This is a genomic window from Enterovibrio coralii (genome assembly GCF_001559595.1).
Lineage (GTDB): Bacteria > Pseudomonadota > Gammaproteobacteria > Enterobacterales > Vibrionaceae > Enterovibrio > Enterovibrio coralii.
The window spans coordinates 57,672-141,391 of the sequence record NZ_LNTY01000029.1 but is presented as its reverse complement, the minus strand read 5'-3'; the positions used below and the strand labels follow the sequence as shown (position 1 = coordinate 141,391).

The 83,720-nt window shown below is 48.6% G+C and carries 56 protein-coding genes and 16 pseudogenes; 34 read left to right on the top strand and 38 right to left on the bottom strand.

Annotated features, from left to right (window positions below; translation table 11 throughout):
• From ATN88_RS09390 to ATN88_RS09375, 4 genes and pseudogenes are all read right to left on the bottom strand, one after another.
• Positions 1-231 (bottom strand): annotated as a pseudogene (locus ATN88_RS09390) (bifunctional NADH-specific enoyl-ACP reductase/trans-2-enoyl-CoA reductase); the annotation flags it as partial.
• A gap of 162 nt (positions 232-393) precedes the next feature.
• Positions 394-2,688 carry an acyl-CoA dehydrogenase gene (locus ATN88_RS09385; RefSeq protein ID WP_067414626.1) on the bottom strand — a complete coding sequence of 765 codons (2,295 nt, stop codon included), beginning with the start codon at positions 2,686-2,688 and terminating at the stop codon, positions 394-396.
• Positions 2,689-2,738: 50 nt separating this feature from the next.
• Complete coding sequence (locus ATN88_RS09380; protein WP_067414649.1) at positions 2,739-3,416, bottom strand: TetR/AcrR family transcriptional regulator; 678 nt, start codon at positions 3,414-3,416, stop codon at positions 2,739-2,741.
• Positions 3,417-3,981: 565 nt separating this feature from the next.
• Positions 3,982-4,815: an NAD-dependent epimerase/dehydratase family protein gene (locus tag ATN88_RS09375; RefSeq protein WP_067414621.1), complete on the bottom strand. Its 834-nt coding sequence runs from the start codon at positions 4,813-4,815 to the stop codon at positions 3,982-3,984.
• A 314-nt stretch (positions 4,816-5,129) separates the two neighbouring features.
• Here ATN88_RS09375 and ATN88_RS09370 point away from each other — a divergent pair, with 314 nt between their 5' ends.
• Positions 5,130-5,984: a MurR/RpiR family transcriptional regulator gene (locus tag ATN88_RS09370; protein ID WP_067414617.1), complete on the top strand. Its 855-nt coding sequence runs from the start codon at positions 5,130-5,132 to the stop codon at positions 5,982-5,984.
• Between the two features lie 135 nt (positions 5,985-6,119).
• Positions 6,120-7,564: pseudogene (pyk, locus tag ATN88_RS09365) on the top strand (pyruvate kinase).
• Positions 7,565-7,635: 71 nt separating this feature from the next.
• On the opposite strand, the pseudogene ATN88_RS09360 reads toward pyk, so the two are convergent.
• A pseudogene (locus ATN88_RS09360) lies at positions 7,636-8,237 on the bottom strand (HD domain-containing protein).
• A complete protein-coding gene (gene rimJ, locus ATN88_RS09355; RefSeq protein ID WP_067414612.1) occupies positions 8,230-8,817 on the bottom strand; it encodes a ribosomal protein S5-alanine N-acetyltransferase in 588 nt (195 codons plus the stop codon). Before rimJ ends, ATN88_RS09360 begins: the two are co-directional and overlap by 8 nt.
• A 33-nt stretch (positions 8,818-8,850) precedes the next feature.
• Here rimJ and ATN88_RS09350 point away from each other — a divergent pair, with 33 nt between their 5' ends.
• Positions 8,851-9,321, top strand: a complete 471-nt coding sequence (locus tag ATN88_RS09350; protein ID WP_067414608.1) for a methylated-DNA--[protein]-cysteine S-methyltransferase — start codon at positions 8,851-8,853, stop codon at positions 9,319-9,321.
• Positions 9,322-9,335: 14 nt separating this feature from the next.
• Here the strand turns inward: ATN88_RS09350 and tyrR are convergent, their stop codons facing one another.
• From tyrR to pspA, 6 genes are all read right to left on the bottom strand, one after another.
• Complete coding sequence (gene tyrR, locus ATN88_RS09345) at positions 9,336-10,874, bottom strand: transcriptional regulator TyrR (RefSeq protein WP_067414605.1); 1,539 nt, start codon at positions 10,872-10,874, stop codon at positions 9,336-9,338.
• 260 nt (positions 10,875-11,134) lie between these two features.
• Positions 11,135-12,157, bottom strand: a complete 1,023-nt coding sequence (locus ATN88_RS09340; protein ID WP_067414602.1) for a YcjF family protein — start codon at positions 12,155-12,157, stop codon at positions 11,135-11,137.
• 8 nt (positions 12,158-12,165) lie between these two features.
• Positions 12,166-13,560: a YcjX family GTP-binding protein gene (locus ATN88_RS09335; protein WP_067414598.1), complete on the bottom strand. Its 1,395-nt coding sequence runs from the start codon at positions 13,558-13,560 to the stop codon at positions 12,166-12,168.
• Positions 13,561-13,625: 65 nt separating this feature from the next.
• Complete coding sequence (gene pspC, locus ATN88_RS09330; protein ID WP_067414593.1) at positions 13,626-14,012, bottom strand: envelope stress response membrane protein PspC; 387 nt, start codon at positions 14,010-14,012, stop codon at positions 13,626-13,628.
• Positions 14,009-14,239 carry an envelope stress response membrane protein PspB gene (gene pspB, locus ATN88_RS09325; RefSeq protein WP_067414590.1) on the bottom strand — a complete coding sequence of 77 codons (231 nt, stop codon included), beginning with the start codon at positions 14,237-14,239 and terminating at the stop codon, positions 14,009-14,011. Before pspB ends, pspC begins: the two co-directional genes overlap by 4 nt.
• Before the next feature lie 24 nt (positions 14,240-14,263).
• Positions 14,264-14,929: a phage shock protein PspA gene (gene pspA, locus ATN88_RS09320; protein WP_067414587.1), complete on the bottom strand. Its 666-nt coding sequence runs from the start codon at positions 14,927-14,929 to the stop codon at positions 14,264-14,266.
• Positions 14,930-15,121: 192 nt separating this feature from the next.
• On the opposite strand from pspA, the gene pspF reads away from it, so the two are divergent.
• The 6 genes and pseudogenes from pspF to ATN88_RS09290 all read left to right on the top strand — a co-directional run bounded on the left by pspF (position 15,122) and on the right by ATN88_RS09290 (position 21,492).
• Complete coding sequence (gene pspF, locus ATN88_RS09315; protein WP_067414582.1) at positions 15,122-16,123, top strand: phage shock protein operon transcriptional activator; 1,002 nt, start codon at positions 15,122-15,124, stop codon at positions 16,121-16,123.
• A gap of 111 nt (positions 16,124-16,234) precedes the next feature.
• The gene (sapA, locus tag ATN88_RS09310) at positions 16,235-17,854 is read left to right on the top strand and encodes an ABC transporter substrate-binding protein SapA (RefSeq protein ID WP_067414578.1); all 1,620 of its coding nucleotides are present in this window, start codon (positions 16,235-16,237) and stop codon (positions 17,852-17,854) included.
• A 3-nt stretch (positions 17,855-17,857) separates the two neighbouring features.
• Positions 17,858-18,819: pseudogene (locus ATN88_RS09305) on the top strand (ABC transporter permease).
• Positions 18,806-19,692 (top strand): annotated as a pseudogene (gene sapC / locus ATN88_RS09300) (putrescine export ABC transporter permease SapC). The pseudogenes ATN88_RS09305 and sapC overlap by 14 nt, the downstream one beginning before the upstream one ends.
• Positions 19,692-20,702 carry a peptide ABC transporter ATP-binding protein gene (locus tag ATN88_RS09295; protein ID WP_067414575.1) on the top strand — a complete coding sequence of 337 codons (1,011 nt, stop codon included), beginning with the start codon at positions 19,692-19,694 and terminating at the stop codon, positions 20,700-20,702. The pseudogene sapC and the gene ATN88_RS09295 overlap by 1 nt, the downstream one beginning before the upstream one ends.
• Positions 20,686-21,492, top strand: a complete 807-nt coding sequence (locus tag ATN88_RS09290) for a peptide ABC transporter ATP-binding protein (RefSeq protein WP_067414571.1) — start codon at positions 20,686-20,688, stop codon at positions 21,490-21,492. Before ATN88_RS09295 ends, ATN88_RS09290 begins: the two co-directional genes overlap by 17 nt.
• Before the next feature lie 42 nt (positions 21,493-21,534).
• Here the strand turns inward: ATN88_RS09290 and ATN88_RS09285 are convergent, their stop codons facing one another.
• The 10 genes and pseudogenes from ATN88_RS09285 to ATN88_RS09240 form a co-directional block, all read right to left on the bottom strand.
• Positions 21,535-24,303 carry a M16 family metallopeptidase gene (locus ATN88_RS09285; RefSeq protein WP_067414567.1) on the bottom strand — a complete coding sequence of 923 codons (2,769 nt, stop codon included), beginning with the start codon at positions 24,301-24,303 and terminating at the stop codon, positions 21,535-21,537.
• A 205-nt stretch (positions 24,304-24,508) separates the two neighbouring features.
• On the bottom strand, positions 24,509-25,204 hold the full coding sequence (gene pyrF, locus ATN88_RS09280) for an orotidine-5'-phosphate decarboxylase (RefSeq protein ID WP_067414564.1): 696 nt from the start codon (positions 25,202-25,204) through the stop codon (positions 24,509-24,511).
• A gap of 6 nt (positions 25,205-25,210) precedes the next feature.
• Positions 25,211-26,380, bottom strand: coding sequence for a lipopolysaccharide assembly protein LapB (gene lapB / locus ATN88_RS09275; protein ID WP_067414559.1), 1,170 nt, complete (start codon positions 26,378-26,380; stop codon positions 25,211-25,213).
• Positions 26,381-26,386: 6 nt separating this feature from the next.
• On the bottom strand, positions 26,387-26,671 hold the full coding sequence (locus ATN88_RS09270) for a LapA family protein (RefSeq protein ID WP_067414554.1): 285 nt from the start codon (positions 26,669-26,671) through the stop codon (positions 26,387-26,389).
• A gap of 179 nt (positions 26,672-26,850) precedes the next feature.
• Positions 26,851-27,129 (bottom strand): integration host factor subunit beta, encoded by a 279-nt coding sequence (ihfB, locus tag ATN88_RS09265; protein ID WP_028022728.1) that lies wholly within the window; start codon positions 27,127-27,129, stop codon positions 26,851-26,853.
• Positions 27,130-27,203: 74 nt separating this feature from the next.
• On the bottom strand, positions 27,204-28,874 hold the full coding sequence (rpsA, locus tag ATN88_RS09260) for a 30S ribosomal protein S1 (protein WP_067414551.1): 1,671 nt from the start codon (positions 28,872-28,874) through the stop codon (positions 27,204-27,206).
• Positions 28,875-28,975: 101 nt separating this feature from the next.
• Positions 28,976-29,662 (bottom strand): (d)CMP kinase, encoded by a 687-nt coding sequence (gene cmk / locus ATN88_RS09255; protein ID WP_067414548.1) that lies wholly within the window; start codon positions 29,660-29,662, stop codon positions 28,976-28,978.
• A 165-nt stretch (positions 29,663-29,827) separates the two neighbouring features.
• The gene (aroA, locus tag ATN88_RS09250; RefSeq protein WP_067414545.1) at positions 29,828-31,111 is read right to left on the bottom strand and encodes a 3-phosphoshikimate 1-carboxyvinyltransferase; all 1,284 of its coding nucleotides are present in this window, start codon (positions 31,109-31,111) and stop codon (positions 29,828-29,830) included.
• A gap of 113 nt (positions 31,112-31,224) precedes the next feature.
• Complete coding sequence (locus tag ATN88_RS09245) at positions 31,225-32,304, bottom strand: ion channel (RefSeq protein WP_067414541.1); 1,080 nt, start codon at positions 32,302-32,304, stop codon at positions 31,225-31,227.
• Positions 32,305-32,426: 122 nt separating this feature from the next.
• A pseudogene (locus tag ATN88_RS09240) lies at positions 32,427-33,808 on the bottom strand (uracil-xanthine permease family protein).
• On the opposite strand from ATN88_RS09240, the gene ATN88_RS25800 reads away from it, so the two are divergent.
• On the top strand, positions 33,807-34,085 hold the full coding sequence (locus ATN88_RS25800) for a hypothetical protein (protein WP_157490689.1): 279 nt from the start codon (positions 33,807-33,809) through the stop codon (positions 34,083-34,085). The pseudogene ATN88_RS09240 and the gene ATN88_RS25800 sit on opposite strands and share 2 nt — an antisense overlap.
• A pseudogene (locus ATN88_RS09235) lies at positions 34,082-34,872 on the top strand (MBL fold metallo-hydrolase). The gene ATN88_RS25800 and the pseudogene ATN88_RS09235 overlap by 4 nt, the downstream one beginning before the upstream one ends.
• 52 nt (positions 34,873-34,924) lie before the next feature.
• Here the strand turns inward: ATN88_RS09235 and serC are convergent.
• Positions 34,925-36,007: a 3-phosphoserine/phosphohydroxythreonine transaminase gene (serC, locus tag ATN88_RS09230; RefSeq protein WP_067414538.1), complete on the bottom strand. Its 1,083-nt coding sequence runs from the start codon at positions 36,005-36,007 to the stop codon at positions 34,925-34,927.
• Positions 36,008-36,265: 258 nt separating this feature from the next.
• Positions 36,266-38,913, bottom strand: a pseudogene (gene gyrA, locus ATN88_RS28235) (DNA topoisomerase (ATP-hydrolyzing) subunit A).
• 621 nt (positions 38,914-39,534) lie between these two features.
• Here gyrA and ubiG point away from each other — a divergent pair.
• From ubiG to glsA, 9 genes and pseudogenes are all read left to right on the top strand, one after another.
• Entirely contained in the window at positions 39,535-40,248 is a 714-nt protein-coding gene (gene ubiG / locus ATN88_RS09220) for a bifunctional 2-polyprenyl-6-hydroxyphenol methylase/3-demethylubiquinol 3-O-methyltransferase UbiG (RefSeq protein WP_067414535.1), read from the top strand.
• A gap of 39 nt (positions 40,249-40,287) precedes the next feature.
• Complete coding sequence (gene gph, locus ATN88_RS09215; protein ID WP_067414532.1) at positions 40,288-40,944, top strand: phosphoglycolate phosphatase; 657 nt, start codon at positions 40,288-40,290, stop codon at positions 40,942-40,944.
• Between the two features lie 399 nt (positions 40,945-41,343).
• Positions 41,344-43,622, top strand: a pseudogene (gene nrdA, locus ATN88_RS09210) (class 1a ribonucleoside-diphosphate reductase subunit alpha).
• A 67-nt stretch (positions 43,623-43,689) separates the two neighbouring features.
• On the top strand, positions 43,690-44,823 hold the full coding sequence (nrdB, locus tag ATN88_RS09205; RefSeq protein WP_067414527.1) for a class Ia ribonucleoside-diphosphate reductase subunit beta: 1,134 nt from the start codon (positions 43,690-43,692) through the stop codon (positions 44,821-44,823).
• On the top strand, positions 44,820-45,110 hold the full coding sequence (gene yfaE / locus ATN88_RS09200; RefSeq protein ID WP_067414523.1) for a class I ribonucleotide reductase maintenance protein YfaE: 291 nt from the start codon (positions 44,820-44,822) through the stop codon (positions 45,108-45,110). Before nrdB ends, yfaE begins: the two co-directional genes overlap by 4 nt.
• Before the next feature lie 329 nt (positions 45,111-45,439).
• Positions 45,440-46,818 (top strand): annotated as a pseudogene (locus ATN88_RS09195) (glutamate decarboxylase).
• A gap of 92 nt (positions 46,819-46,910) precedes the next feature.
• Positions 46,911-48,470: a putative glutamine/gamma-aminobutyrate antiporter GadC gene (gadC, locus tag ATN88_RS09190; RefSeq protein ID WP_067414519.1), complete on the top strand. Its 1,560-nt coding sequence runs from the start codon at positions 46,911-46,913 to the stop codon at positions 48,468-48,470.
• Positions 48,467-48,607, top strand: a complete 141-nt coding sequence (locus tag ATN88_RS27090; RefSeq protein WP_232313010.1) for a hypothetical protein — start codon at positions 48,467-48,469, stop codon at positions 48,605-48,607. The genes gadC and ATN88_RS27090 overlap by 4 nt, the downstream gene beginning before the upstream one ends.
• Positions 48,580-49,406, top strand: a pseudogene (gene glsA / locus ATN88_RS28870) (glutaminase A). The gene ATN88_RS27090 and the pseudogene glsA overlap by 28 nt, the downstream one beginning before the upstream one ends.
• A gap of 48 nt (positions 49,407-49,454) precedes the next feature.
• Here glsA and ATN88_RS09180 read toward each other — a convergent pair.
• Entirely contained in the window at positions 49,455-50,702 is a 1,248-nt protein-coding gene (locus tag ATN88_RS09180; protein ID WP_232313003.1) for a CinA family nicotinamide mononucleotide deamidase-related protein, read from the bottom strand.
• A gap of 233 nt (positions 50,703-50,935) precedes the next feature.
• Here ATN88_RS09180 and ATN88_RS09175 point away from each other — a divergent pair, with 233 nt between their 5' ends.
• Entirely contained in the window at positions 50,936-52,120 is a 1,185-nt protein-coding gene (locus ATN88_RS09175) for an aromatic amino acid transport family protein (RefSeq protein ID WP_067414516.1), read from the top strand.
• 156 nt (positions 52,121-52,276) lie between these two features.
• Positions 52,277-53,164, top strand: coding sequence for a DUF3943 domain-containing protein (locus ATN88_RS09170; protein WP_067414513.1), 888 nt, complete (start codon positions 52,277-52,279; stop codon positions 53,162-53,164).
• 92 nt (positions 53,165-53,256) lie between these two features.
• Here ATN88_RS09170 and ATN88_RS09165 read toward each other — a convergent pair whose 3' ends face one another.
• The 3 genes from ATN88_RS09165 to cysB form a co-directional block, all read right to left on the bottom strand.
• Positions 53,257-53,979 carry a sulfite exporter TauE/SafE family protein gene (locus ATN88_RS09165; protein ID WP_067414509.1) on the bottom strand — a complete coding sequence of 241 codons (723 nt, stop codon included), beginning with the start codon at positions 53,977-53,979 and terminating at the stop codon, positions 53,257-53,259.
• Positions 53,980-55,104, bottom strand: coding sequence for a methyltransferase (locus ATN88_RS09160; protein WP_083539452.1), 1,125 nt, complete (start codon positions 55,102-55,104; stop codon positions 53,980-53,982). It abuts the gene before it with no gap.
• 190 nt (positions 55,105-55,294) lie between these two features.
• The gene (gene cysB / locus ATN88_RS09155; RefSeq protein WP_067414502.1) at positions 55,295-56,269 is read right to left on the bottom strand and encodes an HTH-type transcriptional regulator CysB; all 975 of its coding nucleotides are present in this window, start codon (positions 56,267-56,269) and stop codon (positions 55,295-55,297) included.
• A gap of 330 nt (positions 56,270-56,599) precedes the next feature.
• On the opposite strand from cysB, the gene ATN88_RS09150 reads away from it, so the two are divergent.
• From ATN88_RS09150 to ATN88_RS09125, 6 genes and pseudogenes are all read left to right on the top strand, one after another.
• Positions 56,600-57,355, top strand: a complete 756-nt coding sequence (locus ATN88_RS09150) for a DNA repair protein (RefSeq protein WP_067414497.1) — start codon at positions 56,600-56,602, stop codon at positions 57,353-57,355.
• A 308-nt stretch (positions 57,356-57,663) separates the two neighbouring features.
• Positions 57,664-59,637 (top strand): methyl-accepting chemotaxis protein, encoded by a 1,974-nt coding sequence (locus ATN88_RS09145; RefSeq protein ID WP_067414494.1) that lies wholly within the window; start codon positions 57,664-57,666, stop codon positions 59,635-59,637.
• Positions 59,638-59,647: 10 nt separating this feature from the next.
• Entirely contained in the window at positions 59,648-60,946 is a 1,299-nt protein-coding gene (locus ATN88_RS09140) for an ABC transporter substrate-binding protein (RefSeq protein ID WP_067414491.1), read from the top strand.
• Between the two features lie 298 nt (positions 60,947-61,244).
• A pseudogene (locus tag ATN88_RS28570) lies at positions 61,245-62,067 on the top strand (DUF3100 domain-containing protein).
• A gap of 3 nt (positions 62,068-62,070) precedes the next feature.
• Complete coding sequence (locus tag ATN88_RS09130; RefSeq protein ID WP_067414487.1) at positions 62,071-62,520, top strand: hypothetical protein; 450 nt, start codon at positions 62,071-62,073, stop codon at positions 62,518-62,520.
• Complete coding sequence (locus ATN88_RS09125) at positions 62,521-63,708, top strand: M20 metallopeptidase family protein (RefSeq protein ID WP_067414484.1); 1,188 nt, start codon at positions 62,521-62,523, stop codon at positions 63,706-63,708. It begins immediately after the preceding gene.
• 79 nt (positions 63,709-63,787) lie between these two features.
• On the opposite strand, the gene adiA is transcribed toward ATN88_RS09125, so the two are convergent.
• On the bottom strand, positions 63,788-66,082 hold the full coding sequence (gene adiA / locus ATN88_RS09120; RefSeq protein ID WP_067414481.1) for an arginine decarboxylase: 2,295 nt from the start codon (positions 66,080-66,082) through the stop codon (positions 63,788-63,790).
• Positions 66,083-66,443: 361 nt separating this feature from the next.
• On the opposite strand from adiA, the gene potE reads away from it, so the two are divergent.
• The gene (gene potE, locus ATN88_RS09115) at positions 66,444-67,763 is read left to right on the top strand and encodes a putrescine-ornithine antiporter (protein WP_067414477.1); all 1,320 of its coding nucleotides are present in this window, start codon (positions 66,444-66,446) and stop codon (positions 67,761-67,763) included.
• Between the two features lie 9 nt (positions 67,764-67,772).
• Positions 67,773-68,147 (top strand): hypothetical protein, encoded by a 375-nt coding sequence (locus tag ATN88_RS09110; protein WP_067414474.1) that lies wholly within the window; start codon positions 67,773-67,775, stop codon positions 68,145-68,147.
• A 59-nt stretch (positions 68,148-68,206) separates the two neighbouring features.
• Here the strand turns inward: ATN88_RS09110 and ATN88_RS09105 are convergent, their stop codons facing one another.
• From ATN88_RS09105 to ATN88_RS09095, 3 genes and pseudogenes are all read right to left on the bottom strand, one after another.
• On the bottom strand, positions 68,207-69,181 hold the full coding sequence (locus tag ATN88_RS09105; protein WP_067414472.1) for a LysR substrate-binding domain-containing protein: 975 nt from the start codon (positions 69,179-69,181) through the stop codon (positions 68,207-68,209).
• 166 nt (positions 69,182-69,347) lie between these two features.
• Positions 69,348-69,775: pseudogene (locus tag ATN88_RS09100) on the bottom strand (low molecular weight protein-tyrosine-phosphatase).
• A gap of 195 nt (positions 69,776-69,970) precedes the next feature.
• On the bottom strand, positions 69,971-70,699 hold the full coding sequence (locus ATN88_RS09095; RefSeq protein WP_067414469.1) for a dienelactone hydrolase family protein: 729 nt from the start codon (positions 70,697-70,699) through the stop codon (positions 69,971-69,973).
• A gap of 190 nt (positions 70,700-70,889) precedes the next feature.
• Here ATN88_RS09095 and cobO point away from each other — a divergent pair, with 190 nt between their 5' ends.
• Positions 70,890-71,480: a cob(I)yrinic acid a,c-diamide adenosyltransferase gene (gene cobO / locus ATN88_RS09090; protein ID WP_067414466.1), complete on the top strand. Its 591-nt coding sequence runs from the start codon at positions 70,890-70,892 to the stop codon at positions 71,478-71,480.
• A 48-nt stretch (positions 71,481-71,528) separates the two neighbouring features.
• Here cobO and ATN88_RS09085 read toward each other — a convergent pair.
• Positions 71,529-72,559, bottom strand: a pseudogene (locus ATN88_RS09085) (metal-dependent hydrolase).
• Between the two features lie 181 nt (positions 72,560-72,740).
• On the opposite strand from ATN88_RS09085, the pseudogene ATN88_RS09080 reads away from it, so the two are divergent.
• A pseudogene (locus ATN88_RS09080) lies at positions 72,741-73,183 on the top strand (CBS domain-containing protein).
• Positions 73,184-73,234: 51 nt separating this feature from the next.
• On the opposite strand, the gene ATN88_RS09075 reads toward ATN88_RS09080, so the two are convergent.
• The 4 genes from ATN88_RS09075 to apbC form a co-directional block, all read right to left on the bottom strand.
• Positions 73,235-74,257: a putative urea ABC transporter substrate-binding protein gene (locus ATN88_RS09075; RefSeq protein ID WP_083539451.1), complete on the bottom strand. Its 1,023-nt coding sequence runs from the start codon at positions 74,255-74,257 to the stop codon at positions 73,235-73,237.
• A 173-nt stretch (positions 74,258-74,430) separates the two neighbouring features.
• Positions 74,431-76,575 carry an AsmA family protein gene (locus ATN88_RS09070; RefSeq protein WP_067414458.1) on the bottom strand — a complete coding sequence of 715 codons (2,145 nt, stop codon included), beginning with the start codon at positions 76,573-76,575 and terminating at the stop codon, positions 74,431-74,433.
• A gap of 255 nt (positions 76,576-76,830) precedes the next feature.
• A complete protein-coding gene (gene udk / locus ATN88_RS09065) occupies positions 76,831-77,472 on the bottom strand; it encodes a uridine kinase (protein ID WP_067414454.1) in 642 nt (213 codons plus the stop codon).
• A gap of 172 nt (positions 77,473-77,644) precedes the next feature.
• Positions 77,645-78,736 (bottom strand): iron-sulfur cluster carrier protein ApbC, encoded by a 1,092-nt coding sequence (gene apbC / locus ATN88_RS09060; protein ID WP_067414450.1) that lies wholly within the window; start codon positions 78,734-78,736, stop codon positions 77,645-77,647.
• A 203-nt stretch (positions 78,737-78,939) separates the two neighbouring features.
• Here apbC and metG point away from each other — a divergent pair.
• Positions 78,940-80,974: pseudogene (metG, locus tag ATN88_RS09055) on the top strand (methionine--tRNA ligase).
• Between the two features lie 253 nt (positions 80,975-81,227).
• A complete protein-coding gene (locus ATN88_RS09050; RefSeq protein WP_067414445.1) occupies positions 81,228-82,034 on the top strand; it encodes a hypothetical protein in 807 nt (268 codons plus the stop codon).
• A 59-nt stretch (positions 82,035-82,093) separates the two neighbouring features.
• On the opposite strand, the gene ATN88_RS09045 is transcribed toward ATN88_RS09050, so the two are convergent.
• Positions 82,094-83,656: a methyl-accepting chemotaxis protein gene (locus ATN88_RS09045; protein ID WP_067414442.1), complete on the bottom strand. Its 1,563-nt coding sequence runs from the start codon at positions 83,654-83,656 to the stop codon at positions 82,094-82,096.
• Positions 83,657-83,720: the final 64 nt, after the last annotated feature.

The window sequence follows — 83,720 nt, the reverse complement described above, 5'->3', positions numbered from 1 at the left end:
CATGGTTTTCGAAAACACACCGATGGTCGCCGCACCGCCGCCGAACGCTGCTGCAATGCGCGAAGATAGACCGTAGCCACTAGAAGAGCCAACAACCAGAACACGTTTTGGTGCATTTGCGATTGGGCCTTGCGCTTTGGTGTATTCGATTTGCTCTTTTACGTTAGCTTCACAGCCAACTGGATGCGTAGTCGTACAGATAAATCCGCGAATTTTCGGTTTGATGATCATATTCAACCTTCCTTACAAAGTTGCGCCTAGGATAAATACTTCATCTTGTTTTCGCACTTTTTTTTGTCTCAAAAGCAGTGATTCAGGCAGTGGTTGGAGGTGTTGACGAAAAAAAACGCCGCTTTTGCGGCGTTTTTGAGAGCGAGATAAACTTGCACTCCGTTATGCGGCTTTGCCTTTTCGGCGTGAACCTGAGGTTGCAGGTTTCGCTGGAGCAAACCATGATGGGTCAAAGTTATCCACTTGGATTGCTTTTGAACGTAACGCATCCGCATGTTTGATTTGTTCAAACTCATCTTGCGTGATGATGTTCTCTTCAAGTGCTTTCTCAAGTTTTTCAGCCAATGGTACTTTCGCTGGGATTTGACCGTTCTTCGCCGCCACAGCCAGCTTTTTCTCCAATGGCCTGATCGATTGCATCGCCTCAAATGCACGTTCCATGATGCCGACTGGGTCATTCTCAGCATCACCCACGTAACAAAGATGGGTCAGGCGTGAGCGGTGTGCGCCCGGTGTCATCATCAAACCCGCAATTTGATTTGCAAGCTCATCTGATGGCGCATCGAAATGCATGCCCAATGGGAAGGTTATGGTACGCAGGGTTCTACCTACACCTTTACGTGGGAAGTTGTTGAATGCTCCATCAAACGCGTCAGCACACTTGTTCAAACAATGCTGGAGTGAGTAATGAACGAATGGCAGGTCTGCTTGCTGGCGGCCTTCATCTTCGTAACGTTTCAACACGGCTGACGCAAGGTAGAGATGACTTAGCACGTCACCTAAGCGCGCAGACAGCATTTCACGTCGTTTAAGCTCACCGCCCAACATCAACATGGAGACATCCGCGGTTACGGCCAACGCACGGCTCATACGAGCGAATTGTTTGTAGTACTTCGCGGTTTCACCGGAGACCGGCGAGCTATTGAACGCCGAACGTGTAAAGGCATTGGTCAGTGCCATCAATACGTTTTTGGTCGCAAAGCCAATGTGCTTGACCAGCAAGCTGTCAAACGCTTCTGCGCCTTTGGTTTCATCAGTATCCGCTGCCGCTTCCATTTCCTTTAATACATAGGGATGGCAGCGAGTGGCACCTTGACCGAAGATCATCAGATTTCGGGTCAGAATGTTGGCACCTTCCACGGTGATTGCCACAGGCATACCAAAGTAATGATGACCGATGTAGTTAAGTGGGCCTAACTGAATCGCGCGCCCTGCGTGAATGTCCATTGAGTCATTCAAGATGGTACGAGCCAACTCGGTCATGTGGTATTTGGCAATCGCGGTGACAATCCCTGGCTTCTCATTCATGTCCAGCGAGGTTGTTGTCAGGGTGCGAGCCGCTTCCAGCATATAGGTATAACCACCAATACGCCCCATCGCTTCCGCAACACCTTCAAACTTACCGATGTTCATTCCAAACTGTTTGCGCACATAGGAATAAGCCCCTGTCGTGCGCGACGTTAAGTGACCCACGGCGGTGCCAAGCGCAGGAAGAGAGATACCACGACCCGCTGAAAGACATTCCACCAGCATACGCCAGCCTTTCCCGACATAGTCCTGACCACCGATCACCCACTCCATTGGAATGAAGACATCTTCACCGCGCGTCGGACCATTCATAAATGAAAGACCTAACGGGTTATGACGTTCGCCAATCTCAACGCCTTTGTGATCGGCAGGAATCAACGCACAGGTAATGCCAAGCTGTTCGGTGTCGCCCAGCAAGCCGTCTGGATCGTGCAGTTTAAATGCCAGACCCAACACTGTCGCGACCGGTGCCAGCGTGATGTAGCGTTTGTTCCATGTCAGGCGAATACCCAACACTTCTTTGCCTTCAAACTCGCCCTTACAGACAATGCCTTTGTCAGGAATGGAGCCTGCATCGGAGCCCGCTTCCGGGCCAGTCAGTGCAAAACACGGCACCTCGTCGCCGTTAGCAAGGCGCGGTAACCAATAGTTTTTCTGATCGTCAGTACCATAGTGCGTTAATAGTTCACCTGGGCCTAACGAGTTAGGGACCATCACTGTTACCGCAGCACTCAAACTGCGCGTCGCGATGCGAGATACAATGGTTGAGTTAGCGAATGCAGAGAATGCCAGCCCACCAAACTCTTTAGGAATAATGAGGGAGAAGAACTTTTCTTTCTTCAAGTATTCCCAGACTTCCGGCGGTAAGTCTTTGCGCTGTTGAACAATGTCAAAGTCATCCAACATACCGAGCAGCGTTTCCAACTGATTGTCGATGAAGGATTGCTCTTCATCAGACAGACGTGGTTTTGGGTATTGAAGCAAGGTTCGCCACTCAGGGTTTCCGCCAAACAGCTCCCCGTCCCACCACACACTGCCTGCTTCCATGGCTTCTTTTTCTGTCACTGAAAGCGGTGGCAGCACCTTTTTGAAAAACTTGAACGCTGGATCGCTGAGGTAACGTCTTCTAAATGATGGTTGAGAGCTCATGATTCAGATCCTTTTTGTTTCGTTATTTGGTTATTGTTGTTCTGTTTTTCTTAGCTTGCGCTAAGGGAAGAGCCGCTACTGACGAGCGTTAGCTCTCCGGCGACAGGTGCATCTACACCTGCTGCCAAATAAGGAATAAGTCGGTCAATGATGTCTTCAATAGAAACGTTATGACCAAAGTCATTCTCTGCTATCTCACTTAACGCTACGTTTGAAGCCATCGTGAAGATGACTGCACCCAGCGTGAAATGAAGTCGCCAAAACAGGTTTTCAGGTTTTAGAGAGGGGTTAGCTTTTACAACCGCTTGCGTAAATAGAGACAGCACGGTGTCGTAACGGGTTGTGATAAACCATCTCAAGTGACCTTGCACATCTGTATAGCCACGCCCAATCAACTGCATGAAGGTTGATGCGCCATGTCTGCGAAACGAATCCAAGTCCAGCAGAGGGCGTTTGGTGCAAGCAAACACATCCACCATGGTGATGTTGTCTTTCACCAACAGCAGTTTTAATTCCTGTTCTAATTGAGGCATGAATTTTTCGAGATAGCGGGCTAGTACCGCTCTCACGAGAGATTTTTTGTCACCAAAGTGATAGTTCACTGATGCCAAGTTAACGTTGGCTTTACTGGTGATCGTCCTCAGTGAGGTGTCTTTAAACCCATGTTCGGCAAAGAGTTGCTCTGCCGCATCAAGGATTTTCCCTTTGGTTTCGCCTTTCCCAGCCATTTTCATTCACCTGTATTAAACACCCGTTTAACTTTACATCTCATTAGCATTGATAACAACCCGAAAACAATCACACTTTTGACAACTTTTATTTTTCATGGGAACCCTGAAAATAAGGTGCTGTTATTAATAAGGTTTCTTACCGGTAACAACGCGAGACTGGCTCACTATTGAGAAAAAACTCGATGTGAGTGGGAACAAAGACTCAAAAGTCGGGTCTCAATTAGTGCCACTGCTTTTTCTTAGAAGAATTTCTTCTTGAGCCCACATCATCGATTCGCTTGTGGGCTTTTTTTCGTTCTAATGTTCGTGATTGTTGCCAAGAAGGCAGAGAGAAAAGGCGTGAGAATGGATTTGAAAAAAATTTTGAAATTTTTTTGAACTAATTTCTGAATGGGTTATCTGACTATATGTAGATAGCGGATAAGTGCCTTTTAATGTATAGCTGGCCGCCTCACATGATTTCTAACTTATCGCTATAAACTGCTGCTTTTTCTTACTCCTGCTTACAAATTTAATGTTGCCCGCTCATGATTGAAGCGGGCTTTTTTTATGTCTTTTTTACCTAAACCTTGGGCAATGGCATATCGTAAGGCGACCTATATTTCGGCGTGAGACCCAATGAAGCAAGAGTTTCGGTGGCATCGATACGCTTTCCACTGCCATCACTTGGCGTAAAGCTAGGCTCGACTAACCCCATGGACTTCGCTGCCCACTGATAAAATGCTTCGCGCGTTGGATGTTCCGCTGTACAGAGATGGTAGGCCCTACCACCAACACCTTTTTCGATCAGCGCGCAAATTGCAGCAATACAATCGTCACGGTGAACCAAATTCACTGGGTCATTGCCATTTGCAATGTCACTTCGTCCAGCCAAATAGCGCGCAGGGTGTCTGTCTTCTCCAACCAAACCCGATAATCGTAATACTGCGCCTCTATCACCGAATCGTTCAAACACATAGTTTTCGATTTCAACGTGCGCCTTGCCGGATTCCGTTGTAGGACTTGGCGTCGTCGTTTCGGTAATCGTCCCTTTCAGTTCGCCGTAGACAGATGTGGTGCTTATTAGAATAAGTTGCCCTGTCCCACCCGCTTTGACCGCATCAATCAGAGCTTTCATGTTTGCCACAAACACATCTTTCTCTATCGTTCTGCGGCCAGGCGGAATGTTCACCACCAGCGCATCAGCGCCGAATAGCTCCGTTGTGTTCGTCCATGACGTGCGTTCGGTCAAAGTGAATGCCACGCCTTGTATCCCGTGTTGCTCTAACGCTTTTGCATCAAGAGACGAGCGCTTTGTGCCAACCACCGTATAGTCTTTTGCAACCAAGTGTTTAGCCAAAGGCAACCCGAGCCATCCGCACCCACAAACCGAGACTGTTTTTATTGGTTTCGACATCGAAAGTTCCTTGTAATCCATTTTCAGATCCAATCTAAATTCATCAAATACGTGCCACAGAATCGCAATTTGATTAAATTCGGCTGAAAAAAAAATCCGAATCTGTGTAATAAAGCAACTAAAAGCGTGAATGAATACAAACTTTTTAAAGGTATTTGCTGGTTAAAATGTCATTAATCGATTCCACCCGTTAGACTCAATCATAACATTGTCGAACCTCAATTTATTTCGCCCGAGCACCTCAGTGACGTAAATCACGCTAGCGTAAGAGGCAGTTCTGAACACTAGATAGCGGAAGCAAAGCGGTAATCTAAATGAACACCCTAGAAAAAATACAAAAAAATATTGAAAACTTTAGTAAGTCTGAACGTAAAGTAGCAGAAGTCATTATTGCGTCTCCGCAAACTGCTATCCACTCAAGCATCGCGACCTTGGCAAAGATGGCAGACGTCAGTGAGCCAACCGTGAACCGCTTCTGTCGTCGATTGGACACGAAAGGTTTTCCAGACTTTAAACTGCACTTGGCGCAGAGCTTGGCGAATGGCACTCCTTACGTAAACCGCAACGTAGAAGAGCACGACAGTGCAGATGCTTATACGTCGAAAATCTTCGAATCGACCATGGCTTGTCTGGACGTGGCGAAAAACAGCATCGACCCTCATCAAATTAACCGCGCGGTAGATTTGCTCACGCAAGCGAAGAAAATTTCTTTCTTCGGTCTGGGTGCGTCGGCTTCCGTTGCGTACGATGCGCAAAACAAATTCTTCCGCTTCAACATTCCCATCGTTTGTTTTAACGACATCGTAATGCAACGTATGAGCTGCATTAACTGCACAGATGGCGATGTGGTGGTAGTCATTTCCCATACTGGCCGCACCAAATCTTTGGTTGATGTTGCCATGTTGGCGAAAGAGAACGGCGCGACCGTTATCGGTATTACCGAGAAAGGCTCACCGCTTGATAAAGTCTGTTCTCTGACAATCACCCTTGATGTGCCAGAAGACACTGACATCTACATGCCAATGGCAAGCCGCGTCGTTCAAATGACAGTCATCGACGTGTTGGCAACTGGCTTTACACTGCGTCGAGGCCCTGGCTTTAGAGAAAACCTAAAACGCGTAAAAGAGGCGATCAAAGATTCGCGATTTAATAAAGAGTCTCTAACCTAACGCATCCAAATAAGGGCAGTTTAAAACTGCCCTTTTTATTTATATCTCAGTACTCAACTACACTTTCCTTAGTAAGCAGTTTGTCACCAGCTTTTATTTCGTTTTTAAAGACAACTTCTGACTCTGGAGAATTTCATGACTGTACCCATGCGTCGTACCAAAATCGTCACAACACTTGGACCAGCCACTGATAAAGATGACGTACTCGAAAAAATAATTGCAGCCGGAGCCAATGTCGTCAGGATGAACTTCTCTCACGGCTCAGCGCAGGACCATATCGATCGTGCGAATAAAGTGCGCACTATCGCTGCCAAGCTTGGCCAACATGTCGGTATCTTAGGAGACCTTCAAGGCCCCAAAATTCGTGTTTCCACGTTTGCTGATGGAAAGATTCAACTCGCCGTCGGTGACAGATTTATCCTTGATGGCGACTTACCCGCAGGTAAAGGTGACAAAGAGCGCGTCGGCCTCGATTACAAAGAGCTCCCCAAAGATGTTGTTCCCGGCGATATTCTTCTGTTGGATGACGGGCGCGTTCAGCTCAAAGTGGTCTCCGTTGAAGGTGCTTGTGTTCACACCGACGTGACGGTTGGTGGCCCGCTCTCGAACAACAAAGGGATCAACAAAAAAGGTGGTGGCCTTTCCGCTGCCGCGCTGACAGAAAAAGACAAACAAGACATCCTCACCGCTGCAAAAATCAACGTGGACTATCTCGCCATCTCTTTCCCACGCAATGGCGACGATATGCGTTACGCCCGCTCGCTGGCGAAAGATGCAGGTTTAGACACGCGAATGATTGCCAAAGTGGAGCGTGCGGAAACGGTAGCAACCGATGAAAGCATCGATGACATTATCGAGGCATCTGATGGTGTCATGGTAGCCCGTGGTGACTTAGGGGTAGAAATTGGTGACCCTGAACTTGTGGGCGTGCAGAAGAAACTCATTCGTCGTGCTCGTTCACTCAATCGCTGCGTTATCACCGCCACACAAATGATGGAATCGATGATCAGTGCGCCCATGCCAACACGTGCGGAGGTCATGGATGTGGCCAATGCCGTGCTTGATGGCACAGATGCTGTGATGCTGTCTGCTGAAACGGCGGCTGGTGACTACCCACTCGAAACCGTTCGACCATGGCAGAAGTGTGTATCGGTGCGGAGAAAATGCCGTCGATTAACGTGTCCAATCACCGATTGAACAAAGAGTTTGATTTGATTGAAGAAACGGTGGCGATGGCAACCATGTACGCGGCAAACCATATGTCGAAAGTCAAAGCGATGGTGTCGCTGACTGAATCAGGCAAAACTGCACTCATGATGTCACGCATCAGTTCGGGCAAACCGATCTTTGCATTGTCTCGTCATGAAACCACCCTCTCTCGCGCGGCACTCTACCGTGGTGTAACCCCGGTATTCTTTGAAAGCGACACCGGCGCAGGCCCTGAGGTTGCGCACAAAGCCATTGCCCTTTTGAAAGAGAAAGGCCTGCTACAACCTTGGGATGTGGTTATCTTCACGCAAGGTGATGTGTCCGGCTATGTCGGCACCACCAACACCATGCGTATGATCACCGTGACCTAATCAGTCATACAGAAACAAAAAGCCCCGCTCTTGCGGGGCTTTTGCGTCTTTGTTGTGCCAAGTTTGAGGGTTCAGGTTTTCAGCCAACCTTTGTCAGCCGCTTCTGCCAGCATCTGTTTGACTTGGTCCCACAGCACGTCAGAGCCTTTTTCGATTTTGGCATTCACGGTCAACGCCTGTTCAAGACTAACATCGTGTTCTTTCCAGCTTTGGCCTTCACTGTGATAATTCAAAAGCATCGGCAACATGCGGTCTAACGCTTTGCCATAGCGCGCCTCCGGCGACTCACCTGCTTCAAACTCCAACCACAACGCCAGCAATTCTTGCCCTTGGTCTTCCGGCAACATACCAAAAATGCGGTTGGCCGCTTTGAGTTCTTTCTCTTCTTGCAGCTTTGCCGCTTCCAGATCGTAAACAAAGGTATCGCCAGCGTCGATTTCCACTACGTCATGTAAAAGCAGCATCTTTACAACCTTGGACACATCAACAGGTTCGTTCGCGTACTCTTCTAGCAACAGTGCCATAAGGCAACCTGCCAACTGTGTTCCGCAGAGTTTTCACGTCTCGCATCGGCACTTTTGACACGAGTGCGGCGCAGAACAGCTTTCAATTTATCGACTTCCACCAGCAACGCCAGCTGCTTCTCCAAACGCACAGGGTTGAAATTATTCATTGATGGATGACACCCATTTAGTGTTGATAAGGGAGGTAAGAATGTGGTCTTCCCACTTACCGTTAATCAGCAAGTAGTCTTTGGCTTCGCCTTCTTTTTCAAAACCCACCGAGTGCAATACTGCGGCACTTCGCTGATTTCTGGGCATGTAAGAGGCCATAATGCGATGCAGGTTTAAGTTATCAAACAACCATTGGTTCGCAGCTTTCAGTGCGCGGCGCATGATGCCTCGCCCCTGCGCATCTTCAGCAAGCGAATAACCCACCGTACAAGCGTGAAAGGGGTACTGCATGATGTTGCTGTAAGTGATCACGCCCTGAACTTCGTCACTGCCAGATTCAAAAATAAGGAAATAGTAGGAAAGGCCGTGACGTTGCAACTCGGTCAGTTGGATTACCCTGCGTTCCCAGCCTTCAAACGTAAAGAACCCTTCGGGTCTCGACGGTTCCCAAGGCGTCAGATAGGTCCGATTTTTCTGGAAATACCGCACAACCTTTGCGACATCTCCTTTCTGTACCGCTCTTATTTCGAGATTATCGACACTCAAACTCGGGAAAGGGTTTATAATTTCGACTGACAACTGGCCTCCTGTCTATCAATAAGTGTCGTCACTATGTACTACGATAGCTTTGAATCACCGCTGGGAAAAATTCACTTACTGTCCGATGATGCAGGACTCAGGCAATTGACCTTGTGTCTGCACCACCCTTTCGAACACTGCCGTGAATGGAAACACTCCCCGCAACAACTCGCCCCATACAAAAAACAGCTTCTTGAATTTCTCGCTGGTGAACGCACAGAGTTTACTTTGCCGCTCGCGCCAGAAGGAACGGAGTTCCAACATCAAGTTTGGCAGGCTTTACGCGGTATTCCCTATGGCAAAACGCGGACTTATGCCGAAATTGCCACAGAGATCGGAAATGCACAGGCCTGCCGTGCAGTTGGTATGGCGAATAACGTCAACCCGATCCCTCTAATTATTCCGTGCCATCGGGTGATTGGAAGCGATGGACAGCTTACGGGATACCGATATGGGTTAGCGATCAAACAAAAGCTACTCGATATAGAAAAAAATAGCGGCTAATTGCCGCTACTTTTTTATTTCTTACCGATGCCATACTCACGAAGTTTATTCGCGACCGCGGTATGGGAAACATCTAATCGCTTCGCCAACTTACGTGTCGACGGATAGCTGCGATACAAGTTCGATAAAATACCGGACTCGTACCGCTTCATGATGTCATCCAGCGAACCGTCCATCGACTCTTCGGTCAAAAACGCGGTTTGCTCCGTCTCAGGCAATTGAATGTCTTCTTTGGTCAGGCAGCCATCTTCAATCTGTGTCATTGCACGGAACAACACGTTACGAAGCTGACGAACGTTACCCGGCCAAGAATACTGCGCCAAGAAATCGGATACGCCCTGCTGCATCATTGGTCTTTCTTGACCAAGCTCCGCAGAGAACTGATTCAAGAACAATTCTGTCAACGGCTGTACGTCGGACGGACGTTCGCGCAATGGCGGAACAGTCAGAGAAAGAACATTCAAGCGATAATACAAGTCTTCGCGGAACTGACCTGACGCCACACGCTCAGACAGGTTTTTCTGCGTGGAACAAATCACACGCACATCAACTTTGATTTCCTGCTCTTCGCCCACGCGACGGAAAGCACCATCACGCATAAAGCGCAGCAGTTTAATCTGCAAATGCGGACTCATTTCGCCCACTTCGTACAAGAAAACGGTACCGCCGTCCGCTTGTTCTAGCTGACCTTTCTTACCTTCACGCCCTTCTGTTGGCGCAGAGCCAAACAATTCGGTTTCGGCGGCGTCATCAGGCATAGACACACAGTTAACCAACAAGAATGGCTTTTCGGCGCGATGCGAACGTTGATGGCACGCTTTCGCCAGCATTTCTTTGCCAGTACCTGTTTCACCTTGGATTAAAAGCGGTGCGTCCAGTAGTGCGAATTTTTTCGCCTGATTAACCAACGCGCGGAATTTGCTGGATTGGCCAACAAGATGATCGAAACCGTGCTCGCCCGGCGTGCGGTAGAGCTTGGTTGGCAGCTGGTTCATTGCTACTTGTTTGAGCTGAATTACTGCGCTCGCCAATACATTCTTGTTTTCGCTGTCTGTCACGTAAACAGGCATGACTTCCATCAGGTAATCGATACCTGCAATGACAATCTGGCGGCAAACTTGGCTGGCGTTGTCTCGCTCCAACCAGTGGCTGAAGTTGAATTCTGGGAAAATAGTATTGGCAGATTCACCAATCAACCCTTCTTCTTCGTTGCCCATTAGGCGGAAAGCGGCTTTGTTTGCCAAATCAACCTTGCCATTCAGGCTGACAGAAAACACGGGGTCGGAAAGGGTTTCAAGCAGGGCGCGAAGTTCACGATGTTCACGCTCGGCAGGGAGGAACTGAATTTTTCTAACGTCGGTTACACCGCTTATCAAACGAATCTCTGACATTAGTTGACGAAATTCTTCAAATTCGACTTCTGGACAGTTGAGGTAAATGATACCCACCTGATCGATCTCGATGCCGCGCAAGTCAATGTTGCGGCGTGCAAGAATATCGAGAAGTTCACGGGTTAGTCCGAGTCGATCTTCACAAAAGACCTGTAATCTCACGGTGTTGTCCTGCTAACAAAACGGATAACGCTTTCATACAACGCCATCCGTTGTGGTGGATGAGATAGAGTTGTTCAATCCAGCTGACACCCGCCTTCCATTGCGTAAAAAACAGCCAATAAAAGTGTCAGGAATTGTTGACAGTGAATGGAGTGTGCGCCTGAACATCAACGTAGTCAAGTGCTAGCGAGCAAAACGTGAGAGAGCGACAGCCAATAAAAACGGCAGCTTACGCTGCCGTTTTTGAGGACTACTTCAAATTATGCCTTTTTGTCGGCGTTCGATGTCAGTCTACTTAGAAGCTGTTTACGCATGTCCGATAGCTTCGGTGCCGACGTGCCAACGTAAGGAAGCGGACGCATCAATGCCATGGCTTTGTAGCCCAGTCTTGCCGTCAGTAAACCCACGCCCAAGCCTTGGGCTGCGCGTGCCGAGAGCCGACCCGCTAAATCCACAGAAAGCAAATCAGCACCAATATCAGTAATGGCTTCACTTGCCCCTGCAAACGCCATGTTTGCCAACACCAGTCGCAAGAGTCGAATACGAGACCAATAGCCAAGCTTCACACCATAGAGGCTGGAGATTTGCTCGAGCAGTCGGAAGTTTCGCCATGCCACTAGCAACATATCTGCCACCGCCAGCGGGCTTAACGCCACCATTACCGCCGCTTCAGAGGCATACTTCGCGACCATTTTCTTCGCGAGGGCATCTTGCTCTTTCACCACCATCTGGTCGTAGAGCTCAAACACTTCTTTATCATTGTGTGTGGCAGCTAACGACGATTGCCATTTGTCGTAACCTGGCGTCAGCTCGCCTTTGCCTTGTTTGGAGATTTTTTCACACACCGTTTTGGCTTTGCCGATGCCATCTGCATCGATAATCGCCTGAATTTGCTGACGGTCGTCCTGACGCCCTTTCAGTCTGCGCAACGCGAAGTATTCACGGCCAAGTGCAGACACACCTAAAGCGGCAATACCCGCCACAAAGCCGCTCCAACCCACCGACAACCAGTCACCAGTCTGTACCGCAGTAACGACAGAATCAACGGTTTGCCAGACAACCAAACCCAACCCCGACAGCGCAAGAGTACGTAATCCCCAGCGCGCCTTTTTTGGCACCAGCGTTTTTTCTAGCAACTGTTCTTGCTCGGTTTCTTCTTCCTGAGCGACAAGATCGAACTTCACTTGTTCTGCATCAAAGTGACGCTGTGCGGTCAATTCTGGCGTATCCAGCTCAGGCTTATCCGTGTCTTCAAACACGATAGATTTCTTATATTCACTCATGGTTTCGTCTACCTCAGCTTATCGCCCAGCAAGTACTGCAATGCCTTATCAACACGGATATGCGGAAGGGGTTCATCCACATCACTTGGCATTGGGCGGAACTGACGAAATTCGAACTGATTGTTCTGCCAAAATTCGTCATTTGGCAATCTTGGCGGCACATCCCCCGGATACATCAAAATCGGGGCGCCGGATTCCAACGTGCCTCGCAGCGCAGAGACCGTTTCTCCACGATGGTTCACCATGCCCGGCTCTGTCGCCTGAATCGACGCCAGACTGATGCATTCCATGTCGATGCCTTCAAAGGCGGCCGTTTGCCAAGCTTCGTGGATGAGTTGCTGCAGCAGGGACACCAAATTCGGATGTTGATCCGGCGTGACATGGTCTGCTTTGGTCGCCGCAAACAAAATCTTATCAATGCGTGGCGCAAACAGGCGACGCAGCAGGCCGCTTTTGCCATAGCGAAAGCTCTGCATCAGTTGCTCTAACGCTAAGCGCATGTCATTAAACGACTCAGGGCCAGCATTGAGCGGTTGCAAGGTATCCACCAGCACAATCTGACGATCCACTTTAGAGAAGTGTTCTTTGTAGAACCCTTTCACGATATGGCTGCAATAGTACTCGTAGCGTTGCTTTAACATCGCAAAGTTGCTGTTCGGTGATGCACTCGCTAACTGGCTGTCTCCGTATTTCTCTGTCGCCAGCGGAAAGAATTGCAACACGGGTGCCCCGCTGTATTCTCCCGGCAACACAAATCGTCCTGGCTGCACCCAGTGCAGGCCCGCTTCGTCTTTACAAGCGTGAAGATAATCGGTGTACAAACCCGCTATCTCTGCGATTTGCTTTTCGTCGGCCTCAGCCATTGGATCAAAGCTTTCCAATGCAGCAAGCCATTGACTCGCCAATTCTTTTCGACGTCCCACTAAAATGCCGCTTTGTTTACGCGACCATTCTTCAAAGCTCATCGACAATAACGGCAAGTCCAACAGCCACTCACCCGGATAATCGACGATGTCGAGGTACAAGGTGGCGGTATCTTGCAAAAGCTTCATTGGGCCGCTGTCTGGTTGGTAGCGAATCGCCAAACGAATTTCGCTCACGTCACGCGTTGGTGATGGCCATCTTGGCGGTAGAGAACGTAGCGATTGGATACCCAAGTCATAATCAAACGCGGGAATGTGCAGCTGGGTTTGCTGAACACGTCTTGCCCCTCGCAAGCGCCCTTCCCTGACAGGATGGAACAGCGGCATTCTTGGGTTGGTGCCACTGTGGAGTAATTGGTTAATGAGAGACGTTATGAATGCCGTTTTACCGGCGCGTGAAAGACCCGTCACGGCGAGACGAACGTGGCGATCTAAACCACGACTAACCAACTTATTCATGTGACTTTTTAAGGACTTCATGTAAAGCAGCGCTCCTCAAAACGAAATACCCCCGCCAAACAGCGGGGGAGAAAACAACCTTTCTATTAAAGCTGCTTGAACTGACGGTTTAGGTCAAATTCTTTAGAGGTAACATAGGCTTCCATTTTTGCCACGTCACCTTCCATATCTTTGATTTCTTGATCGATACTGGCGAGCAATTCACTGGCTGATTTCCCTTGCTGCCAAGGTTTTTGCTTCACTTTATGCTCACGGGTCTGGGTGTATCGTTGCGCTTCTTCCGGCGGCATTTTTTCCAAAATCAGCATCGCTGCTACATAGATAACAACCACCAAGAGGAAAAAGCCAACCAGAGCTGCCGCCACTGTAAATATCCTTACTACCCAAGTCTCTATACCTAAGTAATCGGCGACTCCCGCACAAACGCCACCGATCTTCCCGTTTACAGGGTCACGATACAGCGTTTTGTTCATTGTTTGTGTCTCCAATTTGGTGCTTCTTCATCAAGAATTCGCTCCAGCGAGTGGATGCGTGACTGCAATGCCTCTGCGCGATCTGCGAGTTCTTGCAATTGCTCAAATTCGTCACTGCTCAATCCCTGCCCTACCTGTCGCTTACTGCGGTAATGGAGCCATAGCCACAGGGGTGCCACAAAAACGAGGAACACAACCAGTGGAATTGATAGAAATGCCATCGACATGTGATCTCCTTACCTCTCTCTCGATTATTCTTTGTCTTTCAGCTCGGCTTTCATTTTCGCAAGTTCTTTCTCAATTTCATCTTGCGCTTGCAGATCTGCGAACTCGTCCTCTAGACGCTTGCCTTTACCGATGCTGTAACTGTCAGCTTCTGCTTCCAGTTCATCGATGCGACGCTCATATTGCTCGAACTTCGCCAGTGCTTCATCAGTGCGGCTAGTATCAAGTTGACGACGCACATCACGACGCTTGCCTGCAGCTTCACGGCGAATTACCAACGCTTGCTGACGCGCACGGGTTTCAGCCAATTTGGTTTCTAGCTCAGCGATTTCATGACCCAGTTTCTCAATAGTTTCGTCAACCAGGTTATATTCTTCTTTGAGCGTCAACAGGATATCGTGCACTTTCTGTTTTTCAATCAAAGCCGCACGAGCCAGATCTTCACGCGACTTTTGCAAAGCCAGTGTCGCTTTCTCTTGCCAGTCGGTCATTTGACGCTCGATGTTGTCGATTTTGCGCGCCAGTTCTTTTTTATCTGCCAGTGCGCGTGCTGATGAGGTACGAACCTCAACCAGTGTATCTTCCATTTCCTGAATGATCAGGCGAACCATTTTCTGTGGATCTTCCGCTTTATCCAGCAGTGAATTAACGTTGGCATTAACGATGTCTGCGAAGCGAGAAAAAATACCCATGGTGATGCTCCTTATTCTAAATGCGCGCTGTGCGCTTACGAGTTAATGTCAGGGGTATGACTCAGTTGGAATCTATATATCAAACCGCGTGCCAACTTTAATAAATCCTAACATTCAATGACTTAGTTAATTTCGTGCATTTTCACCCAACACAGGTATGATGAAATAAACTAACAGTTGGTAAATTTCACCATGCAAAAACCTGACACCCTCATTGGCGAATCCGACCACTTTCTCTCTGTGCTCGATCATGTCTCGCGCATTGCGCCGCTCAATCGCCCAGTATTAATTATTGGGGAGCGAGGCACGGGTAAAGAACTGATCGCTAAGCGTTTGCATTACTTGTCGAAACGTTGGGATGGTCCATTGGTCAGCCTAAACTGCGCAGCACTCAGCGAAGGTTTAATTGACTCGGAGTTGTTTGGCCACGAAGCAGGTTCTTTCAGTGGCGCGAAAGGCCGACACAAAGGACGTTTCGAACGTGCTGAGGGCGGAACCTTGTTTCTGGATGAGCTTGCAACGTCGCCTTTGGGTGTGCAGGAAAAGCTGCTTCGCGTTATTGAATACGGGGAATACGAACGTGTCGGCGGCAGTGACGTATTGAGCTCAGACGTTCGCCTGATTTGTGCCACCAATGAAGATTTACCAACACTTGCCAATGACGGCAAGTTTCGCGCAGACCTTCTAGACCGACTCGCTTTCGATGTGATTCACTTGCCGCCGCTGCGTGAACGCCAAGGCGACATTCTTCTGCTTGCCGAATACTACGCACTCAAAATGTGTCGTGAGTTGGGTTACAGCTACTTCAGTGGTTTTTCACCAGAAGCACAGAAGACGCTACTCTCCTACAAATGGCCGGGTAATGTGCGTGAACTCAAGAACGTGGTTGAACGTGCCATCTATCGTCACGCAGATGAACACAGTGCCGTGGATGAGATTCATCTCGACCCATTCAAGGCACCTTGGGACAATGCGTCAGAAGAAGCGAACGAGGCAAGTCCTGCTTTCACCTTCCCCATGGATCTTCGCCAATGGCAGACACAGCAAGAAAAAGAGATTGTTGAATCAGCCATGACACAAGCCAAGTTTAATCAAAGACGTGCCGCAGAGCTTCTGGGCTTAAGCTACCATCAAATAAGGGGCTTGCTCAGAAAATATAACTTGGTGGGCGAGGATGTTCAGGACACTGTATAGAATCACGCCCAATTCATTGTATTTTGAGCTGTTCTTTTCGCCACCACTTGGTGACAAGGTCGCTTCAGTGGTAAATTGAGACACTTAACCCGAACACTAAATCATTGGCTTATGAGAGCATTACGTCGTTTGCTGACCGCAAGCGTTGCCGTGTTACTACTGGCAGGATGTGAAGACCCGTTCTCTGAAAACTCTGCGAGAAACCGCGGCTTTATTTATTGCGGACCAGGGCAACCAAATACCTTTAATCCCCAGCTGACAGATGGGGGATTAACCGCAGATGCGCTCTCAAGCCAAATCTTCGATCGGCTACTTCAGCTAGATCCCAACACCTACAAGCCCATTCCCATGTTGGCACAGAGCTGGTCGGTCAGCCCAGACGGCAAGGAATACACCTTTAAACTTCGCCGAAGTGCCAAATTTCAAGTGACCGATTGGTTTATTCCACACCGTGGCGTGATGGCCGAAGATGTGGTGTTCAGCTTCAATCGACTCATCGACCCAGAGCATCCTTTTCATGAAGTCTCTGGCGGCGAATATCCTTGGTTCGACAGTATGGACTTCTCAGGCCTGGTCACCAAAGTCGAAGCCCTTGATGACTACTCGGTAAAGTTTACCCTCTCACGTCCTGATGTATCGTTTCTATCAACGCTGGCAACCACCTATGCTGTCATTCATTCTGCCGAGTATGCTGAAACACTGGTTGAAAGCGGGGAACTTTCGCGCATCGATACGCACCCTGTTGGCTCAGGGGCTTTCCACTTGGATGAATACAAGCCACACCAGCTCATTCGCCTAAAACGCCATTGGGGATATTGGAATGGTGCTGCGCCGATGGAGCAAGTCGCCTACGACATCAGTATTCGAGGTACGGGCACGTTGGCAAAACTCATCACCCGTGAATGTGATGTGCTTTCTTCCCCCGTTGCCAGTCAACTTTCGGTCATCGAAAAAAACCCTGACTTTGTGCTTGCCTCGCAAACGGGAATGAACGTCGCCTTCTTAGCATTGAATACGCGCCATCCTGCGCTTTCTGAGCTCGAAGTCCGTCAGGCCATTAGCCTTGCCATCAACCGTGATACGTTAATCAAATCCGTTTATCACGGTACAGGCACACCCGCGACAGGCATGTTACCGCCAATGTCCTGGGCGTATGACGAAAAACTCAGCATGGCGTTTGACCCTCAACTTGCGCTGAGCCTGATGGCAAAAGCCGGGTATCGACACGGTTTCAGTGTGGACCTTCTCGTGCCACTCACACCCAAAGCTTATAACCCGAGTCCTATCAAAGCAGCAGAGTTGATCCAGTCCAATTTGGCCATGATTGGCATCCAAGTGAACATCGTTGCGCAAGAAGACATCAATCGTAAACTGCTTCGTGACGAGATTAGTGATCTAGGTATGGTACTTACTGGCTGGATTGCCGATAATGGCGACCCTGACAATTTTCTTCGCCCATTGCTCTCATGCAATGCCAAATTCACAGGCTGGAATTTGTCGAATTGGTGTAACCGCTATTTCGATCGTCACTTAGATGCGGCAATAGCAACAGATATTCAGGAAAAACGACGCGACATATATCTGCAAGCACAAACCATATTAAAAGACCGAATGCCCGTTATCCCTCTCGCACATGGCGTACATTATCAAGCGAGAAACGCCAGCCTTCAGGGTATTAATCTCAGTCCTTTTGGAGACAAATCTTTTGCAAATGTTTCGAGGAGCCATTGATCTATGTTGATCTATGCTATTCGCCGGCTCAATCTTTTCATCATTACACTGCTGATACTGACGCTCATCGGCTACAACATTGTTAAGCTCGACCCGTTTTCCGTATTCAACCAGCAGGACTTCTGGGCAGGTTGGTTGCAGTACCTACGCCAGTTAATGCAAGGCGACTTAGGTATCTCTGCAGACGGACTTCCAGTCACTCAAGCGTTGTCAGAAGTGTTCCCAGCCACCATGGAGCTGTGCTTTTTTGCCTTCCTGTTGGCACTGATTGTGGGAATACCTCTGGGAACGCTTGCGGGCATTCGCCGCGGCTCACCTGCTGATATCGTGATTTCATCCATCACCCTGCTGACCTTCTCAATGCCTATCTTCTGGATGGCCATTTTGATGATCATGCTGTTTTCTTTGTACCTAGCTGGCTGCCGGTTTCCGGTCGCTACAACCTGTTGTTTGAGATTCCAAACACCACAGGCTTTGCCTTGGTCGATGTGATGCTGTCAAACCACCCTCAGCGCAGTCAGGCAGTGGAAGACATCATCCGCCACCTCATTATGCCAACGCTGGTGTTAGCCGTGGCACCCACAACAGAAATCATCAAGTTGCTACGTGACTCTGTGTCGGATGTGATGAGCCAAAACTACATCAAAGCAGCCGCCACAAAAGGCCTCTCAAAATCAGAGATTGTCATGCGACACGGCCTGAAAAACGCGCTGCCACCGATCATTCCAAAGTTCGGTATTCAGATTTCTACCATGATGACGTTCGCCATTATCACCGAGTCCATTTTCAACTGGCCGGGTATCGGCACTTGGCTGCTAGATGCGCTGAGTTTCAAAGATTATGTCGCTGTACAAGCAGGCGTGTTGACCGTCGGTAGCGTTGTGTTGCTGGCCAATATATTTTCAGATCTAGCAGGCGCAGCGATTAGCCCTCTGGCAAGGAAGGAATGGTATGCCCTCAAATAGCGTTTATTTAGAGCAGCGCATTCCTACCCAGTTGGAACGCGCTTGGCGAGCATTCAGAGAAAACACACTGGCGGTGGCCGGTTTTTGGCTACTGTGTGTTCTCCTGCTGGTCACCATTTTTGCGCCGTGGCTGACACCTTATGATCCGCAATTCCAAACGGGCCATTTGTTGCAGCCACCATCATGGGACAACGCGGGTACCGTCGATTACTTCCTTGGTACCGATGACTTGTCTCGTGACATGCTGTCACGCCTTATTGCTGGCTCTCGCCTGACGTTTGGATATGCCTCCTCGTTGCCATGGCTGCGGGTATCATTGGTGTGCTTATCGGTATTCTTGCCGGTATGACATCAGGTCTCAAATCGAGCTTCCTGAACCACATCCTTGATACTGTGTTGTCTATCCCGTCTTTGCTACTGGCAATCATCGTTGTGGCGTTTAAAGGACCCGGCGAACTGAACATTTTGCTCGCAGTGTGGCTGGCACTTATCCCGCGTTTTATCCGCTCGGTGTATACCGCGGTGCATGCGGAAATGGAGAAAGAGTACATTCTGGCCGCGCGCTTGGATGGTGCAAACAGCTTTTACCTTCTGTATCACTCTGTACTGCCAAACATCTTCGTCACACTCAGCACCGAGCTAACGCGTGCTATTTCTGTCGCGATTTTGGATATCGCAGCTCTTGGCTTCTTGGGATTGGGCGCGCAAGCCCCATCACCAGAATGGGGAGCCATGCTAGGTGACTCGATTGAGTTGGTATTTACAGCCCCATGGACGGTGACACTGCCGGGACTTGCCATCATGGTAAGTGTGCTAGTGGTCAATTTGGTTGGCGATGGAATTAGCCAAGCGGTTAATGCGGGGACAGAATAATGCCGTTATTAGACATTCGACACCTGACCATCGAAATCGATACGCCTCAAGGGCCTGTTAAAGCGGTTGACCGTATGAGTTTGACCATCAATGAAGGTGAAATTCGCGGTCTCGTGGGTGAATCTGGCTCAGGTAAAAGCTTGGTCGCAAAAGCCATCTGTGGCGTGACCAAAGACAATTGGCGCGTCAGTGCTGACCGCCTTCGCTTGGGTAACATCGATTTGCTTTCGCTGCCTGCGCGCGAGCGTCGCCACGTGGTAGGCAAAGACATTGCGATGATCTTCCAAGAGCCTTCAACCTGTTTGGATCCTTCAGAACAGGTTGGCTATCAGCTTGAAGAAGCTATTCCATCCAGTTCGTTCAGTGGCAGTTGGTGGCAACGTCTGTCATGGCGTAAACAGCAATCTATCGCGCTGCTTCACAAGGTCGGTATCAAAGACCACAAGCGTGTGATGAACAGCTACCCGTATGAACTGACCGACGGTGAATGTCAGAAAGTGATGATTGCGATGGCGATTGCTAACCGCCCTCGCCTTTTGATTGCCGACGAACCAACCAACGATTTGGACCCGATTACCCAAGCGCAGATATTCCGATTGTTGAGTCGAACCAACCAGCTTTCGAATACCACCATTTTGTTGATCAGCCATGACTTGACCACGGTTACCCAATGGGCAGACCGCATTACTGTTATGTACTGTGGCCAATCAGTGGAGTCGGCCAGTCGCCAACAGATCCTTGAAAAGCCGCATCATCCGTATACCAATGCCTTGTTAAGGGCGATGCCAGACTTCAGCAAAGACATTCCGCATAAGTGCAAACTTGAAACGTTGCCGGGTGCAATCCCGCCACTTCAGAACTTGCCAATTGGCTGCCGTTTGGGACCTCGTTGTCCGTATGCGCAGCGTAAATGCGTAGAAGTTCCTCGTACGAAAAAGATTAAGAACCACAAGTTCGCGTGCCATTTCCCGCTCAATATGGAAGTCAAAAAGCATGACCGCATTGCTTGAAGTAGAAGGCTTGAGTAAAAACTATCACTACCGCACGGGGTTGTTTACCAAGCGCGTGATTGAAGCAGTGAAGCCAGTATCTTTTTCTCTTGAGGCCGGTGAAACACTGGCACTGATTGGTGAGAATGGCTCGGGCAAATCAACGCTGGCAAAAATGCTGGCGGGGGTTGTTGAACCTTCGGGTGGCGAAGTGCGCGTAAACGGCGAGATTTTGCAGCCAAAAGACTACAAGACCCGCTGCAAGCTGATCAGAATGATCTTCCAAGACCCCAACACATCGCTTAATCCGCGAAATCAAATTGGTCAGATCTTGGAAAGCCCACTGAAGCGAAACACAAACATGACGCCGCAAGAGCGCGAAAAGCGTGTGGTGGACACGCTTCGTTTGGTTGGCCTTCTGCCTGAGCATGCGTATTTCTATCCTCAGATGCTAGCGACAGGTCAAAAGCAGCGTGTATCGCTCGCGCGTGCGCTTATCTTGCAACCTTGTGTCATTGTTGCCGATGAAGCATTGAATGGCTTGGACATGTCCATGCGCTCGCAAATCCTGAACCTCTTGCTAGAGCTTCAGGAAAAGATGGGGCTGTCCTACATCTATGTATCGCAGCACATGGGCGTGGTTAAGCACATCTCTGATAAAGTGATGGTGATGCAAAATGGCGAAGTGGTGGAGTCAGGTACCACACAGGAGATTTTCTCCGCGCCAGAAAATGCCCTCACCCAGCGTCTTATCGAAAGCCACTTTACGGCACCGACCATGGACAGGCGCTCTCGCTACAACGTCGCATAAAAAAGCCCTGCTGATGCAGGGCTTTTGGTTTCAGAATCCAATCTATTCAGGTGCAAACTCGCCTTGAGGCATGTTATAGCCTTTCACAAGCTTACTATTCGCGCCAAAGATCGATTTGACTCGGTCATTGACGTCGTCATAGGTAATGCTCTCTACGGTCTTATCAACGTCTAATAATGCGTCAACACCCCAGCCATTGAACAAGTAGCGACTGTACATGTTCGTTTGGGCATCAGCATTCACATCATTGTCTTGCATTGCCTCTCTAACCTGTTTGGATACAGCGTCAAATTCAGCAACAGAGATGCCTTTACCCAAGTCAGCCACTATTTCCTCAAATGCTTCAGTGGCACGTTTAGCATTCGTAGGCTCCACGACTGCCGCAAACCCCCATCCAGTCTTGGCTTCATTGTCGACAGACAACTCCCAGACACTTGGTGTGTAGGTCAGCGACTGAGCTTCTCTAACTTCGTTGAACGTCCTCATATCTGCTATTCGATTTATCATTTCATCGATAAATACGGTTTTAGCATCTCTATCATTTTGCACATCACTTAGAACGTACAATGCCGACAACGCTTTATTCTTCTCTTCACTACTCGTACTTAGCACAGGGGAAACATCTTTTGCCCACTGACTTTGCTGCGTGTTAGTGGGAATACCCGCATCTTCTTTCAACTGAATGCTCGCGATATTCTTCGCAACGGCACGCTTCAATCGGTTTGCATCAACATTTGCAGAAATGTAGAGTGCTGGCGCGTTACCTTTATTGAAAAACGCTCTGTGAACCGACTCTAGCTGTTCAACTGAAGTCAGCATCACATCGCCTGCCGATGCAAATTGGTAGGCACCGTTATCACCTCTTAGCCAATTAAATACACCTTGGTCAAAGATGCCATTGCTGGAATTGGCAAAGGTATAGGCTTCTTGCGTGAGCTTACTTTTTGCAAGCTTTAGTGCTTTCTCATCAAAGTTAGGCTCGCTTAACGCATGGTGCATTAGCACAAGAACGTCATTGAGATTTTGCCTATACGCAAAGGCATGAAATGCATGACGGGTTGGTGTGATGTCTTGCCAAACGCCTAAGCCGCGGTCGTTAATGTAGATCAGAAGCTCTTGAGCGTTTAGTCCTGCCACTCCCGAAAGAACAAGCGAGTCAAACAGCAAATAGCTGGCGCCGTTCAAGTCAGATGTAAGCAGCGAGCGCCCACCCTTTGCGCCAATTGCCATACGCACTTCGTCACCCGCTTTAGGGTTGTCCTGGTACCAGACTTCCATTCCATTGCTTAGGGACCAAACATACAAGTCTTTACCAATGATGCGTTCAGCAACTACTTCCCCGCTACCTGTTGCACTGGCAAGGAATTGCTTTCCTTTTGACTGGTTACTCTTCCCTTTTTCAAGCAAAAGATTGTTTGCGACCTCAACACTTTTATCTACTTGGTGCACCGTTTCATCTTTGGTATAGAACGCATAGATAGTGGCAGGAGAACTTAGTAAGGTCCGCTTATGGTGATTAAATTTTTCTCTCGTTAGATACCTAGACCACGCAAGGCGTAAATCCATCATTTCATCGACAGATTGCACCGGATACGCAGTTAATAATCCGTTTAAGTAAAAATCTGTTCGCTCTTTCGTCGTAACGTTGGCATCAGCCTCTAACACGTAATTTTTGAAGTTGGGATACCAGCGTAGTGAGCCAACTTCCTCTTCGCTTGTTGAAACATCTCTGAGGTTAGCGATTTTTCGAGATACGGCAGATTGCACGTCATCTCTCATTTCGCTAGGAAACGCGGCTCTGATGACCAAGTATTCACGATTACCCGCAGCTAGAACATAAACCTGCGCGCCTTCAGCGTTACCTGTAATGCCAACCATGGTTTCAGATATTTCTTTGTTAATCAGAGATAAAACCGCATCTTCCGCCCAGTCCTCGTATAGCTCCTCTTCATTAGAAATAGCGGCTGGCCCTAGGTCAAACACGTACGCGGTCGATGCACCATCAGCTCCCGAATCGTGCAATAAGACGGGTTCCGAAGTAAAAGATGGTGCAGTGTAACGCTCTGGATTTGGCGTCGTGCCCTTCTCCCAAATACCAAACTTTTCTTTCAGTAGGTCAATCACTTCCTGTTGCTTTACATCGCCGGATACGACGATATGTGCAAGTTGAGGCTGGTACCACTTCTCATAAAATTCAGTCAGCTTTTCTTTGTTTACAGATTTAATGCTGACGTCCGTACCAATTGGTTTACGGCTACCCAACTGGCTTTGAGATGCAATGTGTTCATAGATTGCTTGCCCATAAGGCTTTCCTTCGCCAGCCCTATGCAGCCACTCACCGTAGACAACGCCAATCTCCCCATCTATGGCTTTTGCATCCAGATTGAGGCCATATGCAATATCCGCAAACCACGTCATTGATCTGTCTAAGCTCGATTTATTAGGTAGGTCGACAAAATAGACGGTTTGATATTCGCCAGTGAAAGCATTCGCTCCATGGCCCATCGTCACCCCAATGCTGCTGAAATACGCATCAATATCGTTGTTGTCGAAGTGAGTAGAACCATTGAAAGCCATATGTTCAAGAAAGTGCGCGTAACCTAACTGTGCATCCGTTTCTTGGAGGCTACCGACATTGAACGCCAACCGAACAGAGACTGCATCATCCTTATCTGAAGGATAAATATGGTAGGTCATTCCATTCTCTAGTTGGCCAACATGCCAGCTTGGGTCATTTGGGACGGGAGCTTGTGAGGTCGTCTGGCAGCCAACCAATCCTGCAAGAACAAAGGGGTAGATAATCTTTCGCATTAAGAACTCCTTTTCATTTTCTCAGCAAATACTAATTCATCAATAAATTGAAAAAACACTATATTACGCAACCTTTTGTACATAACGGTGATACATGCGAAGCAAGTAAAGAGAAAATGAAACGTAAGGAGTGATTACAGAAAGAGAGGAGCTTTTATGAGGAATAAAACGCAGAAAAAAACCGCCTAAACGGCGGTTTTCTTAATTAACGCAGAGACGCGTTGATGTCGGTCAACACCTGCATCGGGTCTGCGGCCTGCGTGATTGGGCGGCCAATCACCAAGTAATCAGACCCTGCAGTTACCGCCTCCACTGGGGTCATGATACGGCGTTGATCGCCTGCGTCAGAACCAGCAGGACGAATGCCAGGTGTCACCAGTTTGAACTCTTGGCCCAACGCATTTTTCAGCATGCTTGATTCGTGTGCAGAGCACACAACACCATCAAGGCCACTGTTACGGGTCAACGTCGCCAGCGACATCACATGCTCTTGTGGCTCACGGCTAATACCAATACCTGCCAGATCGCTTTGTTCCATGCTAGTCAGCACAGTCACACCGATCAGCAGAGGCTTGTCTTTACCATACGGTTCTAATGCCTCGCGTGCAGCGACCATCATGCGCTCACCGCCACTTGCGTGCACGTTTACCATCCATACGCCCAGCTCAGCGGCTGCCGCAACAGCGCGCGCACACGTGTTAGGGATATCGTGGAATTTCAGGTCCAGAAAAACGGTATGGCCACGTTCATGAAGCTTGCGCACATAATCAGGACCATACAAGGTAAACATCTCTTTACCCACTTTCAGGTGACAACTGCCTGGCTCAATACGATCAACAAACGCCAGTGCCTGATCAATGTTTGGGTAATCCAAAGCAACAATTACTTTTGGGTCCTGCATTCCTACTTACTCTCCGTCTAGACCTTTAATAGGCTTAATCGATCCCCAGCCTTTGCATGATGGACAATGCCAATACAAAGAATGGGTAGAAAAACCACACTTACGGCAACGATAGTGAGGCTTAACTTTTAATTGCTCTTCTACGAGATGTTTTAATGTGTTCAAACTGACTTTTGCACGACCTTCTTCCGCTTGCTCAACGTGCAGCTCCATCAGTTTGTGGAAGCCTTTCATCGTTGGATTTTTTACAAGCTGACGCGTCAGGAAGCTCTGTGCCATTGCCGCATTCTCATGTGAATTAATCACATCAGACATCATCAATTCTGCTGTCGCACCTGTGTTCTTTTCCAAACAGCTTTTGAGGAATCGAACCAAAGCCATTTCTTTATCCAAGTGCTGGTAGCACTTATCAAGCAACGGCAATGCCTCACTGATGAACTCAGGATCTTGCTCAAGAATATGTTCAAGTGCCTTAATCGCATCTTTATAGTCTTCATTTTCAATGTCGATACGAGCCAGCATGAGAGACGCGCGTACACACGCCTTATCGTTTGAGAGTGCTTTTTTCAGAAGCTGGCGGGCAGTTCTTTCATCCTCATCACCCAGTGCCTGCATCGCGAGTTCACAGTAGAAGTGAGAAATGTCGCGCTTAAGCTTGGTCTTGCCAGACCTAACTAGGCGACTGGCTGTATCAATGGCCTTTTCCCATTCTCGGGTTTGTTGGTAGATCGCGAGGAGTTGTTGCAGCGCGAACTGTTTGTAGTCCGGCTCATCGACGAGTTGATGGAAGATTTTTTCAGCACGATCAAAAAAGCCCGCGACCATATAGTCTTTGGCCAATTGTTGAAGTGCGAGATTACGTTGATCAATGGTTAGGTTGGGGCGAGCGATAAGATTTTGGTGAATACGAATAGCGCGGTCGACCTCTCCGCGTGAACGGAATAGGTTCCCGAGTGCAAGATGAGTATCTATCGTCTCGTTGTCGACTTGTAGCAGCTCAATAAACAAATCTACTGCTTTGTCAGACTGATCTGACAACAGCAAATTCAAACCTGCGACATATTGCCTTGAAAGGTGGTGAGACTGATCCTGTCGACGATGACGAGCATTCCTATTGCCCATATACCAGCCATAACCGGCGGCGATTGGTAACAATAGAAACAACAGCTCAAGCATTTACTGTTATTCCTTAACCGGGTCCGTGCGCAGCTTATCCAACTCTTGGCGTTGCTTATTAACTTGCTTTCTCAGCATTGAAGCCGACATTCTTGCTTTGAGGTAAAGCATGCCGCAAATCAACCAGCCAAGCAGGAAGCCCGTGCCAAATACGATGCCTAGCAGTAGTGACAGTTTGAACTCACCCTGTGCAAGCAGGTAGTTGAAGTTCACCACTTCTTGATTTTGTGTCCCTAAAGCCAGTGCTACGAGAAAACTCACGACGAGTAATATGATGCCAATAATCTTCACTGTCACTCCCTCTTTATTTTTTCCGGCCCATGACACTCAATTGATGAATATGTCAGTAACTTGCCAGACAGTTTATGTGTGATTATGCAGTAATTTGGCTTGTCAGACCATTCTAACAGGCATAAAAAAAACGGCATACGTAGCGCATGCCGTTTTTTTATTCAGAATCGAATCAACCGTTAAAGATTAACTCGGTCGCGAAGCTCCTTGCCTGGTTTGAAGTGAGGGACGTACTTGCCGTCGAGCTCAACTTTGTCACCAGTCTTTGGATTGCGTCCAACACGAGGAGCGCGATAATGCAAAGAGAAACTACCAAAACCACGAATCTCGATTCGGTCACCTTCCTCGAGTGTAGTGGCCATGTGTTCAAGGATTTCCTTGATGGCATCTTCTACCTGTTTGGCAGAAAGATGGGTTTGTTGACTACACAGTCTTTCGATCAACTCAGACTTCGTCATGATCACCCCGCTTTTAGTATGTTTCTCAACAGTATAACTGTAGAGGGGGAATTTTTCCCCCTCAGTTCACATTATTATTCGCTTTTCGCAGCTTTGAAAGCGTCAGCCATAGCGTTACCGAACGCAGCGTCGTCAGCTTTGTTCAGAGTTGCCATTGCTTCTTGCTCTTCTGCTTCGTCTTTAGCGCGTACAGACAGGTTGATTACGCGGTTCTTACGGTCAACACCGGTGAACTTCGCTTCAACTTCGTCGCCAACAGCCAGAACCAGAGTAGCGTCTTCAACGCGGTCACGTGATGCTTCAGAAGCACGCAGGTAACCTTCAACACCTTCAGCCAGCTCAACAGTTGCGCCTTTAGCGTCAACAGCAGTTACTTTACCCTTAACTACAGCGCCTTTTTTGTTGTCAGCCATGTAGTTGTTGAATGGGTCTTCTTCCATCTGCTTGATGCCTAGTGAGATGCGCTCACGCTCAGCGTCAACTTGCAGAACAACTGCAGAGATTTCGTCGCCTTTCTTGAAGTCGCGAACAGCTTCTTCGCCTGCAACATTCCAAGAAATGTCAGACAGGTGAACCAGACCGTCGATACCGCCTTCCAGACCGATGAAGATACCGAAGTCAGTGATAGACTTGATCTTACCAGTTACGCGATCGCCTTTGTTTTGCATTTCTGCAAACATCTGCCATGGGTTGTTCTTACATTGCTTCAGACCCAGGCTGATGCGACGACGCTCTTCGTCGATATCCAGAACCATAACTTCAACTTCGTCACCCACGTTAACAACTTTAGATGGGTGAATGTTCTTGTTAGTCCAGTCCATTTCAGAAACGTGTACCAGACCTTCAACGCCTTCTTCGATTTCAACGAAGCAGCCGTAGTCAGTCAGGTTAGTTACACGACCAGTCAGCTTGTGGCCTTCTGGGTAACGGTTAGCAATTGCTACCCATGGATCTTCGCCAAGTTGCTTCAGACCCAGAGATACGCGAGTGCGGTCACGATCGAACTTCAGAACTTTAACCAGAATCTCGTCACCTACGTTAACGATTTCTGATGGGTGCTTAACGCGTTTCCAAGCCATGTCAGTGATGTGCAGCAGGCCGTCAACACCGCCCAGATCTACGAATGCACCGTAGTCGGTCAGGTTCTTAACGATACCTTTAACTTCCATGCCTTCTTGCAGAGAAGCCAGCAGTTCATCACGCTCAACGCTGCTTTCAGATTCGATAACAGCACGACGAGAAACAACAACGTTGTTGCGCTTCTGGTCCAGCTTGATAACTTTGAACTCCAGCTCTTTGCCTTCCAGGTGAGCAGTGTCACGTACTGGACGAACGTCTACCAGTGAACCTGGCAGGAACGCGCGGATGCCGTTCAGTTCTACAGTGAAGCCACCTTTAACTTTACCGTTGATAACACCGATAACAGTTTCAGCGTCTTCGTAAGCTTTCTCCAGTTGGATCCAAGCTTCGTGACGTTTCGCTTTTTCACGAGACAGTTGAGTTTCACCGAAACCATCTTCGATCGCGTCAAGTGCTACGTCTACTTCAGCACCAACTTCGATTTCTAGCTCGCCAGCAGCGTTTTTGAACTGCTCAGCTGGGATAGAAGACTCAGACTTAAGGCCTGCGTCAACCAGAACGTAACCGTTCTCGATAGCTACTACAGTACCTTTAACGATCGCACCTGGGCGGGTTTCTAGCTCTTTAAGAGACTCTTCAAAGAGTGAAGCAAAAGATTCAGTCATTAATTTGATCTTCAATTTTAAACGTCCACGGGTATCCTACCGCGTGGGGTTGATATTAATGTCGGTCATCATCCTTGCGACCAACGGCTTGCACCGCTGCTTCAAGAAGCAACGGTCAATCTACTTTCAATATAGGCCAATGCTTGCTCCAACACCTGCTCAATGTTGAGAGAGGTAGAGTCAAGCACCAGCGCGTCTTCAGCGGGACGCAATGGCGCAACAGCACGGTTGCGGTCACGATCATCACGTTCCTGAATTTCGCTTAAAAGGCGGTCAAAGTTAACATCTAACCCCTTCAGTTGCAACTGGTTCATGCGGCGTTGCGCACGTTCTTCCGCGCTTGCGTCCAGAAAGATTTTCACTTCCGCTTGCGGGAATACAACGGTACCCATATCACGACCATCAGCCACCAGACCTGGTGCTTCTGCGAATGCACGTTGACGACGCAACAATGCTTCACGAACACGAGGAAGTGCTGCAACTTTTGACGCAGCCATACCGGTTTCTTCTTTACGAAGTTCACCCGATACGTCTTCGCCTTCAAGGATGACCTTAACCAGCTCACCTTCCGCTTTAAACTGCACGTCTAGGTGCGCAGCCAGCGGTACTAGCGCGTCTTCTGACTCGGTGTCCACACCATGGTGGATAGCCGCCAATGCCAAAACACGATAAATCGCGCCAGAGTCGAGCAAATGCCAGCCCAGCTTCTCTGCTAACAGCATGCAAAGGGTACCTTTTCCGGCGCCGCTTGGGCCGTCAACGGTAATCACAGGTGCTTGGGTAGACATAGACTTCTCCAAATCGTTTACGTCCGAAGCAGTTAGCGCGAAATGCACTTTCGTCAGAGACGAATAACTGCTTCAAAGAATCGGGGGCGTATTATAGGGAAGTCTCAGAAAAAAAAACAGGTCGGCGATGCGACCTATTTTCTCTTTTTCTCACTATGCGGAACGTTAACTTTCCGCAAGTGCTGATAATTTGTCAAAGTAGTCAGGGAATGTCTTCGACGTACACTTAGGATCGTTAATGGTCACTGGCGTATCGCTCAACGCCACTAGCGAGAAGCACATCGCCATTCGGTGGTCATCATAGGTGTCAATCGCGGCATGTTTGAGGTTGGCCGTCGGGGTAATGGTGATGTAATCATCACCCTCTTCTACCTCAGCACCCACTTTTCTGAGCTCTGTCGCCATCGCAGCCAAGCGGTCAGTTTCCTTTACACGCCAGTTATATACATTGCGAATTGCGGTAGTGCCTTCAGCGAAAAGTGCGGTGGTTGCAATTGTCATTGCCGCGTCAGGGATGTGGTTGAAATCCAAGTCTACCGCCTTCAACTCCCCACGACGCGCGATAACATAGTCATCACCCCATTCGATTTCGGCGCCCATTGCTGCCAGTGCGTCAGCAAATTGCACATCACCTTGAATGCTTTTCTTACCGATACCCGTTACTTTCACTTCACCGCCTTTGATCGCAGCAGCGGCAAGGAAGTAAGACGCAGAAGACGCATCGCCTTCAACGAGGAATTCGCCTGGAGAAACATAGGTTTGGTTGCCTTTCACGCGGAAGGTTTGGTAGTTGTCATTCACCACTTCAACACCAAACTGCGCCATGATGTGCAGCGTGATATCAATGTACGGCTTAGACACCAAGTCGCCCTTGATTCGGATATCTGTGTCACCGCTAAATAGCGGGGCCGTCATCAAGAAGGCCGTCAGGAACTGGCTTGAGATTGAACCATCAATTTCTACACTACCGCCCGCGATATCTTTGCTCACGATACGAAGTGGCGGATAGTTTTCGTTTTCCAGATAGGTGACGTCAGCACCCACGTCACGCATTGCATCTACTAGGTGACCGATAGGACGCTCTTTCATGCGAGGCTCGCCCGTCAGCACGTACTCGCCTTTGCCAAGACAAAGTGCAGCAGCCAGTGGACGCATCGCTGTGCCTGCGTTACCCAAAAACAGTTCTTGCGGTTCAGATGTGTTGAATGCACCGCCTAATCCATCTACTTCACAAACGGTTTTGTCGTCAGAAAGTCGATAGCTCACGCCCAGTTTCGCCAGTGCGTTGAGCATGTGACGAATGTCATCACTGTCGAGTAGGTTGGTAAGACGGGTGGTGCCTTTAGCAAAAGCGGCGAGAAGAAGTGCTCGGTTTGAAACACTCTTTGAGCCCGGAAGATTAACCTCTCCGTTAATCTTAGAAATTGGTTGTAACGTCAACTGCTCCATCTGAACTTCATGATCCTTATTGTTTCGTACCCTGACAATAACGAAAAAGCAGCCGAGTCGCTACCCTCAGCTGCTCTGATGTGCAGTTTTCTTCTTATTTACCCGTCAGTGGGTTAGCGTGTCATCTTCTTAACGAACACAACGACGAACAGTGCGATGGTGAAACTACCAGTGAATGCTTCTGTAGCGGCCACCAATCTCGACATTCCTATCGGTATAAAGTCGCCGTAGCCCAGCGTCGTAAAGGTCACCACGCTGTAGTAGAGGCAATCAGAAAATGCCCAAAAATTGCTTTCTAAACTCTGGCTTGCCGCGTACCCAACATATTCTCCTGCATACTGAATGCCCATATAAAAATAAATAATGGCGCAAAGCAGTATCAATGCGAGGGAAAAGAAGATAACGCGAATGGGGCTTTCACCGTACCCACAAAACAAATCCACCGTCTTCGACATTGCCCTTTGCGTTGAGTACATAGGCATCTGGAAACGACGCATTGTCAGTTCTTTTTGAAGAAAATAGCCTGCCATGGTGAAAATCCCCTGGGCCTCAGAGGCTTTCCTTAGGTCTCGGTATATCTCTTCTGATTGCTCGTAGAGGTCGAGAGCTTTTTCCATGTCCCTCTGTTTTTCGGCAATCCGCCCTTCCGCTTCTTGCTGAAGAGTATGCCCAATTTTGATGTTATCTATCTTGGTGTCAGTGAGCTTAACCCCGAGCAGGTTACAATTGATGAAGCTGGCACAGTGGATGTTAGCGTCATGAAGATCTGCCTTCATCAAACTGCCGTTATCAAACTTTGCGTTAAACAGGTGAGCGTTCGTCATGTTCGAACGATAAAAGTTGGCATAACTGAGATCATACCCACCACCCGGTCCATGCTTCACCAAGTTCACATCACGCAGGTCAGCTCTCTTGACTACAATGCCGCGCAACAGGCCGCCCCTCTTTGCGTATTCTTCCAAACGGGGCTTAACATCATCACCGTCTTTAGGCGCGTTCTCATCGTGCCAAAAGCAAAAACCCGATTCGCCAGCAGGCTCATGACATTGGTGAACCTCCCCGTCAGGATCGAGATATTGGCAACAAGGTTTAGCATTACTGGCCGTTGTCAGCGAGTCGTCTTGGTGTTCATTTTCCGCAGAAGTCCCAGAGGGTACGGATTCAAAATTGCTGGAATCTGAATGGTTTGACATAACGACACCTCCAGTTTCTCAGTATAGAAACAGGTTGTCGAAAGTGAGAGGTGGGGATTGCGTTTATTTAGTAAAGAAAAGGGCAGAACGAACCATGTCGCCCTGCCCTTTTTGGCAAGATCTTACTTCTCGTTGTCTTTGGAATCTTCGATTGGCAACACCAAGTTCAGGATGATGGCCGTCAAGCCGCCCGCTGCCATACCTGAAGACAGAATGTTTTTAATCCACTCAGGCATAAATTGCAGGATTTCTGGTTTCTGTGCGATACCCAGACCCATTGAGAATGACAACGCCATGATAAGGATGGCACGACGGTTCAGTTCACAGCGTGAAATGATGCGGATACCTGATGCAGCAATGGTACCGAACATCACGATGGTTGCGCCGCCAAGAACCGGTTCAGGAATCAACTGCACCATGGTTGCCACGCCTGGCATCAAGCAAGAAGCACCAACATACCGGCAATGAAATAACCAATGTAGCGGCTCGCCACACCTGTTAGCTGGATGATGCCGTTGTTTTGGCTGAATGTAGAGTTAGGGAAACTGTTTAGCACTGCCGCCAATGCAGAGTTCACACCATCTGCCAGAACACCACCTTTGATACGACGCATGTAGACTGGGCCAGAAACAGGTTGTTCTGACGTCTCCGACGTAGCAGTGATATCACCAATGGCTTCCAGTGAAGTGACCAAGAAAACAATGATCAATGGCACCAGCAAACCCACGTCGAAAGACAAACCATATTGCATAGGCACTGGCACCGCAAAGAAGTCGACATCGTTTGCCGGAGCGGTGTTAACCATGCCCAATGCAAACGCAATCAATGTGCCGACGGTCATGGCAATCACAATGGAAGACACGCGCAAGTATGGATTGTTAATGCGATTCAGTAGAACAATCACACCCAGTACTGAGCCAGCTAGAAGCAAGTTCTTCAGATCACCAAAGGTGCCATTTTCAATCGCCGCATAACCGCCACCCATTGACGTTAGGCCAACTTGGATAAGCGTTAAACCAATCAAGGTTACAACGATGCCCGATACCAGCGGGGTGATGACGCGCTGTGCATGTTCGAGAACTCGGCTTAGGAAGACTTCTGTCATCGACGCCACCATGATGGTGCCGAAAATCGCGGCCATCATGGCCTCGACGGTCGCGCCGCCCGCTTTCATCGCCAGACCCGCACCAATGATTGGACCTAAGAAGTTAAAGCTGGTGCCTTGAATCGAAAGCAGACCGGAACCCAGCGGGCCAAACGTACGAATTTGAATGAAAGACGCCAATCCAGAAGCGAACAAAGACATGCTCACAATGGTGTTTGTATCAGACGCTGGCAACCCTAAAGTTTGGCAAATAATGAGAGAAGGCGTAACCACAGCGACAAACATGGCCAGCAGGTGCTGAACCGCAGCAAACAACGTCTGGGGCAGAGGCGGTTTGTCATCGAGACGATAAACCAATTCAGACGGGCGAACTTTATCGTTAGTGCGAGAAGAAGTCATGGCATCAATACCTGTAAAAAGTCGCAATCCTCAATGCGCTGACTGGGCATTGAGTGGTCAAAAAGCTTTGCTCTGTGATTGCTGTTACTCAGAGCTTTTAGACAGAAAAGCGAAAGTAGCGAAGGAAAGTTGCGCCATTTTAGGAGTGAAAAAACAAAAAGCAATCGTTTGCGGCAAACGCTTGCGCCAACTGATTAAAGAACGCACACATTTAACAGGGATAAAACATCGACAACAAATTTGTCATCATTTCTGTATACTCATACTGGTCAGATGAGAAAGGAGTTCTTAGTGACCCAAGTACAAGCAAATGCCGATCACACGCTTCATCATATCGAGGGATACATTCAATCTATCTACCTCGTTGAGTATCAACATGGTTTGATGCTCCTCGATGGGTGCAGCCGTGCTGACGTAGGAGCGGTGTTGGCTTTTATAAAAAATACCCTCCGCCGTCCCATCGAGGATTTAAACTGGATTATCGTCACCCATATGCACCCTGATCATGCGGGCGGCGCGCACCGTCTTCGTAGTATTACGGGTTGTCGCATTGCTACCGGTATTGCTGACCAAGATTGGTACAAAGGTTTCGATGGCATCATGATGCATTGGACTGATATCGCGTTGGCGAAATGGATGGCAAAGCGCATGGGTAAGGCACCTAAACGCGTATGGTATAGCCGACGTCTACATGCCGATGTGTATTTGAAAGACGGTGACGCCATTCCTGATTTTCCTGACTGGCAAGTATTGGAAACCCCAGGCCACACGGACAGAGACATTTCCTTGTATCACGCAGCCAGCAGCACTGTTTACGTTGCTGATTTGATGGTCACGGTAAAAGGCAGATTTATACCCCCCTTTCCCGTGTTTTATCCAAACCGTTACAAAGCGTCACTCGACAAGGTGTTTTCGCTGCAAACGAACTCCATCATGCTCGCACACGGTGGAAGGGTTTCACCGACACAGGAAGACATCGATTTTCTCACAAGTAAAATCCCCCCATTCCAGTGACGCACTGGCGCTCAGTCAAAACGAAACTCAAAAAGCTGGTGCGTGTTTAGCGGGTACAAAAAAGCCGTCTTTCGACGGCTTTTCTATTTACTCTATCAAGCATTAAGCGTTTTGCGCTTCAAAGGCTTTCATGAATACAACCAGTGCCTGCACACCTTCCAATGACATCGCATTGTAGATAGACGCACGCATACCACCTACATCACGGTGACCTTTCAGTGCTTTCAGACCTTGGGCATCAGACTCTTCCAAGAACTTCTCATCCAGCTCTGGGTTTGCCAATTGGAACGGTACGTTCATCAACGAGCGGTTGTCTGGGTGGATGTTGTTCACGTAGAAAGAAGACGAATCAATGAAGTCGTAAAGCAACGCTGCTTTTGCTTCATTTTTCTTCTGCATCGCTTCCACGCCACCTTGCTCTTTCAGCCATTTGTAGACTTCACCCGCCAGATACCAACCAAAGGTCGGCGGCGTGTTAAACATAGATTCCTTATCTACCAAGGTCTTGTAATTCAGGATGTTCGGTAGGTAATCTTTCGCTTTACCCAGCAAGTCGTCGCGTACAATCACCAGCGTGATGCCCGCAGGACCGATGTTCTTTTGCGCACCTGCGTAAATCACACCGTATTGCGAAACGTCGATTGGACGAGACAGAATCGTCGAAGACATGTCAGCAACAATAGGTTTGTCCGTTTCTGGTAAATCGCGGATTTCAATGCCATCAATCGTTTCATTTGGGCAGAAGTGAACGAATGCCGCATCACTGCTTAGTTTCCAGTTCTTTGCTGGCAACACCGCACGCTTGCCGTCGATTTCCGTTTTCACGTTAACCACGTTCGGCGTGCAGTATTTTTTCGCTTCTTGAACAGCACTTGCCGCCCAGTAACCACCGTCAATGTAGTCTGCGATGGTGTTATTACCCAGAAGGTTCATCGGTACGGCAGCAAACTGCGCACGCGCACCGCCTTGAGCATACAAAACGTGGTAGTTGTCAGGGATAGACAGCAATTCACGGAGGTTTTTCTCGGCTTCAGCAACAACAGCTAAAAACGGCTTCCCGCGGTGCGATACTTCCATTACGGAAGTACCGGAACCGTTCCAGTCCGTCAGCTCTGCTTGAACTTTTGCTAGAACAGCCTCAGGCAACATTGCCGGGCCAGCCGAGAAGTTATAGACCTTTTCCATGATTTCAGAATGCTCCTGCGTTTTATCGCTTATTTATGATGTTCTAATTTACTCTGTGCCAACGATGTGTGGGTGACCACTTCACTAAAACCGGAAACCAAACTCTCGTCGCGCAAAATCTGTTCATTTTGTTTTATCACCTTTTGGACGCGATTGAAACGACAATTCGTGTTCCGTTACTGCTTGATTTAGAAAGGTGATAAAAAAAACGCAGCCAATGCTGCGTTTTCTATAGACAAAGTGCTCTTGCGGAGAGAATTACTCTTCGCCGTCGTCTTCTTTTGGTGCTTCTTCAGAAGATTCTGGTTTTGCTTCTGCGGTTGCGTCAGTCGTCGCTTCTACAGAGGTTTCTTCACCGTCTTCCAAAGGCAGGATTTCTTCATCCGGCTCATCGATACGTTGAAGACCAACCACTTTCTCGCCTTCTGATGTACGGATCAGGGTAACACCTTGCGTGTTACGGCCAACTTGGCTTACTTCAGAAACACGCGTACGAACCAGAGTACCACCGTTGGTGATCATCATGAATTCATCGCCTGATTCAACCTGAACTGCACCTACCACACAACCATTACGCTCAGAGACCTTGATAGATACAACACCTTGTGTTGCACGGCTCTTAGCTGGGTACTCAACAAGCTCAGTACGCTTACCGTAACCGTTCTCAGTTACTGTCAGTACATCACCGTCGTTGTGAGGAACAATCAGAGAAACAACTTTGTCGTTTTCTGCCAGTTTGATACCACGAACACCTGCTGCGGTACGGCCCATGCCACGCACTTGACCTTCATTGAAGCGAACAACTTTGCCCGACTTCGAGAACAGCATGATGTCGTTGTCACCGTTAGTGATATCTACGCCGATCAGTGAGTCACCGTCACGTAGGTTCACCGCGATGATACCTGCGCTACGAGGACGGCTGAAGTCTGTCAGCGGCGTCTTCTTAACGGTACCGTCACCGGTTGCCATGAAGACAAATTTGTCTTCTGAGTATTCTTTCACAGGCAGAATCGCAGTGATGCGCTCGTCCTGCTCAAGCGGCAGAAGGTTAACAATTGGCTTACCACGTGCAGTACGTGATGCCAGCGGCAATTGATACACTTTCAGCCAGTACATACGACCACGGCTTGAGAAACACAAAATGGTGTCGTGTGTATTCGCGACCAGAAGACGCTCAATGTAGTCTTCTTCTTTCATGCGAGTCGCAGACTTACCTTTACCGCCACGACGTTGTGCTTCGTAATCAGACAGAGGCTGATACTTCACATAACCTTCGTGAGACAGGGTAACAACAACGTCTTCCTGGTTGATCAGGTCTTCGATGTCAATGTCTGCACTTGCAGCTGTAATTTCTGTACGACGCTCATCACCGTAACCGTCACGGACTGCTACCAACTCTTCAGTGATAACTTCCATCAGACGCTCAGGGCTAGACAGGATAAGCATCAGCTCGCCGATCAATGCCAGCAGCTCTTTGTACTCATCTAGATCTTCTCGTGCTCAAGACCCGTCAGTTTGTGCAGACGCAGATCCAGGATTGCTTGCGCTTGTTGTTCAGTCAGGTAGTACTTACCGTCACGAACACCGAACTCGTCGTCCAGCCATTCTGGGCGCGCAGCGTCAACGCCAGTCGCTTCCAGCATTGCTGCTACAGTGCCAAGATCCCAACCACGTTTTTGCAGCTCTTCTCGAGCAATCGCTGGGGTTTGCGCATTGCGGATCATATCGATGATTTCATCGATATTCGCCAGAGCAATCGCCAGACCTTCGAGGATATGTGCACGATCGCGCGCTTTACGCAGTTCATAAATAGTACGACGCGTCACCACTTCACGGCGGTGGTTCACGAAGCACTTCAGCATGTCTTTCAGGTTGAACAAGCGTGGCTGGTTATTGTCCAGCGCAACCATGTTGATACCGAAAGAAGTCTGAAGTTGAGTCTGAGCGTACAGGTTGTTGAGGATAACCTCACCTACTGCATCACGCTTACACTCGATAACAATACGCATACCGTCTTTGTCAGACTCGTCGCGCAGTGCGCTGATACCTTCGATCTTCTTATCTTTAACCAGCTCCGCGATCTTCTCGATCAAACGTGCTTTGTTGACTTGATAAGGGATCTCAGTAACAACGATCGTTTCTTTACCGTTCTTCTCGACTTCAATCTCTGCTTTAGAACGCAGGTAGATTTTGCCGCGACCGGTGCGGTACGCATCTTCGATACCTTTACGACCGTTAATCATCGCAGCGGTAGGGAAATCCGGACCAGGAATATGCGTCATCAGCTCTTCAATGCTGATGTCTTCATTTTCGATATACGCCAAACAACCGTTTACAACTTCGGTCAGGTTGTGCGGAGGAATATTGGTCGCCATACCTACGGCAATACCGGAAGAACCGTTTACCAGCAGGTTAGGGATTCGCGTCGGCATGACTTCTGGAATTTGTTCTGTGCCGTCGTAGTTCGGTACGAAATCAACGGTTTCTTTATCCAGATCAGCCAGCAATTCGTGGGCGATTTTCGCCATACGAACTTCGGTATAACGCATCGCAGCGGCGGAGTCGCCGTCGATAGAACCGAAGTTGCCTTGACCATCAACCAGCATGTAACGCAGCGAGAACGGCTGTGCCATACGGACAATGGTGTCGTAAACAGCGCTGTCACCGTGTGGGTGGTATTTACCGATCACATCGCCGACAACACGGGCAGATTTTTTGTATGCTTTGTTCCAGTCATTGCCTAGTACGTTCATCGCGTATAAAACGCGGCGGTGTACAGGCTTTAGACCATCACGCACATCAGGAAGAGCACGACCCACGATTACAGACATCGCGTAGTCTAGATATGAGCTTTTCAGCTCCTCTTCAATATTGACGGGCGTGATCTCTTTAGCAAGATCGCTCATGGAGCCAATATCCCTCAGGTAAGTATGTCAAAGTTGACTACGTGCAAGACAGCGAGAATACCATAAAACCCCACTAAGAGTCACAGTCTAAACCCGAGATAAATCACGAAATACTCTTATTTTGGCCCTCTAAGGGGCAAGAGGGCGAAAAAACGCTCAATCTCAGGGTGGAGGTTGTATTTTCGATTAGAGGCTCTCAGAGGCGCATCTGGAAATCCATTTGAAGCAAGCGCACAAAATTCACCCAGATCACAAATCAAAATGAAACAAGCTTAATAAAGGAAGAGTGGGAAGCGGATCCCAATAACCCTACATTTTGTAGGTGAAAATGATACAGACACATTTCGTGTTTGTAAGGGGGACGCTATGTTATATCAAGCAATCAATGCATTGGGCATGGCGATCATTATCGGTAAATACACTTTATTAGGTCTGCTTGCGGCAATCACGCTGGCCGGTGCAGCATAAATTTTATTATCGATAGTTTCGCCAACTGGAGTCACTCTAACCGGGGGTGTAAGCCTCCGGTTTCGGCGTTTTCAATCTTTCCTCTCCCCCGCTCGCGTAAACTTCTGTATATTCCCGATATATTGGTAAAACATTTTTAGGGATAAGTAGTCGATGACATCTCCACGTAATGTCGACCCAGCCGAAATCAAAAAATTCGAAGATATTGCTTCGCGCTGGTGGGATCTGGAAGGCGAATTTAAGCCTTTGCACCGCATCAACCCTCTGCGCTTGAACTATGTGATCGCCCAAAGCGGCGGTATTTTCGGTAAGAAGGTTCTGGATGTGGGTTGTGGCGGCGGTATTCTCGCCGAAAGCATGGCAAGGGAAGGTGCTGTGGTCACAGGTCTCGACATGGGTAAAGAACCGCTGACCGTTGCACGTCTGCACGCACTAGAAACGGGCATCGACGTTTCTTACATTCAAAGCACGGCGGAAGAACACGCAGAATCTCACGCACAACAATATGATGTGGTGACCTGCATGGAAATGTTGGAACACGTTCCTGACCCTGCGTCTGTTATCGCTTCTTGTGCCAAGCTGGTCAAGCCTGGCGGTCATGTCTTCTTTTCTACGTTGAACCGCAATGTGAAGTCATTCTTGTTCGCCATCGTAGGTGCCGAGCACGTCATGAAAGTGGTGCCAAAAGGCACTCACGACCATGACAAGTTCATCCGTCCTTCAGAATTGCTGCGCATGGTTGACGCGACGCCGCTTCGCGAAAAACACATGACCGGACTGCACTACAACCCGCTGACCGATCATTTTTGGCTGTCACCACGTAATGTAGACGTGAACTACATCGTACATACTGTTTGCCCGGAATAACCGGGCATTTTTATATCTGCTCGTACACAGGACATCCCGATGAAAGGACGCATCAACGCCGTGTTGTTTGATTTGGACGGCACGCTACTCGATACCGCACCTGACATGGCCAATGCCGCCAACATGGTATTAAAAGAGTACGGGCTTCCCCCGCTGTCAGACGAGCAGATTCAGGCTAACACCAGTCATGGTGCAAGGGGGCTGCTGAAAACTGGCTTCGGCGATCAAATAGAGGGCAAAGACATTGATTCCTTGAGGCTCTCCTTTCTTAAGCACTATGAGAGAGACATTTGCCGCGCTACATGCATGTACGAGGGCGTCGTCGAGTTGCTTCAAGCTCTGGATGCCAAAAACGTACCCTGGGGCATCATGACCAATAAACCGGGCTTTCTCACGCACCAGCTATTTACTTACTTCCCTGCACTTCAGCAGACCCGCGCCTTGGTGTGCGCTGACACGCTACCTGTCGCAAAACCTCACCCTGAACCTTTGATTCACACTGCGGAATTGCTCAACGTTTCACCACGAGACTGCATCTATATCGGTGATATTCAAAACGATATTGTCGCTGCGAAAGCAGCAGGGATGTATTCTGCCGTCGCTGCATGGGGATACGTAGGAAAAGGGGTCGACCCTCTCGAGTGGGAGGCAGATCTTGTTTTTAACAAGATTGAAAACGTTCTGTCATTATTCTGATCTTTATCACACACACCGTGCACACAAAATGACCAATGATCAATGAGTTAACACGCAGCACTGTTTGCCTTTTCAGGCAAGAAAAATAAATTTTTTTATTTCTCAGTTCCGCCTAAAAAGATTTGCTTTTTCGTATGCTGTTGCATTGATTAGTGTATTGGGGTTAGTAAGCACTAACCTTAACTTTCAATCCCCAAGATATCCACAGACAACGCTATCAGTAGCAACTTGCATTATCCCCCCTTCAACACTATCTTGTTACCAAAGTCAGTCGAAGACCCTATATGTAGTGGTTGGACACACAAGTCATAATTCATATATTGATCACAAATCTGCCTTGTATTTTGTGAAATTTGCAAAAACACGTCTTCAGGCATGGAAATACCGGGAACAAGATAAATGAACCAACAAATCACTGTTCAAAAACGAAGTGGCGCGAAGGAAAATATCGATTTAGACAAAATCCACCGAGTCATTACATGGGCCGCTGAAGGCCTTGATAACGTCTCTGTCTCGCAAGTTGAACTTCGCTCACACATCCAGTTTTACGACGGTATCAAAACTGAAGACATTCACGAAACAATCATCAAGCAGCTGCCGATCTCATTTCTGAACAAACGCCAGACTACCAATACTTAGCTGCGCGTCTTGCCGTATTCCACTTGCGTAAGAAGGCTTACGGCCAGTTTGAGCCACCTACACTTGGCGACCACGTTCGCAAAATGGTGGACATGGGCAAGTATGATAAGCACCTGCTAGAAGATTACACTGCAGAAGAACTCGACATCCTCGACAGCTACATCGATCACTGGCGTGATATGAACTTCTCTTACGCCGCTGTGAAGCAGTTGGAAGGGAAATATTTGGTACAAAACCGTGTTACTGGTGAAATCTACGAAAGCGCACAGTTTTTGTACATTATGGTAGCAGCCTGTCTGTTCGCAAATTACCCGAAAGAAACGCGCCTAGATTACATCCGTCGTTTCTATGATGCGGTATCTCAATTCAAGATTTCGCTGCCAACACCCATCATGTCTGGAGTACGTACCCCGACGCGTCAGTTCAGCTCTTGTGTTCTGATTGAGTGTGACGATAGCTTGGATTCTATCAACGCCACTGCAAGTGCCATTGTTCGTTACGTTAGCCAACGTGCTGGTATTGGTATTAACGCGGGTCGTATCCGTGCGCTGGGTAGCCCAATTCGTGGCGGCGAAGCATTCCATACTGGTTGTATCCCATTCTATAAATACTTCCAGACAGCGGTTAAGTGCTGTTCTCAAGGCGGTGTTCGTGGCGGCGCAGCGACCCTGTTCTACCCAATTTGGCACCGTGAAGTAGAGAACCTGCTGGTTCTGAAAAACAACCGTGGTGTTGAAGAAAACCGCGTTCGTCACATGGACTACGGCGTTCAAATCAACAAATTGATGTACACCCGCCTGATCAAAGGCGAGAACATTTCACTGTTCTCTCCATCTGATGTACCGGGACTGTATGATGCCTTCTTCGCTGACCAAGACGAATTCGAGCGTCTGTATACGCAGTACGAGCAAGACACGTCTATCAAGCGTCAAACAGTGAAAGCGATTGAGCTGTTTTCTCTGATGATGCAAGAGCGTGCGTCGACTGGCCGTATCTATGTACAAAACGTTGACCACTGTAATACGCACAGCCCGTTCGACCCACAAGTTGCACCCATTCGCCAGTCTAACCTGTGTCTGGAAATTGCACTGCCAACCAAGCCGCTGACCAACGTCGAAGACGACCAAGGTGAGATTGCTCTGTGTACACTGTCTGCGTTTAACTTGGGTGCCATCAAAGAGCTTGATGAGCTGGAAGAATTGGCTGATCTGACTATCCGTGCGCTTGACTCACTGCTGGATTACCAAGACTACCCGCTGCCTGCAGCGCGTAAAGCAACCATGAACCGTCGTACACTGGGCGTAGGCGTGATTAACTTCGCTTACTACTTGGCGAAGCATGGCGTTCGCTACTCAAACGGTAGCGCGAATGGCCTGACACACCGCACATTTGAAGCAATTCAATACTACTTGTTGAAAGCATCTGTGGGGCTGGCAAAAGAGCGCGGCGCATGTCCGTCATTCAACGAAACGACGTATGCGAAAGGCGTGCTTCCAATCGACACGTACAAGCGTGATTTGGATGCGATTTGCGACGAACCACTGCACTACGATTGGGAGACGCTGCGTCAGGAAATCGTTGAGCACGGTCTGCGTAACTCTACTCTGTCAGCACTGATGCCTTCTGAAACCTCGTCGCAAATTTCTAACGCGACCAACGGTATCGAGCCACCACGTGGTTATGTGTCAGTCAAGGCATCAAAAGACGGCATCCTGAAGCAAGTTGTGCCTGAGTTTGAGAAATACAAAGACAACTACGAGCTGCTTTGGAACATCGAGTCTAACGACGGCTACTTGCAGTTAGTGGGTATCATGCAGAAATTTGTCGACCAAGCGATTTCAGCAAACACCAACTACGACCCAAGCAAACAGCCTGGTGGCAAAGTACCAATGAAGCTGCTGATGAAAGACCTGCTGACCGCCTACAAACTGGGTGTGAAAACGCTGTACTACCACAACACGCGTGATGGTGCAGACGATGCACAGCAAGATTTGGCTGCAGAAGACGATGGTTGCGCAGGCGGTGCTTGTAAAATCTAATTTTGAATTCTAGGGGGAGCGAAAGCTCCCTCTTAACGGTTAACTATTTCACGGTGTATTGATAGCAATGGCTTACAGCACTTTCTCTAAAGAAAACAACAATCCTCTAAAAGAACCAATGTTCTTCGGTCAGCCAGTAAACGTGGCGCGTTACGACCAACAAAAGTACGAGATTTTCGAAAGACTGATTGAAAAGCAACTGTCCTTCTTCTGGCGCCCAGAAGAAGTGGATGTATCTGGTGACCGCATCGATTACGCAAACCTGCCAGAGCATGAAAAGCACATCTTCATCAGCAACCTGAAATACCAAACCCTGCTGGATTCTATCCAAGGCCGCAGCCCGAACGTTGCTCTGCTGCCATTGGTGTCGATCCCTGAGTTGGAAACTTGGATTGAAACCTGGTCATTCTCAGAGACCATTCACTCTCGCTCTTACACGCACATCATTCGTAACATCGTGAACAACCCTTCGCTGGTGTTCGATGACATCGTCGTGAACGAACAAATCATCAAGCGCGCGAATGACATTGCGGGTTACTACGATGACCTGATTCAAGCGACCAGCGACTACCACCGTCTTGGTGAAGGTGAGCACACAGTGAACGGTGAAACCGTGGTTGTGTCCCTTCGCGAGCTGAAGAAAAAACTGTACGTGTGTTTGATGTCAGTAAATGCACTGGAAGCAATCCGCTTCTACGTGAGCTTCGCGTGTTCGTTTGCTTTTGCAGAACGTGAGCTGATGGAAGGTAATGCAAAAATCATCAAGCTGATCGCACGTGATGAAGCCCTCCACCTCACCAGCACACAACACATGCTGAACATCTTGCGTGGCGGTGAAGACGACCCAGAGATGGCTGAAATCGCTAGAGAGTGTGAACAGCAATGTTTTGATCTGTTCAAAGACGCGGCCGAGCAAGAAAAAGAATGGGCTGAATACCTGTTCAAAGACGGCTCGATGATCGGCCTGAACAAAGACATTCTTTGCCAATACGTTGAGTACATCACTAACCTGCGTATGTCTGCGGTAGGCTTGAAACCAGCGTATGTTGGCGCAAACCAAAACCCAATCCCTTGGATTAACGCGTGGCTCTCGTCTGACAACGTACAGGTCGCGCCTCAAGAAGCTGAGATCAGCTCATACCTTGTCGGTCAGATCGACAACGATGTTGATGTCGACGATTTGGGTGACTTCGAACTATGAGCCGAATCACTATCACAGTGAACGGTCAAACGCTGGTGGGTAACACCCACCAGCCTCTGCTTGAGCAATTAGAGCAAGCGGGGCTTCAGCCTGAATTCCAATGCCGCAATGGTGTTTGCGGAGCCTGCCGCTGCAAGCTTCAAAAAGGTGCTGTCGTACAAGAAGATGCAATGGCATATCTCGCCGCTGGCGAAATCCTCACATGCAGCTCAACACCTTCTCAAGATGTCGATGTTGAGTTTGACTACCAAGTTTCATTTGTAGCAAGAAAAGCCGCAAACCTCTGACTCGAGGGGCGCGGCACTTTTTTCCAAAATCCCTCGCTTCATTCACGCTGACACTTACTACCACTTTCCTAGACTTGCCACCCGATCGCTAACACTTAGCGAAGTGCAAACACCTGATATCCACATTCTTTGTATTTATATTCACTATTCATAGTTAAATACCCACTATAAAACGCTTTCAATTCTTATTTTTGAGATATTTCGTCAAGTTAAGATTGCATCTTAAAACTAGGGCAAAAATCAATTGTTGTTTCTACTATACCTACAGGTGCTTTAACCGCTTTTAGAAATACTCTCTATCTCAAAGGCACATTGAAGGAGCTACACCTATGGGACTGCATTATAAAAATCAAACGGGTTCAGAAAGTGAGGATATTTACGAAGAGGTCCTCTCTCAAACCCAGCTACCCAAATTCTCCCTACCAAAAGAAAGTCAGTCACCCGAGCTTGTCGCGCAAATGCTGAAAGACGAGCTGCTTATGGATGGTAATGCGCGCCAGAATCTCGCAACATTTTGCTCTACCTGGATGGAACCGAGTGTTCACGAACTCATGGATGTCTGTATCGACAAGAACATGATCGATAAAGACGAGTACCCGCAAACGGCAGAGATTGAAGCACGCTGTGTGCACATTCTTGCCAAGTTGTGGAACAGCCAAGAAAGTGAAACGACGGTAGGTTGCTCAACCACGGGATCATCCGAGGCAGCGATGCTGGGCGGACTGGCGATGAAATGGCGTTGGCGTCAAAAGCGCGAAGCGCAAGGCTTACCAACCGACAAACCAAACATCGTCTGCGGTCCTGTTCAGATCTGTTGGCATAAGTTCGCGCGCTACTTTGATGTAGAAATGCGTGAAATACCGCTAGATGGTGACGAAGTATGCATGAACCCAGACAAGCTCATGCAATACGTCGACGAAAACACCATTGGTGTGGTTCCAACTCTCGGCGTGACATACACCTGTGTCTTCGAACCTGTCGAAGCTATCTCGAAAAAACTCGATGAGCTACAAACCTCCACCGGATTGGATGTTCCTATCCACGTTGACGGTGCCTCGGGCGGGTTTATCGCCCCATTTATTAATCCAGAACTGAAGTGGGATTTCAGACTTCCTCGAGTTGTGTCTATCAACAGTTCCGGTCACAAATATGGTCTTGCCCCTCTGGGTGTGGGCTGGGTTGTTTGGCGTAACGAGCAACACTTACCAGAAGAGTTGGTGTTTAAAGTCGATTACCTTGGCGGCAACATGCCAACCTTTGCGTTGAATTTCTCCCGCCCTGGCGGCCAGATTGTGGCGCAATACTATAACTTCCTGCGTTTGGGCTTTGATGGCTACAAAGGCATCCAAGAGTCCTGCCTACAAACCGCTCAATGGTTGGCAGATGAAATTGCCAAAATCGGTCCATTTGACCTCTTCTATGATGGTCGTGGTGGCCTGCCTGCGCTCAGCTACAGCCTGAAAGAAGGTGATTGGGGCTTCACCCTGTACGATCTTTCAGACCGCATGCGCATGCGCGGCTGGCAAATTGCGTCTTACCCTCTGCCAGGTAATCGCCGAGACACCGTCATCCAACGCATTATGATCCGTCACGGTGTCAGCTTGATATGGCCGCTCTCATGTTGGAGGACCTCAAACGCTGCGTTGAGTACTTCAAGCAATATCCACAGGTGCACTCCGGTGCGACGTCTTCATTCCATCATGGTTAACTCGCTCTAAACCCAAGAAAAGTTAGTTTTGCATTTATCCCTGTCTGGCCGCGCCACAGTGACGGCCAGACACATTTGCAGGAATTAGAAAGATGAATAAGAAATCGCCTTCAGACAGCAATCTCAAACAAGCTGGGAAAATCAGTGTCGCCACGTTTGCCATTATGAACGTGGTCGCCGTGGTCAGCCTTCGTGGCCTACCTGCGGAAGCAGAGTATGGCCTTAGTTCCGTGTTTTACTACGTCTTTGCCGCGTTATTCTTTTTGGTGCCCGTGTCACTGGTTGCTGCTGAATTAGCAACAGGCTGGCCGGAAAAAGGCGGTATTTTTCGCTGGGTGGGTGAAGCCTTTGGCCCTCGCCTCGCCTTTATTTCGATGTTTTTACTCTTTGTCCAAGTCTGTGTTTGGTTCCCAACAGCCTTGACCTTTGGTGCTGTATCGCTGGCCTTTATCGGTCCCGATCAGACCTTTGATGCAGCCTTGTCGCAGAACAAGTTCTTTGTTCTTGCCATTGTGCTTGCCATCTACTGGTTTGCCACCTTCGTGGCGTTTAAAGGCGTTTCTGCGTTTACCCTGCTCTCTAAGTGGGGCGGTATCATAGGTACCATCATCCCCGCCATTATTCTGATTTTGCTAGGCTTCTCGTTCTATTTCAGCGGCGCAAAAATTCAGATTGATCTGTCATGGTCACAACTGGTACCCGATTTTTCAAACTTCAATAATGTCGTCTTGGCTGCCAGTATCTTCTTGTTCTATGCCGGTATGGAGATGAATGCGATTCATGTGAAAGATCTCGATAATCCCACCCGCTCCTATCCGCTCGCTATCGGTATGGCAGCACTCGGTACTGTGGTGATCTTTATCCTAGGTACGCTGGCGATTGCTTTCGTCATCCCAAGTGCGGACATCAACCTCACTCAAAGCTTGCTGGTCGCCTACTTTGATATGTTCAAATGGGCAGGTTTAGGCTTCCTTGCACCTATCATGGCGATCTGTCTAGCAATCGGTGTTCTGGCGGGTATCGTGACTTGGGTTGCGGGTCCTTCAACAGGTCTTTTGGAAGTGGCCAAAGCCGGTTACATGCCACGCTTTTGGCAGCACACCAACAAAAATGGCATGGCGACACATATCCTTCTCGTACAGGGTATCATCGTCAGCTTCTTGGCCATTACCTTCGTGGTGCTTCCATCCGTAGAAGCGGCATATCAAATCCTGAGTCAGCTCGCGGCAGTGATCTATTTAACGCTGTACATGCTGATGTTCTCCGCGGCGATTTACCTGCGTTTCAGCCAGCCTAATCGCCCTCGTCCATATCGTGTACCGGGAGGCAAAAAAGGTCTGTATGTCATTGCGGGTGTGGGCTTTACTGCGTCACTGACTGCGTTTGCGTTCAGCTTTATTCCACCAAGCCAAATTGCTGTCGGTAGCCCAACAGTGTTCATTTCGCTCTTGGTCGGTTTGACACTGCTGTTCATCGCGATTCCGTTAGTGATTTACGCAGTAAGAAAACCACATTGGCGCGATGAGAACTCCGACTTTGCCCCATTCACTTGGCAGATTGAAGGTGTTCACCCAGGCTTGCAGAACCATTCTGATAAGCACACTCCACTGGTGACAGAAAGCCATCAAAAGAATCAAGGAGGCAAGGCATGAACACATTGCCGAATGCCACGGATTTACAGGCTCTGGTCGATGAAACCTTCGCCTTGTTCCATGCCCTTCCGGGGGCGAGAACGCAAGCTACATCCCGTATCTGGATTCTGTGCCATCTGCACTTTCCGCCTTGGTGATAGTGACGGCTGACGGTCAAGTATTCCAAGCGGGGGAAAGCGACTATGGTTTTGCGATTGAGTCGATTTCGAAAGTCGCCACATTGGCCTTGTTGATGGAAGATGTTGGGCCAGAAATGGTGCGAGAAAAAATTGGCGCAGAGCCGACGGGTCTCCCTTTCAATTCGGTTCTTGCACTGTGCGAGCATCAAGATAAGCCTTTATCTCCGCTCGTAAATGCCGGTGCGATGGCAAGTGTCAGCTTGTTGAATGCGCAAAATGCGGAAGCGCGTTGTCTCGAATTCTCGACATTCAGCGAAAGCTAACCGCAAACCAAATTGTGCTGTCCGATGAAATCAACGAGTCTGAGCAAACGACTAACTTCCATAATCGCGGAATCGCATGGCTGCTCTACGCAGCAGGCAACTGCTTCTGTGATCCGATGGAAGCCTGTGAAGTCTATACCCGACAATGCTCTACACTCGTCACCTGCAAAGACCTTGCGGTAATGAGTGCAACGCTCGCGAACAAAGGTGTCAATCCGGTATCTGGTGAGCAGGTACTCACTGGCGCGAATATTCCACATATCCTCGCGGAAATGACCATGGAAGGCCTCTACGACTATTCTGGCGACTGGGCATTTGAAGTGGGTTTACCGGGGAAAAGTGGCGTAGGCGGCGGCATTCTTGCCGTGGCTCCAGGCAAACTTGGCATCGCGGCATTTTCACCGCCGCTGGATGAATCAGGCAATAGCGTACGCGCACAGCGCATGATTGCTCATGTGGTGAAGTCGCTGGGGCTGAATATCTACGCGTCTTAACTGTCTAGTTCGCATAAGTAAAAAAGCCTGACTCTGTCAGGCTTTTCTTTATTGTTCGATTTCAACAGGAATATGCAGCGATTCCAATGTGGCCAGCGCGCTGATTTCTGGGAACATTTCTTTTCCGGTCAAGTATCTGCGCAGCATGTCGAGCATCATAGTAGACGCATAACAACGGTAGTCTTCGTTGGTTAACTTACGCCCCGTTTTCACGATGATGCCCCAATCACCCATCGCAGTTGAAAGCCCCAGTGCCACACGCCCTGCTTCTACATTCCCGCTGGCAAGACCAATCTCAACGCCTGCGTTTTCTCGCGCCGCCGTTGCCATAGCAAGGACCGCCGCAAGCGGGTTGTAATCATTTTCTGTTACCAAAGAGGACTCACTTAACACCCATCCTTGTGTCAGGGCGTTTTGGGTGTCAGCGTTTTCATTGAGCCAATTTGTCAGGTAACCACCGGTGAATTTCTCGGCCACTGCCAGCCTCAGGCTTGACTCACGCAGCAAATCGCCCATGGTCTCAAGCAAAGATTTGCCATCACCCACCAAGTTATCGCCAATGGCATGCTTGATCGCTTCGGTGATCAAAGAGATTTCTGAATGCTGACGAGGTGAAAATACCTTCACTTCAATGAATGGAAGGGCTGAACGGTAACCAAGCTCGAAACCTTCCGGCAGATCTATCGCTTCGAAACGATCGTTAAGCGTGGACTCACCAACACCAAAAGAGTAAAGACGCTGAATCTCACGCTTGGCCGTATTGGGATAGCGCGCTTGCAATCGCGGAAGAATTTCGTCTTCGAACATTTGCTTGAATTCGCTTGGCACTCCCGGCGTAAAGAACATCAAGCAACCATTAAGCTCTGCAGAAAAACCACACGCACTACCAACGGGATTATCAATCAGCTCTGCGCCTTCAGGCAGCATGGCTTGTTTGATATTGCTCTTTGGCATAGTGCGACCATTTTTTTCGAAGCGCTCTTTAAGTGCCGTCAGCCAATAGCTGTTGAGCTCTACGTCCACATCCATCGCCATGGCCATGGCTTCGGTGGTGAGATCATCGGTCGTCGGACCTAATCCACCATTAACGATCACCACATCGGAGACTTGGCTGCAACGCACTAATTCGATGGCAATATCGTCCAACGCATCACCGGTCGTCACTCGACGATTAAGGGCAAACCCTTCCTCGAAACAACGACGCGAGAGCCAAGCAGCGTTGGTATCGGTGATGTCACCGTGTAATACCTCTTCGCCTGTACTTAACATGGCAACACGAAGTTTGCTCTGCTCCACCGGTATCTCCTTGTATGCATTGAAGTTCATCCATTATGCCCAGACAGTCGCTAACACCGCAACCCAGAACTTGCGTACAAAAAAGATTACACCATGCGTTTTTCTTTTGTTACACTCCTCAGCCCGAAAATCTGGATTACGCCTGTAATCCGTGAAATATTCAGCCAAATCAGGATGAAAACGCACCACCCAGACAGGGTGTAAACAATAAATTACAGCATTAAGTGGTAGCTATGAGAAGTAAAACAGTAGGAAGTATATTAATCATCGCCGGAACGACGGTTGGTGCAGGCATGTTAGCGTTGCCTCTCGCCTCTGCGGGATTGGGCTTTACAACATCAACGCTCATCATGATTGCGATGTGGATGCTGATGAGTTATACCGCTTTGCTGATGCTCGAAGTGCATCAACATGCTCCTGCTGGCGCAACGCTCAATACATTAGCGAAGCAATTCTTAGGACGAAAAGGTCAATACCTAGCGACCTTTGCAACGCTGTTCCTACTATATGCACTTTGCGCGGCATACATTGCTGGCGGTGGCGGCCAGTTCAATACCAAGCTTTCGGCGTTTGCACATTTTGACCTCCCACCAGCGGTAGGCACAGTGGTCTTCACGGCATTGGTGGCTAGCGTCATTATGTTGGGCACGCAGAAAGTAGATTTCATCAACCGTGGTTTGTTCGCGCTCAAGATCATTATGCTGGCATTGTCATTGGGACTACTGACACCGCACGTTTCCATGAGCAATCTCATGATGCTGCCAATTGAACAAGGCCTCATGGTTGCAGCTATTCCTGTCATGTTCACCTCATTCGGTTTCCACGGCAGCATTCCTTCCGTTGTTGCTTACACAGGTCTAAACATTCGTTCTCTGCGCATTATCATGATTTGTGGCTCTGCGCTTCCGCTGTTGATTTACCTGTTCTGGCAAGCGGCTAGCTTTGGCGCATTGGGTCAAGGTTCACTGTCAGCGAGCGGTGACTTGCAAGGCTTCTTCCATGCCATCAGCACGGTGGTGATGTCTCCACGTGTTACCTCTGCCATTTCATGGTTTGCTGACCTCGCGCTTGCGACCTCGTTTTTGGGGGTAAGTTTGGGGTTGTTTGACTTCATTTCAGACTCACTGAAACGCGAAAACTCTTTCAAAGGACGCCTACAAACAGGGGCGATCACTTTCCTGCCACCTCTGTTGATTGCGCTGTTCTACCCTGACGGATTTATCAAGGCCTTAGGCTACGCTGCGATTGCCTTGGTGTTGCTTGCAGTGATTCTTCCTGTACTGATGACAATAAAGGTACGTCGTGCGGGATTAAACAAAGATAAGTATCAAGTTTTTGGTGGAAATATCGCCCTTTCAATTGCTATGATTAGCGGCCTAATTGTAATTGCCTCACAATTGGTAAACGGTATCAATTAAGAGACGATATCGTGACGGTGTTTTTAACACGGACGTTGGAAGTAGCACCGACAAATTAATCACATTTGTGTATAGAAATTAACTCGTTGCCGAACCAGGCTCCAGATCCGATCTGTAAAGCATGGTTTGGCATTTTGTTTGTGTGGGAGATCCTCCGTGCGCTATCGCTCGACTTTGGCAGCAGCAAGCTTGCTGTGTGCTCAATCTGCTTTTGCTTTTGATGCTTCAACTCTGAATTTCGAACAGCAAGCATATGACTATTCAAATGCTTTCGGCTATGCACCAACTGCTCTGAGCGATAACTCATCTGTAGAGACAGACAACGGCATGCGTTTCAACGACGCACCAAAGCACCAACTGCCGAAATACCTCAGCACTGCACCTGAAAAAGACTGGGATTACCTGATGGGCCAGACTTACACCATTTTGGGTTTGAGTGTGGCAACGGTCGGTATGATGACCTTCCTGCCAGAAAGTGTGACTAACTGGACAGCAGAAGACCGCGATTTCAGTAACCTAGCAAACAAGTGGTGGGACAACGTGTCTGAAGGCCCTGTATGGGATAAAGACGACCACTACCTGAACTACGTGATGCACCCATACTTTGGCGGTGTTTACTACACAGCAGCACGTCACTCTGGTTTTAACGAGTTTGAATCGTTCGTCTACTCCTTCACAATGTCTACCTTCTTCTGGGAGTACGGTGTCGAATCATTCGCGGAAGTGCCGTCTATTCAGGACATCATCGTCACACCGTTGTTCGGTGCTGCTGTGGGTGAATGGATGTACCTGACAGAGCAAGACATCGTTGCGAACGGCGGCGAAGTATTGGGCTCTGACACTCTGGGTGGCGTTAGCTTGTTCTTCCTGAACCCTGTTGGCCATATTCACCACTGGATCACGGGTCTGTGGCAAGGCGACACTGAAGTGAAGATGAACTACAACCCATGGTTCGACAATAAAGAAGCAATGCAATACGCAATGGATTCAGGTGCAGGCTACGATGCTCAGTTCGTAGGTATGCAAGTAAGCCTGAAGTTCTAAGCGTCAACCAGGTTCAAACAAAAAACGCCAGCGATAAGCTGGCGTTTTTTTATGTCTGTTATTTCCATTCCCAGATCCGAAGGTAAGTCCTGCTAGGCCAAGCCTTGGATAAAGGTGCTGACACCAGCAAATGAACATAACGCCAGCAAACCGTACCTGACCCATTCCGCTTTGACATAAGGTGCCAGCTTGTAAGCAATGGCAGAGGATAGCAGTACAAACGGTAAAGACACCAAGCTCACTTTGACATGCCAAAGCGTAAAGTAGCCCGCGAATGCCAATGCAATCAGCGAGATCACACAGCTAAAAATAAAGTAACCCGCTAGGTTTGCTCTTAGCTTTACCACGTCCATTTTTTGTAGCACCAGTGCCATGGGCGGCCCGCCGATGCTGGTGGTCGTTCCCATGATGGCAGCAACAAATCCGGCCAAGAACATGTTCTTATTATTCGGCTCAACCGAGAACTTAAACAAGCTGGCGATAACCGCAAACAGTACCGCAAGCCCCATCATCATTTGCATGGCAGAAATGGAGAGGTACGCAAGCATTACGCCCGCCACCAGCGTGCCGGGTATCCGACCGATAAATGCCCAACCCAAGCCACGCAAAGAAAGCTGAGAGCGATACTGCCACGTGTTGACGGACGAAAGATACAGGGTCACAAGCGTAACGGCCGTTGGCACCAGCACGGGGTCAATCATCATCACAAAGGGCGCAGATACGATGGCAAGGCCAAACCCAATGAGGCTTTGAACAAATGCGCCTGCTGAGAGTGCTAGCGCAATAAGCATGAGCTGCTCAAAGCTCAGATCCATTTAGCCTTTCCTTCTGGCATGAATAAAGAGATTGCGCGGCGTAAGGTCTCTTTCGCAGAAAGTGGTTACGTCGACGTCAAAGCCGTTTTCCAACATGTAAATAGCCCTATCCAGTACTAGCCACATTTCCAAAGGACGTCGAAACAAGGTTCTGACCGTTTCCATTTTCTCCACGTGGTGGAACCTCGCTTCACCCATTTTTTGGTAATGGTCGAAGTCGATGTCATCAGGCAGCGTCATATTCTTCTGCTCTGCCGCCCACTGACAAAATACTGAAAAGCCTTCATTTAATAATGATTTTTGTACATTGGGAACGGGCAGATAGCAATCAACTTTGTTCAAGTTTCTCTGCAATGCATCAAAACCTAATCGAAAGCTCACTTCCACAAAGCGTTTGTTTTTGACCGTCTGTCCCGCAGTGACAGTTTCTTGTAGAGGTAGCTTCAAATCATGACGAGACAAAGAAAGTGCAGACTGCTTGCCCACTGTCGATAGCGGTTGGTATTTGGTGTCTTTGATCAGGTGATAACAACACGGTGATACGCTGACTGTTTGAACATCTGTGCCAACAGCGTGTTGAAGTAAGGTGACGTGCAAGTCCCCACAAGCATGCAACGCGACTGCATGATCGCAGCCAGATAACAGAGCTTTGCTTTCTGGCGCAAACGCATCACCATGAACGAAGTCCATAGATAGATGGTGCTTGTCTGCGTATGTCTGACCGTCTTCACACAATGCCTGCTGCCATTCTAGGCTGGTCACTTGTGCTTGCCTTGACGCGGCAAGTACACGTCCCAAATACCCTTTCCCAGCGCACCACTCTAACCAATGGCTTTGCTTTTCAATGGGTAGTGATTGGTTAAACGCTTGAATCTGAGACCACTTTCGCCCAGGAATACCCGTTGACCATTGCTCGTCACAAGTGATGTCGGAGACCTCGTTCTCTGCCACCGAACTCATGTCGGTCAAGGTTTCGCACTCAGGTAGCCAAGCACTGACCGCCTTTAGAAGCGTTGCGGGGTCTTCTTTATACGCTTGCAGCGATGCCAAGCTTTGGGTATCCAGCCAATCGCACAGCTCTGGGTGAGACTCTCGCCACGGCAGATCCAGACTGTCAAAGGGCATGCCCTGCCACAGACTGACGTAGCGCGACAACACATCGTCAAGCTGCAAAAACTGCTGGATTAAGGGGGATGTTACCGTAGACAAGACGCACTCCGAGCCGAAAGGCAATGAAACTAGAACGCGCGGAGTATAACCTTAAACCGCTGCAAGGTGCAGCGGTTCAACAGGCATCTATCTCTTGGAGAGAGATCTAGCGGACGGGCAAATCCATCGAAGCAAATAGCTTGTCCACTTCAATCGGGTCTTTACATTGCATCGCTTTATCCACCACCTCTCTGGTCAGGTGCGGTGCAAAGCTTTCGATAAAGTCGTACATATAGTTACGAAGCACAGTGCCTTTTCGAAAACCAATTCGTGTGGTGCTGGCATCAAAGATATGGCTGGCGTCAATGGCTACCAGATCATCATCAAGCTTCTCGTCGTAAGCCATGGTCGCCATCACCCCAATACCCACACCCAATCGAACATAGGTTTTAATAACGTCTGCGTCGGTCGCGGTAAAGACAATATTGGGTTTTAACTTGGCACGATTAAAGGCCGAATCCAAACTCGACCTACCCGTGAAGCCAAAGACATACGTTACAAGTGGATAGCGCGCAATGTCTTGGATGGTCAACGGGACACGCTTGGTCAGCGGATGCCCTTTTTTCACGATAAGAGAGCGCGTCCAGTGATAACACGGCAACATCACCAAGTCTTCATAGAGATGCGACGCTTCCGTTGCTATCGCAAACTCTGAAGCACCTTTGAGCACAAAGCTGGCGATTTGGCTTGGGGCACCTTGATGCATGTGGAGCGACACTTTCGGGTAACGTTGAACAAACCTAGAGATCACGTCTGGCAGAGCATATCGCGCCTGCGTATGCGTGGTTGCAATGTTTAGCTGGCCGTATTCTGGGTTGGTGTACTCCTGCGCAACGGCTTTGATACTGTCGACACGAGAAAGGATGTCTCGGGCAATATCGACAATTTGCTCGCCTGCAGGTGTCAGTTTTGTCAGATGCTTACCGCTGCGACCGAAAACTTGCACGCCAAGCTCGTCTTCGAGGGCGCGAATTTGCTTACTGATCCCCGGTTGGGAGGTAAAAAGGCTTTCGGCGGTGGAAGAAACATTGAGGTCGTGATTCACAACTTCCACGATGTATTTTAGTTGTTGTAGTTTCATTCAGTTGTCAGCGGCAATTGGGTAAGGCTCAGTTGATTTATAACGTGTATCGTGGGATTTGAGTAGGCGTAGATGCTATATCCGCAAGCTATCGCTCAAAATTAACGCATTTGGCCGTCAGCCCTAGAAATTTGTCATGACAGAGGCTGCCGTAACTGCATGATTGGTTGCGTAATAAACGTGCGTTCAAACGCACTAAGCTTGAGAAAAGCGTTACGTCACGCCAGATTTTAGCTAAGATCGAAAATAGTAATAACAAACTATAACCATACTTGCAGATCGTGTATCTTAGTCTGCCTAAGTTGAAACAGGGAATATCGACGCTCGCTTATGAATATCGCCTTGATTGTGGGTCTATCTGTTATCTTGCTTGGCTTGATTGTTGGTTACAACATCATGGCTCAGCAACGCCAACGCGTAGAGTCATCTAAGCGCCAGGAAATGGCTAAATATATTGCTGTTATTGATGCCACCGAAGAGCTGATCGGTAACGCACACAATTTGCCATACAGTGGCACACTGCTGGTTTGTTTGAACCAAAAAATTCTTGATGCGTTGAAAACGATGCACGACATCGATAAGACGGACCGTTCCCTGCCTCAGCGCATTGTTGACGTTCAAAACCAAGTTAACCAAATCAAACAGGCATACCAAAACAAAGAGTCGACCTCCTTCCGTGTTCCTGACAGTGACCGTGAAGCGATCTCAATGCTAAAACTGGTTAAGCGTCTACGTGCTGTTATCAAAGCCGAGCACACAAAAGGACGTATGCCGACGCAAGCTTTCGTGTCTGAAAACGCTCGCTTAGAACAAATGCAGCTCAAGATTAATATCGAGAACGTCATTAAGCGTGTTAACGATGCACAAATCAAAGGCCAAATGGGTACGGCGCAACAGCTTCTGAAAAAAGCATTGGCGATTGTCAGTGCTAAGAATGACCCGTACTGTCAATCAGCAAAAGAAAACCTAACTGCCATGCTTGCTGAAGTCGATGCCAAGCTGAATCAAGGTGCCGAGGCTGCCAAGCCTAAGAATGAAGAGAACAAAGAACTGGATGAACTCTTCGCACCGAAGAAGAAATGGTAGGCTCCTAATTGCTTTTTTAAAGGCCCTGCGGGGCCTTTTTTATTACGTCCAATTCCATTCAGTCCCCCGCCAATAATCAGTATTTCCCTGATCTTGCTTCCAATTTAATTTCCAGCGCGAATTATTTTGTGCTTTACGTAACAATTTTTTATTAAAGAATGTGACACCAAGTGCCGATAAGTTCGATTGATGTCAAAATTATTACCCCATTTTTGTTTTGGCCCGCTGACTTATTTTGAGTCATAAAAATTTAACGCCAAACATTACTTTTTGTCTGTCCCCAAGACTGCCGTAAGAGTGAGAGAACAATGAAGTTTTCCGTAGTACAACGAACCATCGCAGGTTTCACATTAGTCTTCGTACTAATGGCTCTACTCAGCAGTGTCAGCTTATTCAACGCACAAACGCTTCAAAGCAAAGTTGAACAAATCACTGACCAATCCACCCCAATGGTTGTTGCATCAGGTGATCTGATCACGCAGTTGATGCGCACAAACCTGCTGGTTAACACTTTCCACAATGACCTGACGAACGTAAGCGCTGTGGACAGCGTGTTCGAAGACCAAAAGCAACGCTTTTTCCAAACGTTGAACCGCGCGCAGAATAACGCGGTGCAAGACGAAGAACGTCAACAACTGCGCGCTATTTACCAAGCATCATCACGCTACTATGACCAAGCAGAAGTGCTGGTGGACATGCAGCAACGTTCAATGGACTTGGTCGAACAGCGTCAAGCACTGGATTTGAAATTCCTGCGCCTTGAAGACACCTACCAGTGGGCGGCAAATCTGCTTTTGCAAAAAGCATCTGTAAAGCGTTCTCTGCATAACCGCGCAGAACTTATCACCAGTGGTATTGCGCGTGACCTGAAACTGCTGCGTCGTGCAAACCAAGACACCGATCTAGCCAAGCTGCGCGCCGTACTGTCTAAAGATATAGAAATTGCCTTCAAACGCCTTGAGTTGATTTCCGTTGAGGATGACGTAAAAGCGCGTTACTCGCGTAACTTGAAAAAGGTGGAATCACTCACGCTGGGACAAGGTGGCTTGCTGGATGTACTAACTCAGCAACAACGCATCAACCAAGGCCTGCTGAGCGCAAACCGTGATACCAATGAGCAGCTAGAACGTATCCAATCTCAGCTTCAGCGCTTTGCCGATCACGCGCAACAATTAGCGCAATCAAGCCGTGCTGCCGCTGAAACGGCAGTGAGCGAAGCGTTCCTGTACGTGATTTTGATGACATCTATCGCTGCGGCTATCAGCTTGTGGGTTGGTTTTACCACCACACGCAGCATTCAAAAACCACTGGCATTGATCAACAACGTCCTCGACAAAATGACCGCGGGCGACATGCGTACACGCACCAACTACGACACTCATGACGAATTTGGCGAACTAAGCCGCTCTATCGACATGCTAGCCAGCACCATGTCTCAAACGCTGGCGAAATTTGGTGACGGAGCGAAGCATCTGCTTGATGAAGCAGGACGCTCAGCGTCTGTTAGCGAAAGTGCAATGTCTCGCGTGGAAGACCAGAAATCTCGTACTGACCAAGTCGCTGCTGCCATCTCTGAAATGGAAGTGAGTGCGAAAGAGATTTCTCGTTCTACTGAAATGACGGTGGCAGAAGTAGAAAGCACCAACCAAGCAGCTAACAGTGGCCGCTCGCAAGTCTCTCGCAGCCGCCAGTTGACCGAACAACTGTCAGGCAATATCGAAGAAGCAGTATCGAACACTCAGCAATTGAACCAATACTCTTCTCACATTGGTTCAATCCTACACGTGATTCAGGACATTGCTGAGCAAACCAACCTACTAGCACTAAACGCAGCGATTGAAGCAGCACGTGCAGGTGCTCATGGTCGCGGTTTTGCAGTGGTTGCAGATGAAGTGCGTGCTCTAGCAACACGTACTCAGCAATCCACTGAAGAAATTCAGCAGATGATCAACAACCTGCAAGGCAACGCATCACGCATGGCGGAAACCATGAGTGTTAGCCAGAAGCAAATGGAAGACTGTTTGACACAAACCCGCATGACCGACGAAACCCTTCAGGACATCGTGGCACGCATGCAGGCTATTCAAGAGATGACAGTTCATGTTGCACAAGCAACCGAAGAACAAATCAAGGTGAGTCATGATGTCGCCGAGCACATCAATGGCATCGCGCATGTTGCTTATGAAGCTGAAAAAGATGCGCGTGAATCCGCATCAAGCAGCGACGCATTAGCCACATTGGCGCAAGAGCAACAAAACCTGATTTCTAACTTCCGCGTGTAAGGAACTGATAATGAATAAAATGACTCTCTTGCCATTGGTTGCAATGTCTTTGGCTGTCTCTTCATTTGCCAGTGCACAGACCACGCTGGTGATTGACTCATGGCGCAGTGACGACAAAGTGTGGAATGAGAAAATCATTCCTGCTTTCAACAAGCACTACCCTAACATCAAGGTTGAATACCGTTCGCCGCCAGACATGGATGCGTCTAAATGGAATGGCGACATGGAACAGCGCTTTTCACAAGGCACAGCGGGCGACTTGATTGCATGTCGTCCCTTTGATGGCTCACTCGCCCTTTACCAACGTGGCCTGTTGAAAGAAGTCACCGAAATGGAAGGCATGGAGAACTTCCCAAGCTTCGCGCAAACACCGTGGCAAACCGATTCCGGCGCGACCACCTTCTGTTTGCCAATGGCATCAGTGATCCACGGTTTCTTTTACAACAAAGACATCTTCAAAGAAGTTGGTGTCAACGAGCCAGTGACCAAGGCAGATTTTTACTGGGCACTCGAAAAAGCCAAGCGTGAAGGCTATCTGCCACTTGCAATGGGCACGAAAGACAAGTGGGAAGCCGCGACCATGGGCTTTCAGAACATCGGCCCAACCTTCTGGAAAGGCGAAGATGGCCGTGAAGCATTGGTTCAAGGTACCGAGCGCATTGACAGTGAAGCATACCGCCAAACTTTCACCGAGTTGAAAAAGTGGGCGAACTACATGGGCGAGGATTTTGACCAGCGTAGTTACGCGCAAGCGATTGACGCTTTCGCAACTGGCAAAGCCGCGGTCTATCCAGCGGGCTCTTGGGACATCATGACCTTTAAAGGCAAAGTGAACATGGGTGTGTTCCCACCGCCCGTTGAAAAGAAAGGTGATGCCTGTTATTTCACGGATCACACCGACTTAGGCATGGGGATTTATTCCAAGTCCAAGAACCCAGAAGCCGCAGAACTGTTCCTTAAGTGGATGACCACGGCGGAATTTGCTGAGTTGTTGACCAACGAAATCTCTGGCTTCTTCTCGCTGTCTAACCACTTCTTTGACGTCAAAGATCCGATTGCGCAGGAAATGATGTCATGGCGTGATACCTGTGACTCAACCATTCGCAACACGGCGCAAGTCCTGTCACGTGGAGAGCCAAACCTTGAGTTGGAAGTGTGGGAAACCAGCGTCGGTGTGATGGCAGGTCAATTGACACCAACACAAGCCACAGAACAGCTACAAAAAGGGCTGGCATCTTGGTACCAGCCTCAGAAAGACAGCATGAAAAAAGCGTCAACAGAGACACTGTACTGCCCGCCAGTTCAATAATCTTGCTTGCTAAAAATAAACCCGGCCTTTGCGCCGGGTTTATTTTTATTCCACCACGCCATCGTTGTTAAGTGAGATAATTACGACGGTTACACTTGTTACTTTTCATGCCCATTCAGCAACACAGTTAACACGTGCCTCTCGACCTTTTTACCGCCCAATAACCCCTAATTCCATATGGGAATATGATATTTAGTTTTCATCTAGATACCGGAATCAACTATTGATCTCATTCACGTTTCCCTTTTCCGCACTCCCTATAATCGCCCTGGATTCCACATTTACTTGATGAAGAAGTATGAGCAACGTAGAAAACAAAGGCGGACAAGCGCGTATCGTGATGACCAGTGTCATCGCAGTTGCTGCGCTAATTTTCGTTTCGCAATTCCTTATCGGCACCCAAAAAATCAACCTGGGCTTTGCTACCATTTCCATCCTACCAATGCTGTTCGCAGTAATGTTCGGTATGGCTCTGTCTGTTAACTGGACCAAAACAAAAGTTAAAGCATGGGGCAAAATCTTCACTGAGAAAGAAGAAGGTTTCTGCGGCAAGATGGTAGGTTACTGTCTTCTGGTTCTGGGCACGCAATACGCAGGCATGATCATCCCTAACCTAGAAATGATCATCGACGCGGGTGTTCCTCTGCTTCTGCAAGAGCTGGGTAACCTGCTTCCTATTCTGGTTGCTGTTCCTCTGGCTGTGAAATTTGGCTTTGGCCGTAAAGCGATCGGCGCATGTTCTTCTATCAGCGTGAGCCTTCAATCGCTGTTATTCAAGGTAAATTCGGCACCGGTAGCCTGAGTACGTTGGCGTACTGGCTATCTACCTGTGTGGTTCTGTGATCGGCACCCTTTGGTTCTCTGTTCTTGGCAGTATCGCACCACTTACAGGTCTTCACCCACTGGCTCTGGCAGCAGGCTCGGGCGTAGGTTCAGGCTCAATGCTGAGCGCAGCATCAGGCGCACTGGTTTCAGGTCTGGATCCAGAAATGGCGAAGCAAGTTCTGAGTATCGCTGCAGCATCTAACCTGCTGTCTTCAGTACTGGGTGCTCTGTCGCTGACCTTCCTAGGTCTGCCACTGGCTGAACTTCTCTACAAAATCTGTAACAAAGGTAAATAAGCCATGAAAGCCATTTTTAACGACATGAAGCTGGTGTCTCTTGCGATTGTACTGGCTGGTTTTACCCAATTCCTGACGAACGGTACTGCGCCACTTGAGATGGTTGACAGCTTCATCGCGATGTCAGTGATCGTTTTCCTGTCGCTGGTTGCTAAGAAGTTCATTCCTTCTTCTCTACCAACGTTCGCATACGCAACCATCATCGGTATTTTGATCTGTCTTCCAGATACGCCGGTTCGCACTTACTTCCTGGAGTCTGTGGGTAAGATCCAGTTCCTGTCAGTGTGTGTACCGTTGCTAGCATTCGCTGGTCTGTCTGTAGGCGGCCAGATGGAAGAACTGAAGAAGATGTCTTGGAAAGTTATCGTTATCTTCCTGATTGTTGCAACTAGCTGTTTCTTCGGCGCATCAATGGTTGCGCAAATCGGCTTCCAAATGAAAGGGATTATCTAAATGTCAGCTAAGTACAGCAATTTTAATCTGGACGGCAAACTGCTGGGCCTGCATGAGTTCAGCATCAAGACCCGTCGCGATCTGCACCAGATCCCTGAAGTATCAGGTGAAGAATTCAAAACCTCTGCGTACTGTCAGGCACTGATGACAGAGATGGGTTACTCGCTGACCACTTACGAAGGTTTCACTGGCTTTATCGCTGACCTGACCGTGAACCCAGAATGGGCTCGCGTAGCATTCCGTGCGGACATGGACGCACTGGAAATGCAAGACATGACCGACAACGAGTACCGTTCTACTCACGAAGGTCGTTCACACAACTGTGGTCACGATACCCACATGGCTATCATCCTGACCGCAGCGAAATACCTGTCAGAAAACAAAGAAGAACTGAAACACAACGTTCGCTTTGTTTTCCAAATGGCAGAAGAAGACATGCGTGTACCTGGCGCGAGCAAAATGGTTGAGCTGGGTTGTATGGAAGGCGTTGCGGAAGTGTATGCACTGCACAATGACGCGGCACTGGAATACGGCATGGTGAAAATCAACAACGGCATCATGTCGTCTTACGGTTCAGCTTGGACACTGGAAGTACACGGTGTTTCAGCGCACGGTTCTACACCTCAAAAAGGTATGGACGCAATTCGTGAAGCTAGCCGTATCATCATGGACATGGACTACGTTGTTGCAAAACGTACTAACCCATTCAGCCCAGCTGTATTCGGTTGTGGTATGTTCAACGGCGGTAGCATCCCCAATGCAATCCCTGACTACGCACAGGCTCGCGGTACAATCCGTGCAATGGACGCGGAAACTGACCAAATCCTGAAAGACAGCTTCGGCACTTTCGTGAAAGAAAGTGAAATCCGTGGTTTCAAAACCACCATGGAATGTGAAGGTTACCCTGCGGTAATCAACCACCCAGAAGCGTACCAGCGCGTTGTTGATGCGGCTCAAGCGACTGTTCCTGCAGATCGTCTGGACCCACACGGCAAACCAATGACAGGTTCTGAAGACTTCAGCCTGATGGTTAACGCGGCTGCAAACCAGAAAGGCGCGATGTTCTTCCTGGGCAGTGGTAACGCAGAAGCAGGCATTTGTAACTACCTGCACTCAAGCCCTTACTACGTGGATGACGATTTCCTGCTGATCGGCGCGCAAATCTTCGTTCGCATCGCTTGTTCATAAGACAAGCTGACTCCCCCTAAAATAAAAAAGGCCGGATATGATCCGGCCTTTTCTTTATCTCTCAGGAAGAATTAGCAAGCTAGACGTTTTTCACACACATCACGTGGTAAACGCCATCGTGAAGCTCTGTCCCTTCTGTTTCTTTCTCAAAACCTGGGAACTCTTCATCCCACACTTCGAGGCTCTTGAGGTAGTTGATTTGCGGACTGCTTTCATCACCAAAGCTTTCACCTGACATCAGCATTGGAATGCCTGGTGGGTAAGGGATAACCGCATTCGCCGCGACACGACCAACCAATTGATGAGAAGGCACCATTTCCACGTTGTCAGCCACAATCGCTTGGAAAGCAGCACGTGGCGTCATGATGGCTTCTGGCAGCGTCTCGTAAGCCGCGTTCAGCACCTCGCCTGGGTTGTGTTTCTTGAGGTAGGCAAAGATCTTGTCACCCAAGTCTTTCAGACCCAAATCGCCGTAAGCATCTGGGAAGTCTGCCACCAAATCAGGCAAGGCATCAGCAAGAGGTGTGTTTGCATCGTAATGGCGTTTAAATGCCATCAGGGTATTCACCAGCGTTGCCCACTTACCTTTGGTGATACCCATTGAGAACAGGAACATCACTTGGAAATCCGTAGTACGGGTTGGCACAATACCAAAGCGTCCTAGGTACAAGGTTACCAGCGCGGCTGGCACACCCGTGTCCAGCAGTTTGCCATCATCACCCATACCCGGCGCGAGGATGCTGACCTTGATGGGGTCGAGCATACACCAGTCCGCAGGCATGTCTTTGAAGCCGTGCCAGTTGTCGCCTGGGTGCATGACCCACGCATCTTGGCTTTCACACAACAGATCGGCAGGTGCATCTTCAAACGCATAGGATTGACCACTTTCTGGATCTTTCACCACTTCCGCGTTCCAAGGTTTGAAGAACCAATCGCCCTTCTCGTTGTATTCGCGATTCAAGCGGCCCATTGCCTGACGGAAGTCCACCGCTTCGCGAATCACTTCCAGCGTCAATGAATGCCCACGGTTACCCGCCATTTGCGATACCGCAATGTCATTCGATGCACTGATTGCATACAGCGGTGAGGTGGTAGCGTGCATCATGTACGCTTGGTTAAAGCGTTCATAACTGATCGCGCCTTTACCGTTACGCACATGCAGCCATGATGCTTGAGACAATGCATTGAGAAGTTTGTGCGTCGAGTGCGTAGCGAACACGGTTGGACCATCTGGGTCGTCTACCGGATCGCCGCGCATCGCAAAGTGGTTTTCATAAATCGGGTTAAAGCGCGCATAACCATACCAAGCTTCATCGAAGTGAATACGGTCACTGCTCTCTGCCAAAATGTCTTGAGCGCGTTTTGCGTTATAACACAGCCCATCATAGGTACAGTTGGTCAACACCGCATACACAGCACGTTGGTCTGCGTAGTCTTTTGTGAGTGAGTACTCTTTCGCGCGCTGATCCAGCACAGGCTTAGACAGTTGGTCTGGATAAATCGGGCCGATGATGCCGTAACGGTTACGTGTTGGCACCAAATACACGGGACGTGAGCCTGATAACATCAAACCTTGCTCGATAGACTTGTGACAGTTTCGGTCACAAATGACCAAGTCATTCTCGTTCATACACGCCGACATGATCGTACGGTTTGAACCTGATGTACCGGTTACCAGCGAGTACGATTGGTGTGCGCCAAAGACTTTTGCTGCGTATCGCTCACTCTCACCAAACGACCCCGTGTGGTCGAGCAAAGAACCTAAACTGCCACGCTCAATCCCCATATCTGTACGGAAGATCCCTTCACCGTAGTAGTTATAGAAGCGCTGACCCGCAGGTGTTTTGGTGAAGCCTACACCACCTTGGTGGCCCGGTGCAGCCCATGAGTACTCGTGGATGTCGTCATATTTCATCAATGCCGACATCAGTGGAGGAAGAAGTTGATTTCGGTAGCGCGTCATTGCTGCAATTGCTCGACCAGCGATGAAATCAGGCGTGTCTTCAAGAATCCATGCGAATTCATCAACCTTTTCCATCATTTCTTTGGTGACATGCAGCGTGATTTTTTTACGTTCTGCTAAGAGGAATACGGGGACGCCTTGCTGGCGACGGTTGAGCTTATCAATCAGCACAAAGAACCTGTCGTTTTCCTCTGCCTGAGAGCCACTCATTGCTGACGTTAACATCAAGCAATCCAGTGCCGTATTCGTGAAAATCATGGAGTAACAGTCATCAAAACTGTTGGCGACCATGACTCGTGCTCCGCCCTCTTCGAGCTCAGAAACCAATCTGTCGATTGCGTTTCCAACAACACCCTCTCTGTGGGCCTCTTCTAAAATCAGAACATTAAATTTCTTTCCATAGGTTTTCATAGCCTACCCCAGCACTGTACATGAAGAAGAGAACGCTCAAATGTTTATTGAGACTCATTCACCATAGAAGAGAGCATAGCAACGCAAAGTCGCAAAAGAGCAACTATGAAAAAAAAGAAAACGGTTCGACCCTACAACTGCATTGATCACAATTTTCTGTGATTTGATCTATCACTCTGTCTTGTAAACGATTCAAACCTCCCCTGCCCCAGCATCTACTTTCATTTCGACGGCTCGTGCAATTTTCTGTAGCACGAGAAATGTCACATTTTTGCGCGACTCTTATATGCTCTGTAGAGGCAGTGCATGGAAGAAACTCATTTCCGCATATCAAGTAAAGCCCAAGCGGTGGAGAACAAGCATGGCATCAGGAAACAAAATGGGATTGGTTGGCCTCACTACCATAGTGACGGTCAACATGATGGGGTCAGGCATCATAATGCTGCCGGCCAGTTTGGCGCAGACAGGGGCGATTTCCCTGCTTTCGTGGATAGTGACCGCAATTGGTGCGATGTGTATCGCTTATGCCTTTGCAAAGTGCGGTATGTACTGCAACAAAGACGGTGGTATGTCTGCGTATGCTAACGAAGCACACGGAAAATCCTCGTTTTTTATCGCCTCTTACACTTACTACGTCTGCCTCGTAATCAGTGCGGTTGCAATTGCCGTTTCGGCAGCCGGTTACTTAGTACCGTTTTTCCCTTGGATTAAAACCACCCCTATCCACACTTTCATTGCCGTTGTCGCGATCCTTGTCGTGACCATGGTAGCCAACTTTTGGGGACCAAAAATCACAGGGCAAATTTCGGCAATTACCGTATGGGGTATCATTATTCCTGTGGTGGGTCTTTCTATCGCGGGTTGGTTTTGGTTTAAACCAGACGTGTTTGCAGAAGCATGGAACCCGCACCAAGACACGAACATCACCGCGATATCATCGGGTATTGCTTTGACGCTCTGGGCGTTTCTCGGGATAGAGTCTGCAGGGGCTAACTCGGGGGCCGTTGAAAACCCCGAAAAGAATGTCCCCTTGGCATGTATGCTCGCCACCAGCTTTACCGCCATTGTGTATATCGCTTCCACCTCGGTGATTCAAGGCATTATTCCAAACGCTGAACTTGCGAAATCGGACGCGCCATTTGGTCTGGTTTATACCTATATGTTTAACGAAACGGTCGGTAGCATCATCACAGCCTTGGCTGTTATCGCCTGTATCGGCTCTTTGCTGGGTTGGCAGTTCACGAATGCGCAAGTGTCAAAAGCCGCAGCAGACATCAAGCTTTTCCCAAAAGTATTTGGTGAGGTAAACAAAGCAGACGCACCTATCAAAGGCATGTTAATCATGCTAGGTCTGGAGCTGGCACTCGCACTCATGACCATTTCGCCAAACCTCGTAAATCAGTTTAACGTCCTGCTTAACTTGGCGGTATTTATCAACATGGTGCCGTACATTCTGTCACTGACGGGTCTCGAAGTGATCCTTCGCAAGAAAAATGTCAGCAAGAAGGAATACCAAACGGGCGCACTCATCGGCACCTTGGCGGTGGTTTACAGTATTTATGGCGTCTACGCCTGTGGTCAATCGGCCGTCTTCTATGGCGCAATCTTGACGCTGTTTGGCTATATTTTCTATGGCTTCATCGCGGCGCGCGACAACAGAGACAATGGCTCAATGGCCTAGGGGGGAAAGATGCATTTTGCAGATCTGAACTCTAAAGTGCTTCGTCGACTTGCACTCGTGTTTGTGCCAATCCTTTTGGGTGGCTATGCATTTTCACTGAGTGCAGCCGAAGAGGTCACAGAAACCCAAGTGGTTGAGGTTGATGAGTCCGACCCAATGACGGCCATCGAAATCATTATTGGGAAACGCATTCCCGACACCGTCATAGAAGGTGACCGACCTCATCATGTATATCGACCTAAAACGCCGATATACCACCATCACCACCCGGAGAATGAACCTGTGCCACCAGCGATTAGAAAACACTTGCTGGTTGACCACCCTGAGGTGAATAACAATCAGGGCAGAGTGATTCGTACACCACCGGAAAATGATGGTCAGTAGCCTTAGCCTACAAACGAAAACGCAGCATGTCGCTGGCGTTTTTTTCTATTCGATGTTCGTCAGTAAACCGGGAGTTCAAGCCCTTCGAACAAGGTGTCCACTTTCTCACTGCTGTTTTGCATCAACACATTTTCCATCAAAGTTTTGGTGAGATGCGGCGAGAATGAGGTCAAGAAATCGTACATGTAGTTTTGCAGCAGGATGTCTTTCGAGAAACAAATCCACGCATTCGACGGCTCGAACAAGTGGTCAAGGTTAATGTACTTAAGCCCAGTGTTTTTGATATCTCGCGCTGCCAGTGATGACACAATACCGATACCAAAGCCGAGCTGAACATAACGCTTGATCACGTCCGCATCCATCACCGTCATGAAGTAGTTCGGCGACAATCCTTCTCGCTCAAACGCTTCATCTTGTGTACGACGCCCCGTCGCACCCGGCTCGTAACTCAAGATTGGGTATTCAGCCAATTGCTTGAGTGTCGGCTTCGAAATGTCAGCCAATGGATGATCTTCTGGCACAACCAGACCCAGAGTCCAACGGTATGCTGGCAACACAATCAAGTCATTGTCCAAGCCCACATCATGCGCCACGATAGAAAAGTCTGAATGGCCCTTGCTGATCACGCCCTTGGTTTGCAACGGCAGTGTCGGATGCAGGTGGAAGTTAATGTTTGGGTACTTACGGGTGAAGTAAGACACACTGTTTGGCAGCAGGTAACGCGCAATGGTGTGCGTGGTGTATATGTTCAGCGTGCCTACACTTGGATCCAAGTGTTCGTTCGCCAATGCTTTGATCTTCTGCTCCAAGGCAAGCATGCGCTCGACCTGCTCCAGAATGCGCTCGCCTATCGGTGTGATACCACTCAGGTTCTTACCGCGGCGTTCAAAGATGCGAACACCCAGCTCTTTTTCAAGCAACCCTACTTGCTTGCTGACGCCTGGTTGCGTAGTGAAAAGCGATTGTGAAGCAGCGGACACATTCAGATTGTTGTCCTTTATCGCTTTAAGATATTTGAGCTGTTGAAGTTTCAATCCCTTACCTCAAACTAAAATGGCAGCTATAGATCCTAAATTTATAAGAGCAAACTATTTTAAACAAGGGTTATACCGTGAGTTTGCTCAGTGTTTAGCAAATGCAGGCAAGAAAAAGAAAAGCCTGACAGGGACAGGCTTTTCAATATAGGTGAAAATTCAAACGCTACTGGCACTTATCCAAAATGCTGTCACTGGCGTCTTCAATCAAATCTAACACCAGCTCAAAGCCTCTTCCTGCCCCAAAGTAAGGGTCGGGAATTTCATCCAGCTTGGAATCACCATGGCTTAAAAACAAAGAGACTTTGTCACGGTATTGTTTTGGGCAGTCATCGAGAAGGTCAGCGAGGTTGGCTTTATCTGAAGCCAGAATCATGTCAAAGCGTTCAAAGTCTTCCATTACCACGGGGCGAGAGTAAATCCCTGAGAAGTCATAGCCGCGCGCTTCACCCGCTGCTCGGCTTCTGGCATCCGGTTTAGAGCTTCGTGGTATCCAATGGTGCCCGCAGAGTCGACAAACACGTCGATGCCACGCTCACTCGCCTTTTGCCTTAGCACGGCTTCTCCGGTCGGAGAACGGCAAATGTTTCCCATACATACAACGAGGATCTTTTTGGCTTGGTGATTTTTCATAGTGAGGCGACATCCTGTCTTGTCTGACAACTTTTACTCATGCCAATCTAGCAGACTGACGTCTGTAGCACCATGATTTGTCAGACAACAAACAACAAGAACTGCCGCCTCATTTGATGGATCTTAACCTTTGTGGCACTCGCTTACCGCTAGCCTTTAAAGGTTGGCTTCGAGAAATTCGCTGAAGGTAGCCCACGACTGTTTGTCTGCCGCTTCGCGATAACGGTTGGAATCAAACACCGTAAAGGCATGAGGCGCCCCAGAGTACACTTCAATCAGATAAGGCACGTTCGCTTGTTCAAGTTGAACAGATAGGTCAGCTACATCCGTCATTGGGATCCCTTTATCCGCGCCACCATGAGAGACAAAGATGGGTGCAGTATTTTCAGGGTAGCTTTGGTTCGCCGGTGTTTTCAGGCCGCCGTGGAACGTTGCATACCCTTTTACACCGTCACCTTTACCCGACCGGGCAAGCTCGAGTGTCGCCGCGCCGCCAAAGCAATAGCCCGCGACCACCACATCTTCAACCCCCATTGCTCTTGCTCGGTTTAACCCCGCCAAAATAAGGCCGCGCATTTTCTCTCGATCTTTATAAAGCTTGCCCACCTCAGCTTTTTTCGCACTGGTTTCAACCGGACGGTTTCCCTTGCCATACAAGTCTACTGCAAAGGTGTTGTAACCCATGGAGGAAAGCATATCGACGCGTTTTTGCTCATAGCCAGTCAAGCCATCCCAGTCATGAATCAACAGTACTGAGCCTTTTGGCGTCCCTTGTGCTGCGGCATAGTAGCCTTCTAAGTCCATGCCATCGGCTTGATAGTTGACGACTTCACCCGCCGTTGCATTCAAAGACAAACCTAAAACCAGCCATCCTAACGATTTCATTATGCTATCCCCTTATGTTGCGTTCTGAGTGATTGTAGTTGACGGATTAACATACGATTTGAAATACCATAGCGATTTACTCAGATTTACTTTCGGTTCACGCTTCCAATAAAAATTGGTTTTGGTATGTTGTGATCCATTCGCGAAAGCAGCGCATAGAAATCAGCTATTTGAATTAAAGGACCCGACAATGAGCGACGATCGCTACAAAGCCCGCCAACAGAAAGTCAAAGAACAAGTGGATGAACGCGTCGCCGCGGCTCAAATTGAAAAAGGCCTGCTGCTGGTCATCACCGGCAACGGGAAAGGAAAATCAACCTCAGGGTTTGGCATGATCACCCGCGCAACGGGTCACGGACAAAAGTGTGGTGTTGCCCAGTTCATTAAAGGCACATGGGAGTGTGGTGAGCGAAATCTGCTGCAACAATGCGGCGTTGAGTTCCATGTAATGGCAACTGGCTTTACGTGGGATACGCAAGACAAAGAAGGCGATACACGCGCGGCACAAGAAGTGTGGCAAGAATGTAAGCGAATGCTAGCGGACCCAAGCTACGATGTCATTCTGCTTGATGAAATGACCTACATGGTGACCTACGGTTATGTCGAACTGGATGAAGTCGTCACGGCATTGGAAAACCGTCCAAGTGAACAGTCGGTCATTATCACTGGCCGCGCTGCGCATCGCACACTCACGGAAATGGCAGATACCGTCTCTGAGGTACGTAACGTCAAACATGCTTTTGAAGCCGGCGTGAAAGTGCGTAAAGGCATCGACTGGTAATACTGCCTCGCGAAAAACAACAAGGGCTCCGTTTGGAGCCCTTGTTGTTTAACCGTCCCGAAAACAGTCGTTCTCATTACACAGCATGGCATCAATACTCTGCCAGCCAAGTAGTCGCATCCACAACGCTGGAATTTGTCTTGGTAAGACTGGGCCTGGGTCAACCTGCTCAGGCTCAACGACGTGCCAGACTTGATCCTCGCCCTTTTGCGCCACCACGAATTTAAACGGTTGGTACATGGCCATGCCCAAACGCAAATCCGTCATGGTCAGATCCTTCCCTTCTTGCTGGAAGCGGACAAAGTCATTGGTGAAGTACTCAAAATCATCCAGAAGCTTTGGTTTGGCTGGGAATGGCCAATTGCCTTTCTCCATGGGCATCCAATCAATGGTTGGGTCTTCATCCTTCAGAGACGCTAAGCCTTCCCAGTATTTATCGCCATCCAACACTACTATGCGCCAAAGCACGGTGTTGAGTGGAGTGGGTGCAACAAACACTGGCTGACCCTCAAGGTGTGTACCTGCCACGTTGTCTTCCACACGGTCTTTAATGATTCCCATCGCAATCAGCGACCAACACAAATAGAGGGAAGACAACGCAAGACCGACGCCGCACAGCTTCGCTGCTTGCTTCGCCAAATGAACGCCGCTAGCACAGGCACAAGTAATGGCACGGTATAAAGCGGATCGATAATAAAGATGCTGGAAATAGAAACCGGTGGCACAGCTAATGGCCAGAACAGTTGCGTGCCGTAGGTAGTAAAGGAGTCCAAAATTGGGTGCGTGGTTAGCGCAAGCGTAATCAGTGTCATCAATTGCCAAAGAGGCCATGATGTCGCTACAAAACGTTTCCAAACCAAAGAAAGTGCGACGGCAAATGGGATCAGAACAAACAGCGAGTGACTGAAGCCTCGGTGCTTGATCATGTTGGAAATGGGGTCGCCATAATCGAGCAAAACATCCAAGTCAGGCAAGGTTCCTAATGCCGCACCAGCAAGCAAAACCGTTGGCGTACAACGCTTTCCTGCAACCAGTCCAGCAACCGCCGCCCCCAAAGCCGCTTGAGAAATTGAATCCATTACTACTTCCTAAATCATTATCGTTATCAGCGTGAATACTATCTTCCTCTGTACGAATTAGAAAATATTTCGTTACGGAGTTTCGATATCGCCACGGGATTTTTGTGCTCTGGCTCTCAACATTTCAACCCTACTTTTTGTAGGTTTTAAAGTGAGATGATTAAAGAGGAGAAAAAATAGGATGCCAGGAAAAGTATCAGACTATATGACACGTAAACTCATTACTATTACCCCTCAAATGGGCGTTCGGGAAGCTACTTCCTCATGCGAGATGAAGACATTCGACACCTCCCTGTGATGGAAGACGAGCAACTGGTTGGGATTATCAGTGATCGGCAATTACGCCGTCCAAACTGGGCAGATGAAGCGCCCGACATCGAACATCCCTACCTTCTATCTGACGACCTCACGGTTGGCGATGTTATGGAAAAAGATGTCATTACCTGCCGCACCTATGAAACCCTGTCAAAAGCGAATAAGACACTGATGGCGCACAATGTCGGTGCCTTGCCTGTGCTAGACAAAACCGACGCACTTGTCGGCATGTTGTCTGCTGTTGACTTGTTGGCAGCGTTGCAAGACATGCTAAAGCACGAGAAAACGAAGAAAAAAGCACGCGCTTAACGGAAAAAGAGCAAAGGTTTTTGCCTTTGCTCCCATTTAATCTTTCTCAACTCAAAGTTGGTTGTTTACCGCCATTTCCATGTACCGGCTATCAAACCTCAGTTTGATATTCTCAGAGTCCCCAAGCACTTTTCCGGATGGAAACGAAATTCCTAACGCATCGACATCCTCGATATCACCCATCAAACCTTGTTCAAAACAAAACGCCCGCACATTATTCATGGCCTTAAACAGTGAGTTACTTTGAGCAATTCGAACCGCCTTTCTTGGGCTGTAAAACATCTTGGTTGCATCAAGTTGTTTGATGATAGACACCAAGGTGACGCCTGCGCTTTCCGCCATGGCAGAAAGTACGGCTTTGTCCTCGCGCTGAAGCTTTTCCATCACTTCAAACCATGCTCCAACCAGCACTTTGTTGAGCCTCTCATCGCCGCCAGTTTTCACCACCATGACATCTAAAATTTCGCCCGGCAATTGAGAGGAATCAAACAGGACATTGGCATCGGTCTCTCCCACAGCACGCTGTAAAATGGGGTTCCATGTCACCATATTGACGCCTTTGTCCTTGCTAAAGGCCTCTAAAATCAAGGCATCAGACGTGTCGACAATCTCAACATCATTTTCGGTCATTTTTGACTTCGACAAAGCCCGGTTAAGCAAATAATGAGAAACAGAGTATTTTACCAACAAGACGTTACTGCCTTTGATGTCTGGCACTGTCTTGGCTTCATGACTGACAAGGCCATCATTCCCGTTGCTGTAATCGCCGACAATCAACACACTGGTATCGACGCCTTGGGCTACGGGAAACGCTAACGCATCCATCTGGGTCATGGTGCAAGCATCAAACTCGCCATTGGTAAATCGTTCAAGAGAATCCACGTAATCATCGACGCGCTCAATGGAGACATCAATGCCGTACTTTTCTGCCCATCGTTTGAGTGTCCCACTCGTATCAACGTAGTGCCATGGCTCCCACCCCACGTAATGGCTCCAGCACACCTTAAAGCTGTCCTTTGCCGATGCCGGGAAGCACAAAAAGAGAGAAAGTAGTATGAACAGGCGTGTTGTCATCTGGCCGTCCTTGCTAGCGCGTTGTCTATGGCTGTCTCGTTTTATAAACTTTCTTAGACAACAGTATAGGCAGACACGAGAGGTTCGGCTGATTCGAGGTGCGTTTAACTTGCTGATTAGGCATAAAAAAGAAAGCCACACTAGGTGGCTTTCTTTATAAAACTTTATAACGCTTAGTTGAACAAGCCTTTAAGCAGTTTGTCCGTTACTTGCTTGACCTTGTCGTCTTCGGCTTTATCGCCCAACAACTTCTTCAATCCGCGCTCAGCTTCTTTTCTCGCTTTCTCTTCCAGCACTTTGTTGCTTGAAAGCAGTGCCTTCACATCCAGCTCATAGCCGGGGGCTTGCCAAGTGCCGTTGATCTTCACAGGAATGGTCAGATCTTTCAGCTCGTCAATGTCTTTACCGCCTTGACCTTTACTGGTGCCAACCACTGAAACGAACACATTAAAGTCCAGTGTTTCGTTCAGCAGGTTAGTTTGACCTTCGCTATGAACACGCAGAGCTGGAGCTTCCATCTTCAAGTTACGCGTTGACGCAATGCCTTTGCCCAAGTTGAAGGTTGCGCTCATGCCACTGAAGTCGGTCTTGCGGGTCTCTTCCACATACTCCGCACGCTGACCTTTCAACGTTGCTTTGGCTTCACGGATCATTTCAGGAATGTTGATGCCGTTTATCGAACCATCCGCGAAGTTAATCGCTACGGTACCCGTAATGCCGCTGCGCAGACGTTTTTCAGACAGGCCCACACCGCTAACGTTGACATCAATGCTGCCTTTACCAGATAGCATATCTTGGTTTGCAGCCGCCATGAGCAGTGGTTGTACTTCAACGTTTTTAATGCCTTTGGTCGCTTGATAACGGGCAGGTGACACCGTTGCGTCCAAACTACCTTTTGCATTGATGGTGCCGCCATAAAGCTTGGCATCGAATTGATTGATAGCGACCTTGCCGCGATTAACCGCAAAGTTCGCCATCACATCAGTCACTTGCACATTGCTCGCGATAAAATCATCAATGGTGATGACACCCGCAATATCCAGTCCTTTCAGCGCAGACAGATCAGGTTCAACCTCGCTCAGCGGTTGTTTCTTGGCAGGTGCAGCGGGTTTGTCTCCCGCGCTACCACCGCTGCTTGCAGGTTTCTCCGCAGGCGCAGATTTGGTACCTAGGAACGCATCAACGTCGATTTTTGGACTGTGAACATCAAAGCGTACTTTCGGGATATCCGCTAAGACTACGCTCGCTTCACCATCGACATTCAGCTCATCAACCGAGGCTTTCATGTTGGTTAGCGCGGCTTTCTTCGCTTTGTTATCGAACTCGATATCGCCATTGAAGCCAATCTTCATTTCTGGGCGCGGCAGGCCTTTCCCTGACACCTGAGTGTTTAGCTCCATATCTGTGGCTGAAATCAGCGAGATGGCTTCATCCACTCTCAGCGACGTCTTGCCTTTGGCATCGAATGCCATCTCGTTCGCGTTGCCTTTTGCTTCAAAGCTCAGTGCCATTGGAACGCCCAAGCCCAATTGGTCAGCGTTGATGGTGGCACTTTCCAGCTTCATCTGTGCATCAGACGCACTCGCGGTTAAAGCCAGTTTACGCAGCTGAGATTTCATGATTTCTTTGTCAATCATGGCTTCTGCACTGCCCTTGGCATTAAAGGTCAGCGCGTTTTGTTTGCCCGTAACATCAAAATCAATCGGCACCCAAACGCCCGTTTCCAGCTTGCCAATGTTCAGGTTCAACGATGAAATTTCGCTTTGAGTATGCGCTTTGTCATCACGCACGGTTGCGCTGGCATCCACAATATCCAATCCGCCAATGGTGATTGTCCATGCTTTCGCAGGCTTGGTATCCGCAGGTGCGCTTTCAGCTTGCGCTGGCGCAGTCTGGTTATTTGCGGTGTCTTCAGTTGTCGTTGGTTCGCCAGAAAGGCCATCCAAGTTGCTGACACCGTTTGGCAGGGTTTGAATAAACACATGTGCGCCGTAAAGACTCACTACGCCGATATCCAATTGGTCTGAAAGCAAAGGCGTTACGGCAACTGACATCTCTGCTTTATCCAGCTTCAGCATGTCAGGTTCTGCAAAACCTTGTGGGTTTTTGAAGGCCAGCTTTTCAACCGACAAGCCAAGACTTGGCCAAAAACGCCAGCTGATATCGCCATCAATAACCAACTCTCTCCCCGTTGCTTTTTTCACTTCATCCGCAATCAACGGTTTAAAGTCATTAGGGTTTATCACGGCGACAATGACACCAATGGCGATGACAACCAAAAGCACCAAGCCAAGAAGGATGTAGAGAAGCTTTTTCATGATGGTAATCAGTTCCTTATGAAAGGCGACAAAACAAATTGCAACTATCTTAACGAATCAGCGAGGAAAATGTTGCTGCAAATGATGCAATTTCAAGAATATACCCAAGCAATCTGAAGAGGGTTGGATTCAGAATACTTGGGTATATCGCCCGATACTCACTATTTAAAATGTGTATTGTTTATCGAGCAAAAAAGTCACATTTTGTCGTTCGACAGGTATAAAAAAAGCCGGACTTTCGTCCGGCTCTCTTGTTTATGCTTTTAGCAGTTTCGCGATGTGTGCTTTTAGCACGTCAATCGCGATACGGTTTTTACCGCCACGAGGAACGATAATGTCCGCGTATTGCTTTGAAGGCTCAATGAACTGCATGAACATTGGGCGAACAGTCTTTTGGTACTGTTCCAACACTGAATCCATAGTACGGCCACGCTCTGCAACGTCGCGTTTAACACGGCGAAGAAGACAGATATCCAAAGGAGTGTCCATGAAAATGCTGGCGTGCATGATGTCACGTAGACGCGGATCAGTCAGCAGAAGAATACCTTCCAGAATGATCACTTTCTTCGGTGTCATTGTGGTGGTTTCTTCCATACGGGTATGCTCTGAGTAGCTGTACTGTGGTACTTCTACTGATTTGCCTTCCATGAGCTCATTAAGGTGCTTACACAGCAGATCATGGTCAAGCGCCTGCGGGTGGTCGTAGTTCGTCTTGACGCGGTCTTCCATGCTGAGGTGACCTTGGTCGCGATAGTAGCGGTCTTCCGTGATAACACCGATCTGGTGATCGCCCACTTTTTCTTTTAGTTCCTGATAGATTGTACTGGCGATCAAACTTTTACCGGATGCAGAAGCACCTGCGATACCGATAATGACACATTGGTTGTTGTCACTCATAAATGAATACCCGGAAATATGGCGAGAAATAAACCGCCTGATTATAGGGAGTTGAACTCGCGCTTTCTATCTAAATTTGTGATAAAAGTCTCAAACTAAAGCAAGATGCCCAAAGTTTCATCACATTGAATGCGCATTGTTCAACTCCATAGGACGATTGAAGAAAAGCGCGTCAGCTCACTGTCGTGATCGCGATAGATTCAGCCGCCACATCGCCACGCCAATACAATTGGCTGGCAACATTCAAAGCAAGCTGCTTATAAATGGTCGAGAACTCACTTTCCGAGGCAGATTCAACCGTCGGGTTACCGGCATCAATATCCTCGCGGATTTGGATATGCAAAGGCACCTGACCGAGCAAAGATAATCCATATTGCTCTGCTATCTTCACCGCCCCACCGTGACCAAAAATAGCTTCATGATGACCACACTGGCTGCAGATATGGTAGCTCATGTTTTCCACGACCCCGAGTACCGGGACCGCGACTTTTTCAAACATTGCGACGCCCTTAATAGCATCGGCCAATGCCAAGTCCTGTGGCGTTGTCACAACGACGGCTGCCGTGACAGGGAATTGCTGAGCAAGGCTGAGTTGAATATCACCGGTGCCCGGTGGCATATCGACAATCAAATAGTCGATGTCAGGCCAACGGGTTTCATTAACAAGTTGAGCGAATGCTTTAGAAGCCATCGGCCCGCGCCACACCATGGCATCTTCATCCGGCACCAAATAGCCGATGGAGTTACTGTACAGACCGTGCGCTTCAATCGGTTCCATCAACTTGCCATCGAGCGTAATAGGTTGCTTACCCTTGGTGCCGAGCATAATTGGCAATGACGGCCCATAGATATCGGCATCAAGAATACCGACCTTTGCACCTTGTGCTTTCAACGCCAACGCCAGATTCACTGAGGTAGTGGACTTGCCCACACCACCTTTTGCTGAACTCACCACCAGCAAGTTCTTCACCCCTTTCAGTAGGGCTTTATCGCCTGCTTTGATGGGTGCAACACGCGATGTGATGGCGATATCTGGAATATCCTCTCCCGCTTCTTTTTTCGCTTCTAGCCATTCGTTCAGGGACTGAATAAGGTCATTCGCAGCAAAGGGAAACGTGACAGAAACATCCCCTTTTTTGGATTGCGTTACCAAGCCTTTATGGCTTGCCCAATCAGCAACCAATGCGGAATGCTCGAATTGATTTAGAAGTGAGATGACGTCATTCAACTCTGCGAGTTGGTTTTTATCACGGCCAAAAAACATAGTGGGAAGGCTCTCCGACTTGGAAATGTGAAACTTCTTTTAGCCTAATGAATTTTCCGCGGATTCACACGGTTTTCGTGCTCAAACATGAATTAAGCCCGTTAACCGGGAATACCACTGCGAAAGCTAGGCTTTCCAACGCGTATCAGGTAAGATTTGCGGCATTCATCCGATTCATTTGTCAAAAGCGAACAATCTAAATTATGGCTGCAAACCAACGTAAAATTCTGGTTACCTGTGCCCTGCCTTACGCAAATGGCTCAATCCATTTGGGTCATATGCTAGAGCATATTCAGGCAGACGTATGGGTGCGTTACCAGCGCCTGCGTGGCAACACTGTAAACTTCATCTGTGCAGACGATGCACACGGTACCCCTATCATGCTGAAAGCTCAGCAACTGGGTATTGAGCCTGAAGCCATGATTGCTGAAATGCAAAAAGAGCACGAAGCAGATTTCGCAGGCTTTGACATCAGCTTTGATAACTATCACAGCACTCACAGCGATGAGAACCGTGAACTGGCGTCGTACATCTACACCCAGCTGAAAAACAACGGTTTCATCAACAGCCGCACCATTTCACAGCTGTTCGACCCAGAAAAAGAAATGTTCCTGCCAGACCGTTTCGTAAAAGGCACGTGCCCGAAATGTAAAGCAGAAGACCAATACGGCGATAACTGTGACAACTGTGGTGAAACGTACAGCCTACCGATCTGATCAATCCAAAATCAGCGGTGAGCGGTGCTACTCCTGTCATGAAAGATTCTGTGCACTTCTTCTTCGACCTGCCACAGTTTGGTGACATGCTGCAAGCGTGGACCAAGTCTGGTGCGCTGCAAGAAGAAATGGCAAACAAGATGAACGAGTGGTTCGAGTCTGGCCTGCAACAGTGGGACATCTCTCGTGACGCACCATACTTCGGCTTCGAAATCCCAGGCGAACCAGGCAAATACTTCTACGTATGGTTGGACGCACCTATCGGTTACATGGGCTCGTTCAAAAACTACTGTGACAAAAACAGCGCAGTAGACTTCGACGAATACTGGAAGAAAGACAGCGACGCAGAGCTTTACCACTTCATTGGTAAAGACATTGTTTACTTCCACAGCCTGTTCTGGCCAGCAATGCTGGAAGGCTCAGGTTTCCGTAAGCCTACCAACGTATTCGTTCACGGCTACGTTACGGTAAACGGCGCGAAAATGTCTAAGTCTAAAGGTACGTTCATCAAAGCGAGCACTTACCTGAAACACCTAGACCCAGAATGTCTGCGTTACTACTACACCGCGAAACTGAACAACCGTATCGACGATCTTGACCTGAACCTGGAAGATTTCGTTCAACGTGTTAACTCAGACATCGTGAACAAAGTGGTTAACTTGGCGTCACGTAACGCCGGTTTCATCGCTAAGCGTTTCGACGGCATGCTGTCTGCTGAATGTGCAGAACCAGCACTGTACGCTGAGTTTGCTGAAGCGGCAGAGCGCATTGGCGATCTGTACGAGAAGCGTGAATACAACCGTGCAATCCGTGAAATCATGGCACTGGCTGACAAAGCGAACCAGTACGTGGATGAGAAAGCACCTTGGGTTGTTGCGAAAGAAGAAGGCAAAGACGCTGAGCTTCAAGCTATCTGTACCATGGGCATCAACCTGTTCCGCGTACTGATGACTTACCTGAAGCCTGTTATGCCAGAACTGGCTGCACGCTCAGAAGCATTCCTGAACGAAACAATGTCTTGGGAAGGCGTTGCTCAGCCACTGACAGCGCATAAGGTTAGCGCGTTCAAAGCCCTGTTCAACCGCATCGATCCTAAGAACGTTGAAGCCATGGTTGAAGCATCTAAAGAAGATGCAGCCGCTGAGAAAGCCGTAGCAGAAAAAGCAAAAGGTCCGCTGGCGGATGAGCCTATCGCACCAGAAATCGAGTTCGATGACTTTGCGAAAGTTGACCTGCGCATTGCGAAAATCATCTCATGTGAATCTGTGCCTAAAGCAGACAAACTGCTGAAGTTCCAACTGGACATCGGCGGTGAAACGCGTCAGGTATTCTCTGGCATCAAATCTGCGTACAACCCAGAAGATCTAATTGGTAAGTACACCGTAGTTGTTGCGAACCTGAAGCCACGTAAGATGAAGTTCGGCATGTCAGAAGGCATGATCCTGGCAGCTGGCCTGGTGGTAAAGACCTGTGGCTGCTGGAACCTCACGAAGGTGCACAGCCTGGTATGCGTGTGATGTAATTTCACAAGCTAAAGAAAAGGAGCCGATTGGCTCCTTTTTTGTTTTCTACCGTGCCCCATCTAGACACCACTTGTATACCAAACCAACCATCGAGCAACACAGATCACAGTTTTTGCACTGCTTTGGGTCAGTGTTGCTTCAAATCCGAGCACACACTTTCATATATAACCTCTACATTACTGTATTTAAAGGACTTTACGTTTTGGCATGCACTCTGCAGTACGAGATCAGGCTCGGAACGGAGGAAAAGATATGTCATTGCTCACAGCACTAACACCAAACTGGCTCATTCAAGCCACAAAAGGGTTATCAAGCACACGTCAGTCACGCCAAGAACAATATAAATCGCAAATGCGCTCTCTTCGCACACTTCTTTGGATGCTGCATGACCACAACGTGCGTTATGCGCGTTGTCCGCAAGCACCTCAAGCATCAAAGGCACGCGATGAAATCAGTGCATTTTGTGAAGACATGCAAAAAGAGTGTACCTCAGCGCAACGCCCACTCTTTCGTGTTCTTGGGTCTCGCATGGATCAAGCGTTAGCCGCCCTGCCAACACAATCTAAGCCTGCGTGGATTGCTATTCACCACCGCACGTCTGATCACCTCATCTATATCATTGATGAAATCACTCGCTCGTACATCAGTGAAACGGGTGAAGACACGCTTTATGAGGAATATCAGGCATTCTGGCAAACCTGGATTGACACCAAAGAAGCGCAACTTCGCTTTGAACAGGCGGTAACTCGCCTTATGGACGGAAAAACGGCAGCTTGGCAGTCTGTGAACTTACAAAGCCGCATTCTGCAAAAACGCATGCACCAGCTTTCTTTGATCTGTAATGCGGACGTGTCACTGGCGTTTGATCGCGTTGACCACCGCTTTGATTCGGTCATCAATGCCACAGAAGGTGAAATTCCAGCGTCTTCTTTGGCGAAAATCAGTCAGGACTTAAGTGTGATTCTTTTGCACTTATTTGATGGTGAGTTGATGGCACTGACCACAGAAAAACATGCCACCATCATCGAACAACCTATCAAAGCGATTGCCGTTAAATAGGGTTCGATAGACGTAAAAAAGGCCAGCATTGCTGGCCTTTTAGTTTTGTTGTGAAGTACTTAACCTGTTCGTCTGAACTGGGTCACCAAGCGTTTTTGCTCTTCCAATGCAGAGTAAAGCTGCTCAGCTTCCATCACTGACTCACGTGCAATGTTGATAGTGTGTTGTGACAGTTCAGACACCGACTGGATGTTGCCGTTCATCTCATTCGACACCGCGGCCTGCTCTTGAACCGCCGTCGCGATTTGATGGTTTCTGTCATTGATATCAGCAACCAGTTCTTGTGAACGGCGCAGTACATCACCGGCTTGACCTGCACTTGCCACACACTCTTCAGAGAGCGTTGTACCGCGCGCCATCGCGTCTACTGCTTGTTGTGTACCGTTTTGGATTTGCGAAATCACATCTTGGATTTCTGATGTCGATTCTTGGGTGCGTTGTGCCAGTGCACGTACTTCGTCTGCTACCACCGCAAAGCCTCGACCTTGCTCACCAGCACGCGCTGCCTCAATCGCGGCGTTAAGTGCCAGCAGGTTAGTTTGTTCTGCGATGCCTTGGATAACATCAGATACCGCGCCGATGCGTTTACCGTGTTCTTCCAGTTCTGAAATCACGCTAGAAGCATCGCTAAGCTGCTGCGCCAAGTTCTGGATAGCATCAACGGTTTTACCGACAGTCTCCATCCCTGCGAGCGTCGCGTCTTGCGCTTCCGTCGCCGCGTCGGATGCACCTTGCGTGTTACCAGACATGTCATTCGCCGTGGCTGACATTTCGTTGATTGCAGCAGCAATTTGGTCAGTCTCTGCGTTTTGACGGTCGAGGTTGTCAGAGGTGCGCTGACCGTTCTCTTTCGCTAGGTTTGCAGCAGCCAGCACTTGGTCACTGCCATCCATGATACGACCAACAACAGCATTAAGCTCTGCGGCACGCATCTTCAAGGCTAATTCGACTTCAGAGACATCATCAATGGCACCGTTGTAGAGGTATTCCATCAATGGGTTATCATAGGCTTCTCTGGCTAGCTTAGTCACGTTCTCTAATCGGCGTGTCAGCATAAATACTGCAATCACAGACCAAAGGAATTGCACCGCGACAGTTGCAGCAAAACCTGCGAAAAAGCCTGCTGCGCCCGCTAAAATAGCACCAGGCACAAACCACATTAATGCGCGCTGCCACAAGCGGCTTCTCGGCATTTTCAGCGCAGAGGGTGTTTTACCAGCCAAAAGCTGTGGGTACACCTTTTCAGCGCGGTCAACCGCTTTACGGTCGGGTACCATACGTACTGATTGATACTCTACGATTTGACCGTTTTGTTTTATCGGAGAGGCAAACGCATTTACCCAGTAATGGTCGCCGTTTTTTGAACGGTTTTTAACCATCCCCATCCATGATCGACCCGCTTTTATGTAATCCCACATGTTCTGGAACGCAGCTGGCGGCATAGACGGGTGTCGGACCATGTTATGAGGTTGTCCAATCAACTCTTCTCGTGTGTAACCCGCGACTTCGCAGAATTCGTCACTAACGTATTTAATGATCCCGCGTGTATCCGTTGTGGATAGTAAGTTGTAATCGACAGGAAATCGGATTTCCTTGTCTGTTACAGGATTGTTGACTCGCATACGGCACTACCCTTCGATGAATGAGACAGATTTCTAATATCTAATACTAGACGAATAATTCAGA

Excerpts from the sequence above, each read along its gene's own strand:
- ATN88_RS09385 (WP_067414626.1), bottom strand. The coding sequence starts at position 2,688 with ATGAGCTCTCAACCATCATTTAGAAGACGTTACCTCAGCGATCCAGCG.
- ATN88_RS09380 (WP_067414649.1), bottom strand. The coding sequence starts at position 3,416 with ATGGCTGGGAAAGGCGAAACCAAAGGGAAAATCCTTGATGCGGCAGAG.
- ATN88_RS09375 (WP_067414621.1), bottom strand. The coding sequence starts at position 4,815 with ATGTCGAAACCAATAAAAACAGTCTCGGTTTGTGGGTGCGGATGGCTC.
- ATN88_RS09370 (WP_067414617.1), top strand. The coding sequence starts at position 5,130 with ATGAACACCCTAGAAAAAATACAAAAAAATATTGAAAACTTTAGTAAG.
- ATN88_RS09350 (WP_067414608.1), top strand. The coding sequence starts at position 8,851 with ATGTACTACGATAGCTTTGAATCACCGCTGGGAAAAATTCACTTACTG.
- ATN88_RS09340 (WP_067414602.1), bottom strand. The coding sequence starts at position 12,157 with ATGAGTGAATATAAGAAATCTATCGTGTTTGAAGACACGGATAAGCCT.
- ATN88_RS09335 (WP_067414598.1), bottom strand. The coding sequence starts at position 13,560 with ATGAAGTCCTTAAAAAGTCACATGAATAAGTTGGTTAGTCGTGGTTTA.
- pspC (WP_067414593.1), bottom strand. The coding sequence starts at position 14,012 with ATGAACAAAACGCTGTATCGTGACCCTGTAAACGGGAAGATCGGTGGC.
- pspB (WP_067414590.1), bottom strand. The coding sequence starts at position 14,239 with ATGTCGATGGCATTTCTATCAATTCCACTGGTTGTGTTCCTCGTTTTT.
- pspA (WP_067414587.1), bottom strand. The coding sequence starts at position 14,929 with ATGGGTATTTTTTCTCGCTTCGCAGACATCGTTAATGCCAACGTTAAT.
- pspF (WP_067414582.1), top strand. The coding sequence starts at position 15,122 with ATGCAAAAACCTGACACCCTCATTGGCGAATCCGACCACTTTCTCTCT.
- sapA (WP_067414578.1), top strand. The coding sequence starts at position 16,235 with ATGAGAGCATTACGTCGTTTGCTGACCGCAAGCGTTGCCGTGTTACTA.
- ATN88_RS09295 (WP_067414575.1), top strand. The coding sequence starts at position 19,692 with ATGCCGTTATTAGACATTCGACACCTGACCATCGAAATCGATACGCCT.
- ATN88_RS09290 (WP_067414571.1), top strand. The coding sequence starts at position 20,686 with ATGACCGCATTGCTTGAAGTAGAAGGCTTGAGTAAAAACTATCACTAC.
- ATN88_RS09285 (WP_067414567.1), bottom strand. The coding sequence starts at position 24,303 with ATGCGAAAGATTATCTACCCCTTTGTTCTTGCAGGATTGGTTGGCTGC.
- pyrF (WP_067414564.1), bottom strand. The coding sequence starts at position 25,204 with ATGCAGGACCCAAAAGTAATTGTTGCTTTGGATTACCCAAACATTGAT.
- lapB (WP_067414559.1), bottom strand. The coding sequence starts at position 26,380 with ATGCTTGAGCTGTTGTTTCTATTGTTACCAATCGCCGCCGGTTATGGC.
- ihfB (WP_028022728.1), bottom strand. The coding sequence starts at position 27,129 with ATGACGAAGTCTGAGTTGATCGAAAGACTGTGTAGTCAACAAACCCAT.
- rpsA (WP_067414551.1), bottom strand. The coding sequence starts at position 28,874 with ATGACTGAATCTTTTGCTTCACTCTTTGAAGAGTCTCTTAAAGAGCTA.
- cmk (WP_067414548.1), bottom strand. The coding sequence starts at position 29,662 with ATGTCTACCCAAGCACCTGTGATTACCGTTGACGGCCCAAGCGGCGCC.
- aroA (WP_067414545.1), bottom strand. The coding sequence starts at position 31,111 with ATGGAGCAGTTGACGTTACAACCAATTTCTAAGATTAACGGAGAGGTT.
- ATN88_RS09245 (WP_067414541.1), bottom strand. The coding sequence starts at position 32,304 with ATGTCAAACCATTCAGATTCCAGCAATTTTGAATCCGTACCCTCTGGG.
- ATN88_RS25800 (WP_157490689.1), top strand. The coding sequence starts at position 33,807 with ATGGCATCAATACCTGTAAAAAGTCGCAATCCTCAATGCGCTGACTGG.
- serC (WP_067414538.1), bottom strand. The coding sequence starts at position 36,007 with ATGGAAAAGGTCTATAACTTCTCGGCTGGCCCGGCAATGTTGCCTGAG.
- ubiG (WP_067414535.1), top strand. The coding sequence starts at position 39,535 with ATGACATCTCCACGTAATGTCGACCCAGCCGAAATCAAAAAATTCGAA.
- gph (WP_067414532.1), top strand. The coding sequence starts at position 40,288 with ATGAAAGGACGCATCAACGCCGTGTTGTTTGATTTGGACGGCACGCTA.
- nrdB (WP_067414527.1), top strand. The coding sequence starts at position 43,690 with ATGGCTTACAGCACTTTCTCTAAAGAAAACAACAATCCTCTAAAAGAA.
- yfaE (WP_067414523.1), top strand. The coding sequence starts at position 44,820 with ATGAGCCGAATCACTATCACAGTGAACGGTCAAACGCTGGTGGGTAAC.
- gadC (WP_067414519.1), top strand. The coding sequence starts at position 46,911 with ATGAATAAGAAATCGCCTTCAGACAGCAATCTCAAACAAGCTGGGAAA.
- ATN88_RS27090 (WP_232313010.1), top strand. The coding sequence starts at position 48,467 with ATGAACACATTGCCGAATGCCACGGATTTACAGGCTCTGGTCGATGAA.
- ATN88_RS09175 (WP_067414516.1), top strand. The coding sequence starts at position 50,936 with ATGAGAAGTAAAACAGTAGGAAGTATATTAATCATCGCCGGAACGACG.
- ATN88_RS09165 (WP_067414509.1), bottom strand. The coding sequence starts at position 53,979 with ATGGATCTGAGCTTTGAGCAGCTCATGCTTATTGCGCTAGCACTCTCA.
- ATN88_RS09160 (WP_083539452.1), bottom strand. The coding sequence starts at position 55,104 with ATGCCCTTTGACAGTCTGGATCTGCCGTGGCGAGAGTCTCACCCAGAG.
- cysB (WP_067414502.1), bottom strand. The coding sequence starts at position 56,269 with ATGAAACTACAACAACTAAAATACATCGTGGAAGTTGTGAATCACGAC.
- ATN88_RS09150 (WP_067414497.1), top strand. The coding sequence starts at position 56,600 with ATGAATATCGCCTTGATTGTGGGTCTATCTGTTATCTTGCTTGGCTTG.
- ATN88_RS09145 (WP_067414494.1), top strand. The coding sequence starts at position 57,664 with ATGAAGTTTTCCGTAGTACAACGAACCATCGCAGGTTTCACATTAGTC.
- ATN88_RS09140 (WP_067414491.1), top strand. The coding sequence starts at position 59,648 with ATGAATAAAATGACTCTCTTGCCATTGGTTGCAATGTCTTTGGCTGTC.
- ATN88_RS09130 (WP_067414487.1), top strand. The coding sequence starts at position 62,071 with ATGAAAGCCATTTTTAACGACATGAAGCTGGTGTCTCTTGCGATTGTA.
- ATN88_RS09125 (WP_067414484.1), top strand. The coding sequence starts at position 62,521 with ATGTCAGCTAAGTACAGCAATTTTAATCTGGACGGCAAACTGCTGGGC.
- adiA (WP_067414481.1), bottom strand. The coding sequence starts at position 66,082 with ATGAAAACCTATGGAAAGAAATTTAATGTTCTGATTTTAGAAGAGGCC.
- potE (WP_067414477.1), top strand. The coding sequence starts at position 66,444 with ATGGCATCAGGAAACAAAATGGGATTGGTTGGCCTCACTACCATAGTG.
- ATN88_RS09110 (WP_067414474.1), top strand. The coding sequence starts at position 67,773 with ATGCATTTTGCAGATCTGAACTCTAAAGTGCTTCGTCGACTTGCACTC.
- ATN88_RS09095 (WP_067414469.1), bottom strand. The coding sequence starts at position 70,699 with ATGAAATCGTTAGGATGGCTGGTTTTAGGTTTGTCTTTGAATGCAACG.
- cobO (WP_067414466.1), top strand. The coding sequence starts at position 70,890 with ATGAGCGACGATCGCTACAAAGCCCGCCAACAGAAAGTCAAAGAACAA.
- ATN88_RS09075 (WP_083539451.1), bottom strand. The coding sequence starts at position 74,257 with ATGACAACACGCCTGTTCATACTACTTTCTCTCTTTTTGTGCTTCCCG.
- ATN88_RS09070 (WP_067414458.1), bottom strand. The coding sequence starts at position 76,575 with ATGAAAAAGCTTCTCTACATCCTTCTTGGCTTGGTGCTTTTGGTTGTC.
- udk (WP_067414454.1), bottom strand. The coding sequence starts at position 77,472 with ATGAGTGACAACAACCAATGTGTCATTATCGGTATCGCAGGTGCTTCT.
- apbC (WP_067414450.1), bottom strand. The coding sequence starts at position 78,736 with ATGTTTTTTGGCCGTGATAAAAACCAACTCGCAGAGTTGAATGACGTC.
- ATN88_RS09050 (WP_067414445.1), top strand. The coding sequence starts at position 81,228 with ATGTCATTGCTCACAGCACTAACACCAAACTGGCTCATTCAAGCCACA.
- ATN88_RS09045 (WP_067414442.1), bottom strand. The coding sequence starts at position 83,656 with ATGCGAGTCAACAATCCTGTAACAGACAAGGAAATCCGATTTCCTGTC.